Source organism: Flintibacter sp. HCN-6482 (genome assembly GCF_037892565.1).
Lineage (GTDB): Bacteria > Bacillota > Clostridia > Oscillospirales > Oscillospiraceae > Lawsonibacter > Lawsonibacter aceti.
This window is the reverse complement of sequence record NZ_JBBKBK010000004.1, coordinates 1-112927: the sequence shown is the minus strand read 5'-3', so window position 1 is coordinate 112927 and position 112927 is coordinate 1. Positions and strand designations below refer to the sequence as shown.

111 protein-coding genes, 2 tRNA genes and 1 riboswitch (1 of these 114 cut by a window edge) are annotated in these 112927 nt (G+C 58.4%); of the genes, 50 read left to right on the top strand and 63 right to left on the bottom strand.

The window, feature by feature from the left end:
- Positions 1–688, bottom strand: partial view of a class I adenylate-forming enzyme family protein gene (locus WKS99_RS12125; RefSeq protein WP_186851821.1) — the start only. The gene continues 947 nt to the left of window position 1, outside the view; 688 of the gene's 1635 nt are visible here — the first part of the coding sequence; its start codon is at positions 686–688; its stop codon lies beyond the left edge, outside the window.
- A 664-nt stretch (positions 689–1352) separates the two neighbouring features.
- Here WKS99_RS12125 and WKS99_RS12120 point away from each other — a divergent pair.
- The 6 genes from WKS99_RS12120 (at position 1353) to WKS99_RS12095 (ending at position 6310) form a co-directional block, all read left to right on the top strand.
- Positions 1353–1667, top strand: coding sequence for a YerC/YecD family TrpR-related protein (locus WKS99_RS12120; RefSeq protein ID WP_147573180.1), 315 nt, complete (start codon positions 1353–1355; stop codon positions 1665–1667).
- A 24-nt stretch (positions 1668–1691) separates the two neighbouring features.
- Positions 1692–3434, top strand: a complete 1743-nt coding sequence (iorA, locus tag WKS99_RS12115; RefSeq protein ID WP_186851822.1) for an indolepyruvate ferredoxin oxidoreductase subunit alpha — start codon at positions 1692–1694, stop codon at positions 3432–3434.
- Positions 3435–3437: 3 nt separating this feature from the next.
- Positions 3438–4010 carry an indolepyruvate oxidoreductase subunit beta gene (locus WKS99_RS12110; RefSeq protein WP_147573184.1) on the top strand — a complete coding sequence of 191 codons (573 nt, stop codon included), beginning with the start codon at positions 3438–3440 and terminating at the stop codon, positions 4008–4010.
- On the top strand, positions 4010–4375 hold the full coding sequence (gene crcB, locus WKS99_RS12105; RefSeq protein ID WP_340406226.1) for a fluoride efflux transporter CrcB: 366 nt from the start codon (positions 4010–4012) through the stop codon (positions 4373–4375). Before WKS99_RS12110 ends, crcB begins: the two co-directional genes overlap by 1 nt.
- Before the next feature lie 178 nt (positions 4376–4553).
- On the top strand, positions 4554–5855 hold the full coding sequence (locus tag WKS99_RS12100; RefSeq protein ID WP_340406224.1) for a phenylacetate--CoA ligase family protein: 1302 nt from the start codon (positions 4554–4556) through the stop codon (positions 5853–5855).
- A gap of 20 nt (positions 5856–5875) precedes the next feature.
- Positions 5876–6310 (top strand): ACT domain-containing protein, encoded by a 435-nt coding sequence (locus tag WKS99_RS12095; RefSeq protein ID WP_147573189.1) that lies wholly within the window; start codon positions 5876–5878, stop codon positions 6308–6310.
- Between the two features lie 119 nt (positions 6311–6429).
- On the opposite strand, the gene WKS99_RS12090 is transcribed toward WKS99_RS12095, so the two are convergent.
- A complete protein-coding gene (locus WKS99_RS12090) occupies positions 6430–6852 on the bottom strand; it encodes a GNAT family N-acetyltransferase (RefSeq protein WP_147573191.1) in 423 nt (140 codons plus the stop codon).
- Between the two features lie 26 nt (positions 6853–6878).
- Between WKS99_RS12090 and WKS99_RS12085 the strand changes: the two genes are divergently transcribed.
- A complete protein-coding gene (locus WKS99_RS12085) occupies positions 6879–7013 on the top strand; it encodes a hypothetical protein (protein WP_262670188.1) in 135 nt (44 codons plus the stop codon).
- Between the two features lie 50 nt (positions 7014–7063).
- Here WKS99_RS12085 and WKS99_RS12080 read toward each other — a convergent pair whose 3' ends face one another.
- Complete coding sequence (locus tag WKS99_RS12080; protein ID WP_340406219.1) at positions 7064–7789, bottom strand: TraX family protein; 726 nt, start codon at positions 7787–7789, stop codon at positions 7064–7066.
- A gap of 207 nt (positions 7790–7996) precedes the next feature.
- On the opposite strand from WKS99_RS12080, the gene WKS99_RS12075 reads away from it, so the two are divergent.
- Positions 7997–8350, top strand: a complete 354-nt coding sequence (locus tag WKS99_RS12075; protein WP_340406217.1) for a BlaI/MecI/CopY family transcriptional regulator — start codon at positions 7997–7999, stop codon at positions 8348–8350.
- 4 nt (positions 8351–8354) lie between these two features.
- The gene (locus WKS99_RS12070; protein WP_340406326.1) at positions 8355–9701 is read left to right on the top strand and encodes a M56 family metallopeptidase; all 1347 of its coding nucleotides are present in this window, start codon (positions 8355–8357) and stop codon (positions 9699–9701) included.
- Positions 9702–9739: 38 nt separating this feature from the next.
- Here the strand turns inward: WKS99_RS12070 and WKS99_RS12065 are convergent, their stop codons facing one another.
- From WKS99_RS12065 to WKS99_RS12050, 4 genes are all read right to left on the bottom strand, one after another.
- Positions 9740–10201 carry an SseB family protein gene (locus WKS99_RS12065; protein WP_340406215.1) on the bottom strand — a complete coding sequence of 154 codons (462 nt, stop codon included), beginning with the start codon at positions 10199–10201 and terminating at the stop codon, positions 9740–9742.
- A gap of 34 nt (positions 10202–10235) precedes the next feature.
- A complete protein-coding gene (locus tag WKS99_RS12060; RefSeq protein ID WP_340406213.1) occupies positions 10236–11081 on the bottom strand; it encodes an amidohydrolase family protein in 846 nt (281 codons plus the stop codon).
- Between the two features lie 120 nt (positions 11082–11201).
- Positions 11202–12746 carry a sodium:solute symporter family protein gene (locus WKS99_RS12055; protein ID WP_147573201.1) on the bottom strand — a complete coding sequence of 515 codons (1545 nt, stop codon included), beginning with the start codon at positions 12744–12746 and terminating at the stop codon, positions 11202–11204.
- Positions 12747–12997: 251 nt separating this feature from the next.
- Complete coding sequence (locus WKS99_RS12050; protein ID WP_340406210.1) at positions 12998–14113, bottom strand: SLC13 family permease; 1116 nt, start codon at positions 14111–14113, stop codon at positions 12998–13000.
- Positions 14114–14135: 22 nt separating this feature from the next.
- Here WKS99_RS12050 and WKS99_RS12045 point away from each other — a divergent pair, with 22 nt between their 5' ends.
- Complete coding sequence (locus WKS99_RS12045; RefSeq protein WP_340406208.1) at positions 14136–14279, top strand: hypothetical protein; 144 nt, start codon at positions 14136–14138, stop codon at positions 14277–14279.
- On the opposite strand, the gene WKS99_RS12040 is transcribed toward WKS99_RS12045, so the two are convergent.
- The 4 genes from WKS99_RS12040 to WKS99_RS12025 form a co-directional block, all read right to left on the bottom strand.
- Positions 14276–15628 (bottom strand): MATE family efflux transporter, encoded by a 1353-nt coding sequence (locus tag WKS99_RS12040; protein ID WP_340406206.1) that lies wholly within the window; start codon positions 15626–15628, stop codon positions 14276–14278. The two genes, WKS99_RS12045 and WKS99_RS12040, sit on opposite strands and share 4 nt — an antisense overlap.
- A 1-nt stretch (position 15629) precedes the next feature.
- Positions 15630–16064 carry a MarR family winged helix-turn-helix transcriptional regulator gene (locus tag WKS99_RS12035; protein WP_147573206.1) on the bottom strand — a complete coding sequence of 145 codons (435 nt, stop codon included), beginning with the start codon at positions 16062–16064 and terminating at the stop codon, positions 15630–15632.
- A gap of 171 nt (positions 16065–16235) precedes the next feature.
- Positions 16236–17666: a pyruvate kinase gene (gene pyk / locus WKS99_RS12030; protein WP_186851829.1), complete on the bottom strand. Its 1431-nt coding sequence runs from the start codon at positions 17664–17666 to the stop codon at positions 16236–16238.
- A 213-nt stretch (positions 17667–17879) separates the two neighbouring features.
- On the bottom strand, positions 17880–19061 hold the full coding sequence (locus tag WKS99_RS12025; RefSeq protein WP_240288425.1) for a pyridoxal phosphate-dependent aminotransferase: 1182 nt from the start codon (positions 19059–19061) through the stop codon (positions 17880–17882).
- A gap of 15 nt (positions 19062–19076) precedes the next feature.
- Here WKS99_RS12025 and WKS99_RS12020 point away from each other — a divergent pair, with 15 nt between their 5' ends.
- From WKS99_RS12020 to WKS99_RS12005, 4 genes are read left to right on the top strand one after another with little or no spacing between them, the layout of a single operon-like run.
- Positions 19077–19253 (top strand): hypothetical protein, encoded by a 177-nt coding sequence (locus tag WKS99_RS12020; protein ID WP_186851830.1) that lies wholly within the window; start codon positions 19077–19079, stop codon positions 19251–19253.
- A 37-nt stretch (positions 19254–19290) separates the two neighbouring features.
- A complete protein-coding gene (locus WKS99_RS12015; protein WP_186851831.1) occupies positions 19291–20052 on the top strand; it encodes a phosphoenolpyruvate-utilizing N-terminal domain-containing protein in 762 nt (253 codons plus the stop codon).
- 25 nt (positions 20053–20077) lie between these two features.
- Positions 20078–20725, top strand: coding sequence for a DUF1847 domain-containing protein (locus WKS99_RS12010; protein ID WP_186851832.1), 648 nt, complete (start codon positions 20078–20080; stop codon positions 20723–20725).
- Positions 20726–20772: 47 nt separating this feature from the next.
- Positions 20773–21633, top strand: coding sequence for a conjugal transfer protein TraX (locus tag WKS99_RS12005; RefSeq protein ID WP_262670222.1), 861 nt, complete (start codon positions 20773–20775; stop codon positions 21631–21633).
- Positions 21634–21770: 137 nt separating this feature from the next.
- On the opposite strand, the gene buk is transcribed toward WKS99_RS12005, so the two are convergent.
- Together buk and WKS99_RS11995 are read right to left on the bottom strand one after the other, a co-directional pair.
- Positions 21771–22859, bottom strand: a complete 1089-nt coding sequence (buk, locus tag WKS99_RS12000; protein ID WP_262670177.1) for a butyrate kinase — start codon at positions 22857–22859, stop codon at positions 21771–21773.
- Positions 22860–22871: 12 nt separating this feature from the next.
- A complete protein-coding gene (locus WKS99_RS11995; RefSeq protein WP_186851835.1) occupies positions 22872–23771 on the bottom strand; it encodes a bifunctional enoyl-CoA hydratase/phosphate acetyltransferase in 900 nt (299 codons plus the stop codon).
- A gap of 128 nt (positions 23772–23899) precedes the next feature.
- On the opposite strand from WKS99_RS11995, the gene WKS99_RS11990 reads away from it, so the two are divergent.
- Positions 23900–23974 (top strand) — tRNA-Thr (locus WKS99_RS11990).
- Between the two features lie 299 nt (positions 23975–24273).
- On the opposite strand, the gene metG is transcribed toward WKS99_RS11990, so the two are convergent.
- The 4 genes from metG to mnmA form a co-directional block, all read right to left on the bottom strand.
- On the bottom strand, positions 24274–26244 hold the full coding sequence (gene metG, locus WKS99_RS11985) for a methionine--tRNA ligase (RefSeq protein ID WP_147573223.1): 1971 nt from the start codon (positions 26242–26244) through the stop codon (positions 24274–24276).
- A gap of 26 nt (positions 26245–26270) precedes the next feature.
- A complete protein-coding gene (locus tag WKS99_RS11980) occupies positions 26271–27140 on the bottom strand; it encodes a hypothetical protein (protein WP_340406198.1) in 870 nt (289 codons plus the stop codon).
- A gap of 112 nt (positions 27141–27252) precedes the next feature.
- Entirely contained in the window at positions 27253–27555 is a 303-nt protein-coding gene (locus tag WKS99_RS11975) for a hypothetical protein (protein WP_147573227.1), read from the bottom strand.
- 33 nt (positions 27556–27588) lie between these two features.
- Positions 27589–28665, bottom strand: coding sequence for a tRNA 2-thiouridine(34) synthase MnmA (gene mnmA, locus WKS99_RS11970; RefSeq protein ID WP_340406195.1), 1077 nt, complete (start codon positions 28663–28665; stop codon positions 27589–27591).
- A 306-nt stretch (positions 28666–28971) separates the two neighbouring features.
- On the opposite strand from mnmA, the gene nrdD reads away from it, so the two are divergent.
- Positions 28972–31098, top strand: a complete 2127-nt coding sequence (gene nrdD, locus WKS99_RS11965; protein ID WP_147573229.1) for an anaerobic ribonucleoside-triphosphate reductase — start codon at positions 28972–28974, stop codon at positions 31096–31098.
- Between the two features lie 102 nt (positions 31099–31200).
- Positions 31201–31719, top strand: coding sequence for an anaerobic ribonucleoside-triphosphate reductase activating protein (nrdG, locus tag WKS99_RS11960; protein WP_340406191.1), 519 nt, complete (start codon positions 31201–31203; stop codon positions 31717–31719).
- 47 nt (positions 31720–31766) lie between these two features.
- Here the strand turns inward: nrdG and WKS99_RS11955 are convergent, their stop codons facing one another.
- The 8 genes from WKS99_RS11955 to WKS99_RS11920 all read right to left on the bottom strand — a co-directional run bounded on the left by WKS99_RS11955 (position 31767) and on the right by WKS99_RS11920 (position 38239).
- A complete protein-coding gene (locus WKS99_RS11955; protein WP_340406189.1) occupies positions 31767–32348 on the bottom strand; it encodes an ATP-binding cassette domain-containing protein in 582 nt (193 codons plus the stop codon).
- Complete coding sequence (locus WKS99_RS11950) at positions 32345–33124, bottom strand: ABC transporter permease (RefSeq protein ID WP_262670171.1); 780 nt, start codon at positions 33122–33124, stop codon at positions 32345–32347. Before WKS99_RS11950 ends, WKS99_RS11955 begins: the two co-directional genes overlap by 4 nt.
- Positions 33111–34187 carry an ABC transporter substrate-binding protein gene (locus WKS99_RS11945; RefSeq protein ID WP_340406186.1) on the bottom strand — a complete coding sequence of 359 codons (1077 nt, stop codon included), beginning with the start codon at positions 34185–34187 and terminating at the stop codon, positions 33111–33113. The genes WKS99_RS11950 and WKS99_RS11945 overlap by 14 nt, the downstream gene beginning before the upstream one ends.
- 39 nt (positions 34188–34226) lie before the next feature.
- Entirely contained in the window at positions 34227–34883 is a 657-nt protein-coding gene (locus WKS99_RS11940; RefSeq protein ID WP_340406184.1) for a Crp/Fnr family transcriptional regulator, read from the bottom strand.
- 218 nt (positions 34884–35101) lie between these two features.
- Positions 35102–35656 carry a Fe-S-containing hydro-lyase gene (locus WKS99_RS11935; RefSeq protein ID WP_147573238.1) on the bottom strand — a complete coding sequence of 185 codons (555 nt, stop codon included), beginning with the start codon at positions 35654–35656 and terminating at the stop codon, positions 35102–35104.
- Between the two features lie 39 nt (positions 35657–35695).
- Positions 35696–36523, bottom strand: a complete 828-nt coding sequence (locus WKS99_RS11930) for an alpha/beta fold hydrolase (protein ID WP_240288411.1) — start codon at positions 36521–36523, stop codon at positions 35696–35698.
- Positions 36524–36546: 23 nt separating this feature from the next.
- Complete coding sequence (locus WKS99_RS11925; protein ID WP_240288409.1) at positions 36547–37386, bottom strand: fumarate hydratase; 840 nt, start codon at positions 37384–37386, stop codon at positions 36547–36549.
- Between the two features lie 127 nt (positions 37387–37513).
- The gene (locus WKS99_RS11920) at positions 37514–38239 is read right to left on the bottom strand and encodes a DUF554 domain-containing protein (RefSeq protein ID WP_186851848.1); all 726 of its coding nucleotides are present in this window, start codon (positions 38237–38239) and stop codon (positions 37514–37516) included.
- Between the two features lie 158 nt (positions 38240–38397).
- Between WKS99_RS11920 and WKS99_RS11915 the strand changes: the two genes are divergently transcribed.
- Positions 38398–39363, top strand: a complete 966-nt coding sequence (locus WKS99_RS11915) for a D-2-hydroxyacid dehydrogenase (RefSeq protein WP_340406180.1) — start codon at positions 38398–38400, stop codon at positions 39361–39363.
- 56 nt (positions 39364–39419) lie between these two features.
- Here the strand turns inward: WKS99_RS11915 and WKS99_RS11910 are convergent, their stop codons facing one another.
- A complete protein-coding gene (locus WKS99_RS11910) occupies positions 39420–40505 on the bottom strand; it encodes a DUF2974 domain-containing protein (protein WP_340406178.1) in 1086 nt (361 codons plus the stop codon).
- Between the two features lie 109 nt (positions 40506–40614).
- On the opposite strand from WKS99_RS11910, the gene WKS99_RS11905 reads away from it, so the two are divergent.
- The 4 genes from WKS99_RS11905 (at position 40615) to WKS99_RS11890 (ending at position 42570) form a co-directional block, all read left to right on the top strand.
- Entirely contained in the window at positions 40615–40863 is a 249-nt protein-coding gene (locus tag WKS99_RS11905; protein ID WP_147573246.1) for a sporulation transcriptional regulator SpoIIID, read from the top strand.
- Positions 40864–40968: 105 nt separating this feature from the next.
- The gene (gene thyA / locus WKS99_RS11900) at positions 40969–41799 is read left to right on the top strand and encodes a thymidylate synthase (RefSeq protein WP_340406175.1); all 831 of its coding nucleotides are present in this window, start codon (positions 40969–40971) and stop codon (positions 41797–41799) included.
- A 13-nt stretch (positions 41800–41812) separates the two neighbouring features.
- A complete protein-coding gene (locus WKS99_RS11895; protein WP_340406173.1) occupies positions 41813–42295 on the top strand; it encodes a dihydrofolate reductase in 483 nt (160 codons plus the stop codon).
- 5 nt (positions 42296–42300) lie between these two features.
- Positions 42301–42570 carry a hypothetical protein gene (locus tag WKS99_RS11890; RefSeq protein ID WP_340406171.1) on the top strand — a complete coding sequence of 90 codons (270 nt, stop codon included), beginning with the start codon at positions 42301–42303 and terminating at the stop codon, positions 42568–42570.
- Between the two features lie 37 nt (positions 42571–42607).
- Here the strand turns inward: WKS99_RS11890 and WKS99_RS11885 are convergent, their stop codons facing one another.
- A complete protein-coding gene (locus WKS99_RS11885; protein WP_340406169.1) occupies positions 42608–43750 on the bottom strand; it encodes a 5-bromo-4-chloroindolyl phosphate hydrolysis family protein in 1143 nt (380 codons plus the stop codon).
- A gap of 308 nt (positions 43751–44058) precedes the next feature.
- On the opposite strand from WKS99_RS11885, the gene WKS99_RS11880 reads away from it, so the two are divergent.
- Complete coding sequence (locus WKS99_RS11880) at positions 44059–46011, top strand: VanW family protein (RefSeq protein ID WP_340406167.1); 1953 nt, start codon at positions 44059–44061, stop codon at positions 46009–46011.
- A gap of 21 nt (positions 46012–46032) precedes the next feature.
- Positions 46033–46710 (top strand): DUF2461 domain-containing protein, encoded by a 678-nt coding sequence (locus WKS99_RS11875; RefSeq protein ID WP_147573257.1) that lies wholly within the window; start codon positions 46033–46035, stop codon positions 46708–46710.
- A gap of 683 nt (positions 46711–47393) precedes the next feature.
- Here WKS99_RS11875 and WKS99_RS11870 read toward each other — a convergent pair.
- The 5 genes from WKS99_RS11870 to WKS99_RS11850 form a co-directional block, all read right to left on the bottom strand.
- Complete coding sequence (locus WKS99_RS11870; RefSeq protein WP_340406164.1) at positions 47394–48170, bottom strand: enoyl-CoA hydratase-related protein; 777 nt, start codon at positions 48168–48170, stop codon at positions 47394–47396.
- Positions 48171–48270: 100 nt separating this feature from the next.
- On the bottom strand, positions 48271–49014 hold the full coding sequence (locus WKS99_RS11865; protein ID WP_340406162.1) for a hypothetical protein: 744 nt from the start codon (positions 49012–49014) through the stop codon (positions 48271–48273).
- 5 nt (positions 49015–49019) lie between these two features.
- The gene (locus tag WKS99_RS11860; RefSeq protein WP_262670158.1) at positions 49020–49712 is read right to left on the bottom strand and encodes a hypothetical protein; all 693 of its coding nucleotides are present in this window, start codon (positions 49710–49712) and stop codon (positions 49020–49022) included.
- A gap of 12 nt (positions 49713–49724) precedes the next feature.
- Positions 49725–50612 carry an ABC transporter ATP-binding protein gene (locus tag WKS99_RS11855; protein WP_147573265.1) on the bottom strand — a complete coding sequence of 296 codons (888 nt, stop codon included), beginning with the start codon at positions 50610–50612 and terminating at the stop codon, positions 49725–49727.
- On the bottom strand, positions 50606–50989 hold the full coding sequence (locus tag WKS99_RS11850; protein ID WP_147573267.1) for a GntR family transcriptional regulator: 384 nt from the start codon (positions 50987–50989) through the stop codon (positions 50606–50608). Before WKS99_RS11850 ends, WKS99_RS11855 begins: the two co-directional genes overlap by 7 nt.
- Positions 50990–51352: 363 nt before the next feature.
- Between WKS99_RS11850 and WKS99_RS11845 the strand changes: the two genes are divergently transcribed.
- Positions 51353–52435 carry a hypothetical protein gene (locus WKS99_RS11845; protein ID WP_240288397.1) on the top strand — a complete coding sequence of 361 codons (1083 nt, stop codon included), beginning with the start codon at positions 51353–51355 and terminating at the stop codon, positions 52433–52435.
- 62 nt (positions 52436–52497) lie between these two features.
- Here the strand turns inward: WKS99_RS11845 and WKS99_RS11840 are convergent, their stop codons facing one another.
- The 8 genes from WKS99_RS11840 to WKS99_RS11805 form a co-directional block, all read right to left on the bottom strand.
- Positions 52498–53730, bottom strand: a complete 1233-nt coding sequence (locus WKS99_RS11840) for a glycerate kinase type-2 family protein (protein ID WP_340406156.1) — start codon at positions 53728–53730, stop codon at positions 52498–52500.
- Positions 53731–53753: 23 nt separating this feature from the next.
- Entirely contained in the window at positions 53754–54683 is a 930-nt protein-coding gene (locus tag WKS99_RS11835) for a glycoside hydrolase family 25 protein (RefSeq protein ID WP_186851857.1), read from the bottom strand.
- 98 nt (positions 54684–54781) lie between these two features.
- Entirely contained in the window at positions 54782–57172 is a 2391-nt protein-coding gene (locus WKS99_RS11830) for a homocysteine S-methyltransferase family protein (protein WP_340406154.1), read from the bottom strand.
- Positions 57159–57836 carry a methionine synthase gene (locus WKS99_RS11825; RefSeq protein ID WP_147573287.1) on the bottom strand — a complete coding sequence of 226 codons (678 nt, stop codon included), beginning with the start codon at positions 57834–57836 and terminating at the stop codon, positions 57159–57161. The genes WKS99_RS11830 and WKS99_RS11825 overlap by 14 nt, the downstream gene beginning before the upstream one ends.
- Before the next feature lie 62 nt (positions 57837–57898).
- On the bottom strand, positions 57899–58963 hold the full coding sequence (locus WKS99_RS11820; protein WP_186851859.1) for a M24 family metallopeptidase: 1065 nt from the start codon (positions 58961–58963) through the stop codon (positions 57899–57901).
- An 11-nt stretch (positions 58964–58974) separates the two neighbouring features.
- Positions 58975–59394, bottom strand: a complete 420-nt coding sequence (locus WKS99_RS11815) for a nuclear transport factor 2 family protein (protein ID WP_147573314.1) — start codon at positions 59392–59394, stop codon at positions 58975–58977.
- A gap of 43 nt (positions 59395–59437) precedes the next feature.
- Positions 59438–60301, bottom strand: coding sequence for a TIM barrel protein (locus WKS99_RS11810; RefSeq protein WP_186851860.1), 864 nt, complete (start codon positions 60299–60301; stop codon positions 59438–59440).
- Positions 60298–60804, bottom strand: a complete 507-nt coding sequence (locus WKS99_RS11805) for a YqeG family HAD IIIA-type phosphatase (protein ID WP_240288391.1) — start codon at positions 60802–60804, stop codon at positions 60298–60300. Before WKS99_RS11805 ends, WKS99_RS11810 begins: the two co-directional genes overlap by 4 nt.
- A gap of 137 nt (positions 60805–60941) precedes the next feature.
- On the opposite strand from WKS99_RS11805, the gene WKS99_RS11800 reads away from it, so the two are divergent.
- On the top strand, positions 60942–61739 hold the full coding sequence (locus WKS99_RS11800; RefSeq protein ID WP_340406149.1) for a hypothetical protein: 798 nt from the start codon (positions 60942–60944) through the stop codon (positions 61737–61739).
- A 206-nt stretch (positions 61740–61945) separates the two neighbouring features.
- Here WKS99_RS11800 and nifU read toward each other — a convergent pair whose 3' ends face one another.
- Together nifU and nifS are read right to left on the bottom strand one after the other, a co-directional pair.
- Positions 61946–62359 (bottom strand): Fe-S cluster assembly scaffold protein NifU, encoded by a 414-nt coding sequence (gene nifU / locus WKS99_RS11795; RefSeq protein ID WP_186851861.1) that lies wholly within the window; start codon positions 62357–62359, stop codon positions 61946–61948.
- A gap of 14 nt (positions 62360–62373) precedes the next feature.
- Positions 62374–63546 (bottom strand): cysteine desulfurase NifS, encoded by a 1173-nt coding sequence (gene nifS / locus WKS99_RS11790; protein WP_186851862.1) that lies wholly within the window; start codon positions 63544–63546, stop codon positions 62374–62376.
- Between the two features lie 166 nt (positions 63547–63712).
- Here nifS and WKS99_RS11785 point away from each other — a divergent pair, with 166 nt between their 5' ends.
- Positions 63713–64141, top strand: a complete 429-nt coding sequence (locus tag WKS99_RS11785; RefSeq protein WP_147573301.1) for an RrF2 family transcriptional regulator — start codon at positions 63713–63715, stop codon at positions 64139–64141.
- A gap of 74 nt (positions 64142–64215) precedes the next feature.
- Here WKS99_RS11785 and cysK read toward each other — a convergent pair whose 3' ends face one another.
- The 3 genes from cysK to WKS99_RS11770 all read right to left on the bottom strand — a co-directional run bounded on the left by cysK (position 64216) and on the right by WKS99_RS11770 (position 71242).
- Entirely contained in the window at positions 64216–65148 is a 933-nt protein-coding gene (gene cysK, locus WKS99_RS11780; protein WP_147573303.1) for a cysteine synthase A, read from the bottom strand.
- 14 nt (positions 65149–65162) lie between these two features.
- A complete protein-coding gene (locus WKS99_RS11775; protein ID WP_340406145.1) occupies positions 65163–66446 on the bottom strand; it encodes an O-acetylhomoserine aminocarboxypropyltransferase/cysteine synthase family protein in 1284 nt (427 codons plus the stop codon).
- A gap of 485 nt (positions 66447–66931) precedes the next feature.
- On the bottom strand, positions 66932–71242 hold the full coding sequence (locus WKS99_RS11770) for an S-layer homology domain-containing protein (protein ID WP_340406143.1): 4311 nt from the start codon (positions 71240–71242) through the stop codon (positions 66932–66934).
- Positions 71243–71560: 318 nt separating this feature from the next.
- Here WKS99_RS11770 and WKS99_RS11765 point away from each other — a divergent pair, with 318 nt between their 5' ends.
- From WKS99_RS11765 to WKS99_RS11755, 3 genes are all read left to right on the top strand, one after another.
- Positions 71561–71917, top strand: coding sequence for a TSUP family transporter (locus WKS99_RS11765; RefSeq protein WP_240288382.1), 357 nt, complete (start codon positions 71561–71563; stop codon positions 71915–71917).
- Positions 71914–72279, top strand: a complete 366-nt coding sequence (locus tag WKS99_RS11760; RefSeq protein WP_147571675.1) for a sulfite exporter TauE/SafE family protein — start codon at positions 71914–71916, stop codon at positions 72277–72279. Before WKS99_RS11765 ends, WKS99_RS11760 begins: the two co-directional genes overlap by 4 nt.
- Before the next feature lie 81 nt (positions 72280–72360).
- On the top strand, positions 72361–73674 hold the full coding sequence (locus WKS99_RS11755) for an alpha-amylase family glycosyl hydrolase (protein WP_340406139.1): 1314 nt from the start codon (positions 72361–72363) through the stop codon (positions 73672–73674).
- 54 nt (positions 73675–73728) lie between these two features.
- Here WKS99_RS11755 and mtnA read toward each other — a convergent pair whose 3' ends face one another.
- Genes mtnA through WKS99_RS11725 form a run of 6 tightly spaced genes read right to left on the bottom strand, consistent with a single transcriptional unit; the run spans position 73729 to position 78297 of the window.
- Positions 73729–74811: an S-methyl-5-thioribose-1-phosphate isomerase gene (gene mtnA, locus WKS99_RS11750; protein ID WP_340406137.1), complete on the bottom strand. Its 1083-nt coding sequence runs from the start codon at positions 74809–74811 to the stop codon at positions 73729–73731.
- On the bottom strand, positions 74808–75488 hold the full coding sequence (locus tag WKS99_RS11745; RefSeq protein WP_186851866.1) for a class II aldolase/adducin family protein: 681 nt from the start codon (positions 75486–75488) through the stop codon (positions 74808–74810). Before WKS99_RS11745 ends, mtnA begins: the two co-directional genes overlap by 4 nt.
- A 20-nt stretch (positions 75489–75508) precedes the next feature.
- Positions 75509–76342 carry an EFR1 family ferrodoxin gene (locus WKS99_RS11740; protein ID WP_340406134.1) on the bottom strand — a complete coding sequence of 278 codons (834 nt, stop codon included), beginning with the start codon at positions 76340–76342 and terminating at the stop codon, positions 75509–75511.
- A gap of 37 nt (positions 76343–76379) precedes the next feature.
- A complete protein-coding gene (locus WKS99_RS11735; protein WP_340406132.1) occupies positions 76380–76667 on the bottom strand; it encodes a putative quinol monooxygenase in 288 nt (95 codons plus the stop codon).
- A 30-nt stretch (positions 76668–76697) separates the two neighbouring features.
- Positions 76698–77120 (bottom strand): Holliday junction resolvase RuvX, encoded by a 423-nt coding sequence (ruvX, locus tag WKS99_RS11730; RefSeq protein WP_340406130.1) that lies wholly within the window; start codon positions 77118–77120, stop codon positions 76698–76700.
- Between the two features lie 55 nt (positions 77121–77175).
- Positions 77176–78297, bottom strand: coding sequence for a tyrosine-type recombinase/integrase (locus WKS99_RS11725; RefSeq protein ID WP_147571668.1), 1122 nt, complete (start codon positions 78295–78297; stop codon positions 77176–77178).
- 282 nt (positions 78298–78579) lie between these two features.
- Between WKS99_RS11725 and WKS99_RS11720 the strand changes: the two genes are divergently transcribed.
- Positions 78580–80160, top strand: a complete 1581-nt coding sequence (locus tag WKS99_RS11720; RefSeq protein WP_340406127.1) for an NAD(P)/FAD-dependent oxidoreductase — start codon at positions 78580–78582, stop codon at positions 80158–80160.
- A 207-nt stretch (positions 80161–80367) separates the two neighbouring features.
- The gene (locus tag WKS99_RS11715; protein ID WP_186851871.1) at positions 80368–80934 is read left to right on the top strand and encodes a hypothetical protein; all 567 of its coding nucleotides are present in this window, start codon (positions 80368–80370) and stop codon (positions 80932–80934) included.
- Positions 80935–80993: 59 nt separating this feature from the next.
- Here the strand turns inward: WKS99_RS11715 and WKS99_RS11710 are convergent, their stop codons facing one another.
- Entirely contained in the window at positions 80994–81890 is an 897-nt protein-coding gene (locus tag WKS99_RS11710; protein ID WP_240288368.1) for a rhomboid family intramembrane serine protease, read from the bottom strand.
- A gap of 168 nt (positions 81891–82058) precedes the next feature.
- Here WKS99_RS11710 and WKS99_RS11705 point away from each other — a divergent pair, with 168 nt between their 5' ends.
- The 6 genes from WKS99_RS11705 to deoC all read left to right on the top strand — a co-directional run bounded on the left by WKS99_RS11705 (position 82059) and on the right by deoC (position 87431).
- Positions 82059–83303, top strand: a complete 1245-nt coding sequence (locus WKS99_RS11705) for an adenosylhomocysteinase (RefSeq protein ID WP_147571665.1) — start codon at positions 82059–82061, stop codon at positions 83301–83303.
- 31 nt (positions 83304–83334) lie between these two features.
- Entirely contained in the window at positions 83335–83496 is a 162-nt protein-coding gene (locus WKS99_RS11700; RefSeq protein ID WP_186851872.1) for a hypothetical protein, read from the top strand.
- 47 nt (positions 83497–83543) lie between these two features.
- The gene (locus WKS99_RS11695; protein WP_340406121.1) at positions 83544–84047 is read left to right on the top strand and encodes a GreA/GreB family elongation factor; all 504 of its coding nucleotides are present in this window, start codon (positions 83544–83546) and stop codon (positions 84045–84047) included.
- Between the two features lie 213 nt (positions 84048–84260).
- Complete coding sequence (locus WKS99_RS11690; RefSeq protein WP_147571663.1) at positions 84261–85166, top strand: 3-hydroxyacyl-CoA dehydrogenase family protein; 906 nt, start codon at positions 84261–84263, stop codon at positions 85164–85166.
- A gap of 90 nt (positions 85167–85256) precedes the next feature.
- Positions 85257–85355: riboswitch (SAM riboswitch) on the top strand.
- A gap of 97 nt (positions 85356–85452) precedes the next feature.
- Complete coding sequence (gene metK, locus WKS99_RS11685) at positions 85453–86640, top strand: methionine adenosyltransferase (protein WP_340406118.1); 1188 nt, start codon at positions 85453–85455, stop codon at positions 86638–86640.
- Between the two features lie 137 nt (positions 86641–86777).
- Positions 86778–87431: a deoxyribose-phosphate aldolase gene (deoC, locus tag WKS99_RS11680; protein WP_147571661.1), complete on the top strand. Its 654-nt coding sequence runs from the start codon at positions 86778–86780 to the stop codon at positions 87429–87431.
- A 51-nt stretch (positions 87432–87482) separates the two neighbouring features.
- Here the strand turns inward: deoC and spoVAC are convergent, their stop codons facing one another.
- Positions 87483–87926, bottom strand: a complete 444-nt coding sequence (spoVAC, locus tag WKS99_RS11675) for a stage V sporulation protein AC (protein ID WP_147571660.1) — start codon at positions 87924–87926, stop codon at positions 87483–87485.
- Positions 87927–88043: 117 nt separating this feature from the next.
- Between spoVAC and WKS99_RS11670 the strand changes: the two genes are divergently transcribed.
- The 7 genes from WKS99_RS11670 to WKS99_RS11640 all read left to right on the top strand — a co-directional run bounded on the left by WKS99_RS11670 (position 88044) and on the right by WKS99_RS11640 (position 93699).
- Positions 88044–88559 carry a DUF6512 family protein gene (locus tag WKS99_RS11670; RefSeq protein ID WP_240288360.1) on the top strand — a complete coding sequence of 172 codons (516 nt, stop codon included), beginning with the start codon at positions 88044–88046 and terminating at the stop codon, positions 88557–88559.
- Between the two features lie 75 nt (positions 88560–88634).
- Positions 88635–89183, top strand: a complete 549-nt coding sequence (locus tag WKS99_RS11665; RefSeq protein WP_340406115.1) for a 4'-phosphopantetheinyl transferase family protein — start codon at positions 88635–88637, stop codon at positions 89181–89183.
- Between the two features lie 67 nt (positions 89184–89250).
- A tRNA-Arg gene (locus WKS99_RS11660) sits at positions 89251–89327 on the top strand.
- A 535-nt stretch (positions 89328–89862) separates the two neighbouring features.
- Complete coding sequence (locus WKS99_RS11655) at positions 89863–90762, top strand: DegV family protein (RefSeq protein WP_340406113.1); 900 nt, start codon at positions 89863–89865, stop codon at positions 90760–90762.
- A 244-nt stretch (positions 90763–91006) separates the two neighbouring features.
- Positions 91007–92233, top strand: coding sequence for a threonine/serine exporter family protein (locus WKS99_RS11650; RefSeq protein WP_240288354.1), 1227 nt, complete (start codon positions 91007–91009; stop codon positions 92231–92233).
- 21 nt (positions 92234–92254) lie between these two features.
- Positions 92255–93202: a GDSL-type esterase/lipase family protein gene (locus WKS99_RS11645; protein WP_340406109.1), complete on the top strand. Its 948-nt coding sequence runs from the start codon at positions 92255–92257 to the stop codon at positions 93200–93202.
- Complete coding sequence (locus WKS99_RS11640; RefSeq protein ID WP_147571655.1) at positions 93199–93699, top strand: DUF4358 domain-containing protein; 501 nt, start codon at positions 93199–93201, stop codon at positions 93697–93699. The genes WKS99_RS11645 and WKS99_RS11640 overlap by 4 nt, the downstream gene beginning before the upstream one ends.
- Before the next feature lie 34 nt (positions 93700–93733).
- On the opposite strand, the gene WKS99_RS11635 is transcribed toward WKS99_RS11640, so the two are convergent.
- The 6 genes from WKS99_RS11635 to WKS99_RS11610 all read right to left on the bottom strand — a co-directional run bounded on the left by WKS99_RS11635 (position 93734) and on the right by WKS99_RS11610 (position 99223).
- A complete protein-coding gene (locus WKS99_RS11635; protein WP_340406107.1) occupies positions 93734–94642 on the bottom strand; it encodes a DUF2156 domain-containing protein in 909 nt (302 codons plus the stop codon).
- Positions 94643–94672: 30 nt separating this feature from the next.
- Entirely contained in the window at positions 94673–95767 is a 1095-nt protein-coding gene (locus WKS99_RS11630) for a metallophosphoesterase (RefSeq protein WP_147571653.1), read from the bottom strand.
- 31 nt (positions 95768–95798) lie between these two features.
- On the bottom strand, positions 95799–96743 hold the full coding sequence (prmA, locus tag WKS99_RS11625; RefSeq protein ID WP_147571652.1) for a 50S ribosomal protein L11 methyltransferase: 945 nt from the start codon (positions 96741–96743) through the stop codon (positions 95799–95801).
- Between the two features lie 51 nt (positions 96744–96794).
- Positions 96795–97667 carry a DegV family protein gene (locus WKS99_RS11620; RefSeq protein WP_340406102.1) on the bottom strand — a complete coding sequence of 291 codons (873 nt, stop codon included), beginning with the start codon at positions 97665–97667 and terminating at the stop codon, positions 96795–96797.
- A 57-nt stretch (positions 97668–97724) separates the two neighbouring features.
- Positions 97725–98261, bottom strand: a complete 537-nt coding sequence (locus tag WKS99_RS11615; protein ID WP_340406100.1) for a DUF1836 domain-containing protein — start codon at positions 98259–98261, stop codon at positions 97725–97727.
- 74 nt (positions 98262–98335) lie between these two features.
- A complete protein-coding gene (locus tag WKS99_RS11610; RefSeq protein ID WP_340406098.1) occupies positions 98336–99223 on the bottom strand; it encodes a putative ABC transporter permease in 888 nt (295 codons plus the stop codon).
- A gap of 182 nt (positions 99224–99405) precedes the next feature.
- Here WKS99_RS11610 and WKS99_RS11605 point away from each other — a divergent pair, with 182 nt between their 5' ends.
- Positions 99406–102030 carry a translation factor GTPase family protein gene (locus tag WKS99_RS11605; protein ID WP_340406096.1) on the top strand — a complete coding sequence of 875 codons (2625 nt, stop codon included), beginning with the start codon at positions 99406–99408 and terminating at the stop codon, positions 102028–102030.
- A gap of 36 nt (positions 102031–102066) precedes the next feature.
- Complete coding sequence (locus WKS99_RS11600; RefSeq protein ID WP_340406094.1) at positions 102067–103122, top strand: NADH:flavin oxidoreductase; 1056 nt, start codon at positions 102067–102069, stop codon at positions 103120–103122.
- Positions 103123–103286: 164 nt separating this feature from the next.
- Here the strand turns inward: WKS99_RS11600 and WKS99_RS11595 are convergent, their stop codons facing one another.
- A complete protein-coding gene (locus WKS99_RS11595) occupies positions 103287–104348 on the bottom strand; it encodes a stalk domain-containing protein (RefSeq protein ID WP_186851885.1) in 1062 nt (353 codons plus the stop codon).
- Positions 104349–104629: 281 nt separating this feature from the next.
- Between WKS99_RS11595 and WKS99_RS11590 the strand changes: the two genes are divergently transcribed.
- Complete coding sequence (locus WKS99_RS11590) at positions 104630–105823, top strand: coenzyme F420-0:L-glutamate ligase (protein ID WP_147571646.1); 1194 nt, start codon at positions 104630–104632, stop codon at positions 105821–105823.
- Positions 105824–106215: 392 nt separating this feature from the next.
- Positions 106216–106395, top strand: coding sequence for a hypothetical protein (locus tag WKS99_RS11585; protein WP_147571645.1), 180 nt, complete (start codon positions 106216–106218; stop codon positions 106393–106395).
- Between the two features lie 180 nt (positions 106396–106575).
- On the opposite strand, the gene WKS99_RS11580 is transcribed toward WKS99_RS11585, so the two are convergent.
- The 3 genes from WKS99_RS11580 to ppdK form a co-directional block, all read right to left on the bottom strand.
- Positions 106576–107946 (bottom strand): aldehyde dehydrogenase, encoded by a 1371-nt coding sequence (locus tag WKS99_RS11580; RefSeq protein WP_340406090.1) that lies wholly within the window; start codon positions 107944–107946, stop codon positions 106576–106578.
- A complete protein-coding gene (locus WKS99_RS11575) occupies positions 107880–109157 on the bottom strand; it encodes an iron-containing alcohol dehydrogenase (protein WP_445297957.1) in 1278 nt (425 codons plus the stop codon). The genes WKS99_RS11580 and WKS99_RS11575 overlap by 67 nt, the downstream gene beginning before the upstream one ends.
- A gap of 247 nt (positions 109158–109404) precedes the next feature.
- The gene (ppdK, locus tag WKS99_RS11570; protein ID WP_147571642.1) at positions 109405–112038 is read right to left on the bottom strand and encodes a pyruvate, phosphate dikinase; all 2634 of its coding nucleotides are present in this window, start codon (positions 112036–112038) and stop codon (positions 109405–109407) included.
- 573 nt (positions 112039–112611) lie between these two features.
- On the opposite strand from ppdK, the gene WKS99_RS11565 reads away from it, so the two are divergent.
- Entirely contained in the window at positions 112612–112914 is a 303-nt protein-coding gene (locus WKS99_RS11565) for a DUF1294 domain-containing protein (protein WP_340406088.1), read from the top strand.
- Positions 112915–112927: the final 13 nt, after the last annotated feature.

Genomic DNA, 112927 nt, shown 5'->3' with positions numbered 1-112927 from the left:
ACAGGAAAACATCCTCATGGGTGGTGGCGTGGTGGATGGCCTCCATCCGGGCGGACTGGATCAGGGCCTGGTGCTTGAGTAGGATAGCCTTGGGAAAGCCGGTGGTCCCGGAGGAGTAATAGATGGCGGCTTCGTCCTCGTCATCGATCAGCACCTTGGGAGCGACGCTGGAACAGTTGGCGGTGGCTCGGTGGTAGTCCTCGGCAAAGGAGGGGCAGGTGTCGCCCACGAAGAAAAGGAGCATCTGCCGGGATATCTTGGGCACAATGGCCTCCACTCGGCCGATGAACTCCGGCCCGAAGAACAGCACATCCACGTCAGCCAGCTTCAGGCAGTAGTCGATCTCGTCGGAGGTATAGCGGAAATTGAGAGGGACGGCCACCGCTCCGGCCTTTAAAACTCCGAAGTAAATGGGGAGCCACTCCAGGCAGTTCATCAGCAGGATAGCGACCTTCTGTCCTCTGCGGATGCCACGACCCAGGAGCATATTGGCAACCCGGTTGGCTTTCTCGTCAAAGACGGACCAAGTGATCTCCCGGCGGTAGGGGACGGAGGAGGTGGGCTGGATCAACTCGTACTCCTTCCAGGTGACCCGCTGTTCCTCCTGGATCTCGGGGTTGATCTCTACCAGGGCGATTTCCTCACCGTATAGTTTGCTGTTGCGCTCCAACAGATCCGTGATAGGCATGGCGCTCATATCCTTTCCAAGGCCGGATTCGGCCAGGTGCTTTATTGATTTCAACCTTTAAACCGTTAAAGTATCATAACCCATTTGCGGACTGTTGTCAAGAGGGAAACGCCAACGGGGATGGAGGCGAGGCTGTAATTGATAAAAGCGGCATTAGGTGGGCAGTCCTGTCCAGCCCCTGTACCCGGAAGTAAACGGGGAAAGTCGTTCAAAGAACAAAAATGGACTTGACAAATGATGCCAGAGGTGTATAATGCGAACCAATAAAGTGTGGACGGAAACAAAGTAGGGCGCGGGTCCGGCTGTACAGAGAGTTCCCGGTAGGTGTGAGGGGCACAGCTTCGCGTTTGAAATTTCATTTCCTGAGCTGTCCGAGGAAAGGCTTTGGGCTGAGTAGAGCGGATCGGGTCCTCCCGTTACAGAGGCTGGGTGTTGTTGGACACCCGATAAGACTGTCCCTATGGGGACGGTGAACAGAGGTGGTACCACGGGAGACGTTTCCCCGTCCTCTAGCGGCTTAGGCTGCTAGGGGGTTTTTTGTTTTTTAGTAGAATTTGGCCCCGTAAAAAGAGAAAGGCTCATTTACTTTTTTGCTTTTGTGTGCTACACTTTACACAAGTAAATTCTCCTGGAGGAGAAGAAACTTGGAAAAGGAGCGAAGACAATGGCGAAAGGGGAAAAGAAAGGCCGAAGCCTGGCCCTGTACGAAACTATTTTGAAGCTGAAGGATCTAGACGAGTGCTGCCGGTTTTTTGACGACCTGTGCACCCCGACCGAGCTGCGCAGCCTGGAGCAGCGGTTCGATGTGGCGGTCTACTTGCAGCAGGGGTTGGTCTATTTGGACATTCTGGAGAAAACCGGGGCCTCCAGTGCCACCATTAGCCGGGTCCGCCGGTCCATGCTGGACAACGGCGCCGGCGGTATTATGCGGGAGGTTATTCAGCGGGAAACTCTTCACAACAGGGGAAGCGACGAATAAATATTAGGAAAGCAGGGAAGAAACATGAAACAACTGATGCTGGGTAATGCCGCCGTTGCCCGTGGGCTTTATGAGGCCGGGTGCTGCGTGATCTCCAGCTACCCCGGTACCCCCAGTACTGAAATTACCGAGGAGGCCGCCAAGTTCGACGATATCTACTGTGAGTGGGCCCCCAACGAGAAAGTGGCTATGGAGGTGGCCTTCGGCGCCAGCCTGGCTGGGAAGCGGGCCTTCTGTGGCATGAAACATGTGGGGTTGAATGTGGCCGCTGACCCTCTATTTACTATGAGCTATACCGGCGTGAACGGCGGTATGGTTATCGGCGTGGCTGACGACGCGGGGATGCATTCCTCTCAAAATGAGCAGGATTCCCGCCGCCACGCCATTGCCGCCAAGGTGCCTATGCTGGAGCCCTCCGACTCCGCCGAAGCCCTGGCCTTCACCAGGCTGGCCTTTGCGCTGTCCGAGGAGTTCGACACCCCGGTGCTGCTGAAAATGTGTACCCGGGTGGCCCACTCCCAGTCTCTGGTGGAGTTGTCCGACCGGGAGGAGAGGCAGACCGTCCCCTATGAGAAGAACATCGCCAAATATGTGATGATGCCGGGCAACGCCATCCGCCGCCACCCCGCAGTGGAGGAGCGCACCGGCCGGCTGCGGGAGTGGGCGGAGACTGCTCCCATCAATCGGGTGGAGATGGGCGGTACCGGCCTGGGCATCATTACCTCCTCCACCAGCTACCAGTATGTCAAGGAGGTCTTTGGGGACAGCGTGTCCGTGCTGAAGCTGGGTATGGCCAACCCCCTGCCCGTCAGGCTGATCCGGGACTTCGCCGCCAAGGTGGACAAGCTGGTGGTGGTAGAGGAGCTGGACCCCATCATTGAGGAGCACTGCCGCACCCTGGGCCTGGAGGTGTCCGGCAAGGATGTACTGCCTATGGAGGGGGAGTTCTCCCAGAACCTGGTGGCCGCCCGGCTGGGCGGGACCGTACATAGCGGGAAGGCTCTGGACGACGCCATTCCGCCCCGGCCTCCGGTCATGTGCGCCGGCTGCCCCCACCGCGGGCTGTTCTACACCTTGAACAAAAACAAGTGCACCGTCCTTGGGGATATCGGCTGCTATACTCTGGGAGCGGTGGCCCCCCTGTCCGCCATGGATATGACTTTGTGTATGGGGGCCTCCATCTCCGCCATCCACGGCTTCAACAAGGCCCTGGGCACGGAGAGTGAGGGCAGGACGGTGGCCGTCATCGGCGATTCCACCTTTATGCACTCTGGAATGACCGGATTAGCTAACATCGCCTATAACCAGTCCAATTCTACCGTCATTATCCTGGATAACTCCATCACCGGCATGACTGGCCACCAGCAGAATCCCACTACCGGCTACAACATCAAGGGCGACCCCGCCGGCAAGATCGACCTGGAGGCCCTGTGCCGGGCCATGGGCTTCAACCGGGTGCGGGTGGTGGATCCCTATGACCTGAAGGCCACCGACCAAGCAGTGAAGGAGGAGCTGGCCGCGGACGAGCCCTCCGTCATCATCAGCCGCCGGCCCTGCGCCCTGCTGAAATACGTTAAGCACAAGGCGCCGCTGAAGGTAAACACAGACAAGTGCATTGGCTGCAAGAGCTGTATGAAGATCGGCTGCCCCGCCATCTCCATGAAGGAGGGCAAGGCCCATGTGGACAACACGCTGTGCGTGGGCTGCGGCGTTTGTGAGCAGCTCTGCCCCGTGGGGGCCTTCGAGAGCACCGGCAAGGAGGGTTAAGGCATGGAAACCAAGAATATTATGATTGTGGGCGTAGGGGGACAGGGCTCCCTGTTAGCCAGCAAGCTGCTGGGCCACCTGCTGATGGAGCAGGGCTATGACGTGAAGGTGTCCGAGGTCCACGGCATGTCCCAGCGGGGCGGAAGCGTGGTCACCTATGTGCGCTACGGGGAAAAGGTGTGCTCCCCCGTCATTGACAAGGGAGAAGCGGACTATATCGTGTCCTTCGAGCTGCTGGAGGCCGCCCGCTGGCTGGCCTACCTGAAGCCAGATGGACAGATTGTCACCTCTACCCAGCAGATCGATCCTATGCCCGTCATCACCGGCGCGGCCCAGTACCCCGAAAATTTGGTGGAGAAGATGAAGGCCGCCGGCGCCAAGGTGGACGCCCTTGACTGCTTGGCCTTGGCCGAGGAAGCTGGCTCCTCCAAGGCGGTGAACATCGTCCTGATGGGCCGCCTGTCCCACTACTTCGAACTGCCCGAGGAGGCGTGGCACAAGTCCCTGGAGGCCATGGTGCCCCCAAAGTTCCTGGAACTGAATAAGAGAGCGTTTGAGCTGGGGAAGAACGCCTGATGGGGTTGGGCGGTTTAATGGTGGCCGCGGGCGGCGCCTTGGGTGCCGCTGGCCGCTATGGGATAAGCCTGCTGCCATGGCGGGGGGAGCTCCCCCTGCTTACCCTGTGTACTAATTTCCTAGGGGCCCTGGCCATCGGCTTTGTCGTCGGACTGGCCGGGCAGCGCCGCCTTTCCCCCGGCTGGACTCTGTTCTGGAAGACCGGGGTGTGCGGCGGCTTTACCACCTTCTCCACTTTTTCTCTGGAGAGCTTCACCCTGCTGGAGCGGGGAAAGTGGCTTCTGTGCGGGGGATATATGTTTCTAAGCGTGGCGCTGTGCCTGCTGGGAGTGGCCCTGGGGCAGAGGTTGAGCGGGGATGCCTGAATCGGCCCTGTATGTCAGGAACAAAAGGGCGGCGATTGCCGCCGCCCTTCTATTTTTCCATATTTTTTGATATGCCGCCCAATTTGTCCTGGAAGATTTATCAGGATTGGGCCTTTCTGAACGCAAGAATCAAAAGAAGCTGGAAAGCACGAGAGAAAACTGGAAAGGACTGATACCCTTGGAGAGATATTACCAGCCAGAGATCGAAACCGCGTCCCAGGAGCAGATCCGCGCTTGGCAGGACGAGCGCCTGGTCAAGCAGGTGAAACACGTCTGGGACAACGTGCCTTACTACCGCAAGAAGATGGAGGAGAAGGGGCTGACTCCTGACGACATCAAGGGCGTGGATGACCTGCATAAGCTGCCCTTTGTCACCAAGGCCGACCTGCGGGAGGCATATCCCTACGGACTAGTGGCCAAACCCCTGAAGGACTGCGTGCGTATCCAGTCCACCTCTGGCACCACTGGCAAGCGGGTGGTGGCTTTCTACACCCAGCACGATATCGACCTGTGGGAGGACTGCTGTGCACGGGCCATCATGGCCGCCGGCGGCACCAACGAGGACGTGTGCCAGGTGTCCTACGGCTACGGCCTGTTTACTGGCGGACCTGGACTCAACGGCGGCAGCCACAAGGTTGGCTGTCTGACCATCCCCACCTCCTCCGGCAATACGGAGCGGCAGATCATGTTTATCCGGGACTTAAACGCCACCATTCTGTGCTGCACCCCCTCCTACGCGGCTTACCTGGGCGAGTCTATGAAAGAGATGGGCCTGACCCCCGACCAGATTCCCCTGAAGGCGGGCATCTTTGGGGCCGAGGCGTGGAGCGAGGAGATGCGCCAAGACATCCAGAATACACTGGGTATTAAAGCATATGATATATACGGTTTGACGGAGCTGTCCGGCCCCGGCGTGGCCTTCGAGTGCTCCGCCCAGTCTGGGATGCATATCAATGAGGATCACTTTATCGCGGAGATCATCGACCCGGACACCGGCGAGGTGCTGCCCGAGGGCAGCCAGGGCGAGCTAGTATTTACCTCCATTACCAAGGAGGCGTTCCCCCTGCTGCGCTACCGTACCCGGGACATCTGCGTGCTCAGTCATGAGCCTTGCCCCTGCGGCCGCACTCATGTGAAGATGACGAAGCCCCGCGGCCGCACCGACGATATGCTTATCATCCGGGGTGTCAATGTGTTCCCCTCCCAGATCGAGACCGTGCTCCTCAACCATGGCTACCCCGCAAACTACCAGATCATCGTGGACCGAGTGAAGTCCACCGATACTCTGGACGTTCAGGTGGAGATGACCCCCGAGATGTTCACCGACAATCTGGGCGAGATCAGCCGCCGCCAGAAGGAACTGGTGGATGGGCTGCGGTCCATGCTGGGACTGGCCGCCAAGGTCACCCTGGTGGCCCCCAAATCTATCGTCCGTAGCGAGGGCAAGGCGGTGCGCGTCATCGACAAGCGCAAGATCTGAAACTAAAGGAGGAAAGCGGTATGAATATCAAGCAGATCTCCGTCTTTGTGGAAAACAAGCCGGGCGCCCTGTATGCCATGACCGGGGTGCTGGCTCAGAACCAGATCGATATGAGGGCCCTGAATGTGGCCGAGAGCAGCGACTTCGGTGTGGCCCGCGTGATCGTGGATGATGTCTATAAGGCCGCCACGGTACTGAAGGAGGCGGGCTATGTCCACAATATCACCCCTGTGCTGGGGGTAGCCATCCCTGATGTGCCTGGCGGACTGAACAAAGTGCTCCAGGTACTCACCGATGCCAAAGTTAATGTGGAGTATATGTACGCTTTCCTGGGCGGTAAGGATACCACCAACGCCTATATGGTATTCCGGGTGGCCGACAACGAGGCGGCTGCCGCCGCCCTTGCGTCCCGAAGCATCAAGACGGTGGACCAGGAGGAGATGAACAACCTGTAAGGACGGGGTGTCCAAACCTTTCACAACGGCAGAGGCCGCCCATTGGGCGGCCTCTGCCGTTGTGAAAGGAAGGATTTGTCTTCGGGCGGGTCCATAATGATAGAAGATCCATGCTGGCCTTATCGAGTCCACACCATCCGATATTCCATCTCTCCGGTATGCTCATCCAGCCCTTCCCGCTGTATCACGAACCGTTCCCTCTGATAAAAGGCGACCGCTCTGGAATTTTTCTGGTATACGTTTAGCTCCAGTCGGTCTTTGCGGGCCTTTACAAAGTCCAGCAGCCGTTTCCCAACCCCTTGGGATTGTGCCTCCTGGCGGATAAATATTCCCTCTATGTAACTGCCGTTGAGGCCCACGAAGCCCTGTATGGCTCCCTCTCTCTCACAAAGATAGACCTCGGCTTGGGCAAGGGCCTCCGTTACTTCGGACAACTGGCCTTCCCAATATTGGGAAGGAATAAAAGCGTGGGCTGAGAGATTGGTATTGAGCCAGATAGCGGACACAGCGCTGATATCCTCCGTCTGTAAAGCTCTGATCATAATTCGCTCCTAAGAGATGATTTGGGGTGTCTGATACCATTATATCACAAGCGGGGAAGGGCAGCAACGGAACGAGGGGATATAAAATGCTCTCTGTGATTGTGCTGCTGATTGGCATACTGCTGATGGGAGCGGGCCTGTATGACCGGACTGTGTTTTAGAGAAAAAAGCTCCGCTTTGAGTGATTTCAAAGCGGAGCTTTTTTGTAAATTTATACATTTAGTATCACTCTCGCCAGGCCAATGGCTGCCAAATGGGCAGGATAGAAGGCATAGAAAAACCACTTTGGCACCTTGATGCCTGTGTGGGTGGGGAGAAAGATGGGAAAGGCAGACAGGACAGCGAAGATGGTCCAGTTGATGGCGTGTCCGGCGATCTTCACACTGAGGGGGTCCTCCATTTGTCCGCCCCACAGGGCAGGCAGCCAGAAGAGCACATAGACGGCCGCCCCCAGGACGGGTCTGTTTCGGCACAGATAGAAAATGAGCATCAGCACGATGCCGTTGGCCGAGTAATCAAAATTGACAAAGCTGGCCAGCAGGAATAGGGCGAGGAACAGCCACCAACGTCTGGTATGGACTCCCCACAGGGCTAGCAGGCTCACCAGCAGCGTGAAAAAGATGTTCATATTCATCCACTCCGCTTGCCAGTCCCAGGGGTGAAAGGCAAAGATGTAGAAGGGCTGGGAGATCAGGGCGAAGGCCCCCAGCCGCAGGAGGTATTTCCTGATGTCGCGGGTGTACAGCAGACCCACTGTCAGACAGTAGGCGAAGATGGGGAAGGCCAGCCGCCCCACCCATCGAAAGACGGGGTACTCCGGAAAAAAGGCGGTGCCCACATGGTCAATGACCATGGAAAGAATGGCGATCAGTTTAAGAAAGTCAGTGTCCAGATTCGTTTTCAACTTGGGCATGGCGGAGAGCGGTTTGGTTTCCATACGGGTCCTCCTTGTATATGCTTTCGTCCAATGCTGCGACAGTATAACACTGTCGCTGGCAAAACGCAAGACGTTTTGCCCTGACAGGACTGGGGACCGTCCGAGAAAGCTCTGCCCCTTTGGAAAAACTTACCTTGACACAGGAGGTTTATTATAGTAAACTTAATTGAGAGAGGTTTATTGTGATAAACTTAAGAAGGTGAGTCTGTGGAAAAGCTGTTTGAGGGGGAATACCGCGTGATGGAGGTGCTGTGGGACAGCGGGCCGGTAAGCTCCACCCAACTGGTTTCCCTGTGCGGAGAGCGGCTGGACTGGAACAAGAGCACTACCTACACCGTTCTGCGGCGGCTAAAGAATAAGGGCTTAGTGCGCCACCAGAACACAGTGGTTACCCCTCTGGTTACCCGGGAGGAGGTCATCCGGGCCCAAGGGGAGGAGTTGGTGAGGCGGGCAGGGGGACTGCCCCTGTTTATGACCGCCTTCCTCAGCGGCCGAAAGCTTACCGCCCAGGAGGCGGAGGAGCTGAAGGAGCTGATCGACGAGAAAATGGGGAGCGAGTGAGTTGGTGAAGTTTGTCTCATTCAGTGGAATCTTGCTGTTCAATATGGGCCTGATGGCCGGGTTGATCATCGGGGCCCTGCTGCTGCTCCGCCCTCTGCTGACCCAGCTGCTGACCCCTGGCCAGCGGATGGCCCTTTGGATGGTAGCTTGGTTGCCAATCTACATGCCCCAGACGTATGAGGGGTCCAATATGCTCTCTTTCCTGCCTGTCACCTTTCGGTCCCTGGTGGTGCCTAGGGTGGGTATTTCTAACATCCCTACATTTTTCCCAGAGGCAGTCTGGGAGAGCCGGGACTATCACCTGGCCCTGCCCGGCGGAGCTCTGGTTCGGGTTGGGCTCAACCAGTGGGCCGTGGCCATTTTGTCTGTGGTGGTGATCGGAGGTATCCTGGTGTGCGTGTGGGTGTCCTTCCGCCGGCAGAGAGAGCTGGTGGCCCAGGGGAGGACGGGACGTCTGCTGGAAGGGCGGGACCCCCTGCTTCAAAATGTCCCAGGGTTGGACGACTATGATGTGGTGGTCCGCCTGTGCCGGGGCCTGCCTGCCAGCTTTGTAGTACGAGGGAAGGAGATCGGCGGCCTTCCGGGGGACTACTCCATCTTCCTTCAGGAGGGAATGCCCCCGGAGCAGATCCGACTGGTGCTCCGTCATGAGGCGCAGCATATCAAGTCCCACCATGTCTGGTGCAAGGGCTATGCCAATATCGGGCTGGCGCTCTACTGGTGGAATCCCTTGGTGTGGCTGGGCTATCGAGCCTTCTGCCGGGATCTGGAGCTGGCTTGTGACCGGGCGGTTCTCCGCCGTCTGGCGCCGGAGGAGCGGCGGGAGTACGCCAAGACTTTGGTGGAGCTGGGCAGTGGCCGCCAGTTGTGGGAGGCCCCTCTGGCCTTCGGGGAGTGCGACGCCCAGCTTCGGGTGAGAGAAGCGGTAGAGTACCGGCCCGGCGGCTGGAAGGACACCGCCCGAACGCTGGCGGCCGGTGTGTTCACTCTGGCGCTGATCCTGTTTTTTCTGGGCGGCCCCAGTGAGCTGGATCGATTTGAAGATGCCCTCCTAGCGAAGGAGCAATCCGGAGAGGAGCGCTCCGACTATGTCCATCGGCTGGCGGAACAGGCCGGGGTCTGGGAGGTGGAGGATGCGTCCGTCCTCCAGGCCTGGTATTGGACGGAGCGCCGGGAGTGGGTGCTGGTGAGGATAGGCTCCCCCATAGGGCACCACATGGCCGTCCAGATGGAGAACGGCAGATGGTGGACTATAGAGCTGTATGGGGGTGGCTGTGACAATTTCTACGGGAGAAATGGACGACCTCTGGATCAGTCTCCCGTCCTGTCCGGCTGTGCCCGAGTTATATAGAAGAAGGCCCCAGCCATCGTAAGATGACCGGGGCCATTTCATGCCTGATCAGAGGCGGACCGCTCCCGCTTTCTTTGGACCAGGTGGTTCATCATGGCCCGGTCGAAGGACAGGCAGGAGCCAAAGGGGTCCACCACAAAGCCCGCCGCCCGGTTGTCCCGCAGGACCATGGCGGCATAGTCGTCAAAGGTGAGGACCAGGGTTTGCTGGTTTTTGGGGCCGCACAGCTTGCGCAGCTCCTCCCAGCAGGTGAAGGCGGGGAAAAAGGGCTGCCCCTCCTGATTGGGCAGCAGTTGGAACTGGATGGCGGTGCCCTCCCCCAGTGGGGCGCTCTCCTGCTGCTCCGGGGCGGGAGAGATGGTCACCGGGGCCAAAAAACGGGCCTTGGAGATGACGATGTCCAGCACTGCCTCCCGGCTCGCCCGGCTGCCCTGGGCGGCCATATCAGCGACCGCCTGGGCCAGTTCCGGGTTGGTGATAGGTTGTGTGAGATCACTCATGGAAAAGACCTCCTAATCAAAAATATCCGGCGCCTTAGGACAGCCCTAGCAGCCTCTGGGCGTTACCGCCCAGAATGGCCTCCAGGTCCGGCTGACTTAGGGGCAGGGCCCGGAGCTGGGCGATGCCCTCTTCCTGCCTACGCCAGGGGCTGTCGGTGCCGAAGAGTATCCGGTGTGCGCCAAAGGTGTCCACCATGCGCAGAAACTGGGCCTTGGACATTAGATCCAGCTCCTCCGGAGCGAAGTGGCCGTCCCCCCTGTGGGCAATCCGGCCCAGGGCGTAGGCGGTGTCCAGATAGACATGGGTATGGGGCAGCAGCTCCTCCACTTGGTCCCAATTTCTCCACCCACCCATGTGAGCCAGAATGAGCTGGAGGGGGCCTGCCTGCTCCACCGCCCGGAGGACCATCTCTGGGGAGCAGTTTACTTGTCCGGGAAAGCCGATATCCAGTCCGGCGTGGGTCAGCACAATGAGGCCCAGCTCTCCGCACCGGTCCAGGATGCGCAGGTAGCGGGGGTCGTCGAAGTCCACCCCCTGGTAGACGGGGTGGACCTTAATGCCCTTCATACCCAGGGCGGCCACCCGTCCCAGTTCCTCCTTCCAGCCGTCGAAGTCTGGGTGCATACAGCCGAAGGAGAGAATGCCATTCCCCTGGCTGTTCAGGCGAGCGGAGGCGTCATTGATGTGGACCACTTGGCGGGGGCTGGTGGCCACGGGGAGGACCAGGGAGAAATCTACTCCAGCGGCGACCATGGAGGCCCGCAGGCCCGCTTCTGTCCCATCGGTAAAGGGGCGGGTGTGGGAAATATCCTGTAATTTTTGAATGGTGGAGGCGGCGATGCGCTCCGGAAAGGTGTGGGTATGGATATCGACGACCATAAAAAACTTCCTTTCGGAAATGAGGATAGAACATACCGTCAGGGCCCACAAAGTGGGCCCTGACAGAGTCGTGTGCTTATTTAGGATACCACAGCGCCCACCTTTTTGCAAAGAGGGAATTTATTTGTCCCCCAGGGCCTGGCTTTGCCGGACCAGCACCTTCTCGTCATAGCAGGAGAAGGCGTCCTCTACCAGCGCACGGTCCGGCTTGGCGGTGCAAAGGGAGACCAGGGGAACGATCACAAGACCAGCGACCATGCAGAAGGCCCCGGCGTTGATGGGGGACTGAAGGAGGGCGGGAAGGACGGACTTTAGAGGGCTGATGACAGCCAGCATAAAGACGGTGGAAAACAGGAAGCTGGTCCAGCAGGCGGCCTTGGTGGCCCGCTTCCAGTACAGCCCAAAGAGGAAGGGGGCCAGAAAGGCGCCGGCCAGGGCGCCCCAGCTGACGCCCATGAGCTGGGCGATGAAGGTGACGTTGGACCTGTATTGAATGATGGCCAGCACCACGGAGATGGCGATAAACACCACGATGAGGCAGCGCATGACAAAGACCTGGCGCTTCTGGTCCATGTCCTTCCAGACGTGGTCCTTCAGCAGATCCAGAGTCAGCGTAGAGCTGGAGGTGAGCACCAGGGAGGACAGGGTAGACATGGAGGCGGACAGCACCAGGACCACCACCACCGCCAGCAGAACGTCTGGCAGGCCGGACAGCATAGTGGGGATGACGGAGTCATAGCCGTTGGCGGCGATATCAATCTGGCCGCTGAACAGCCGTCCGAAGCCCCCCAGGAAGTAGCAGCCCCCGGCCACGATGACGGCAAAGAGGGTGGAGATGACCGTGCCGGTGTCGATGGCCTTCTCGCTCTTGATGGCGTAGAATTTCTGGACCATCTGGGGCAGTCCCCAGGTGCCGAGGGAGGTGAGGACCACCACGCCCAGCAGGTTCAGGGGGTCGGGGCCGAAGAAGGAGGCGAAGACGCCGGGGGCGGCGGACACCTCCGGGTCGCTCACCTGGGCCAGCCCCTCCAGGGCAGCCAGAAAGCCCCCCTGGCTGTTCAGGACGGCGGCGATCACCGCCACGATGCCGAAGATCATGATGATGCCCTGGATAAAGTCGTTGATGGCGGTAGCCATATAGCCCCCGGCGATGACATACACTCCAGTGAGCACTGCCATGACTACCACACACACGGAGTAGTCGATGTCAAAGGCCATGCCGAACAGCCTGGACAGGCCGTTGTACAGACTGGCGGTGTAGGGGATAAGGAAGATGAAGATAATGACTGAGGCGGCGACCTTCAGGGACCTGGAGCCAAACCGCTTGCCAAAAAATTCGGGCATGGTGGCGGAGTCCAGGTGCTGGGTCATGATGCGAGTCCGGCGGCCCAGCACGACCCAGGCCAACAGAGAGCCCAGGATAGCGTTGCCGATGCCCGCCCAGGTGGCGGCAATACCGTACTTCCACCCAAACTGCCCGGCGTATCCCACAAAGACTACGGCGGAGAAGTAGGAGGTGCCGTAGGCGAAGGCGGTGAGCCATGGTCCGACAGACCGCCCACCCAGCACAAAGCCGCTGACATCGGTGGCGTGTTTCCGGCAATACAGACCGATGCCCACCATGACGGCGAAGAACACCAGCAGCATACCCAGCTTGATACCCATTTTGAACCAGTCCTCTCATCAAACACATTTGGTTTATTAGTTTGATGCGTTAAAGTTTAACGCACAAAAGCGATAAAGTCAAGAGAGAATTTGATTGTTTGGGAAAAAAGTTTTTCCAAGCTGGGATGCTCCCGATCAGAAGGGGCTGGGAAACAGGGCGATGAAGGGGGCTGCGGGGACTGGGTGGGAAAGCGGCAGATTTGCAAGTGGATGATTGAAGGGACGCTCCCGACACTGGGAACGTCCCTTTGTCACACGGCCAGGAGGAGATAGCCACCCAGCAGTATTGTCAGAAAAACCAAATTGGCCGCAGTGAACCACAACAGGTATTTTCCCTTTTTGTGGGGAGAGCGGCGGACCACCTGCTTATAGGAGATCAAACTGGCCATAGAGGCGATCAGCGTACCCAGTCCCCCCAGATTAGTGCCAACCAGTAGTGCGGTCCCGTTGTCTGTAAAACCAGACAGCAGCAGGGCGGCGGGCACATTACTGAGCGCCTGGCTAGCCAGGACGGCGCATACCGCCTCATGGTGAGCGAGGACGGCCCGGAAAAAGTCATGGCAGGCGGGCAGGCGGCTTAGGTTGCCCACAAAGAGAAAGAAGCCTACAAAGGTGGCCAGCAGGGACCAGTCCACCCGGACCAGCACACGGCGGTCTACCAGGGCAGTGAGCACGGCCACCAGTACGCATAACAGCGCCACAGGCAGGGCTTTCGCCACCGCGGCCAGACAGAGGACAAAGAGGATGAGGTAAAAGCCCAGACGCCTGCCTTCGGAAATCGCGGGAGGTGTCAGCTTGGGTAGGGACAAGGGGGTGGAGCGGCGGCACAGAAGGAACAGTAGAATCAGCAGACCGGAGGCGGCGGTGAGGGGGAGCATGGACCGGAAAAACTCCCCAAGGCTCATCTGATAGTGGGAGTAGAGGTACAGGTTTTGGGGATTGCCGATGGGGGTAGCCATACTGCCTAGATTGGCGGCGATGGTCTGCATGGCCACCACAGGGATCAGGCGCTCCTCCTCTCCGGCTAGCTCTAGTACCTCCATTGCGAAGGGAACAAAGGTGATAAGGGCCACATCGTTGGTCACCGCCATGCTGAAAAAGAAGGGCAGGAAGATGAGCGCACCCTCCAACTGTCTGGTCGTGGCCGTCCGCTCCAGCAGATGCTCACCCAGACGGCGGAACAGACCCAGCCCCTGGAGCCCTGCCATCACCGCCATCAAAGAAAAGAGCAGCCCCAGGGTGCCGCCGTCGATATAATCCAGATAGGCCCGGTCCGGGGGGACCAGAAAGGCTGTGGCAGCCGCCAGCAGCCAGGCGATGGACAGCACCGTTTCCCGCCGTAAAAATACTATGAGCTTTTGCAACACACATCTCTCCATTCGGGAGGATATGTTAGCACAGACAGAGGGAAAAATCAAAGAAAATATTTTTGTGGGGGAGAGGCTGGAGGATATCGAATTACCATATGTCAGCACTTTGGAGGGTAGAGAAATAGGAAAGCCCCCAAGCCAAAATGGCTTGGAGGCTTGTTAAGCCGTCCGGGACAGAAGCTTTTCCTGCCGGAGGACACGGAGAAGAAAGAGAAGGGAGAGAATGGCGGTGAGTACTCCGGTAGAGGTGGAGATGAGCCACACCCCATCCAGCCCCAGGGCGCCGGGCAGTACAAGCAGGGACAGGAGGGGGAAGACAAGAGTCCGGCTGAACGCCAGGACCAGGGAAAGCCCCGGTCGATTCAGGGCGGTAAAGAAGGAGCTGAGGCAGGTGCTCACCCACCCAAGGAGATAGGACAAGGAGAAGAGCTCCATGGCCCGCAGGGTCATGTCCAGCAGAGCTGAGTCCTCCTCCTTGAGGAACAGGGGGATGACCTGTTCGCCTCCGAGCTGCATCCAGACCAGCACAGCCAGGGAGATAGCCGCCGCCGCCGTCAGGACTCGCTTCTCCAGGGCGAACATACGGGTACGGCTGCCGGCACCATAGTTATAGCTGATGGCGGGCTGCATGGAGTCGGCCATGCCGAAAAGGAGGGCGCCGACGATGCTGTCCACATACATCACGATGGAAAAGGCGCTTACCGCCGGGGTGCCGGCCAGATGGAGCAGTACACTGTTGAGGATGACCATGAGCACCGAGCCGGCGATGCTGGAGAAGAATTCTGAGCTGCCATTTGCCAGCAGGGCAGCCAGCTGATGGAGAGGTACCCGGCCCCGGACAAAGCGTAGGGGCAGTTTTTTTCGTAGGAAGGGGAGCAGGCCAAGGACTGTGCCCAGGGCCATCCCAATGCAGGAAGCCAGGGCCGCCCCGGCCACTCCCCAACGGAAGACAATAAGGAATAGAGCGTCCAGTACAATGTTCACAAGGGAGGTGAACACATTGATTCCCATGCTGTACCGGACCCGGCCGCAGATGCGCAGATAGTTGTCCAATGCGAAAAAGAGCATGATAAAGGGGGCCAGCAGAGCATAGACCCGCAGGTAATCCACTGCCATAGCGGTGACCTGACGCTCCGCGCCCATGAGTGCCACTGCGGGCCCGGCCAAGAAGAAACCCGCCGCTCCGATTAGAAGAGAGAGCAGAAGGATGAGCTTGGAGCAGAAGCTGAAAATACGGCTGGCCTCCTCGGACTTCTGCTCCCCCAGGCGAATCGCGATCTGGACCGAAGAGCCCACGGCTACCAGATCGATCAGGGCAAAGCTGATTAAAAGCAGGGGCATGACTAGGTTAACGGCGGCCAGGGCGTCGGCCCCAACATAGCGGCCCACAAAGATGCCGTCCACTACTGTATAGAGCGAGGTGACCGCCATGCTGATCATACTGGGCAGAGCACATCGGAAAAAGAGCCGGGTAGGGGAAAGGGTGATAAAAATACGTTCTTGCTGTGTCATATTAAAGATCCTTTTGATACTCCTTGCTGAATATGTCTAAAATCGCGCAGAACAGGTCAATTTCATCCTGGGAGTAGGCGGCCTCCACCTGACGGGCCGCACGCTCCAGCGGACGGTCATAGGCTTTTAGCGCCAAGGCGGCCGGCCCGGTAACTGACAAGTAGCTGACACGCCGATCCTCCTCGCTCCGGGTTTTGGTTACCAGGCCCAGCTTGACCAGTTCCCCGACTTTGATGGTGGCTGCCGCGCGAGAGATGTGCAGGGTGTCTGCCAAGGTGGTGACAGTGCACACGCCCAGGGCCTGCTGATAGGAGATGACATCCAAATACATGATGCTGTTATAGGACAACTCACCTCCTCCAGTCTTGTTTACTTGGCGCAGGTCACTGACGGTAGAGTCATAATAAAATCTGCACAGACTGTCACGCAGGTCCATAAAACAGGCGCCTCCTAAATAGTTAACCAGATTTAATTAAATTTGCTTAATCAATATAACAGAAGATTATAATGTTGTCAAGTAGGAGAAAGAAGGATGCTAAGAAGTAAAAAATCCGTCCAAGCACAGCTTGGACGGATCAGATGTACGAAAGGGAAAGGAAAGATATGCTCAGAGATCCTCCCCGCTGATGACTTGGGCTTTAATCAGGTTGGTGGAGCCGCTCTTGCCCAGGGGGACCCCAGCGGTAATCACGACCGTGTCCCCAGCCTGGACCAGCCGTTCCTTCAGAGCCACCTCGGCGGACAGAGAGAAGATGCGGTCGGTGGAGTTGACCTCTCCGGTGAGGAAGGGGATGACACCCCAGCAGATGTTCAGCTGGCGGCGCACCTTCTCATGCATGGTCAGGGCGGCCACGGGGCAGGAGGGGCGGAACCGACAGATCATCCGGGCGGTACGGCCGGAGTTGGTGGCCGCCAGGATGGCCTTGGCGTCCAAGTCCTTGGCGGTCAAACAGCAGGTGTGAGTGATGGCGTCGTTAATGTTGCTGGCCGGGACCACCCTCTGCTTTTGGAAGTGGCGCCAGTAGTCAATGGAGGCCTCCGCCTCCTCCACAATGCCTGTCATAGCTGTGAGGGCCTCCACCGGATATTTGCCCCCAGCAGTCTCGCCGGACAGCATGACGCAGCTTGTGCCGTCAAATACGGCGTTGGCCACGTCGGACACCTCTGCCCGGGTGGGCCGGGGGTTGCGCATCATGGAATCCAGCATCTGGGTGGCGGTGATGACAGGCTTGCCTGCCTGAAGGCCCTTGCGGATGATTTTCTTCTGAAGGATGGGTACCTTGGCGGCGGGGATCTCTACGCCCAGATCGCCCCGGGCCACCATAATGCCGTCGGCGGCGGCCAGGATCTCGTCGATGTTGTCTACGCCCTCCTGGTTCTCGATCTTGGCGATGATCTTCACACTTTCCCCGCCACAGTCCTGAAGGACCTGGCGGACCGCCTCAACATCGCTGGCCTGACGGACAAAGGAGGCAGCGATAAAGTCAAAGTCATTCTCCACCCCGAATCGGATGTCTGCCACATCCTTCTCGGTCAGGGCGGGCAGATGGATATGGACGCCGGGGATATTGATGGACTTATTGGCGGATAAAGTACCACCGTTCTCCACTGTGCAGACGATGTCCTCACCCCGGATCTCATCCACCCGGATGGCCACTAGGCCGTCGTCAATGAGGATCTCCTGGCCGGGGGCCACCTCCTGGTGGAGCTTGGGATAGCTGACAGAAACATGCGTCTGGTCCCCCACCTCCTCCCGTGTGGTCAGAGTGAAGGTATCCCCCGCCTCCAGGGAAATGGACTTGGTGTCGAAGTTGCGGATGCGGATCTCCGGCCCTTTGGTGTCCAAAATTGTGGCCACCGGGCGGCCCATAGCGTCACGGACAGCCTTGAGCAGACTAAGCCGCTCCAGGTGCTCCGGGTGGCTGCCGTGGGAGAAGTTGAACCGGGCCGCGTCCATTCCGGAGCGGATCAGGGTGCGAATCATATCCTCGCTGTCCACCGCGGGGCCCAGGGTGCAGATGATCTTTGTTTTTCTCATATTGATTTCCTCCTGTGGGAATCAAACTGTTCAGACTTCGTACATCCCTATCATACAGGAAAAGAGGGGCTTTGAACAGGGGGCAATTCCATGAAATTATGTCCTCTCCATGACCAAAAATCCGACAAATGGGAGGGGGGCTATCCGAATGGTGAACGGACACAGAAGGTATGAAAAGACCCCCTCCCGCTTAGGCGGAAGGGGGCAGTCATTCTATCGGTAGGAGTCAGCCAGAGCCTTGAATTTCGGCAGGGCCCGCTGGATCATCTCGGTCTGGACACAGTAGGCGATGCGCACATGGCCGGGGGCGCCGAAGCCGGAGCCGGGGACCAGCAGCAGGTCGAACTTCTTGGCCCGCTCGCTGAAAGCCAGATCATCGGGCTCCAGGGACCGGGGGAAGAGGTAGAAAGCGCCGCCGGGCTGGGCTACATGGTACCCCATCTCCCGCAGGGAGGAGGTGAGCAGCCGGCAGTTCTCCTCGTACACCTTCAAATCAGAGGTCATATCGCAGCACAGAGAGGTCACCTGCTGGAACAGGCTGGGAGCGTTCACATAGCCCAGGGAGCGGCCCGCCCCTGCCACGGCGGCGTAGACCTCGGCAGAGTCGGTGATGTCACCGGGGACCAGCACATAGCCCAGCCGTTCGCCGGGGAGGGACAGGGACTTGGAGAAGGAGTAGCACACGATAGTGTCCCGGTAGATGTGAGGGACCCAGGGGACCTCGAAGCCCTGGAATACAATTTCACGATAGGGCTCGTCAGAGATGAGGTAGATGGGGTGTCCGTACTCCTGACTCTTGGCGGTGAGGACGGCGGCCAGCCGCTCCAGGGTGTCCTTAGAGTAGACTACGCCGGAGGGATTGTTGGGGGTGTTGACCACCACGCCCTTGGTGTGGGGGCCGACAGCCTTTTCAAAGGCCTCAAAGTCAATCTGGAAGTGGTCGATCTCCGGGGGAATGAGTACCATTTTGGCCCCCGCGCCTTCAATGAATACCTTATATTCGGGGAAATAGGGGGCAAATACGATGAACTCGTCCTCGGGGCAGGTCAGTCCGCCGAAGACACAGCAGAGAGAGGCGGCCGCCCCTACGGTGATATAGAGCTGGTCGGCGGTGTAGCTGGCCCTAAAACGGCGGTTCAGGGAGTCGGCGAATCGCTGGCGGGCCTGTGCGTCGCCCTGGGCGCTGGTGTAGCAGTGGATCAGTTCGGGCTGTTCCCGCAGAATGCGGATGGCGGTCTCGTTGACCGCGTCGGGGGCGGGAACGCTGGGATTGCCCAGCGAGAAATCAAAGACGTTTTCAGGGCCGACAACAGCGGCCCGCTGCTTGCCGTACTCAAACAGCTCACGGATCACAGACCGGGCGGTGCCCAGTCCAAGCATACGTTCAGAAACCACGGGGATGACCTCCTTATGAAAAATCGGGAAAAAAGAACAGGAACGGACCTGCTTGTCCATTATACCACGGCAATTTATCAGCGTAAAGCGGCAATTTTGAGTCAGAGGGAAGAAAAAGGGGGGAAGTTCGATGACAAGAGGGGCAAAATCAGCCACGCCTCGCCTTTACAAACGGAGAATGGGGGGCTATAATCAAAGAAATACCAGTGGAGAACGGGGAGGTGAGGGTATGCTGGAGTTGGCTGGAAGATCCATCGCGGAGCAGATCGCTATTGGACAGTTGCACTTTTACCGGCGTGAGCCCCCTGTGTTAGCCCCCCGCTCTCAACGTGGCCCCCAAGAGGAGCTGGAGCGATTCCAACAAGGACAGAGGCAGGCCGTACTGCAGTTGGCTGCCCTCTACGACCGTGCCTTTGCCGAGGTGGGGGAGGAAACAGCCTCTATTTTTGCCATCCACGCTATGCTGCTGGAGGATGAGGACCTTGTCCGAACCATCACGGACATGATACAAAGGGAGGGGGCCACGGCAGAATATGCTGTCAAGGCGGCGGGGGATGCTCTGGCCGCCGCCTTTGGAGCGATGGACAGCCCCTATATGCGGGCCAGATCGGTGGATATGCGGGACATCTCCCGCAGAATGCTCCGGGCGCTGCTGGGTCGCCGGCCAAAGGCACCCTTGACCCGGCCGGGAACCATCCTGGTCTGTGAGGAGTTTTTCCCCAGCGAGGTGATGGAGTTGGACCGCCGCTGGCTGGTGGGACTGGCGGCTATGCGGGGCAATGTGGACAGCCATACCGCTCACCTGCTGCGGGCCTATCACATCCCAGGCATGATTGAGCTGGACTTGTCCCCGGACCTGGAGTGGGAGGGACAGATCGGCCTGATGGACGGATTTGACAACAAGCTGTATTTGGACCCGGACCGGGAATTGATGGAGAAACTCCGCCTGAGGTATCAGGAGCGGGGCTGCCCCGTGGGCTGCGGGACATAGAAAGAAAAGAAAGGGGAGCGTACACATGGAGCGGGAGAGGAAGCGGAGGTTGAGCTGTACGGACTGCGGCCTGTACAACTGTCGAAACCGGGGGGAACAGTACCCGGAATTCTGTTTGACCACCGGATGTGTGGAGGCGGGGGAAACCGCTGAGTTGGACCAGATTTATGGCGGCGACACCATAGACGGGAAAATGGCTCGGGCTGCCGCCCAAATCGAGGGGCGGTATTACTGTACCAAGACCCGTGTAGAAGAAACCGTCCTGTTTATCAAGGAGATCGGGGCCAAAAAGGTGGGGATCGCCACTTGTTTTGGACTGATTAACGAAGCTAAGATCTTTGCCAAAATCTTGCAGAAAAACGGAATTGAGTATGTCAGTGTGGTGTGTAAGGTAGGGGGAGAGGACAAGGCGAATATGGGGCTAGCCCCTGAGGACACCATCTGCAAGGGGGCCCATCCGGAGACCATGTGCAACCCCATCCTCCAGGCACGGGTGCTCAACCGGGAAAAAACGGATCTGAATATCGCTATCGGCTTGTGTGTAGGCCATGACGCCCTGTTCAGCAAGTATTCTGACGCGCCGGTGACTACCCTCATCGCTAAGGACAGGGTGCTGGGCCATAACCCGGTGGCCGCTCTGTACAGCGGGTACTATAAAAAACTTTATGAGTGAATCGATCCAGGGATGCCGTGGGATGATTTGAGGAACCAGACTTGAAGGTGCTATTTGAAAGAATAAACGGTGGCGCGGACTGCCTGGATAGACGTTTGGAGCAAGTACAGTTCCTGACAGGAAATTCCTTGAAAATGATCGCTGTTATGGCGATGGTTATTGACCACACCTGCAAAATCGTCCTTCAGTGGCTCTTATCAAATTACTGGGGCGTAATGGTGGATACCGGGAAACTATCCTGGGAGCAGTTTGAGAAAATTGATTATTTCATTCGATTTGATCTGCAGAGCATAGGTACAATTGCGTTTCCGCTGTTTTGCTTTTTGCTGGCAGAGGGTTTCCAACATACTAGAAACAAGAAGCGATATATCGGGTTAATGCTTGTATTTGCGCTAATCTCCGAAATACCTTTTGATATAGGATTTTTTAGCAGATATTCGCTTATGGAGGGTACATTTCCGTTTTATTTAAAATATCAAAATGTATTTTTCACTTTGTTTTTAGGCTTATTGACATTAGCGTGTCTCGAAAGATGCTCGTGCAAATCACAGGTGCGCACTGATAAAATTAAGTCAGTGGTTTTGCAAGTTGTCAGTGTGGCGCTTTTTTCTGTAATTGCTGAACTGATACGCTGTGATTACGGGATACAGGGGATCCTGTTCATATCCGCGTTCTACGTCTGCCGCAGCCATCGGGTCTATCAAGTGCTGCTGTTCCTTCTGGCATATATGGGGGCGACTGGAAATCAGCCGACTATGTGCATCCTTTTTACCTGTCTGCTCATTTTACTCTATAACGGCAGGCGGGGGAAACTGAAATTGAAGCGCTTTTTTTACGTATTCTATCCGCTGCACATTACGATTTTGTACCTATTCCGATTGCTCTTGGAAAAGTCGATGATAACCTGATCGCGCGATTTTGATTTGCCGGGGCACTGGCCCCCTGAAAAAACCTGTGCTGCGCATAACAAAGTCCTCCGTATGAATTCGATCATGCGGGGGACTCAGTTTGTTAAGCGATAATTCTGTAAGAGCGCAGACTATTGTTATTGAATCGGCATAGGGCAGACGGGGCAGAAAGTATGCACCTGTTCCTGGCCGTTGAGGATACGCAGAGCGCCCAGGGCCAGGGCCTCCATCTCGTTTTCTCCGGGGATGACCACCACCCGACACAGGTTGTGGAGATAGTCGATGACCATGCTGGTGAGCTTTTTGGAGTTGGCCAGCCCCCCGGTGAGGATGACCGCGTCGATCAGCTCATGGAAGCAGCCCAGCATGATTCCAACGCCCTTGGCGATCTGGAGGGCTTGGGCCTGGTAGACCAGGGCCGCCCACTCATCCCCGTCCTCGATACGGCGCTCCACCTCCCGGCAGTCATGGGTGCCCAGCAGGGCGGACATCCCACCCTCCCCCCGAAGCTTTTTCAGCATCTGGGCCTTGGTGTACTTGCCCGAGTAGCACAGATCCACCACATACAGCATATTCAAACTGCCCGCCCGGTCCGGGGAAAAGGGGCCGGCGTCGTCGGACACAGAGTCGATGATGCGCCCGTGGCTGTGTGCGGAAATGGAAATTCCACCCCCCAAATGGGCCACGACCAAATTCATATCCTCGTATTTCCGGCCCATGGCCTGGGCGTATTTGTGGCTGGTGGCTCTGGCGTTGAGGACGTGGCAGAAGCTGGTGCGGGTGACCTCCTTAAAGCCAGTGACACGGGCCTCCGGGGGCAGCTCATCACTGGTGACCGCGTCGTAGATATAGGCGGGGATGCGCAGCGGTTCAGCAAATTCCCGGGCCATCAATCCACCCAGGTTGGAGGCGTGGTCAAACACTGTGTGGTGGAGCAGGCAGTCGGTCAAGTTGTCATCCACCACATAGCCGCCGGCCACGATATTAGGAATGATGCCGCCCCGCCCTACCACAGCGGAAAGCTGCGTCAGGTCAAAGCCCTCCTGGGCCAGCCAGCTTCGGACCAGGGCCACCCGGTAGTCTAACTGGTCGTTGAGGGCAGGATAGGGGGACAGGTCCTGGTTGGTGTGCCCGATGCTTTTGAGCATCAACGGGTGCTCATCCTCGTAGACAGCGGCCTTGGTGCTGGTGGAGCCTGGGTTGAGGACTAAGATCTTGTGGGACATGTCAGCTTCCTCCTAATCCATGGCGGCGCAGAGCAGGATAGAGTAATATTTCTCCTCCGGCGTGGCCCCACGGGAATTGATGGTGATAGGGACCGCCGCTCCCAGCACGACTCCGGCCATCTGGCCGCCGGCCAAGCCATATAGGGCTTTGCCCAGTACGTTGCCCACGGCGATAGCGGGGACCAGCAGAATGTCCGCGTCCCCGGCCACCGGGCTGTGGTAGCCCTTCACCAGAGCCGCCTCGCGGTCGGTGGCCAGGTCCAGAGAGATGGGCCCTTCCACGATACAGGGACCGAATTCCCCCCGCTCTCCCGCTTCTTTTAGTGACAGGGCGTCCCCGGTTTCAGGCATAGCGGGATTCACCGTTTCCACAGCGCACAAGGCGGCGGCCTTGGGCCGTTCATAGCCCAGGAAGCGGCAGAAGTCCACCGCGTTTTTCAGGATATGGCCTTTCTGCTCCAGATTGGGGGCTACTACCATACCGCCGTCGGTGATGAATAGCAGCTTGTGGTAGCGGGGCACATCCAAAATAGCCACATGGGACATGACCTGGCTGGCCCGAATGCCTGTTTCCCGGTGGACCACCGCCTTGAGCAGAGTGCCGGTCTGAAGCATCCCCTTGATGAGGATATCCCCCTTTCCCTCCCGGATAAGAGCGACAGAGCGGGCAGCGCACTCCAGATCATCCTGGGCGTCTACGATCTGTTCTGGAGAGAGCTCCTCCCCCAGACTGCGGGCAATGGATCGGATCTCGTTCCGTCGGCCTACCAAGATGGGGCGGATCAGCCCGTCTCGGCGGGCGGAAAAGACTGCCTGTAAGGTGTGTTCGTCATGGGCCGCGGCTACCACCGCCTCCCTGGGGGAGAGATGTTGCAGCCGGCTCTTCAGAGCTGAAAAACTCGAGATGACCATGGGCGTCCTCTTTTCTGTCAGTTTGTCGCACCTATTCTAACATTCCAGAGAAAAAAAGTATAGGGCAAATTTGCTGTCCTTCCCCTTGACGGATGGGACCGGAATCGGTATAATATCATTTGTTATCCGCTAGTGTGGCTCAGGGGTAGAGCAGCTCACTCGTAATGAGCAGGCCGTGGGTTCGATTCCCACCACTAGCTCCACGTCGGAGCAAAGTCCGCTTTGCTCCGACGTCTTTTTATGCCTGGGGCAAAAAAGACGTCATCCGCCCGCTTCCCTGCTCCTCCTTTTCAACTGCGGCCCGCTCCGCTGGGCACACAGTTGGTGGGCCGCACTGTGGGCGGCATTTTTCGCCATGAAGAAATATCGATTTTGACCGTCCCTGCCAGCTCGTCGCAAGCGATATGTCGCTTGCGACGAGCTTTTTCATTGTAAAGAAAGGCACGACTTACGTCGTGCCTTTCTGAAAAAATAGGAAGTTTTCGATCATCAGCCCATGCACTCAGCACATCTTGGCGCCAGCGGGGATCTTGTCGTCCAGCATAAGCAGATTCAGGACCTCAGCGCCCTTCTCAGTGTGGACGGCGGAGATGAGCATACCGTTGGACTCCAGGCCCATCATTTTCCGGGGCGGCAGGTTGACGATAGCCATGAGGGTCTTGCCTACCAGGTCCTCCGGCTTGTACCATTTGGCGATGCCGGACAGGATCTGACGGTCGGTACCGGTGCCGTCGTCCAGGGTGAATTTCAGCAGCTTCTCGCTCTTCTTCACATTCTCACAGGCCTTGACCTTGACTGCTCGGAAGTCAGACTTACAGAAGGTGTCAAAGTCCACCTTGGCCTCCAGCTGGGGCTCTATTTCCAGGTCCGGGAGGGCGGACTTCCGGGCGGCTTCAGCCGCCGCCTCCAACTGGGCCAGGGCCTTCTCTGTGTCTACACGGGGGAACAGGTTTTCCCCCCGCTGGACGGTGACATCCCTCCGCAGGGAGCCGTAGACGGCGGCGCTGTCCCAGGTGCGGCACTCCTGGCAGGCGCCGATTTGGTCCAGTACCTTTCCGGCGGAGCCGGGGATAAAGGGGGTCAGCAGGATACCGGATACCCGCAGTACCTCCAGCAGGTTATACATGACCCGTGCCAGACGGGGACCGTTGGCCTCCATGTCCTTGGCCAGCACCCAGGGGGCGTTCTCGTCGATATACTTGTTGGCCCGGCCGATGACCTTAAAGATTTCCGCCAGGGCGTTCTGGAAGGCGTAGTGCTCCATCTGCTCCTCATACTTGGCGCGCAGGGAGGAGATGAGCTCCACCATCTCCCTGTCCATCTCCCCGTCTTCCGACTGATCTTCGGGCAGGGTGCCACCGAAATACTTGCCTACCATGGACACGGTTCGGGAGAGGAGGTTGCCCAGGTCGTTGGCCAGGTCCACATTGATAGTCTGAATCAGCGCTTCGTTGGAGAAGTTGCCGTCAGAGCCGAAGGGGAAGGTGCGCAGCAGGAAGAACCGCAGGGCGTCCACCCCGAACATCTCAGCCAGGATATAGGGGTCCACCACGTTACCCTTGCTCTTGGACATCTTGCCGCCGTCCAGCAGCAGCCAGCCGTGGCCAAAGACTTTCTTGGGCAGAGGCATCTCCATACTCATAAGCATGGCAGGCCAAATGATGGAGTGGAAGCGGACGATTTCCTTACCAACAAAGTGAACGTCGGCGGGCCAGAACTTTTCATAGTCGTGGTACTTGTCGTTGAACAGGCCCAGAGCGGTGGTGTAGTTGAACAGGGCGTCCACCCACACATAGACCACGTGACCGGGGTCGAAGTCCACGGGCACGCCCCAGGTAAAGGAGGTCCGGGATACGCACAGGTCCTCCAGACCGGGCTTTATAAAGTTGTTCACCATCTCGTTGACCCGGCTGCGGGGCTCCAGAAAATCGGTGTCCTCCAGCAGATGCTGGATGCGGTCGGCGTACTTGGAGAGTTTGAAAAAGTAGGCTTCCTCCTCCGCGTCCTGGACGTCTCGCCCGCAGTCGGGGCACTTGCCATCTACCAGTTGGGATTCGGTCCAGAAGGACTCGCAAGGCTTACAGTACTTGCCTATATACTTACCCTTGTAGATGTCGCCCTTTTCATACATCTTTTTAAAGATCTTTTGAATGGCGGATACGTGATAATCGTCGGTGGTGCGGATGAAACGGTCGTTGCTGATGTTCATCAGCTTCCACAGATCCTTGACTCCCTTGGGACCCTCCACGATGCCGTCTACGAACTCCTTGGGAGTAACGCCGGCCTCCTTGGCCTTGTCCTCGATTTTCTGGCCGTGTTCATCTGTACCTGTGAGGAACAGGACCTCATAGCCGGTCAGCCGCTTATAGCGGGCCATGGCGTCGGTGGCTACGGTGCAGTAGGTGTGGCCGATGTGCAGCTTATCGCTGGGATAGTAGATGGGTGTGGTGATATAAAAACGCTTTTTATCCATAGTAAAGCAGCCTCCAATTTATCATGTTATTCCTCGTTCGGAATGGAGCTCTCCTCGCGTTCAGCCCCAGAGGGCATTCGCTCTCCGGCGGGGAAGGAATTGTTGGACAGTAGCGCATATCCATAGCCCAGCAGAGAGAGGAGAAAGGCAGCGGTTAGAGCTAGCTGGAACCAGCTGGGGCCGTCAGCCAGAGAGATTATCCCCAATGAGATGCCCAGCGAAGCGCAGAAGGTAAGCAGCTGAGGGTGGGAGCGGCCAAAGAAGAAACCAGCGGCGAAGTAGTGGCACAGCATCATCAGAATGGTAGCTGCCAGGGAGAAGCCGTACCGCATGGCGACGGGGTCAGTGCCGTGGAGCAGGTGGGTGGCAAACAGCCAGCACAGCCCGGTATAGCCTGGAAGGACAGAGAGCAGGGAGGTCAGCCGGTCCAGCTGGCCCCGATAGGCGGCCCGTCCGACCAGCAGCAGGGCGGCTCCGGAGCCAAAGGTGAGCAGGACCGTCAACAGTAGGACGGGCAGCAGGGCGGCGGGATAGGCGGACAGGTAGGCGTCCCGGCTGATGCGGAAGAGTTGGAACTGGTCCATCCACTCCAGCAGGCCCAGCAGGCCGGCCCCTAAAAAACAGAAGCCGGAGGCGGCCATCAGTCCCATAAAACCGGGAGAGGGACAGAAAAAGGCGTCCAGGAATCCCTCCGGCCTCCTTTTTCCATGGCAGAGGGCAAGAAAGGCCAGGACCAGGAGAGCCGTCAGGGCGAGCAGGGCAAAGGTGGCCGGCGCCCCGTGGAGATAGAGTTGAGTCTGGGCGTCATAGGCGGACAGCCACTGCCAGCGGCGCAGTCCAAAGCCCGCCAGGCCGCCCCCCAGGGCCAGACCCGGCAGGATGATTTCTTTTCGCATTGTATTGTGTGCCTCCTTAAACGGAGAAAGAAGTCGTGCCCACTATCATATACCAGTTTCCTCCAAAAAGCAACAGATATACCAGAGGGCTGCGGGCCTGGAAAAAGAGGGCCTATTTGCCGCCATTCCAGCGGTCCTGGCCTTTCCCGCCGAACTGGAACCACAGGGCCAGAATCAGCAAGATGACACCGATGATTGTGCAGGCGCCGCTGAACAGGGGGGAGATGAGCCCGTTCCGCTCGAGCAGCACGGTAATGGACAGAAAAACCAGGTTGCCAAAGAGCAGGGTGCGGGCAGTGGGGTCCATCCGCTTCCTGGCGCGGTCCTTCTCGTCGGCCAGCTTGGCCTGATTGGCCTGACGTTTGGCATTGATGGTGGACTGGGAGTGGCGCTTTTTATACTTCTTGTGGCTCATGGGTCAGGGAGCTCCTTTCGTATCTGTGAGGAATCAGGGGGTAATGGTGGCCCCACCTACCACCGTGTCACCGTCATACAGGACCACGGCTTGGCCGGGAGTGATGGCCCGTTGAGGCTGGTCAAAAGCGAGGTGGATGGTGTCCGGCCCGGTCTGCTCCACAGTGCAGGGCTGCTCCGCCATGCGGTAGCGGACCTTGGCCCGCAGGCGGACAGGAGCAGAAAGGTGGTCACAGGCGATGAGGTTCAGATCCGCCGCCGTGAGGGTGGAGCCATACAGGCTGTCATTGCAGGAGAGTACCACGGAGTTATCCTGGGGCCGGACCTCCTTGACATAGAGGCGCCCACGGGTGGAGGATACCCCCAGCCCCCGCCGCTGGCCCAGGGTGTAGTCGATGATGCCGGTGTGGGCCCCCAGGACCGCTCCACCCTCATCTAAAAAGGGGCCGGAGGGATAGCTCTTTCCAGTATACTGGCGGATAAAGGAGCCGTAGTCCCCGTCAGGGATGAAGCAGATGTCCTGGCTGTCCCCCTTCTTGGCGTTGATGAGGTCAGCTTGGGCGGCAATGGAGCGGACCTCCTCCTTGGACAGAGCGCCCAGGGGAAACAGGGAGCGGGAGAGCTGCTCCTGGTTTAGACCAGCCAGTACATAGCTCTGGTCCTTCTCTGGATGGGCCGCCTTCTTCAGCAGCCAGCGGCCGCTCCCCCGGTCCAGCTCCAGCCGGGCGTAATGGCCGGTGGCCACCTGATCCCGGCCTGACTCCAAGGCCTGCTGGAGTAAAAAGCCGAATTTGACATACCGGTTGCAGACCACGCAGGGATTAGGGGTAAGCCCCCGCTCATAGGCGGAGGTAAAGGTGTCCAGAACATGGGAGCGGAAAGGGGCGCGGGCATCAAGCACATAGAAGGGAATACCCAGCTTCCCAGCCACGGACCGGGCGTCCTCCACGCCATCTGGAGGTCTGCCATCCTCCCGGCTCCCGTTGACCAGCGCGCCATCAAACATCTTCAGCATAACGCCCACTAGGTCGTGTCCCTCCTGCTGAAGCAGCCAGGCGGCGGTGGAGCTGTCCACACCACCGCTCATGGCCACAGCGATTCGATTTTGCATATGGGGACACCTCCTGCCGGGACAAATAAGGGTCAATCCGGCGATTTGCCGAAATTCGTTACAAAGTATATCACACTTTGGCCCTTGTATCAACCAAAAAGGCCAGAAAGAGGAAAGAAAGTTCCCGTTTTCTCTGGTTTCTTCAAAAAATATATGTTGTATCCGTTGGTAAAAAATAAGAGGTGACATACAAGATGTAGTGGACAAAACAAAAAGGACATGGTATACTTCTCCCCTGACAGTGTCTGGCGGCCATGCCGCCGGTTAGATAGTATACCATAAAGATACGGGAGAGGGAGACCAGCTATGAAAGTGATCAAGCGCGATGGGACCATCGTGGATTATGACCGAAGCAAGATCGTTACCGCCATCGAAAAGGCCAACGCCGAGGTGCCGCCGGAGGAACAGCTTGACCGGGCGCGCATCGACGCCATCATCGACCACATCGAGGGACTCAAGCGCCAGCGGATGCTGGTGGAGGACATCCAGGACCTGGTGGAGCAGGGGCTGGTGGCGGAAAACAAGTTCCACCTGGCCAAGACCTACATCATTTACCGCTATAACCGAGCCCTGGTACGCAAGGCTAATACCACCGACGAGTCTATCCTCTCTCTGCTGCGCAACGAGAACCAGGAGCTGGCAGAGGAGAACTCCAACAAGAACACCATGATCGCAGCCACCCAGCGGGACTATATCGCCGGGGAGGTGAGCCGGGATCTGACCCGGCGCATCCTGCTGCCCGAGCATATCTCCAAGGCCCACGACGAGGGGACCATCCACTTCCACGATGCAGACTACTTTGTCCAGCCCATTTTTAACTGCTGCCTCATCAACATTGGGGATATGCTGGACAACGGCACTGTGATGAACGGCAAGCTCATCGAGAGCCCCAAGAGCTTCCAGGTGGCCTGTACCGTCACCACCCAGATCATCGCCTGCGTGGCCTCCAACCAGTACGGAGGGCAGAGCGTGGATATGAGCCATCTGGGCAAGTATCTCCGCCGCAGCCGGGAGAAATTCAAAAAGCACATCGCCTATGAATGTGCCGGACAGGTGGACGAGGCTACCCTGGAGCGGCTGGTGGCCGACCGTCTGCGGGATGAGCTGAAATCCGGTGTCCAGACTATCCAGTATCAAATCAATACCCTGATGACGACCAACGGACAGTCCCCCTTTGTCACTCTGTTCCTCAACCTCCAGGAAGATGACCCCTATCTGGAAGAGAACGCTATGATCGTGGAGGAGGTGCTGCGCCAGCGGCTGGAGGGTATCAAGAACGAGAAGGGGGTTTACATCACCCCCGCCTTCCCCAAGCTGGTGTATGTGCTGGACGAGCACAACTGCCTCAAAGGGGGCAAATATGACTACATCACGGAACTGGCCGTCAAGTGCTCCGCCAAGCGGATGTACCCCGACTATATCTCCGCCAAGAAGATGCGGGAGAACTATGAGGGCAACGTGTTCTCGCCCATGGGCTGCCGCTCCTTCCTGGCCCCCTGGAAGGATGAGAATGGGAATTATAAGTTCGAGGGCCGCTTCAACCAGGGAGTGGTCTCCCTCAACCTGCCCCAGATCGGCATTCTGGCCAGGGGGGATGAGGAGAAGTTCTGGACGCTGCTGGAGGAGCGGCTGGACCTGTGCTTCGAGGCCATTATGTGCCGGCACAACGCGCTGAAAAACGTGAAGTCCGACTCCTCACCCATCCATTGGCAGTACGGGGCAATCGCCCGCCTGCCCAAGGGGGCTCCCATTGAGCCACTGCTGTACGGCGGGTACTCCTCCATCTCTCTGGGTTATATCGGGCTGTACGAGGTGACCAAGCTGATGAAGGGCTGCTCCCACACCCAGCCGGGCGGCACAGAGTTCGCCCTCAGGCTGATGAACCGGCTGCGCCGGGCCTGTGACGACTGGAAGAAGGAGACGAATATCGGCTTTGCCCTCTATGGCACACCTGCCGAATCTCTGTGCTACCGCTTCGCACGCATTGATAAGGAGCGGTTTGGCACGATACCTGACGTAACTGACAAGGGGTATTATACAAATAGTTATCATGTGGACGTGCGGGAACACATCGACGCCTTTGAAAAGTTCACCTTTGAGAGCCAGTTCCAGAAGATCTCCACCGGCGGGTGCATCTCCTATGTGGAGATCCCCAATATGCGCCACAATCTGGAGGCCATGAAGGAGGTTGTCCGCTTCATCTATGACAATATCCAATACGCCGAGTTCAATACCAAGAGCGACTACTGCCAGGTGTGCGGCTTCGACGGGGAGATCGTCATCAACGACGACAACCAGTGGGAGTGCCCCTGCTGCCACAACAAGGATCGGTCCAAGATGAACGTCACCCGCCGTACCTGCGGCTATCTGGGAGAGAACTACTGGAACGTGGGCAAAACAAAGGAGATCAAGTCCAGAGTGTTGCACCTTTAAGTGAATTAGAAATTGAGGAGGTCGGCTGTGATGGGTCCGTTGCCCCCGTGTTCCCATTTCTAACTCCTTATTCCTCATTCCGGAAAGTTTGGAGGTTTTGCCATGAACTATGCCGATATCCGGCCCATCGACGTGGCCAACGGGCCGGGGGTACGGACTTCCATCTTCGTGTCTGGCTGTACGCACCACTGCAAAGAGTGTTTTAACCCGGAGACCTGGGACTTCGCGTACGGTCAGCCCTTTGGCGGGGAGCAGATACAGAAGATACTGGATTGCCTGTCCAAACCCTACATTCGTGGTTTGTCCCTGCTGGGGGGCGAGCCCTTCGAGCCTCAGAACCAGCGGGCGGTGCTGGAACTGGTCCGGGCGATCCGAGCCCGGTTTCCAGAAAAGGACATCTGGTGCTACTCCGGCTATCTGTTTGAAAGCCTTCGGGACAGCCAGGTGGGAGAATACAGCCAGGAGCTGTTAAAGGAACTGGATGTACTGGTGGACGGGCCCTTTGTCCTGGAAAAGAAGGATTTGTCCCTCCGGTTCCGGGGATCGTCCAACCAGCGGTTGATTGACGTGCCCGCTTCACTGAGAGCGGGGGCGGCAGTGCTGTGGGACGGTGCGGAATAAAATAGAGAACGGGAGCCCCGGCGGTACAGCCGGGGCTCCCGTTTCATTTAGAGGACGCACAGGGGAGGGCCATCCAGAGGGATAACCCGGTCCGCCATGGACAGGATATCCTCCTCGTGACTGGACAGCAGGATAGGCAGGCCCAATGTCCTCATCCTGTCCATGATACGACCGGCCCGCTCCCGGTCCACCCCGGCAAAGGGCTCATCCAGCAGATAGAGCCGGGCGGGGAGGGACAGGCACCGGGCCAGAGCCAGCCGTCTGCCCATGCCGCCGGACAGAGCGGGGGGATAGACGGATGCTTCGCCGCCCAGCTCCACCAACTCCAGCAGTCGGGACACGTCCTTCCAGCGATCCTTGGGCAGTACGTCAGTGAGGTGCTGTCCCACCGACCGCCAGGGGAGAAGGCGGTTTTCTTGAAACAGGATAGCGATCTCCCTGGGACTGATGCCGGAGACCGTGCCGCTCTGGGGCCGCTCCAGACCGGCCAACACCCGCAGCAGGGTGGTCTTGCCGCAGCCGGAGGGACCCCGCAGGGCGGTGATGCCGGCGTCGGGGAGGGAGAGGGAAAAGCGGTCCAGCACCTTTTTCTCTCCAAAGGAGACGCTGAGTGATCGACAGGAGATCACAGCTGAGTCCCCCCCTTCTGCTCCAGCATCAGCCGGAGTCCACGCTCCAGCGCCAGGCTGAGGGCCACCACCACAGCGGTCCAGGCAAAGAGATCCGGGATTTCCAGAGAGAGCTTAGAACTGTAAATCTGAGTGCCCATGGCCAAAGAGGGGGTACATAGCACCTCGGCGGCCACACCGGATTTCCAGGCTAGACCCACAGAGGTGATGAGGGCGGAGAGAAAGTATGGCCGGAGAGAGGGGAGATAGATCAGCCGTATGGCCTTGCTCCGCGAGAAGCGGTAGGCGCGGGCCAGTTCCAGAAGCTGGGCGTCAGTGGCCTCGATGCCGTGGACCAGGTTCTCCCACGTAACCGGCAGAACCATAAGGGCGGAGATGATGGCAGGTACCTGGTCCCGCTGCGTCCATAGCAGGACCAGCAGGATAAAGGAGACCACTGGGGTAGCCCGGATGATTCGGATGGGCGGGCACAGGAGCCGGGCAGACCAGGAGCTGGCGCAGGTAAGACCGGCCAGCAGTCCGCCCAACACCACTCCGGCGAACAGGCCCGCTGCCACCCGGAGAAAGGTGGCCCCCACGGAGGCCCAGAAGGAAACCTGTCCTACCAGAGCGGCCAGGGCGGCCAACACGGTGAGGGGGTAGGGAAGGAGCAGTTCGTTCCCCCGGCCCTCCACATGAAGCTCCACCAACCAGGCGGCAAGCTGCCAAGCCCCCAGCCAGAAGGCCGGGGGCAGCAAGGCGCGGATGAAATTGGGCCGCCCTTTACTCCCCGCCATAGTAGAAGGCGTCGTAGGGCATCCCACCGCCGATGGAAGCGGGGTCGGTACGGAATAGGACGGCGTAGTAGCCCTCCAGAGCGGCGCGCATCTCTTGGCCCGTTAAGAAGGTCAGATTGCACTGGGGAATGGCTGCCTGGGCCACCTGTTCATTGGGGGCGATGCCGTATTTCGCCACTAGGGCGGCTCCGTCAGCAGCGTTGCCCTCCTCCGTCATGAAGGTGATGGAGTCGCCGTACAGGTCTAGCAGAGCGTCGATCAGCATGGGATTTTCCTGGATGAATTCGGTTCGGGCTACCACGCAGCCCATGGGCAGGACCCCTTGATCCAGTTTCTCCCACTCGTCAGACAGGGACAGGGCCTGACGAACGCCGGTGTCCTGTACCATCAGAGCGGTGGCGGCGGGGACAGGGAGCATACAGATGGCCTGTTCCGAGGAGACCATTTTAGCCGAAACCTCCTGGGCGGTCATCCACTGGATGTCTAAGGTAGAGGGGTCCACCCCGTTTGCCGTGAGGAGATGGTCCAATACATACTCCGGGTTTGCTCCCTGGCCAGTGGCGTAAATTGTCTTGCCCCGCAGGTCAGCCATAGAGTGGACGCTGTCCCCTTTCTCCAGAATATAGAGCACCCCCAGAGTGTTGACCGCCAACACCTGAATGGCCCCATCGCTTTTGGTGTACAGATTGGCAGCCACGTTGGTAGCGATGGCGGCCACATCGGCGGAGCCATTGACCAGGGCATCGGTGACCTGATTGTTGTCCGCCACAACAGTAGTGTTCAAAGTAAATGGGGCGTCTGTGGGGGCGCTGCCGGCAGCGTAGCTGTCCACCAAATAAGCGGCCCCGACGCCGGTAGGACCGCTGAGGACCATAAAGTTGATCTCCGGAATATCAGACGGGCCGGGAATCTCCTGGGACGAGTCGCCTGACGAGGAACCGCCGGAGGAGATGTCCCCGGAGGCAGAGCTGGAGGAGTCGTTCTCACTGGCGCTTGGTTTACAGCCGGCTAGGCTGGCCAGCACCAGGGCGGCGCACAGCAAGAGAGAGAGTTTTCGTTTCATGTGGATCATCCTTTCTGATAGAGCGGTGGGGACAGAAGCTCACAGGAACCCTTCCAGACCGGCCGGGTCGGAGATGGAGATGGTCTTTCCATGGCGGGAGATGAGGCCGCTCTCCTCCAGGGACTGGAAAGCCCGATAGAGGGAGGCACGGCTCAAGCCCAGCCGCCGGGCCAGGTCGGTGGCGGCACAGGTGAGCTGCCCCTCCCGGACATTGGCCAGCAGGTACCGAGCCAGTTTTCCCTCGGCTCCGGACTGGACCAGGGATTGCAGCCTGCCGGACAGAAAGCGGATTCGGCCGGTGAGGTAGCGCAGGTAGTTTTCCCGGAGCGGCCCGTCCTGAGCCAGTAAGCGGTCCATGCTGTTCTGAGGCAGCATCAGGCAGCGGCTGCTCCGCCGAGCGGTAATGGTGGTAACAAATTCCGGAGCCTCGGTGTACAGGGCGGCGGCTCCAAACAGATCCCCAGGCTCCAGATAGCTGACGGTCAAAGTCCCCTTGGTGACCTGAAGCCTGCCGGCTAGCAGAATGCCCAGGCAGCGGCAAAAATGGCTTGGACTATACACCGTGGCCCCGGTGGGAAAGAACTCCAGCCGGCCCTCCTGTGTGATTTGGTCCAACAGGGCGGGGGAGCAGTGCCGAAGGAGCGGGCAGCCCTCCAGAATCTCCCAATCTTCTTGGTTCAGCGGCAGAACAGGCACCTCCAAACTGTCTTATTTGATACAGAATGATTGTATGACAGGGGAGAGGAAAAGTCAACCCCGGCTCTGGGTTCCAGAACCGGGGCCAGGGAGTCGATCCTTCCCTGGAGCGTACAGCTCCGGACGGAAGATCCCACCCACCCTCCGACTCAGCTTCTGGAGGTGGGCAGGCTGCTCTGTGATAGCGGCAGGGCCGCCTTCCGCTGCGCTGTCATCCTTTATCGGCTGGCCAGATAGGCCGCCGGGCCGCTCTCATACAGATCCCCGCCGTGGGCGTCCAGGATAACGGTAAGGGGGAAGTCCTCCACCTCCAGGCGGCGCACGGCCTCACAGCCCAGATCCTCCCAGCAGAGGACCTCCAGCGCCTTCACGCTGGATGCCATCAAGGCCCCCGCGCCCCCCAGGGCGGCCAGGTAGACGGCCCCATTCCGGACCACGGCGTCCTTGACTGTTTGGCTGCGTTTGCCCTTGCCGATCATGACGGCTTGGCCCAGGTCCAGCAGGCGGGGGGAGTAGGCGTCCATCCGGCCGCTGGTGGTAGGGCCGGCGGAGCCGATGACCTGTCCGGGGCGCTCTGGGGTGGGGCCCACATAGTACAGGGCGGAGCCCTCCACAGGGAAGGGCAGGGGCTCCCCCCGGTCAAGCAGCTCCATCATGCGCTGATGGGCGGCGTCCCGGGCGGTGTAGACCGGCCCGGACAGCAGAACGGTGTCTCCCGCCCGGAGGGGGGCTAAGTCATCCTTTGACACCGGGGTGGTCAGACGATACTGCATGAAAACAGCCTCCTTAACTGATTGGATGGGTATACAGGGTTACAGGTGGTCCGACAGAAAGCGGTGGATCGTATCCGCGAGCTCTTGTGGGCGGAAGCGGTACAGATCGTGGGGAAGGTCTAACAGATGGAGAGAGGAGACGGAAAAAGCGGAGAGATACGTTCTTGCGCACATCCGCCATTCCTCCTGGGGAAGAGGGGTGCCCTTGCCGTTGGAAACCAGGAACAGCGCGGGGACAGAGGCGGGCGGCCCCTCCTGCTGTACCTGCCGGATGGAGCGGGGCAGGTCCCTTGCCTCATTGACCCATACGACACTGACGAAGTTCCGGCGGGCGGCAGGGGCCAGTTCCCTCCGTTCCGAGGCGGGGAAGCGCTTCAGCAGGGCGCGGGAGGTAAGGCGGAAGAGCAGCCTGCGCTTCCAGCTGGAGCGATGGAGGTCCTCCAGCCGGCGATGGACAGCATCCAGCTCCATGTGCTGATAGACCTGCGGTACAGCGGGGTCCAGCCCAACCAGAGCGGAGACCTCCTCCGGATATTTGCGGGCCCAGTGAAGGGCCTCCAGAAAGCCCATGCTGTGGGCGGCCAGCACCACTGGAAGAGGGCGCTCCAGGGCGGCCAGCACGCCGCGGTATTCCTCTACCACAGTGTCTACATCTCTGGGGGCATCTGTCAGGCCGCTGTGTCCATAGCCGAATTTGGAGGGGATGAGGACCGAGTACCATGGGCTCAGAGCGTCCGCCAGAGGGGCATACTCCAGTCCGGGGAACAGAATGTTGGAACCGGACAGAATGAGAAGGGTGACCGGCCGGACGCCCGTGCAGGATACCTGGAGGCTCCGGCCGTCTATGGCAATCATTTTTTCCTCCATGGCGGGCACCTCCCGATGAGCGCTCACAGTTCAGTCGAGGCCCGGCGGGTGACGTGACAGCTGACATTCACCGCCACGGGCAGCCCCGCCACATGGGTGGGGGCGGTCTCTACGGCCAGCCCCAGGCAGGTGGTCTGGCCGCCGAAGCCCTGGGGCCCAATGCCCAGGCCGTTGATTTCTTCCAGCAGCTCCGCCTCCAGGGCGGCGTAGAAGGGGTCCGGATTGGGCTGGTCAATGGGACGGAGGAGAGCGTGCTTGGCCATGGCGGCCACTTTGTCAAAGGAGCCGCCGATGCCCACACCCAACACCACAGGGGGACAGGGGTTGGAGCCGGCCTGCTTTACGGTGTCCACCACAAAGCGCCGGACGCCCTCCACGCCGTCGGCGGGCTTGAGCATGGCTAGCCGGCTCATGTTCTCCGAGCCGAAGCCCTTGGGAGCCACGGTGATGGTGCATCTGTTCCCCGGCACCAGCCGCAGGGTGATGGCGGCGGGGGTGTTGTCCCCGGTGTTTACCCGCCGCAGGGGGTCGGCCACAATGGATTTGCGGAGATAGCCCTCCCCGTAGCCCCGCTGGACTCCTGTGTGGATGGCCTGCTCAAAGTCCCCCTGAATATGGACCTCTTGGCCCAGCTCCACAAACACACAGGCCATTCCTGTGTCCTGACAGATGGGGAGCTCCTTCTCCCCGGCCAGCTCCAGATTGTCCCACAGCAGGCCCAATGTCTCCTGAGCCAGGGGCCAAGGTTCCTCACGGCGGCTCCGGGCCAAGGCGGCCACGATGTCGGGGGGGAGCTGGGTGTTGGCCCGGACACACAACCGGGCCACTGCGTCGGTGACGGCGGCGGAAGAAATGGTCCTCATATTGGTTACCTCCCGGAATGGATAATCGTTTGATTGGGATGATTGTAACATAGCCCAGTGTGAAATTCAATTTTCTGCTGTTAGTTCCAGGAAAACAGCCGGACCGGGCAAAAGCCGGTCCGGCTGTTCATACCAGGGCGGTGTATAGCGCCCCCACCACCAGCGCGGGGAGCAGATTGGCGACCTTAAACTTGTTGCCGAAGGCAAGATTGACGCCTACACAGAAGATGAGGATAGAGCCCAGAAAGGACAGATTGTTCACCACAGCGGGGCTGAACACCGGAGCCAGAAGTCCGGCGCACAGAGTGACTGTGCCCTGGAGCACACCTACGGGCAAAGCTGAAAAGACAGCCCCCTTGCCGTAGGTGGAGGAGAAGATCATGACGATGATCAGGTCGAGGACGGATTTGGTGAACAGGGTGGAGGGGTCTCCGGTCATGCCGTCCTGGATGGAGCCTACGATGGCCATAGCCCCGACACAGACCGTGAGAGAAGCGGTGACGAAGCCCTGGATGAACTGGCTATCCTCCCCACGGGAGGCCTTCTCCTTCAGCCAGCCCCCCAGCCGCTCCATCCGGCCATCCAGATCCAGCCACTCACCCAGCAGAGAGCCGGCGGCGAGGGCCAGTATCATGCCCAGAGTGCCCCTGGTGTCCAGCCCAGTGAGTACCCCGTCCCGGACCGACAGCATCCCGTTCAGGGTGCCAGCTCCACCGATGAAAATGATGCACAGGCCCATGGCCTGGATCACAGCCTGCTGATAGCGGGCCTTGAGTCCTCCCTTCAGGACCAGGCCGGCACACCCTCCCGCCAGAATGGCCAGAACATTGACCACAGTACCGATCCCCGCCAAAGACGATCCCTCCCAGCCGGGGCCGATGTGGCCCCGCGCGACTGGATTTATTATAGTGCTTCAACGGAAAATGTCAAAGGAAAAGAATTTGCATTGAATTTGGGGATGTGATACAATAAAAAAATAAACGGCCTTGGGCCATAAGGAGGAAAATTTTCATGAAGATTGTGATCCTGGACGGCTATACGGAAAACCCCGGCGATCTGAGCTGGGACGAGCTGGGAAAGCTGGGCGAGCTCACTGTTTATGACCGTACCAGCCTCACCGACGAGGACGAGGCTATCGCCCGCATCGGCGACGCCGAGGTGGTCTTTACCAATAAGACTCCCATTACCAAAAAGGTTATCGACGCCTGCCCCAACATGAAGATGATCAGTATGCTGGCCACCGGCTACAATGTGGTGGACTATGTTTATGCCAAGGAAAAGGGCATTCCCGTCACCAACGTGCCCACCTACGGTACCGCCTCTGTCAGCCAGTTCTCCATCGCCCTGCTGCTGGAGATCTGCCACCACATCGGCCACCATGACGCCTCCGTCCATGCCGGCAACTGGGCCAACTGTGTAGACTGGTGCTACTGGGACTATCCCCTGATCGAACTGGAGGGCAAGACCATCGGTATCATCGGCTTTGGCCGCATCGGCCAGGCTGAGGGCCGGATCGCCAAGGCCCTTGGTATGAACGTGGTGGCTTATGACCTGTATCCCAACGACTCCGGCCGGGCCGTCGCCGAGTATGTGGACCTGGATACCCTGTATGCCAGGGCCGATGTCATTTCCCTGCACTGCAACCTGACGTCCGAGAACACCGGCATGATCAACAAGGACTCCATCGCCAAGATGAAGGACGGCGTCATTCTGATCAACAATGCCCGTGGCCAGCTCATCCACGAGCAGGATGTGGCCGACGCCCTGAACTCCGGCAAGATGGGAGCCGCCGGCCTGGACGTGGTGTACACCGAGCCCATCCGTGCCGACAACCCTCTCCTGAAGGCCAAGAACTGCATCATCACCCCCCACATCTCCTGGGCCCCCAAGGAGAGCCGCCAGCGCATCATGGATACCGCGGTGGAGAACGTCAAGGCCTATCTGGCCGGCGCCCCCATCAACGTGGTCAACCGCTGAAAAACTGGAAAACAGCAGCAGAGCCGCCCATGGAAACATGGGCGGCTCTTTTGCGTTCAGGGCACGTTTTCCCTCCATACTGAAGCGGCCGACCGGGCCAGCTGAATCAACCCCTCGGCCAGCGTCCGGCGGGTCCCGTCCCGGTCGTCCGCCAGAGAGCGCAGGGCGGCCTGGAGGCTCCTGGGCTGAAGCAGGTCGGCGGTGGTGCTGGCCTCTCCGGCGGACAGCAGCTGAAAGAGGGAGTCCACGAACTGACTCCGCTCCTGGGGGGACAGACCGGCCAGCCAGCCCTTAATAGCCTGGTCGGCCATCCGGCTGCCGGGAGTGATCTCTTCCGCCTGGACGAAGGAGCCCCCCTCCACCTCCCAGGAGTAAGGGTCGTGCTGGAGCAGGCCGATTTGGCGGCTCCGCACCACGGTATGGGGCTCGTCGTGTTCCAACAGCAGTCCCACCACTGAGGACTGGGGAATGAAGGTGTGCAGCCGGGTCAGCAGCTCCTGGTAGCCCGGACTGTCCAGCACCAGCCGGGTGAAGCCGGGGCCGTCGTTGTTGTAGATGGCCAGGATCCGGTCCCGCACTTTGATCCGGGCCAGGGTGCCGGCAAAGACAGCCAGATTGCCTCCCTTGGAGTGGCCGCCCAGCCGGAGGGAGCCAGGAAAGAGAGAGGCAAACCGCTCCACATAGTCCAGGGCCGCCTGTTGGGCGGGGACAGCGTCCAGGAAGCTCATGCTGAAGTCCTCCTTCCAGCCCACTAGGGTGGCGTCGGTGCCCCGGAAGGAAAGAAAGGCGGAGCCATCCTCCAACAGAACGGCGATGGCGGCGAACTGCATCTCCTCCTCCGGAACAAAGCGGTCCTGAGCGAAGGCCAATCCCAGGGGAGAAAAGCGGCGGCATCGGGCCAGAGCGGCCAGTAGCTTTCGGTCCGAAGGGCATCGGACACGGCCTCGCCGCCCCTCTGGCAGGGCCAGATAGGTTTCCGCCGCCTTTCCAAGAGAGATAGGACCGCGCAGGTCTGGAGGGACCAGGTTGTCGAAGTGGACATAGGACAGGATGGACAGAATCAGGCCGTCCACCGGGTTGAAGGGGGCCTGGCTCATGGGGATATCTCCCCGCCAGGCCAGGTAGTCGAACAGATCGGACAAAGGTTTCAGGCTCCTTTCCGGGGAAAACGGCGTCCTCCAGCCCCCTTTCCCGCATATCCCCGCCCACCACCGCATAGGATGGACCAACAAGAGGCGGGGAGTGTTGTTTTTGAAAGGAAACATGGAGGAGCGGGCCCAGCGCCTAGCTCTTTACATCATAGAGAACCGGGCTACGGTCCGTACCGCCGCACAGAAGTTTGGAATCAGCAAGAGCACCGTACATAAGGACCTGGCCGAGCGGCTGCCTGTATTCAACAGGACACTCTACCTCCAGGTCAAGGGAGTCCTGGAGGAGAACAAGGCCGAGCGGCACATTCGGGGGGGGATAGCCACCCGGAAGAAATACAAAGGGGCCTGAGGACGGACAGTGGATCGGGGACGCCAGCGGGCGGCCCCGATTGCTTTTTGCTTCCTCCTATGATATCATATGCCTGAATGTGAATCTTGAAGGGGGACAAGGCCCATGAGCTACGCAGACCAGATATTCATCCAGAATTGCAGGGAGATCCTATCCCATGGGGTGTGGGATACGGACCGGGAGGTGCGCCCCCGATGGCAGGACGGCACGCCCGCCCACACCGTCAAGCTGTTCGGCGTGGTCAACCGTTACGACTTACGGAAGGAATTTCCCATTCTGACGGTCCGGAAGCAGTTCCTGAAGTCAGCGGTGGATGAGTTGCTGTGGATCTGGCAGAAGAAATCCAACAACATCCATGAGCTGAACAGCCATGTGTGGGACGCATGGGCAGACGAAAACGGCTCAATCGGCAAGGCATACGGCTATCAGCTGGGGGTGAAGCACCACTACCCCCAGGGGGATATGGACCAGGTGGACAAGGTGCTGTGGGACCTAAAGCACGATCCAGCCTCCCGCCGCATCATGACCAACCTGTATAACCACCACGACCTTTCCGAGATGGCCCTCTACCCCTGCGCTTACTCTATGACCTTCAATGTGTCGGGCCGCACCCTCAATGGGATCTTGAATCAGCGCAGCCAGGATATGCTCACCGCCAACGGCTGGAACGTGATGCAGTATGCCGTTCTCCTGCACATGCTGGCCCAGGTATCCGGGCTGGAGGCGGGGGAACTGATCCACGTCATCGCGGACGCCCACATCTATGACCGTCATGTGCCCGTAGTGGAGGAGCTGCTGGAGCGGGAGCCCTATGAGGCCCCCCGGTTTATCCTGGAGCCCTCCGTCACAGACTTTTACAGCTTTACCCCCTCCAGTGTGAGGCTGGAGGGATATCAGGCCCATGCCCTGGATCAAAAGATCCCGGTAGCCGTATAGAGGGGGATCTGCTATGGAACTGATCGTGGCGGTGGACCAGAACTGGGCCATTGGGCGGGGAGGGGATCAGCTGATCTACATCTCCCAGGACCTCAAGCGGTTCAAAACGTTGACCACTGGGCACCCGGTAATCTTGGGCCGAAAGACCCTGGACACCTTTCCCGGCGGCCGCCCCCTAAAGGGACGCAGGAACCTGATTCTGTCCCGCAGCCCCGGCTTCGCCCCGGAGGGGGCGGAGGTGTATCTCGACATGGACGCCCTGCTGGCCGCGGCGCCGGAGGATAGCTTTGTAATCGGCGGCGCTTCGGTGTACCGGGCCCTCCTGGACCAATGTTCCACCGCCTATGTGACGAAAATAGAAGCTGCCTTCCCGGCGGCTGACTGCTGGTTCCCCGACCTGGATAGCCGTCCGGAGTGGAGGATATCAGAGGAGAGCGAATCCCAGGAGGAAGATGGAGTCAAGTTCCGGTATGTGACTTATCGAAAGGAGGAATGACGACCATGAAAAAACTGATTGCGGCCGGGCTGGCCTGTGCTCTGACACTGACTGTGGGGGGCACTGTGTTTGCCCACCATCAAGGCCGGACGGAAATATCCGCCCCCTGGATCCACTGTGATGGGGACGGCGACGGCCTATACGGTCGCTGTGCTGGCCGGCGGGATATGAACTTCACAGATGAGGATGGGGATGGTGTCTGTGACAACTGGATAGGCTGTCAGACGCCCGGCCGGGGCGAACACCACGTCAGCGGCCGTCATCACCATGGGTAAGTAAAAAGATTCCGGTACCAGCGGTACCGGAATCTTTTTACAGTCCTAGTGTCATACCCTCCTGGCCGGACAGTCCGTCTTTGGCCAGCATCCGCTCCAGCACCTCTACATCGGCGGTGATGTCCATGGCGTCCCCCTGGAAGAGGAGATCCAGCTGCTTTTCAAAGCCATCCACCACCTTATCCATCATACCCTCTATGCGTTCCATGGCGGCAGCGATGTTCTCTCCGGATACCTCCTGGTCCTCCAACTGTCCATAGGCCCGGAGGATTTTCAGGGTGGTGGGCAGGTAATAGCTCAAAAAGCTATGGAGTTGGGGAGAACTCTCCGGATGGGATTTCTGATAGTCCAGGATTTTGGCGGTGATGACCCCGATCCGGTCGATCTGGGCAGACAGCTTCTCGTTGTCCACGGCCTCGTTGACTGCCCGTATCTCTGTCAGAATGGCGTTCTCCTCCTGGTGGAGAGGCTGGGAGGGAGCCTCCTCCTTGGGCTGGGAATCGGACAGCCCATCAGCACTGAGGACCAGCCGGTCCCCACCATAATCCAAAAAGCCTTGGGGCAGGATCCCCTCCCCCAGCATATCGGCCAGATCGTCCCGGACCCGGCGGGGAGGCAGCCCGGAAGCGGAAGCCAGGGTGGATATGGCGATGGACTGCCGGGTCCCAATGACAGCCAAGTAATTGCGGTAGCGTCGAGCCTCCTTGTTTTTTCGTACGCCGGCCCATAGGCAGCCGAGGCCGCCGCAGGCGAAACACAGGGGAACGAGGATGCCTGACAGATACCAGCTAATATCAGGAAGCATCCACAGATTTTCTACCCCGTTGATTAGAGTGATCATTCCAAAGCAGATGGACAGAGCGCCGCCTACCTGTGTCAATCCCTTGCCGTCCTTGACCAGTTTAGACAGCGGGTCCTGCTGGGCCTTGGATTTTTTTCTTCCCTTTCCCTTGGATGTGGACGGCTCCTCTTGGAACGTGGTCGTTCTAGCCCCCACAGGGGCGGCCTGGTCTCGCTGGGTGTAATAGGGGTGCCGGCCGCGCTTTCCCCTGCCCATCAGCTTGAGTACGATCATCAGAATTGCCACGGGAGCGGCGACTCCAGTGAACAGCAGTACGGCGGCAATCGCCCAATAGGCCATATCCCCCGATCTCTCATTTCCCTTGTTGGTGTTTGCCACAGTCAGTCCCCCCAGCGGATGCTTATATCTTTATCATAGCAGGTCTTTCCCAAAATGGAATTTAAATTTTCTTAAAAATCAATGAATGGGTCCAGCGCTACTATCATACAGTAGCGGCGCATAAAAGTAAATGGCAGACGCTTTTTTTCCTAACAAGGGAAAAAGGTGCAGAAAAAGGCATCAGGTTGTAACTGTTCTGTAATTGTATCAGGCAAGTTTGGGTGATATAATAAACGCAGTTGGCTTTTTGCCCAGATAGAAAATAGAGGGAGGCCCTGTCACAATAAGGGCTTCCTTGGAGGGATAGCATGGAAGGCGAGCGCGTGATGAAGGCGCCGGAGAATGGAAAAAAGAAAACGTGGCTTATCGTGACAGGCGTAGTTCTGGGTGCGTTGCTGGCGGCATATCTGGGGCTGTGCGCCTGGGTGGGAACGATGGACCGGATCTTTCCCAACACGACCATCGCCGGCCTGGATGTGTCCGGCATGACCGTAGAGCAGGCTCGGAAGGCGCTGGATCAGGCCATGGCGGAGCATGGAGATGAGATTGCCGGGACTATCACCTACGGGGAGTGGCGGGGCACCATCACCGCCTCCCAGATGAACTATGACTGGTCCGCCTCGGCGCAGGCGGCCTATACAGACGGCAGAGATCACTTTCTGACCCAGGGAGGGCAGTACGCCGCCAGACTTTTGGGCAAACAGTGGTCGGTGGAAACCAGAAGTATGGAAACAACAGAACTGGAGCGCCTGCTGGACCAGATGGAACAGGATCTGGACGGTGATGTGACCAGAGCCGCCTGGCGTCTGGAGGGGGACCGTTTGGTGATGACCAAGGGCCGCACCGGGGTGAGCTTGGACCGGGAGTCTGCCCGGGAGGGAGCTTTTTCCGCGCTGGAGGAGGCGATGGAGCAGAAGCTGGGTGGCGGCCAAGAGGGGAACGCGGAGGTGGAGCGGCAGCTTTACCCCGAGGAGATACCTCCCCAAGAACCCGACTTTGATGAGATTTATACTCAGTTCCATACCGAGCCGGTCAGTGCCCAGATGGACCCGGATACCTTTCAGATCACCGACCATGTGGTGGGGGTGGACTTTGACGTGGATGCCCTGAAGGCCGCCTATGAGGGAGCCGCGGAGGGGGAGACCTTCTCTATCCCCGTTACCTTGACCCAACCCAAGGAGACTAAGGCGAGCCTGGAAGAAAAGCTGTTTCAGGACCTGCTGGGGGAGGGAACCACCAGGGTGACTGGCTCGGCCAACCGCAAGTTCAACGTCAAGCTGTCCGCCGAAGCCTGCAATAACGTGATCCTCCTACCTGGACAGGAGTTCTCCTACAACAATACCACCGGCAGCCGCACGCCGGAAAAGGGCTATAAAAACGCCCCCACCTACCAGGCCGGAAAGTCGGTGGACGACATCGGCGGAGGCATCTGCCAGACCTCCTCCACCATTTACTATGCCGTTCTTCATACCCCGCTGGAGGTCGTGGAGCGGCACGACCATCAGTTCAATACTGGTTATGTGGATCTGGGCATGGACGCCACGGTATATTTTGGTTCTCTGGACTTCCGGTTCAAAAACAATACCGAGTACCCCGTCAAGATCGTGACCAGCAGCTATGACTCCAACGGGAGCCGGTATTTGAATGTGAAGATCTATGGTACCAACCCCGATGGCATCTACGCCATCCCCAAGAGCAGCGTCTTTGACAAAGTGGCGCCCACCACCAAGTATGAGCCAGACCCCAGTGTTCCCCAGGGTACCCTGGTGCTGGATAAGGAGCAGTACGCTTACACCGGCTGGAGCGCCCACACTTATCGGTATATTTACGACAAGGACGGCAATCTGTTGGAGAAGCAGGATATGGGGAGCAGCAAATACAGTATGCGCCCCAACCTGTATCACTATAACCCGGCCGACGGCGACCCCAGCACCTGGCCAGACGGCAAGCCGCCGCAGCCCGGCACTGACCCTGGGACAGAGGTTCCTGTGGACCCCAGTACGGAGACCGGAGGGACAGCAGGCCCCGGCACAGAGGGCGGAGCCGTCCCCGGTACCGGAGAAGGGGAGGCTGGGACGGACCAGCCCGCACAGGACCAGCCGGCATCTGAGCAGACGGACGCCGGCGAGAGCGACCAAACCCAGACGGAGGGAGTGAGTGGTGGAGAGCGGCCCTCCGACCAGTCCGGCCAGGAGCAGGAAGAACCCTCCAGCCAGGGTGAGGAGGCATCCTCTGGCCAGAATACGGAGGCGGCGACCTGACAGACAGAGAGGAAGAGGACGATGTTCCAAGGATTTTCCCAGGGTGCCATCGATTTTCTGTGGGGCATCCGTTTCAACAACGAGCGAGGTTGGTTTTTAGCCCACAAGGAGGAATTCCTGACTCTGGTGGACGCCCCCATGCGGGAGCTGGCCGCTCAGGTGAGTCAGGCCATGACGGAAGAATTCCCCAAGCTTGGACTGGAGCTGAAGGTGAGCCGTATCTACCGGGATGCCCGGCGGCTCTTTGGCCGCGGGCCCTATAAGGACCACCTTTGGTTTTCCCTCCGCCGCCGGAACGAGAACGAGGGGGCGGAGCCCAGCTTCTACTTTGAGATCGCCCCGGAGTATTACAGCTATGGCATGGGAGCCTGGGATTTGCCTCCGGTAACCATGGCCAAGCTCCGGGCCCGCATCGACCGGGACCCAAAACCTCTGGAGAAGCTGGCCCGAAGGCTGGAGAGGCAGGGGGAATTTGCGCTGGAGGGCCGGCAGTATAAGCGGCCCAAGGGGGACCCGGGAAAGCTTCTGTTTCCTTGGTATAACAGTCGTCAGCTGGTCATCTCCAGCGACCACAACTGTGAGGGCCCCCTGTTCGGCCCTGAACTGGCGGACCAGGTGCTGGAGGGGTTTCGATTTCTGGTGCCCTATTACCAGTATCTCCAGACATTGGCCGGGGACGCGCCTCCGCCTGAGATCTGAATACAGAGAAAAAGCGCTCCGGCCTCGGCTTGGGGCGCTTTTTGCAGGACGGTGGTTTGAGACTTGTGCTGTAGAGCTGACGGCACAGAAAATTTTGAAAATTTCTCACAAATACTATTGACAATAGAGTGGAGATGTGGTACATTATAACCAGAAAGGATGAGTCCAATGTATTAAGAAAGTCCCCGCACCTGATGCTGTGATGCAAGGCCGAGAAGCATAAAAATCAGAAAGAGGAGAACAAGAAGAACATTTGAGGAAAGTCCCATATGCCAATGACATCGGACAGAAAGAATCTTCTCGGAGCGGAAACACCAGCACAGGGACATACCACAGAGCAAGGTCAGGTATATGTTCCGCCGCAAGATGCCTCACATATGAGGAAGAGCCGCAGAAGCGGCCACAATGATTTGGGAGAGATACAAGGACCGGGACCGGCGAGATGTGGTATGGCGATTCTGTAGAAAGAGAGGTAAACAATTGATGTTAGATAACAAGAACCACCAGAAATGACCCTTGGCTGCAACGGATTACGAAACGGGCAGTCAAGGGTCATTTCTTTTTCAAAGAGCACCGTGGACAGGCGGGGAGCTGGAGGTGTGGAGCCAAAGGGCTCTTTTTTTATGCCCATTTTGAAAAAGAGAAAGCCCGCCGTTTTCAGGCGGGCTTTCTTTCTGGAGAGATCAGCGGTTTTTGAAGGAGGTGAGCTTCTCCTTATTGACGAAGGCGCGCATGGCGTCCTTCTGGTCCTCGGTGGCAAAGCAGAGGCCGAAAGCCTCGCTCTCATAGGCGGCACCGGTGTAAATATCGGTCTGGAGCCCCCGGCGGATGGCGGACTTGGACTGGCGGACGGCTACCTGGGCGTTGGATGCAATGGCGTTGGCCAGCTCCAGCGCCTTGTCCATCAGCTCATCGGGGGGATAGACATGGCTCACCAGGCCCAACTCCTTGGCCTCGGCGGCGCCGATGGTCCTGGCGGTGAGGATCAGCTCCATAGCCTTGGAGATGCCCACGATCCGGGCCAGACGCTGAGTTCCCCCAAAGCCAGGGGTGATCCCAAGACCTACCTCCGGCTGGCCAAACTTGGCCTTTTCACTGGCGAGGCGGATGTCGCAGGCCATGGACAGCTCACACCCGCCTCCAAGAGCAAAGCCGTTGACGGCCGCAATGGTGGGCTTGGTCAGAGTTTCCAGCTTTAGAAAGACCCCATTGCCGTAAGCGCCGAATTTCTTGGCCTCCACGGAAGTGAGGGTGGACATCTGGCCGATGTCCGCGCCGGCTACGAAGGAGCGGCCGGCTCCGGTGACGATGGCCACCAGAATATCCTCACGCTCCTCTACCTGGTCCAGGACGGCGTCCAGATCCCGAAGTACCTGCTCATTCAGCGCATTGAGGGCATCGGGCCGGTTCATGGTGATGATGCCCACGGGGCCCTTCTGCTCAAGGGTGACAAAAGACATAGCTTGTTTCCTCCTTGTTTTTGTTCCGTGTTAAGGATCATTTTGCCTGTTTGCTTGTATTATAGCCTATCCTGAACAGAACAGCAAGGGGAAAGTGGCGTCATGACCGGACTGCCGCGTGAAGCAGGGACCAGAAGGACCAGATCACACCTACTACAGTCAGCGCCACCCAGAAAACTACCATGATCTGGCTCATATCGCCGATGAAATAGGCGTTTCTACCCACCAGCTGGGGGCCAAAACAGGCCGCCATCCAGATACCCCAGATGATCCAGCCACCCTTGGCGCCGTAGCGCTGCATGATTGCGCCGATAATGAGGCCGCAGGATAGAGCAAAGACCAGAATGGCGGGCCACCACCACCAGTTCGGGGTGAAGTCCTCGATAAATAGAGTGCTCTCCCAGGCGGGGTCCACAGGAGCGCCTAGACTGGGCTCGGGCATAGGAGAGATGCCCTCCAGGGACAGCCCCGGCAGGCCGGTCAGTTTCAGCCACAGTACCGGGGACACCATATGCTCCAGTGCGGTGAGCAGAGCGGCCATGCCCATGGAGCAGACACCCATGAATAGGCTCCTCCCCAGCTCCATCCCCAGGGCTCGGCGGCGGGTCTGGCCAAAGCGGATGGCCTGTTCAAAGCTCACCCCCATAGCCGCTACCGTTACAACCAGAGCCATAATACCCGCCACGATGGGAAGTACGGTCCCGGAGATCATGATGCCGCTGTTCTCAGCGGAGAGGAGCAGGACCGCGGCTATCACGCCCTGGATCAACACAAATAGTCCGGTTACCACGCCCAGACACAGAAACAGGTCGTCCAGGTTGAGCCGTATCACTTTTTTCAGCATCCCGATCACCTCACTGCAAAACGGAAAATCTGCCGCCATATAACGACTTCACCAATGGCCAGCGTCGCTAACATTCCGATGGTCAGAATGGCGGGCAGGCTGCCCCACATACCACTCCAGGCGCTGCCCATCAGAAAGGACCAGGCGTCCAGATCGGCCATGAGGGCCAGGAGGAGGGAGCCTATGAGCAGGGCGATGACGGACACGGAGAGGATGACGGCGCCCCAGACCTTGGACTTGGCGGACACCAGCCCGCCCAGACAGCCCAGCACCAATATGGTCAAACATACTAGAGGGAACACCCACAGCGTCCCTCCGTAAAAGGCCCGAATCAAAGTCCAACGGCCCTCCTCAATCCAGCCACCCAACTGGGGCAGAGCAGCCAGCAGGACTTGCGCGGCCCAGCAGAACCCAGTGTACACGACCAGCACTCCCTGCACGGCCCAGAAGAAGTCCCGCCGCCGGGCCCCAAAGGACAGCCCCAGATTCAGGTTGCTGGTGCACAGGGAAAAGGCGAAAAGGAATAGGACGAACAGGGTGACCAGGGGAAAGGCGCCATAGTAGGTAGCGAACAGATTGCTCGCCCCACCGGGCACCCCGGTGGCGTAGCAGCCCACTACTACAAGGACGGCGAAGCCCAGCAGGCAGGCCAGATTGATCCAGGCGAACTGGAAGAGAAAGCGAAAGGATTTCAACATTGGTGTCCCTCCTCACTGGGTGTCCCCATGTCCGCACAGGGCCACAAACACGTTCTGAAGGTTCATGGGGGACACATCTACATCGGCCTTGAGGGCGTCCTGGAGCTTAACTCCGCTCCCCCGGACGGCTGCGGTCTTGTGCCGGCCCATCTGATGGGTGGACAGCACCTCCAACCCGGCGCATACCTGATCTACCACATCCTCATGGCCGGAGATGTAGCGGAACTGGCCCACCAGCTCCTCGGTGGGGCAGTTTTCCAGGATACGGCCCTCATCCAGGATGATGACCCGCTCAAAGACGGAGGCGGCCTCCTCGATGATGTGAGTGGACACCAGGAAGGTCCGTCCGGTCTGGGCGAAATCGTCCAGCAGAAGCTGGTAAAACCGCTCCCGCATCACCACATCCAGTCCCGCCGCCGGCTCATCCAGGATGGTGATGGGAGACCGGCTGGCCAGGGCGATGAGGATGGTCACCATGGACATCTGCCCCTTGGAGAGCTGACAGATCTTCTTTTTCTCGTCCAGCTTAAATTCCTCTAATAGCCGCTGGGCGTATTCCCTATCCCAACCGGGGTAGTAGATGGCCGCAGAGCGGAGATAGTGGCGGATTTTCAGATTGTTCTGCCCGGAGAACAGGGTGGGCTGCAGCTCGCGGGAGAAGCAGATGTTGTCCAGTGCCGCCTGGTTTTCCCAGACGGGCTGTCCGTCGTAGGTCACCTCGCCCCGGTCCTTGGTGTTCTGGGCGGTGAGGATGCCCAGCAGAGTGGTCTTGCCCGCCCCGTTCCGGCCGATCAGGCCATAGATCTTGCCTGGTTCTATTGTCAGGTCCAGATTATGGAGTACCTCTTTGTCCTTATAGGATTTATACAGACCCTGAGCCTTTAAAATTCCGGTCAGCATGATTGCTCTCCCTCCTTGATCGCACGGTCCACCATAGATAGCAGCTCCTCTCCGGTCAGAGAGATGGCGGTTCCCTCTTTGACCAGCGGTTTCACAAATCCGTCGTAAAAGGCGGCCTTCCTTTTTTGTTTCACAGTATCACCTGCTCCTGGGGATACGAACATACCGATCCCTCTTTTTTTGTATAAGATCCCATCGGCCACCAGCATATTGATGCCCTTGGCCGCCGTGGCTGGGTTGATGTTATAGCCCCGTGCCAGCTCATTGGTGGAGGGCACCTGCTCCTCCTCCTGGTAGATCCCCCGTAAGATGTCGTCCTCTAGCATCCGGGCAATCTGTAGATAGATCAGGGACTGATCGTTCAGGATTCCATGCACATGATCACCTCCATAATTGTTTCCTCCGCGCGGCGGAGAGCATCCAGGAGCCGTTACAGCAAAATGCTATAGACCGCAACGATGAAATAGCGCAACAGGCGATACCGCCCCTCTACTTTTTGTGCTCTTTTATCCAGACGTTGATTTTTCCATGAGATAGTGCCCCTCTTCTGGACCTTAGGCTCCCATACGCTTTCTGTTCGTTGGTTAATTACTTGTGTAATTAACCATATCACCGATGAGGAGAAAAGTCAAGACCTTTTTGTACATAAAAAAGAGACAGGGGAGGGGGGCAGCTTCCTCACCCTTTGGGCCGCCGCGGCATAGTCTGGGGTACAGATTCGTTGATACGGAGGGTCGGTCATGACTTCTTTGCCTAAAATCCAATATTTTTTGGGGGCCAATTCCCCCACTGGTTTTTACTCTCTTTACCCTGAACTCATCCAGCCTGAACGGGCCCGGACTATCTATATCCTAAAGGGCGGTCCGGGCTGTGGAAAATCCACCCTGATGCGCCGGGTAGGGGCCCGGATGGAGGAGGAAGGTCTGGATACCGAGTACATCCTATGCTCCGGAGATCCGGATTCGCTGGACGCGCTGCTGCTCCCCCAGCTAGGGGTAGCCCTGGTGGACGGGACCGCTCCCCATGTGGTGGAGCCCAAGTATCCCGGCGTAGTGGACCGGTATGTAAACATGGGGGACTGCTATGACAAGGAGGGGTTGGCGGTCCGACGCCAGGAGATCATGTCCTGTATGACGGGCTATAAGGGCTGCTACCAGCGGGCCTATCGATGCCTGGGGGCGTCGGCGGAGATCTTCGAGGATGTGCGGTCCACTCTACTTACTGACGTTCTGGGGGAGAAGCTGGCCAAACGAGCCCATGGTATCCTGTCCCGGGAGTTCAAAAAGCGTAAAGGCGTCCAGAGCGGACAGGTAAAGCAGAGATTCCTGGGCGCGGTGACACACAAGGGAGCGATGACGCTGTTTGATACAGCGACCGCCCAGTGTGACCGGATCTATGAGCTGGTGGACAGCTACGGCTTGGCCCATGAGCTGCTGGTCCATATCCTGGCCGGAGGGGCCGCCGGGGGCTATGACATAGTGGCCTGCCCCGATCCCATGGCCCCTGACCGGCTGGCCCACCTGCTGGTGCCGGAGCTGGGGCTTGCCTTCCTGACCTCTACCTCCGTCCTGCCCTTCCCAGGGAGCCCATACCGCCGGATCCGGCTGGACGCGGCCGCGGATCGGGAGATCCTCCGGCACAGCCGGCCCAGACTTCGCTTCGCCAAAAAGGTGTCCGCCGCTCTGGCGGAGGAGGCGGTGGAGTCTCTGGCCCAGGCCAAGGCCATGCACGACGACCTGGAGGCCCTCTACAACCCCTTTGTGGATTTCCAACTGGTAGACCAGATGGCACAGTCTGTAGGGGACGAGATCCTGAAAATATAAAGAGAGTCCCCGGTATCCTGTCTGGATACCGGGGACTTCTGTATATCAAGGTGTTTGCGCCGTTACCGGCGGATCAGGGCTATGGCCACGTCGTTGACATTAGTGCCTGTAGCCCCGGTGACGATCAGCCCGTCACAGGCGGCCAGGGCGTTGTAAGCGTCGTTATCCTGAAGGACCTGGAAGATGGACACACCCTTCTCCTCCAACTGGCCACGGGTCTCCCCAGTGACAAAGCCGCCGGCGGCGTCCGTGGGGCCGTCCGTCCCGTCAGAGCCCACGGAGAAGACAGCGGTGTCCCTCAGGCCGGCGATCCCCTCGGCCGCGGCAAGGGCAATCTCCTGGTTCCGGCCGCCCTTGCCGGCCCCAGTGAGCTTCACTACCGTTTCCCCACCGGCCAGGAAGGCCAGAGACCGCGCGCTGTTCTGGTGATACCGGGCGATAGAGGCCAGGAAGGAGCCCGCCTCCCTGGCTTGGCAGGTCAGGCTGTCGGTAAGGACTACGGGCTCATATCCCAGCTGGCGACACACGTCGGCAGCGGCCCGGCACAGCTCCCGGACACTGCCGGTAATCTGAGTCTCCACGTTGTCCAGGGCCTTGGGCGTCTCCTGAGCCAGGACGGCGGCGGCCTCCGCGGAGAGCCTGATGCCGTATTGGGACACAATGGCCTCCGCCTGGGCGCTGGTGGAGCTGTCGGGGTAGGCGGGACCAGATGCGATCATGTCCAGCGGGTCGCCGATGATGTCGGACAGCACCACCGCGAAGACCTGGGCCGGGGCACAGTGGAGGGCAAAACGGCCCCCCTTGACAGTGGAGAGATGCTTGCGGATGGTATTCATTTCTGTGATATCCGCTCCACAGGCCAGGAGCTGCCTGGTGATGTCCTGCAGCTCCTCCGTGGAGATGATGGGTTTTTCAAACAGGGCAGAGCCGCCGCCGGACAGCAGGAACAGAACACGGTCCTCCGGCTTGAGATCCTGGGTCAGCTCCAGGGCCCGGCTGGTGGCGGCAAAGGTGTCGTCGTCAGGGACCGGATGGCCCGCTTCCCAGACCTCCAGGTTTCCGATGGGACCCTCGCTGTGGCCGTGCTTGGTGATGACGATGCCCCCATCCGGTTTGCGGTCCAGACTTTCCCAGGCCGCGTGGGCCATGGACCAGGCCGCCTTACCTACCGCTACAAGGATCAGCTTTCCCGCTCCGAACTCTTTTCCGGCCAGAGCCCGAGCCACTGCCGCATCCGGCCGGACCTGGGCGATGGCCTCCCGGACAATGGTGTTACAGTCATTTCTCAGCCGCATTGTCGCCGCCTCCCAAAATAAATTTATTCTTCCGGTTCCTCCGGCAGGGCAGTCGGGCGCAGGTCCAGGTTCCAGTCCACCTCTCCCTGGATGCCAGCTACCGTGCCGGTGTGGGTGTACTGCCAAAAATCAAAGTGATAATAAAAGCCTGGGATCTGGTCGTATTCCGCCAGCCAGAAGGGCCACTGGTCCAACTGGGTCAGGTCGTAGGTGAGATAGCCCTGGTCCTGGTTGAAGTAGACCATGGGCTGATACCCACCCTCCTGGATGGTCCGGCAGAAGGAGACGGCGCACTGGGTCAGAGTCTGACCGTCCAGCCCGTCGGTGCGGGCACCATTGCCGGGAGTGATGGGCTCCCAGTCAAAGACCACGGGGTAGGTGATGTCGCAGTCAGCCAGGGCGTCCAGCACGAACTGGGCCTCCTCCATCCCCTCCTGGGGGGTGATGGCCTGGGAGAAGAAGTAGACGCCCACCTCCAGTCCAGCCTCCAGGGCCCCCTGAATGTTGGCCTTGTAGAAGGAATCCAGGAAGAGCCCTCCCTCGGTGTAGCCGCGGTAACCTAGGCGAATGAGGGCGAAGTCCACGCCGTCCGCCGCCACGGCCTGCCAATCGATCTCCCCCTGGTAAAAGGACACATCAATACCCGCCTTGGCCAAAAGGCCATCCCGCTCATAGGACACCCGGCCCAGTGGATCGGTGGAGAAGCCTTTGGTCCCGTAGCGGTTCACAGCCAGACCATCTATCGCGGTCAATATCTGGTCCCGGTAGGAAAAGGTGACAGGAGGCGGGGGCTGCTTGCCGCCCAGGAACAGGGTGAGCAGCATGGCACCGCCTCCCAGAGCAAGGGCGGTCAGGCCGCAGACCAGTGCCAGGCGTTTTCCCCATCCGGAGGAGCGGGGCGCCGCCCTCCGTCCTGGGGGACGAGGCGCCTCTGGTATTTTGTTCTGGTCCATGATCTCACCTCATTGTCTGGCCCTGTGTGGGGAAGCAGGTCGCATTTTGCACTATTATAGCAGACCACGGACCAAAGCACAATGAGAAAGAGAAGGGGTCAGCCGATTACCCGCTTGGCCACGTCCACGCTTTCTTTGGCGTCCCTGGCGTAGAAGTCGGCGCCGATCTGCACGGCATACTCCGGGGTCAGGACGGCACCGCCGACCACGATCTTACAGGACAATTCCTGGCTATGGAGAAGGGCAATGGTGTCCTCCATGCTTTTCAGCGTGGTGGTCATCAGGGCCGAGAGCCCCACCAGAGGGGCCTGATGCTTTCGTACCGCCTGCGCCACGTCGCCGGGGTCTACATCCTTGCCCAGATCGATGACCGTGTAGCCGTAATTTTCCAATAGGACCTTGACGATGTTTTTCCCGATATCATGGATGTCTCCCTTGACGGTGGCCAGCACGATGGGGCCTTTGCCTGACGTCTGGTCAGATGGGCCGGACATCTCCTGCCGGATGACCTCAAAAGCGGCCTGGGCAGCCCCGGCGGACTGGATGAGCTGGGGCAGGAAGACCTTGCCCGCCTCAAAATTAGCTCCCACCCGGTCCAGAGCGGGGATGAGGATGTGGTCCACGATATCCATGGAGGAGGTGGTCTCCAACAGGCGGCGGGTGGCCTCACCAGCCTCACCCTTTAGTCCGGCCTCCACGATCTGGGCCAGAGAACGGCCCTCCGTCGGTACAGGAGTCTGGCCTCCAGCCCCGCCGGAGGTAATGGAGGTCTTGATTTCGGCGTTTCCGTAGGCGGCAATAAACGCACGGGCCTCCCGATCCACATTCATCAGCAGGTGGTAGCCCCGGACAGCGGCCATCATAGCATCCGTGTTGGGGTTGAGGATGGGCAGGTCCAGGCCGCAGGTCATGGCCATGGTGAGAAACGTCTGGTTGACCAGGGGTCGGGCGGGCAGACCGAAGGAGATGTTGGATACGCCCAGCACCGTCTTCAGCCCAAGCTCGTCCTTGACACGGCGGAGGGCGTCCAGCGTCTGGGAGGCACCCTCCTGTTCCGCCGAGGCGGTGAGGGTCAGGCAGTCGATATATACGTCCTCCCGGCGGATGCCGTAGGACAGGGCCGCCTCCAGGATGCGGCGGGCGATGTCCACCCGCTGCTGGGCGGTCTTGGGGATGCCGTCCTTGTCAAGCGTCAGTCCCACCACGGCGGCCCCGTACTTCTTGACCAGGGGGAGAATGGCCTCCATGGTTTCCCGGTCCCCATTCACCGAATTAACGATGGCCTTGCCGCAGTAGACCCGGAGGGCCCGCTCCAGCACCTTGGGGTCAGTGGAGTCCAGTTGAAGGGGGGCGTCGCATACCCCCTGGATGGCCTTCACCGCCCGGACCATCATCTCCTCCTCGTCCACCTCAGGCAGACCTACGTTTACATCTAAAATATCAGCCCCCGCCTCCACCTGGGTCAGAGCCTGGTTCAGGATATAGTCCACATCCCCCCGGCGCAGGGCTTCCTTCATCAGCTTCTTTCCCGTGGGGTTGATACGCTCGCCGATGACACGGACCCGGTCGATGGGTACGGCTAGTGTGGGGCCGCACACGGCGGCGGGCACCTGGCGGGAGGGCTCCCGGATGGCCTGCCCCATCAGGGCCCGCTTCAGCAGGGCGATGTACTCCGGGGTGGTACCGCAGCAGCCCCCGAACAGCTTGACCCCCATGGGGGCCAGGTCGGCCATAGCGGCGGCGAACTCCTCCGCGGTGATATCATAGCCGGCTCCGCCAGGGTCGGGGAGGCCGGCGTTGGGTTTGATGGCGATGGGCAGAGTGGACCACCGGGTCAGCTCCTCCACCAGAGGGGGCATCTCGCGAGGACCGAGAGAGCAGTTGACTCCGATAGCGTCTGCCCCCATCCCCTCCAGTACCAGAGCGGCGCAGGCGGGGGAGTGGCCCAAAAAGGTCCTGCCCCGGTCCTCGTAGGTCATGGTGACCATCACCGGCAGGGAGCAGCACTCCTTGACAGCCAGCAGGGCGGCCCGGCACTCCTGGAGGTCGGTCATGGTTTCGATCAGGACCAGGTCCGCCCCGGCCGGAACCCCGGCGAGGACCACCTCCTTGAAGATGTTTACCGCCTCCTCAAACCGCAGGGAGCCCGTGGGCTCCAGAAGCTGGCCGATGGGGCCGATATCTAGGGCCACCAGGGCATTCCCCGCGGCGCCCTCACGGGCGGCGTCAATGGAGGGGGGGACCACCTCGGTCACAGTTTTTCCGGTGCGCCGCAGCTTTTCCCGGTTGGCGCCAAAGGTATTGGCGCACAGGATCTGACTGCCGGCCTGGGCGTACTGGCGGTGAATATCCACCACCCAGTCCCGATGCTCAAGAGCGGCCAGCTCCGGATGCTCCCCAAGGCCCAGCCCCCTGGCCTGGAGCATGGTGCCCATGCCGCCATCCAGGATCACAGGGCCGGGGCCCTTCAACAGCTCATAAAAGTCCACAGTGTCCACCTGCCTTTCGGTATTGGCAGCCGCCCTGGGCGGGACAGCCCAGGCAGCTTCGTTTGTTTCTAGCGATCTCTCGGTCGGATACCCCCAGGATGGCAGTCACCGATTTCCGGGGGATGAGGATGTGGCTGGCGCTGGCCGTCAGCCCCACCCTGCGGGGAGCGTCCAGCAGGGAGAGAAGCTCCCCTTGGACGGTCAGGGGCAAATCCCCATAGCCAGGGCTGTACCGGAAGGGGAAGGAGCAGCCGGGAAACATAGCCTGGAGCTCCAACTCGATCTGGTCGCACCCCTGTTCCACCGCCGTGTCCGCGGCGCAGTCCAGGGCCAGCCCCTGGAGCATATCTCCGCTCTGGGTCTTCCGGATAAGCACGTCCACCGCTGCCCCCAGAGTCATACAGAACACTACCGCCCTTACACAGCCCTCCAGATGGGCCTTCAGGTCCCGGCCGGGGAGGAGCAGGCCGCAGGACAGACGCACGCCGTTCTCCTCCTGGAGTATATCGTAACAGCGCCAGGCCCAGCGGAGCCGGGCCGTCTGGCATATGTGCCGGCCACAGAGCTGGGCCTGGTTTCGCAGGTCCGCTCCGGCCTGGTCCGGGGGACAGCCCATGTAACGTAAGATCTCGTCTGTATCTAGCTGCTTCAATTCAATGGACATGGGCCGGGGGCCTCCTCTCTGTATGGGGCCTGGCATATTGGGTGGTATGCATCTTGTCCCCTTTACAATACGATCAGGTCCTTGGGGGAGCGGGTGATGTCCTCACATCCGCCGTCCTTCAGGACCAGCACGTCCTCAATGCGGACGCCGAATCTACCGGGAATGTACACGCCGGGCTCGGCAGAGATGACCGCCCCCGCTGGGAGAACGCGGTCCTCACTGGGGCTGGCATTAGGGGACTCATGGATATCCACTCCAAGGGAGTGGCCGAAGCTGTGGGTAAAATAATCCCCATAGCCCGCCTCCCTCAGTACCCGCCGGGCCGCGCCGTCCACCTCCCGACCAGATACCCCAGCCCGGGCGGCCTGGATGCCCGCCCGCTGGGCGGCCAAAACGGCGGCATACACCTTCTCCATCTCCGGGCTGGGCTGTCCCAGGGCCACCGTGCGGGTCATGTCAGAGCAGTAGCCCTCCACCTTGCAGCCGAAGTCCATGGTAATGAACATCCCCACATCCACCACCTGATCTCCGGGCACGGCGTGGGGGCGGGAGCCGTTGGGCCCGGCGGCCACGATGGGGTCAAAGGACACCTGCTCCCCGCCCCGACGCAGCAGTTCGTATACCAGTCGGGCAGCGATCTCTCGCTCGGTCAGTCCGGGCCGGATAAAATTCAGAATGGCCTTGAACGCCTCGTCGGTGATTTCCTGGGCCCGGCGCATATGGGCCAGCTCCCCCTCGTCCTTGCTGGCTCGCAAATCATCCAGGAGTCCCTGGGCGGGGGTGAGGATGCAGGGCAGCTCCTGGCTGTATCGGCGGTGGGCGTCTACGGTCATTTCACCGCTCTCAAAGCCTACGTTGCGCAGCCCATGGACCTGGATAAATTCCTTGGCCTGAGACAGGTGGCCGCTGCCGGCGGTGACTAGAGATACCTCCGCTCCCACGATCTGCTCCCGAGCGGCCTCGATATACCGACCGTCGGTGGTGTAGCGGGCCCCGTCCCGGGTGACCAGGAGCAGACCCTCACCATGGAAGCCCAGAGCGTACCGCTCCCCGGAGGGGCTGGTGATCAGCATGGCGTCCAGGCCGTATTCAGGGAGTTTTTTTGCGATATTAGCAATATGGTTCATATAGTTTCTCCTCAAAACCAGATGTTGGGCGCTTCCCGGAATTTTGGAGCTGGGCCATCGGCATAGGGGTCATACCGGTGAAGATTGCATCCAAACTCCTGAAGGCGGCAGATTCTATCGTCCCCATCCCAGTCTATCAGAGAGAGGCCATCAAATATTTCTGCCGTTCCGTCGTGCATTTTATTTTCGAAGTACCACTCTACCACCGTCCGGTCCTCTCTGTGAAAAAAGCCCCGGATGTCCCAGGCCAGTACCTTTCCGCGGGTATTCCACTCCTCAAACCAGTGCTTGATCTGCTGGGCGCCGCGATATTCCGGCCCCCAGCTCTCGATATACAGGGCATCTGGAGCAAAAAGCTGCAGAATACCGGTGTCCCGGCCCTCCAGCCACATAGAAAACCAGCGGCGGACAGCCTGCTCCCGTCCTGCCATATCCATACCGTTTCTCCTTTCGGCGCAGCTCCATGAGAGCCTCTCATGGGTTTGCGGCATACTGCTCGTAGATTCGTTTCATAGTCAGAGCATCCTCCGCCTGAGTCCCCGCGCTCTCGCAGATAAAGGTGGGGCTCCAGCCCCGGCGGGCCACCTCGGCAGCCAGCGGCGCCCAGCCGGGGCCGTATCCGTCGTTGTCGGAAAAGGTTCGGTGGCACTTCTCGCCTCCACCGGGAGTGAACTGGATATGGGAGAAATGGCTGTGGAACCGGGCAGCCCGCTCTGTCCCCAGTACCTCCTCTACCCGGTCCAGCATCCGGGAAAATGCCTCCTGCCCGTCGTCTGCCCCCAGGGAGCGGGCGTACAGATGCCCCCAGTCGATGCAGGGGATCAGCCGCTCATCCAGGGTACACAGCTCCAGCACCTCGTCCAGATCTCCCAACTGGTTGATCTTGCCCATGGTTTCTGGGCATAGGGCGATGTGGCCAAAGCCCTGGTCGTCACAGGCGGCGATGACATCCCGCAGGGAGCGGCGCGCGATGTCCAGGGCTTCCCTCCGGCTGCGCTTCATCAGCGCCCCGGAGTGGATGACCACCCGGCCGGCCCCCATTTGGCTGGCCACCAGACAGGCGGCAGAGATATAGCCGATGGTCTTTTCTAGGGCCGACCGGTCGGGATTGGCCAGGTTGATGAAGTAGGGCGCATGGAGGGACAGGGAGATGCCAGCCTGACGGGCCCGCTCCCCCACCCTGCGGGCGGTTTCTTCTCCCACATGGACCCCTTTGCCGCACTGGTATTCATAGCAGTCCAGCCCCAGGCCGGCGATCCATTCCGGGGCCTCCACCGAGGAGCGGTGTGCCTTGGAAAAGCTGTCGGAATTGCCCGCCGGGCCAAATTTGGCGCTCATAGGAAGGGCCTCCTTCTGCCCAGCATCCGGAAAGGGGTTTCAGCGGCGTAGCGGAGGTATCGGCCCGGATTGCCCGCCAGCCGAATAGGCTCCACCAGCAGGGGGATGACCCCGGCGTTGTTGGCCCCAAGGGTATCGGTAAAGATCTGGTCCCCCACCATCACCGTTTCCTCCGGCCGGCAGCCCATCCGCTCCATAGCCCGGAGATAGCCCCCTTTTTTCGGTTTGCCTGAGTGCCCCTGATAGGGGATGCCCAGCTGTTCGGCAAACTTCTGCGCCCGGCCGGGCTTCCGGCTGTTGGACAGCAGGAACAGTTGGATCCCCTGCTCCGCCAGCTCTGCGGCCCAGGCGGCCACCTCGGGGGAAGGCTCTGTCACATGGTAGGGGACAAGGGTGTTGTCCAGGTCTGCCAGTACCAGCCGGACCCCTTTGGCGGCCAGCTCGCTGGGGCTGATGTGGGTGACCGAGGGATATACCCCCCGGGGAATGGGTGAAAAGGGCACGGGTAGGTCCTCCTTATGTCTCGTTCTATGCTTTGGCCCGCTGGCATAGAGTGGAGGGAGCGGGCCTCCATTTGGTCTGACCACAATCATCGGTTAAGTATATCACGATACAATATTCTGGGCAAGGGGGAGCCGTCATGACGAGGGACACCATTATCATTACCACGCCGCCTCAGACTCTGCGGTCAGTACAGGGGTGGGATGTGACCCCAGGTCACCTGGCCTATCGGGTGGGGAGGGGGCCGCATTTGTTCCGGGCGGGCGGCGGCACAGTCCAGCCCAGGGGCGGGATCATGGTGGTGGACAATCAGGGCTTCGACGGTCTGGGCGACCCCGGCCCGCTGTGCCAGGAGGTGGTCCGGGAGTGTTCCGCCCGTGGCTTCACGGGGGCGGTACTGGACTTTGATGCCAAGCTGCCCCCGCTGGAGCGGATGGCCGCCACACTGGAGGAGGGATTTGCCCGCCGGGGCTGGACCCTCTATGTGCCGGAAAGTTACGGAGCCAGGCTTCAACGGGCCAGAGTCATGATATCCTCCGCCCTATCTGGAGGCTCTCTGGCCCTTCGGCTGGAGGAGGCGTCCGGCTGCTTTGGGGCGGACCGGGTGGCTCTGGCGCTCCAGAGGGTGGCGGAGGACTTTGCCCTGCCTTCATCCACAGGCAACGGGCAGCCCCTGACCAGGGAAGAACTGGCCCAGAAAAGGCGGCAGATGAACCCCTCGGTGTTCTTTTCCGGAGAGCTTTGCGCTCGGTATTTTACCTATATGAACCGGGAGGGTGGAGCCCACTTTGTCCTCTTTGATGATGGCGACACCCTGCGTCGAAAAATGGAGGTAGCCCGCAGAGCGGGGATACACACCTTCCTGGCCGCCTGGCCGGAGGTGGCGGACTGTGTGGAGCAGCTGGGGCTCCAACGGGCGCAATCCAGAGCCAGATAGGTCCAGCCTTCCCAGGGGTATATGACAGAAAACAGACGTTTCAAGAGAGAAAAATTTGTATGCGGCCGCAAGCGATTAGGCCGTTGAAAAGATTTCGATAAAAAGAGCCGATAACCGCAATGAGATCTGCGTGTTATCGGCTGTGTGGTTTTCCAGCCTAGGTCCTTATCAGACTAAAAGGCTCTAAAGGAGACCGACAAAGGGATTCAGCGCCCATCGGCTTCTACTGAACACTCTGGTGGTACGGGCTCGCCCCGCTTTGTATAGTAGTCAGCTAAAGCCGCTTTTACTGCTTCTTCTGCAAGGACGGAACAGTGCATCTTATGAGGGGGAAGACCGTCCAATGCCTCCGCAACAGCGGCGTTGGTCATAGTCAATGCCTCTTCGATGGTCTTGCCCTTTATTATCTCAGTTGCCATAGAAGAGGTAGCGATGGCAGAACCGCAGCCAAAGGTCTTGAACCTGACATCTGTGATAACGCCATGGTCAATTTTGAGATACATTTTCATGATGTCGCCGCACACTGGATTGCCTACGGTACCAACTCCGTCCGCATCCTCAATGATCCCCACATTCCGAGGATGATTAAAATGGTCCATAACTTTATCAGAATAAATCATGGTATTCTTCTCCTTTACCAAGTCGCCTTTTGGGCCGTGGTATCCCAAACGGGGGACATGGCCCGCAGATGATCAACAACTTCCTTGAGTGCCAGAATGATGGTATCCACGTCATCTTCCGTTACATCACTTCCCAGACTGATCCGTACAGAGCCATGGGCGATCTCGTGGGGGAGGCCAATGGCCAGAAGCACATGGGAGGGCTCCAAAGAAGCGGAGGAACAGGCGGAGCCACTGGAAACGCAGATGCCTCTCGCATCAAGCTTCAGTAAAATGGATTCTCCCTCAATGGCCTCAAAAGTAAATGAGGCGATGGATGGCAGGCGGTTTACCGGGTCGCCGGTGAGGCGGGTTCGGGGAAACTTTAAGACCTCTTGGATCAGTTTGTCCCGCAGCGTGGAGATACGGGGAATTTCTTCCTCTAAAACGGCACACCGCTCTTTTAAGGCGGCGGCAAGCCCCACCGCGCCAGCCACGTTCTCTGTCCCAGAACGGCGGTTTCGCTCCTGACCACCGCCGTGGATCAGCGGTAGAATAGGAGTTCTGGATTTGATATACAGGACACCCACCCCCCTCGGACCATGAAATTTATGCCCAGATAGACTGAGTAAGTCTACCCCCAGATCGTTTACGTCCACCGGGATATGGCCTGCCGCCTGCACGGCATCTGTGTGAAATAGCGTACCATTCTCGTGGGCAATGGCAGCAAGTTCCTTAACTGGTTCAATCGTCCCAATTTCATTGTTGGCCATCATAATGGAAACAAGAATCGTGTCAGGCCGCAAAGCGTCTTTCAGGACTTCCGGTTGTACAGTACCAAATTCGTCTACCGAAAGCTCCTCCACATCAAACCCCTGCTTTCTCATCCATTGGGCTGTGTGAAGAATAGCGTGGTGTTCCACGGCGGAGATCAGGATATGCTTCCCCTTTTTGTTAAGAGCTTCTGCCACTCCGCGTAGCGCCCAGTTGTCGCTCTCAGTGCCTCCGGAAGTAAAGAATATTTCCTCTGGTTGAGCGTTCAGACACAGCGCCACGTCAGCTCTGGCCCTGTCCAAAGCCGCCTTCGAGTGAGTAGCGAGATTATATAAAGAGGATGGATTTCCATAGTCCTCCGTGAAATAAGGCGTCATCGCCGCAAGCGCCACAGGAGAAAGTTTTGTTGTTGCGGCGTTATCCGCGTAGATCATGGGGTATCTAGCTCCTTTCTTAATCATAGTAGGAATGTAGGTTTTATAAATCTATTATATCACTATGTTTGTTGTGTTTCAAGTAGTAGCCATGACTTTTTGATGAAGCCATTGATATATGATTAACCCTGTTGTATAATAGGATTATCGAAAGGGGGATATGATAATGATTGTTTCGACAAAAGGCCGCTATGCGCTTCGGGTGATGATTGATTTGGCCGAACATCCTTCGGACGGCTATATTCCCCTGCGGGAAATTGCCCAGCGGCAGGAGATATCGGAAAAGTATCTGGAAATCATCCTGAAATTGTTGGTACGTGGGAATCTGCTGACGGGGCTTCGAGGCAAAGGCGGAGGGTACCGTCTGAATCGTGGTCCAGAGCAGTATACGGTGGGAGAAATTTTGCGCTGTACAGAGGACAGCCTAGTTCCCGTGGCCTGTCTGGGCTCCGGCAGCAATGAATGCCGTCGTGCGGCGGAGTGTCGTACCCTGCCGATGTGGAAGAAATTGAACCAGATGGTCAATGACTATTTCGATAGTATTACCATTGCTGATTTGATAAGAGCTGATGGACAGGTAGCCTGCCCGATCTGACCATGCATACTATGTGCGCTTGAAAAAGCCGCCGCATATGCGGCGGCTTTTTCAATGCGATGATATGATTTTGGTTATTCTGAAAAGAGGGGGGTGGAGAGATACCGGTCTCCGGTGTCAGGGAACAGCACCACGATTGTTTTGCCCCTGGCCTCCGACCTCTTGGCGATTTCCAAGGCGGCCCACAGGGCAGCTCCGGAAGAGATTCCAACCAAGACGCCTTCTTTTCTGCCTGTCAGCCGGCCCAAAGCAAAGGCATCCTCATTCCTCACCGGGATGATTTCGTCATAGATGGAAGTATCCAGCGTATCAGGAACAAAGCCAGCGCCGATGCCCTGAATCTTATGGGATCCGGCGCACCCCCCACTGAGTACCGGAGAGTCTTTCGGCTCCACGGCAATGACTTTGAGATCGGGATTTTTCTCCTTTAGAAATTTTCCCACGCCGGAAACAGTGCCGCCGGTGCCCACTCCGGCAACAAAGTAGTCCACGACACCTTCGGTATCTATCCAAATCTCCGGCCCAGTGGTGGCATAGTGGGCGGCGGGATTGGCGGGGTTCACAAATTGTCCCGGCACAAAGCTGTCAGAGATGCCTGCGGCTAGCTCATTTGCCCTGGCGATGGCGCCCTTCATGCCTTTGGCTCCCTCTGTCAGTACCAACTCCGCGCCGTAGGCCTTCATAATCTGCCGCCGCTCTACACTCATAGTTTCCGGCATGACAATAATGATGCGATAGCCGCGGGCGGCAGCAACGCTGGCAAGGCCGATTCCGGTATTACCGGAGGTAGGCTCGATTATGACGCTGCCGGGTTTTAGCAGGCCTTTTGCCTCCGCATCGTCGATCATGGCCTTGGCGATGCGGTCTTTTACGCTTCCAGCTGGGTTAAGATACTCCAGTTTGGCAATGATCTTCGCTTCCAGACCCAGCTCCTTTTCAATGTGTGTCAGTTCCAAGAGCGGAGTATGCCCGATTAGCTGGTCAGCCGCGGCGTAAATCCTGTTCATCTTCTCTCCTCCCCCTATTTTACCTGTGCGAAGCCTTTTTCAAGGTCCGCGATGATGTCGTCAATATGTTCTGTGCCAATAGAAAGCCGAATGGTGTTAGGTTTGATTCCTACATCTAACAGTTCCTCCTCAGTAAGCTGGGAGTGAGTTGTGGTAGCCGGGTGGATAACCAGAGATTTCACATCGGCCACATTCGCCAATAGGGAAAACAGATCCAATCCATCAATAAACTGCCACGCCTGCTCTTTGCCTCCTCTGATCTCAAAGGTGAAAATGGATGCGCCTCCATTAGGAAAGTATTTCAGATATAGAGCGTGGTCAGGGTGGTCGGGCAGGGAGGGGTGGTTGACCTTCTCCACCAGCGGATGGCTTACCAGGTACTCAACCACCTTCTGAGTATTCTCTGCGTGGCGATCCAGCCGCAGGGACAGCGTTTCAGTCCCTTGGAGCAGCAAGAAAGCGGCAAAGGGAGAGATAGCGGCCCCGGTATCCCGCAAGAGGATTGCGCGGATATAGGTGACGAAGGCAGCCTTTCCGGCGGCCTTGGTGAATTTAACGCCATGATAGCTGGGATTTGGCTCGGACAGCCATGGATACCGGCCCGACGTTGCCCAATCGAAGGTGCCGCCGTCCACAATGACGCCGCCCAAAGCAGCGCCGTGTCCGCCAATGAACTTGGTAGCGGAGTGGACGACGATATCCGCGCCATGTTCGATTGGCCGGATCAGATAGGGTGTCCCGAAGGTGTTGTCAATCACCAGGGGCAGACCATGGGAATGGGCAATTTGTGCGATGGCGTCGATATCTGGAATGTCACTGTTGGGGTTGCCCAGTGTTTCGATGTAGATGGCCTTGGTATTGGGTTGAATAGCCCCAGCTACCTCACTCAAATCATGAATGTTAACGAAGGTAGTCTCCACCCCATATAAGGGTAGCGTATGAGCCAACAGATTGGATGTGCCGCCGTAGATGGTTTTTTGCGCTACAATATGTTCACCTTTTTTAGCAAGAGCCTGGATAGTATAGGTGATGGCCGCCGCACCAGAGGCCAGAGCCAATCCAGCCGCGCCGCCCTCTAGTGCGGCGATACGGTCCTCAAACACTCCTTGGGTAGGGTTGGTCAAACGACCGTAGATGTTTCCCGCGTCAGCCAGCCCAAACCGGGCGGCGGCATGGGCAGAATCGTGGAACACATACGATGTGGTGGCGTAAATAGGGACAGCGCGGGCATCGGTAGCAGGGTCTGGCTTTTCTTGCCCAATATGAATTTGCAGCGTTTCAAATTTGTAGTTGTTCATAACAGATACCTCTTTCATTATTCCCTGATATGGAAAATTGGGGTTAGCACACAACTCCCGGACAGGTATCTGGACCTATTGATATCGTATTTACCAAAGACACAAACAAGAAAATGTTATGCGCCTAGCCAGATCACACGTCCGGAAGCACAACATTCGTCCACATCGGAAATTGCTACGCAAGAGTGATTGAAATATACTTTGCATAAAGCAAACTCCTTTCCATAAATGATAGGCAGATAATAACATAATTTACCTACTATGTCAATAGGTATTATGTTTTATTCAAAAGAGAGTGGCCGCTAGTATGCCCCGGTCCGAGGAAAGTAAAACGAAAATTGAAGAATCCTGGACCAAAAATCAGGAGGAGCCGGTGTGGTAGAATCCACACCGGCTCCTTCAAAGCAGATCTAAATTGTCGTGAGGGTTCTCCATGGGAAGACTTCCTTATGGGAATTTCCTCATTTCGCTGTGCCCCCAAAATCTTACTTTGCAATATCCTTGCAGAAGTTCATGAAGATCTGTGCTACCTCGGCGCGGGTGGCCCCGGCGGTAGGCGCCAGGGTGTTGTTCCCCTTGCCGGACAGCAGACCGGCGTTCACCGCCCAGTCCATGGCCTTCACGGCATAGCTGGAGATGGAGGAGGCGTCCAGATAGCCCTCTGTCCCCTTGCCGCTCTGGCTGGTCTTGTACCCCTCGTTCTGGGCGTAGCGGTACAGGATGGCCGCCAGCTGCTCCCGTGTAATGGGATCGTTGGGGCCGAAGGTGTCCCCGTAGCCGGACACGATGCCCTCACCGGCCGCCCAGGAAATGGCGTCGGCGTACCAGGCGCCCTCCGCCACGTCAGCGAAGTCAGCGCTGCCGGCCGCGGGCTTGCCCTCCAGGCTGTACAGCATCTGGGCCACCATAGCACGGGTCAGGGTGCTGCCGGGGGCGAACTCCCGGTCGGACACACCGGACATCAGGCCGTTGTCCAGGGCGTAATCCACCGCCTCATGGTACCAGGCGTCCTCGTCCACATCCCGGAAGCCGGCGGCGGGACAGGTATCCTGGTGGTCGATCTCCACGAAGGAGGCCTCAATGGTCACCTTGGACCGGGGCATCTTGAAGGTATACCTGCCGTCGCCCTTGTCGGTCAGTTCAATCTCGTCCCCGTTCTTGTCGGTGACGGTCAGCTCGTCCAGCTCATAGCCCTCGTCGGGCTTGACGGTGATGGTCACCGTCCGGCCGCTGGAGGCGCTCTTGGGGGACACGGTCACACTGCCGTTGTCAATGTTCTTGTCCACGCTGATGGAGTAGCTGCTGGAGCCGCCGCCTCCACCGCCGCCGCCATTGTAGCTCCAGTCGGCAGTAAAGGTAGTATCGGCCGTAATTTCTACTGTTTCACCGGCAGCGTGGAGCTTAGTCCCGTCATGCCAGCCCTGGAAGGTATAATTGTTCTTGCTGGGAGCGGCAGGCAAAGTATAGTCAGAATTTGCTGTCACTGTGGCTGCGGCAACCACCTGTCCATCCACCACTACCCGAACGGAATGGGAGCCGTTGGGGGCGGTAGTCTTGATCTCGTCGGCAGTGATGGTGCCTTGATTGTTCAATGTACCCTCTGCCACCAGGACCGTATTTACGCTGTCGCCGGAATTGTTCTTGTTGCCGGTCAGCACCATAGAGGAGGTTTTGTCCACAGACAGGGAGCCTGCCTTCTTGACCTCTACCGCGTTCTCGTACTGACTGCCATTGGGTGCCCACTGGGAGGTCAAAGGCAGCTTGGCGCCGCTGTTGGTCACAGAAACCTCCGCGCCGTTGGTCAGCGTTATATTCTTGGACAGTATGCCAACAGAACCGACATTCTGAACATCGACGGTGGAACCATCAACGTTGACATCTTCTGCACTTAGGCCGTGGTCGCCACAGTTCTTTACAGTGACGGAAGAACCTTCCTTGATGTCCCATCTGCCGCCGTTGGAGGCGTTGCCGTCGATATTCTGGATGGTCAGCTTGGAATTGATCATCTCGACACTGGCCAGATTTTCGGCGGACACCTGGAACACCATGCCGCGCTGCAGCCCGGTCAGTTCCACCTCGGCATTGTTCAGGATCAGCTTGCCGCCGTTGCCATTGGCGCTGTTATTCAGAATGAAGCCGGTGCCGTCGTACTCGCCGCCGTTGGCCTCAGTATTGCTGGTGCCCTGGACTGTCAACTTCACGCCGTTCAAGGTCAGAGCGGCGTTCTCGGTGATCGTAAAGGCGCCGGTAGTAGGCCCGCCAGCCGTAGTTGCGCCGATGGACAAAGCACCTTCGGCGGTGGCAGTCTTCTGAATGGTGATATCCTTGCTGATGGTGAACTTAGCATCAGTAAGGGTTGCATCCTTTACCAGGTCTATGGTGCCGCCGGCAGAAGCCAGCTCCTCCAGAGCCTTAGACAGCTTGCCCGCCTTGAGCTCGCTTCCGGAAACCCAGACGGCCTCATCCTCGGGACCAATTACCACGGGCCCAAAGTCAGACAAGTGGTCGGTGGTCCAGGACAGGGTGCCGGCCTCATAGGTGGTGGTCATAGACTCCAACTGGCCATTTTCACCCACATAGTAAACCACGACACTCTGACCATCGGTCAGTTCCTGATTATAGGGCACAGAAACGGTGATCTCGCCCTTGCGGGTGTCGTCCTCAGCGGAGAACACGGGGTCGCCGCTGGCGTTAACGGCGGACACGGTCCAGCCGCCACCAATCTTCTCCTCCACGGTCAGGGCCACGCTGCCGCCATCGGCATTGTCGGTGATGGTGTTCCAGGCGTCCTTGTCCAGGGTGACGGTGCCCACGTCGGTGGCAATGGCTACCTCGGATACGGCGCTGTCCTTTACAGATTCCAGAGAGATGGACTGAATGGTGACGGTGGTCTTGTCCACATTCTCGGCAGGCTTACCCTCTACACCAGTGGTCACGCTGATTTCCAACTTGCCGCCGCTGGTTTCAACACCCTCGCCGTTTTCACCAGAGGTATTGAATTTACCGACAACTTCGGCGCTGACGGTATCGTCGGAAACAATGGTGTCGGCCTCCATGCCTAACTTTGCCTCAACGACCCATTTACCTTCGACTTCGTTGGCAGTATAGCCAGGAACAATGTATTTCTCGTCGGGCTTTTCAGAGAAGGTGCCGCCGGTAATATTCAGATGCACTCTATCATTGTCAGCTACATCAATGGTGCCATTGAAGGTACCGCCGGAAATATTAATCGCAGCCGTGGCGTCCGGATATGACCCCAGGTCTAGATCCGCTTTCAGCATGGGCTTATCTCCTGTAACGGTAAACGTTCCGCCGTATACATTGATCGTCCCGCCACTGCTAAAAATATAAAGACCATAATTTTCCGAGGTGAATTCGCCACTATAAATATTTACGATACCAGTTCCGTTGCTGGCAGAAGCAATCATACTATTATGATCATAGTATCCTGTCTGTGAGATATTGCTGTTATAAATATTTACTGTGCCGCCGGCGGCTGTTACACCGCCGCCTGTGGTGGAGTTTAGCTGAGAATCCCTTAACTCAATAGTGCCTCCAGCAAAAGCTTTTATACTAGCCCCAAATGCAGTACTATTATTGAGGATCATGTCTTTTGCAACGATTGTAGACCCATCAGCCGCACCGAGTGTACAATAGGTACCATCTCCAGCGGTAATGGTACCGTTCATCAGAGTTAGTAAGCCGTCACCCTTCGCTTTGCTCCGAATTGCAATATTCTTATTATCTCCAGTAAATGTATTCTTAGCAAAATCTACTGTTACAGATTTAACTTCAGTGAGGTCTGTATTAGCAGTACAAGTTATACTGTCCAGCAGGTTCACAGTGTCGCCGTCTTGGGCGGCAGCGATGGCGTCGGCCAGCGTTTCATACTGATAACCGCCGACCTCGGCCGCAAAGGCCACCGAGTTATCACCATCAGGGCCATGCGTATATGTGGGAGAAGTGAGACCATAACCATTTACGTATTGCGTACCGTCCGGTTTGGTCTCTATCTCAGCCTCCCAATTTACGCTGTCGTCTATGGTGATGTCACAGCCGGACATGCTGATGCCGTTGGTCTTGGCTTTATTGCTCCCGTCGTAACCAATTAGGACACCGCTGAAGCAGGCCTCTGGATCGGTGCCGTCGGCCTCCAGAACCACATGGCTGTTCGTCACGGAGCATTTATTTGCTACAAAGGAACCGCTTTGGGTAAAGCCGTGAAGCAGACCAACCTTGGTGTAGCCCCTCACAGTGCTGTCCACGACATTGACATTATTGTAAGTCAAAGTTCCGGTGTTGTTGGCCACGACCACAGCCAAAATGCTGGAGCCAGTGGAGTTTTCTGCGGTAGTCAGCGGGTTTGCATCGATCTCAGCACCGGAAAAAGTCAAGTCGTTGATGGTCAGCGTTCCCTTATTATTGGCAATCCAGCCAGTGTAATAGTCGCAGGAGCCGCCATCACCCGGAATTCCGGAGCCATTCGGTCCCATATAAGCTTTGTGCACCTTGAGATCGGAGATGGCATTCCCATTACCATTGATGACCAGAACGCGCCCTGATTCAATCTGGATGCCCTCCCAGTCTGTGTCACCCATCTCAATATCCTGGGCGATATTGATAGTGGACACGGAAGAATTGTTCAACGCGGCTTCCAATTCTTCACGGGTGGATACGGTGGCTTCGTCTGCCGCATCAGCTTGGCTGCTCTGGTCCTCGACGGCAAACACAGCCGAAGGAACGAGGGACAGAAGCATACACAAAGTCATGAATCCTGCCAAAAGTTTTTTCTTCACAAAATTTCCTCCTCTACATAAAAAATAAGGAATAAACATATACTAATTTGACTGTCATCCTCCTTCACTTGTTTTAAAAAGTGTACCTACAAAAAGTTTTGAGAGCACACCTATACAACATTAGAATATAGCATTAACAGGGAAGAAAAGCAACCATTTGACAATAATTTTCATCTTATTTCTGAATTTGTAAAGGTACACCTTTTCAAATTTATGCCTACCCGCTCCGGAAGGAGTAGTTCCCTCTTTTTATTCAAGCTGACTTTTTACATAAACCGCCCCGCTTTTGGCACACTAGGTCCAAAAGGGGGCGGTTTTTTGCGCGGTCAAACATGGAGATATCTGATTGCCGGCGGACTGGCCGGAGTCGCCAACGGCTTCTTTGGTGGCGGAGGGGGATCGGTGTTCGTTCCGCTGCTCACCGGGTACTGCCGTCTGGACCAGCGGAGGGCTTTTGCCACCTCGGTGGCGGTCATCCTGCCCCTGTGCGCCCTGTCCGTGTGCGTCTACTTTCTGCGGGGCGGGCTGGACTTCTGGGCCGCGCTGCCATACCTGGTGGGAGGGACTGTCGGCGGCTGGGCGGGGGGAAAGTGGTTCAAAGGAGTACAGATGGTCTGGCTGAAGCGGGCCTTCGGCCTTCTGCTTATCTATGGGGGAGTGAGGAGCTTTTTATGAGCGAATGGGTTTTGCCCCTGGCAGTGGGGGCTGCCACAGGAGTGCTGTCCGGCTTCGGCGTGGGGGGAGGCACCCTCCTGCTGGTCTATATGACCGCCTTCGCCGGCGTGGACCAGCATCTGGCACAGGGCATCAACCTGCTCTATTTCCTGCCCGCTGGGCTGATGGCCCTGCCCGCCCATGTCAAAAACGGTTACATCGAGAAACCAGTGCTCCTCCCGGCCATCGGGGCAGGGCTGGTCTGCGCCGCCCTGGCGGCGTGGGCGGCCACCGCTATGGAGGTAGGGCTGCTGCGCAAATTCTTCGGAGCGTTTCTCATCGTGGTGGGGCTGATGGAGCTGTTTGGGCGTACAAAGGAGTAAAAATGCTTGCTCCCAGGCGTCGGATAGGATATGATAGGACCATATCCGCCCCTAAGGGCGGGATGGAAGGAGGGCCTGTCAATGTGGTTTGACGAAGCGGTCATCTATCAAATATATCCTCTGGGCCTGTGCGGCGCGCCGAAGGAAAACGACGGGGTGAGGACCCCCCGCATCCTGCGGCTGCTGGACTGGGTGGACCACATCAAGCGGCTGGGAGCGGACACGGTGCTGCTCAACCCGGTCTTTGACAGCGACCGCCACGGCTATGACACCCGGGACTATTTTACGGTGGACCCTCGGCTGGGGAGCGATGAAGATTTGGCCCAGGTGTGCCGGACGTTCCATCAGGCCGGCATCCGGGTGATGCTGGACGGGGTGTTCAACCATGTGGGACGGGGCTTCTGGGCGTTTCAGGAGGTACAGAAGAAAAAATGGGACAGTCCATACCGGGACTGGTTCCACCTGAGCTTTGACGGGGATACCGAGTATCATGACGGCTTCTGGTACGAGGGCTGGGAGGGCCACAACGAGCTGGTCAAGCTGAATCTGTGGAATCCGGCGGTGATAGAACACCAATTTAACGCCATCCGGTCCTGGGTGGAGCGGTTCGGCATCGACGGGCTGCGGCTGGACGTGGCCTACTGCTTACCCCCGGAGTACCTGAAGCGGTTGAGAGCCTTTGCCCAAGGGCTGAAACCGGACTTTGTGCTGATGGGAGAGACGCTGCACGGGGACTATAACCGATGGATGGGGCCGGAGCTGTGCCACTCAGTGACAAACTACGAGTGCTACAAGGGACTGTGGTCCAGCTTCAACTCCAGGAATATGTTTGAGATCGGCCACTCCCTTGCCCGGCAGTTCGGGCCGGAGCAGTGGACCTTATATAAGGGGGCCCACCTGCTGTCCTTCCTGGATAACCACGATGTGGACCGCATCGCCTCCCGACTGACCGACCGAAATCATCTGGCCCCGGCCTATGGGCTGATGTTTGGGATGCCTGGGGTGCCGGCGGTATACTACGGCAGCGAGTGGGGGCTGGAGGGCCGGAAGGGACCGGACAGCGACGACGCGCTCCGTCCGGCATTGGAGAGGCCGGAGTGGAACCAGCTGACGGAGCATATCGCCAAACTGGCGGCGGCCAAGAGAAACAGCCCGGCTCTGTGTTATGGGAATTACCGGAATGTAGTGCTGACCAACCGCCAGATCATCTTCGAGCGGAAATGTGAACAGGAGCGGGTGCTGGTGGCGGTCAACGGGGACAGCCAGCCCTATACCGCCCATTTTGACGCCGGCTGTGGTCTGGCCTGGGATCTGATCTCCGGGGAAAAGCACGACTTCGGCGGAGGAAGCGAGCTGCCGCCGTACAGCGTCCGGTTCTGGAAGATGGAGCGGTGAGGGCCGCCCAGAAAAATAGAGAACGAAGCGGCCGCCAGATTGGCGGCCGCTTCGTTATGGGCTGTATGATGGTTCGCCTTGAGAGGGAGAAAACAGGGCTGGCAGGGAGAGGGAGTAGGGAGGGCGGCAGATGCCCCTCTCGGTGATAATGGCGGAAATCAGCGTATGGGGAGTGATGTCGAAGGCGGGGTTATAGCACTTTACCCCGGAGGGGGCCATGGGTTCCCGGTACCACAGAGAGCGGATCTCCTCCCCGTCCCGCTCCTCGATAGGGATGTGATCCCCGTCAGGGCAGCTCAGGTCGATGGTGGAAGTAGGCCCCAATACATAGAAGGGGACCCCATAGTGGCGGGCCAGGATGGCCACCCCGCTGGTGCCGATCTTATTGGCCGTGTCCCCGTTGGCAGCTACCCGGTCGCAGCCCACGAAACAGGCCTGGACCCAGCCGTTTTTCATGACGATGGAGGCCATATTATCGCAGATGAGGGTCACGTCTACCCCAGCCTGCTGAAGCTCCCAGGCGGTGAGCCGAGCTCCCTGGAGCAGAGGCCGGGTCTCGTCCGCGAATACCCGTAGAGAAATGCCGCGCTCCTGGGCCAGCAGGATAGGACCAAGGGCGGTGCCATAGCGGGAGGTAGCCAGAGGGCCGGCGTTGCAGTGGGTGAGTACCCCGTCTCCTGACTGTAAAAGGGACAAACCGTACTCCGAGATTTTGTGGCACATATCCTGGTCCTCCTGATGGATGGCCCGGCACTCCCTGCCCAGCGCCTCCGACATGTGCTCGCCAGCCGAGCCCCGGGCTGCGCGCAGCATCCGATCCACGGCCCAGGACAGGTTGACAGCGGTGGGCCTTGCCCCGGCCAGAGCGGCCCCCAGCCCCTCCAGTTCAGCCAGCAGGGCCGGGCCCTTCCACCCCCGCGCCTCCAGCTGACGGGACAGGGCATACAGGCAGTACCCGGCAAAGATTCCAATGGCAGGGGCGCCCCGGACCCGCAGGGAGCGGATGGCCTCTATCATCTCGGACAGGGAACGGACCTGCCGTTCCTCCAGGCGGTTGGGCAGCTGGGTCTGATCCAGCAGGATAACGCTGTCTTCTCCTGGGCCCAGCCGGATATGGTCTGGATAAGGCTGCGTCATGTTCTTCCACCTCCCTGTTCCTCGTGGGGAGTTCTGGACCCGGACAGCGTCCGGTAGTGCCCCTCCAGCCCTCGGATAGCCCCTACCTGCTCTGGTGACAGTTCCACCCCGCCTCCAAGTTGGTGAACGAGGGCAAAGATCTTGGCGGTCTGCTCCACCTGCTCCATCCGGTCAAAGGCATGCCAGAGGTCTCTGCCCCAGGCGATGGCCCCATGGTTGGCCAGCAGGGCCCCATTGCAGCCGGCCACATAGGGGCGCAGGCTGTCGGGGACCTGACTGGTGGAGGGGAGGGCAAAGGGGGCCACAGGCACCTCCCCCAGCCCACTAATGGTTTCGGTCAGATAGTGCTGGGCCAGGGGGCGGCGGCAGATGGAAAAGGCGGTGGCCGCCGGCGGGTGAGCATGGACCACCGCGCCTACATCGGGGCGCTCCCGGTAGACAAGCAGATGCATAGCAGATTCAGAGGAGGGGTGGAGGTGTCCTGCCAACACCCGGCCCTCCAGGTCGCATACTACCAGCATATCAGGGGTCAGCCGGCCCTTGCTTACACCGGAAGGGGTGATGAGTACCTGGTCTTCCCCAATCCGAACGGAAACATTGCCGTCGTTGCTAACCACATAGCCCCGCTGATAGAGCAGCAGGCACACCTGACACAGAGTTTCCCGGTCCTGTTCCATTCCCCAATCTCCCATGTTCTTCAGATAAAGATCTTGCTCTCCGCCCGGCGGGCAGCGTACAGGTCCTCCAGCTCATGCTGGTGGTATAGGTAGCCCTCATGGTCGAAGTACTTGGCCCCCATGGGGCACTTTTTCACACAGGCGCAGCATTTAATGCACTTGCCCACCACCTGGCTCACATCATTGGGATCGATGGCCCCCATGGGGCACAGCCGGGCGCACAGGCCGCACCGAACGCACTTGTCCAGGTCGGTGACGGGCTTGGCCTTCAGGAAGTCCTTGATGGGCTCGCCGTTCCGGTCTCGGGGGGTGTAGTAGGGGCGGATGGGGTCGCAGCCCTCCACCTGGACTGGCTCCTCGGGCAGGGCCGTCAGCCCCTTGACTTTCTCGGCGGTCTGCCGGGCCAGCTGGTCCACCAGAGCCATGTCCTCCCCGTCGGGGCGGCCGGCGCCCAGGATCTTGGAGAAGGAATGCTCGCCCACGATGGCGGCCCCAGCGATGGGCAGGAAGCCGTTGGCCGTCATCACCTGCTTGAGCTCCATCAACCCGTCGTCGAAGTTTCGATTTCCGTAGAGGACCACGGGGACGGACAGGGTGCCCTCGCCGTGGATGCTGTTCTGGACGAAGGGCAGCATCATGTTGGGGACTCGTCCGGCATAGACCGGAGTACCCAATACCACCAGTTCATCCGGACCGAACTGCAGCGCGTTTTCCCGGCCCTTGGGCTGGGTGTAGTCATGGGACTTGTACTGGGCTCCCAGTTGCCCGGCCAGGGACTTGGCAAGGTGGGTAGCTACCTTTTCTGTAGTGCCAGTGCCGCTGAAATAGACGGCCCAAACAGTTTTGATTTCCATATGTATTTCCTCCTTCACCATTTTCAACCTGAACCGCTTACGGCAGGTCGTAAGTTTCCAGAATCGTATCGGCCGCGCAGCGATCCTTGACCTCCTGGATCAGCGCCATATGAGGCTGGCCCATGTGGACCTTCTGGGCCTCCCGAGTGGTCCACTTCTCCAGCAGGAGCAGTTTGTCCGGGTCATCCACCGAGGTGAAATAGTCGTATTGCAGACAGCCCTCCTCCCCGCGCACCGCCGCCTGAGCGCCGCTGGCGGTCACTCCAGCCAGAAACTCCTCCCGCTTGCCGGGCTTCATGGTGTAGATCACATTGATACCGTACATATTTCTTTCCCCCTTATATCTGTTGAACTCCTATTGCTGAGTCATTCGTTTGAAATTCAGATAGCCCTCCAGAATCAGGGAGGCCGCCACGGCGTCCACTGTCTTTTTCCGCTTTTTGGAGTTCTGGCCTGCCGCAAAAAGGATGCGGTGGGCGTCCACGGTGGTCCTCCGCTCGTCCCACAGGACGGGCTTCAGACCGGTGACCTCCTCCACCTGGCCGGCAAAGTCCCGGTATAGCTGGGCCCTAGGGCCCTCGGTGCCGTCCATATTCCGGGGAAAGCCCATGACCAGCTCCTCCACCCGGTAGGCATCCACCAGCTTCTTCAGCTCCTCCAGCACCACCCCGCCCTTCCGGCTGTGGATAGTAGTGGTGGTCCCGGCCAAAAGTCCGGTGGGGTCAGAGATGGCCACGCCGGTGTGGGCGTCGCCGTAGTCAATGGCCATAATACGCATAGACACTCCCTCCTCTCTCTCAAATGATACCGCAAATTCAGAGGGAATACAACGGTTATTTCAGCGCGTCCGACACCCGCATCAAAGTCTCCTCGTGGGTGCGGTCGATGAGGTGGGTGTAGATGCGGCCAGTGGTGGCGGGGGTGGAGTGGCCCAGGGCTTTGCCGATATCGAAGAGGGACACGCCCTGGAAGGAGGCAATGGTGGCAAAGGAGTGGCGCAGGCCGTGGAGGGTGACCCGGGGCAGGTCATTTTTTCGCACGAAGCGGGTAAAGGCCAGGGACAGAGCGTTGGGCGAGTAGGGCAGCTCCTTGTGGTCCAGCACCACATGGCCAGGCTCCTCACGCCCGCGGAAGAGCGCGTTCTGGCGCGCCCGCTCCTGGTTCAGCAGCCGGAAGATATCTTCGGGGAGATAGAGTGTGCGGACCGAGGCGCGGTTTTTGGTCTCCTTTTGGATGATGGTGGCGCCGAAGGCGGTGCGGGCCTCCCGAATATAGATGACCCGGAGCTGAAAGTTTACATTTTCCCACTTCAGACCGCACAGCTCCTCCCGCCGCAGACCCAGGCTGCCCGCCAGCTTGACAGGCAGTTCCAGCCGGTGGCCGGGGAGGAGGGCGTAGAGCCGTTTCAGCTCCTCCGGGGTGTAGAAGTCCGCCTCATAAAGCTTGGACCTGGGGGGCTCCACCCGGTCCATGGGAGAGACCAGCAGCATATCCTGCCGTACCGCCGTCCGCAGGGAGGAGGAAAGAAGGTCGTGGTGCCGACGCATGGTGTTGGAGGAGAGGCTGTTATCCCGCTGTACCTGGGTATAGTATTGCTGGATGTCCTTAGGCGTCAGCTTCAGAAGGGGCATATCCCCCAGGGCTGGGCCAAGGTGATTGTCAATGATCTTTTGATAGGAATACACCGTGGTTTCCGCCCGATTGGGCCGCACGATGGTGTCCATCCAGTATTCCAGCCACTCGGACAGGGTGAGCTGATGCCGGGGGGTCTGGCGCTCCTGATCCCGATGGGCCAGGAAATCCCGCAGTCCCGCCCGGGCGGCGGTCAGGGTGGGAAAGGTACGGTACTGCTTGATCCGCCTGCCCTCCTCATCACGGCCCAGGTCCATACTGACGTAGTACAGATCCCGGGCGTCGTCGTATGAGATATTGCGCTCCACAGTTTTTCTTGCCATGATTTTCATTGCCTCCATTTTCTTTGTATTCTGCTGACGGTCGGCCCCCCGGTACAAATGCGGCGATTTTTCCTCGGCACGGGGGCATAAAAAGAGAATAAATGGGAAAAACTGCTTTTTTCAACATATTTCGGCAAATTCTAGGAAAAAGACGAGGATTCGCTTTTCTGGGCAGAGCGGCGGGATGCGAGCTCCAGGCGGAGGAAAAGGAGAAAAAGAGCGATCCAAAACTTCCGCTTTGCCGCCGGCTGTGATACAATACTCTGAAAAGAGGTGATTGAGATGATAAGGATCGGAGGGCTGGCCCTGCCAGTAGACGGGGACCTGGATCAGCTCAGAAAGCGCGCGGCCCGGACGCTGGGTGTGCGCCCTGGGGCACTAGGGGAGCTGGACATCGTCCGCCAGTCCATTGACGCGCGGAGGAAAGATGATGTCCACTATGTCTATACCGTGGAGCTGTCCATGGCCAACGAGGCTTCCATGGTCCGTTCCGCCCCCGGTCGAAACATCTCTCTGACGGAGCGGAGACCCTACGCCTTCCCCGGTGTGGGACGGAAGGCGGCCCTGCCTCCGGTAGTGGTGGGCATGGGCCCGGCAGGACTCTTTGCCGCCTTGTTTCTGGCCCGCAACGGTATTCCCTCTGTCATTTTGGAGCGGGGGCGGGATGTGGACCGGAGGACCCTGGACGTGGGGGCTTTCTGGGACACTGGGATTTTGGACGAGGAGTCTAACGTACAGTTTGGCGAAGGGGGAGCCGGTACTTTCTCCGACGGGAAGCTGACCACTGGGACCCACGATCCCCGCATCTCCGCTGTGCTGGACGTGCTGGTGGAGGCGGGGGCCCCCGCCGATGTCAAGTATTCCCATAAACCCCACATCGGAACCGATATTTTGCGCCAGGTGGTGAAAAATATCCGCCGGGAGCTTATTTCCCTGGGCTGTGATGTCCGGTTTGGCCATCGGTTGACTGGACTGACCGTCAGCGGCGGAGTCCTGGCTGGCATACGGGTGGAGGGCCCGACAGGGCCCTATCGCCTGCCTGCTGACGCCCTGGTCCTGGCCCCTGGCCACTCCGCACGGGATACCTTTGCCATGCTAAAGGAGGCGGGGGTGCCCATGGAGAAAAAGAATTTTGCTATTGGGGTGCGCATCGAACACGACCAGCAGGCGGTGAGCCGCCAGCAGTACGGCCCAGCCTTTTCCAAGCTGCCGCCCTCGGATTACAAACTTGCCTGCCACCTGCCCAGCGGCCGGTCGGCTTTCACCTTCTGTGTCTGCCCCGGTGGGCAGGTGGTGGCGGCCGCCTCCCGGCAGGGGGGCGTGGTCACTAATGGTATGAGCCTGCGGGCCCGGGATGGGGCCAATATCAACGGTGGACTGTTAGTGGGAGTAGGGCCGGAGGACTTTCCAGAGGCGGATGTGCTGGCTGGAGTCTGGTTCCAAGAGCGATGGGAGAAGGCGGCGTTCCAACTGGGGGGTGGAGGCTTCCGGGCCCCTGCCCAGCGAGTGGAGGATTTTCTGCACAAGCGGCCCTCACAGGGCCCTGGCGCCATTCTTCCCACATATCAACCCGGAGTGACTTGGACTGATTTAGAGGGCTGTTTACCCGACTTTGTGTCGGATACCCTGCGGGATGCCTTGCCCCTGATGGACCGAAAGCTGCGGGGTTTCTCTGTACCAGATGGGGTGCTGACCGGGGTGGAGACACGCTCCTCCTCTCCTGTCCGCATTTTACGGGATGAGGGCTGTCAGTCCCCTCTCCATGGCCTGTACCCCTGTGGCGAGGGGGCGGGCTATGCGGGGGGCATTGTCAGTGCGGCGGTGGACGGTATTCGCGTGGCCGAAGCGGTGGCGCGGGGATGAGCCGCCCCCTCGCCGGGGCCCTATCGGGGATGGGGCGGCCGATAGGCCGTAAATGTGGAGCGAAGCGGAGAATTTCCGCAGGGCGAATATTTATTTCGCCCAAGGACAGAAAAGAAAAGGCCCCCCACAGGACTTCTTCTGTGTGGAGGGGCCGATCCAGATACCAGACAGGAGCTGGATTCTGATATTTTCAAAAGGAGAGCTTATATGGACCAGTTGGATGAATTTTTGACCCTTTTATCTGGAAGTTTTGATAACGCCCAGCAGTTCGAGGAAATGCGGCGTAAGGGGGACCTCCAATTTCCTTTTGCCCAGCATATCAATACCGTATGCAACAGCAAGATCAGGAACCTTCCGGAAAACTTTGAGGGCGTTTTCTTAGTGGAGGAGAGTTACTACACGGTAGAAGGAAAGACCCATGCCTCCCCTCACCTGTTCCTATTCACAGAGGAGGGCGATAGGGTCAAGCTGACTTCTTATGAACTGCCAGAGGGCTGCGAAAAGGAGCACTTCACCTATCAGGAGATGGATGAGATAGAGTACAGCAGCTTGAAGTGTTCAGACAAATTTAGTCCGGCCCTCTATGAGAAAAAGGGTGACATTTGGGAGGGCGGCAGTGTCAGTATGTTCACTCCTGTGCTTAAATTTACTTTGTTTGAACGCTTTTCTCCGGAGTGTTTAGCGGTATCTGAGACGATGGAAGTTAACGGAAAGCGGACATTTGGCTATGACGTGCCTATCTTGTACCGCAGGATAGAGCAGCGAACTGAATAAAATTAAGAGGGGCACCCCGTAGGGCGCCCCTCTTGATTTTTGGACAAAAATGGCTGCCATCACTGCACATGAGTGTGGTCATTGATGTGCTTCATGCAGTAGCAGTAGTAGCCATTGCACTTGGAGCAGTAGCGGAACTCCATATTGGGATCGTCCGCGTCGGTCAGACCGCAGACGGCACATTTGTGGAGATATCCCTTCCGCTCTTTTACATCCTTTTGGGCCTTCTTGAAGTTGATGGTCTGGGGGGAGGTCCTGTAGCGGATTCGCTCGCTGCCCCGGCCCAGAACAGACATCAGGTCCTCCCAGAAGAAAATGAGGTAGTTCAGGATGGCAATAACGGGAAGAAGGGCCCGCAGGGGTGTGTGGCCAGTCAGGTAGCCAAAGATGTCGTAGGTAAAGAATATGGCGTCCAGCCAGGCCAGCCACTTGACCTTCAGCGGAATGATGCCATAGAGCAGCACCTGCATATCCGGGTACAGAGTGGCAAAGGAAAAGAACATGGAGAGATTCACATAATACATCGTGGCGGTTTCAAAATAATAGCCGCTCAGGTTGGAAGTTATGGGCATCAGCAGATAGGTGACGATGCCTACTACAATGTTCAGCAGCACGCCCAGGCCATAAAAGACTGTGAATCGGGTGGAGCCCCATTGACGCTCCAGCGAGGAGCCGATCCAGTAGTAAAAATAGGTGGTAACGGCAAAGAAGAAGGGGCCCCAGAACCCTCCGCCCACGCTCAGGGGGGAAAAAATAAAGGTAACGAGGCGCCACACCTGGCCCTGAAGGATGAGCTCGGGGTAAAACCGGATGAACATGGAGACCCATCCGTTGGTCAGCATATCTGCGATATAGACAAACACATTGCCCAAAGCGATGTACTTGATTAGATCGGGAATGCCCAGATTGGGATGGTTGTAGCAGAATCGGCTCAAGCCGCGGGATATGGCTCTCATGAAGAAGCCCTCCTCCTGTTGGATGTCAGATAAAAGACATTGTAACCGTTTTTAGAAGAAATGTCTACGTCCAAAGTGTAAACAAATAGCGGAAAAGAAAAATCTCCTTTTGCCGGGAATAAAAGTGTGATAGAATAGGCCGGAGAACAAGGATATGGAGGAAATGCCATGAGCATCGTGAAAGATATGTCCCTGGCCCCATCTGGCCATCAGAAGATCCGCTGGGTGCGGGATTTCATGCCTGCCCTGTCCGGCATCGAGGAGCGGTTCCGCCGGGAAAAGCCCTTTGCCGGGCTGACCATCGCTGTTTCTGTCCATCTGGAGGCCAAGACCGCCAACCTGGGCCTGGTCCTTCGGGAGGGGGGGGCCGACGTCCATCTCACCGGCTGTAACCCCCTGTCCACCCAGGACGATGTAGCCGCCGCCATGGCGGACCTGGGCGTGGACACCTATGGAGTCTATGGGGTGGACATGGCAGGGTATGAGAATCTGTTGGTGGAAACCCTGAAGTGCCGCCCCCACCTGATCGTGGACGACGGTGGCGACCTCATCAGTCTGCTGGGGGACAGGTGCAACCAGTATGGGGAGCGGCTGATCGGCGGTTGTGAGGAGACCACCACTGGCATCCACCGACTGTACGCCCGCCAGCGGGCCGGCATTCTGCCCTGCCCCATGATGGCGGTGAACGATGCCAAGGCCAAGCACTACTACGACAACAAATACGGCACCGGCCAGTCCACCATGGACGCCATCATGCACACCACCAACCTGATGGTGGCGGGCAAAACGGTAGTGGTGGCGGGCTACGGCTGGTGCGGCAAAGGCATCGCTATGCGGGCCAAGGGCATGGGGGCCAACGTCATCGTTTGTGAAGTGGACCCCTTCAAGGCGCTGGAGGCCACCATGGAAAACTTCCGGGTGATGCCAATGGATCAGGCAGCCCGGCTGGGTGACCTGTTTATTACCGCCACCGGCTGCAAGGACATCATCGTGAAGCGCCATTTCCAGGTCATGAAGGACAACGCCCTGTTGTGTAACTCCGGTCACTTTGACTGTGAGGTGGATGTGGCGGCCCTGGGGGAGATGGCGGCGGAGCGGTTTGACCGCCGGGCCAACATCCGGGGCTACCGCCTGCCCGACGGCCGCACGCTGAATGTGCTGGCCGAGGGGCGGCTGGTCAACCTGGCCGCCGGGAACGGCCATCCGGCGGAGATCATGGATATGTCCTTTGCCGTCCAAGCCCTGTCCCTGGAGTGGCTGGCGAAGCACAGGGGAGAGCTGGAAAAGAAGGTGTACAATGTCCCGGATGAGATCGACGACCAGATCGGCCGGGTAAAGCTGGCTGCCATGGGGCTGGCCATCGACGAGCTGACCCAGGAGCAGAGGGATTATCTGGCGGGCTGGGAGGCCTGAAACGGCAGGACATGGAACAGGGGTGGTATAGGTGAAGCAGATGTTAATGGGGATCTTTCTTCTGCTCCTTGGCGTATGGTGTTATCTGTTTGGAGTGGTGGATCAGGCGGCCCTGTTCGCGGTGCTGGGCGTTCTATTGCCCATCCCCGCTGTGCTCCTGACGCTGTATGGCTTTTTCAATAAAAATAAATAGGGGCTGTCACAGAGTACCCGAATCGGGAAGAAAAGAAGGGACCTGTCATGCATAATGAATTGACCAAAATGGATATCCAAAAAATGCGGGAGGAACTGGACTACCGCCGTGTCACGCTCCGGCCACAGCTTCTGGAGGAAGTAAAGGTGGCCCGCTCCTTCGGCGATTTGAGCGAGAACTTCGAGTATAAGGCGGCCAAGCGGGAGAAAAACAAAAATGAGAGCCGCATCCGATATCTGGAAAATATGATCAAGACGGCGCGTGTTATCGAGGACCGTTCCGCTCCAGACGCGGTGGGGCTGTACGACAAGGTGACCATCTATCTGGAGGAGGACGGGGAGGAAGAGAGCTGGCAGGTGGTGACTACGGTCCGCCAGGACGTGCTCAACGGGCTTATCAGTAAGGAATCTCCCATGGGGGCGGCTCTGCTGGGCAAAAAAGTGGGGGAGCGGTTTTACGTCCAGGTCAATCAGGACTACGGATACTACGCCGTGGTCAGGGCCATACAGAAGGGGACGGACGACGGTTCGGCACAGTTGAACCGCTATTAAAAAAGAGCGAAAAAATCGGAAAAACGATTGGGATGGCTGTCAGCCATCCCAATCAATATTTTTAGGACAATATTTGCATATTTTATGGCCATTTATGCTAAGACTTGCGACAGTTGCTATGCTAAGATAGGGCCCGCAAGAACCTGGACCTCCCGTAATTGGAAGGGCGGGAGTAGTCCGGAACTGAAATACGGATGAAAAAGGAGTTTTTATATGGCAATCCAGAATATTTTTGTGGTGGGAGCTGGCCTGATGGGCAGCGGCATCGCCCAGACTGCTATGACCAGCGGTTATCATGTCATCCTCAATGACCAGCGGCAGGAGACGCTGGAGCGGGCCCAGATGGGCATTGAGAGCCGGCTGAAGCACATGGTGGAAAAGGGAACCATGAGTGAGGAGGAGTTTCAGGACTGCATGGGTCGGCTGAAGATCGATACCCGTCTGTCCGCCGCGCGGGAGGCCGACCTGGTGGTGGAGGCCATCTTTGAGAACCTGGAGGCCAAGCAGGCGGTCTTTCGCCAGCTGGAGGAGATATGCCCAGACCACACCATCTTTGCCTCTAACACCTCCTCCATCTCTCTGACCGCCCTGGCCGCCGCCACCAAGCGTCCCTCCCGGGTGGTGGGGATGCACTTCTTCTCCCCAGTGCCCAAGATGAAGCTGTGCGAGGTCATCTTCGGCCTGCTCACCGCCCAGGATGTGCTGGAGGACATCAAGGAGGTGGGCGAGAAAATGGGCAAGACCCTGATTCTGGCCGATGACAAGCCCGGCTTTATCGTCAACCGGGCCCTGCTGCCCATGCTCAACGAGGCCTGTGTCATCGTGGGCTCTTTTATCGGCTCGGTGGAGGACGTGGACAACGGCATGAAGCTGGGCTGTAACCACCCAATGGGTCCCCTGGAGCTGGCGGACATGATTGGATTGGACATCCTGCTCAACGTGATGAACGTGATGGACAAGGAGATCGGCGCCAAGTATCACCCCTCCCTGCTGCTTCGTAAGATGGTCACCGCCGGCTATCTGGGCCGCAAGAGCGGGGCCGGCTTCTACCTGTATGAGAACGGCAAAAAGCTGGGGGTCAACCCAGTGCTGACCCGCCGCCACTCCTTGGAGGGCTGATAGGTCAAGGGACCAGACCTGCGGAGAAATTTGCGGAAACCAGTTGACAACGGGAGAAAAGTTGATATAATCAATCAGTAAAACTAAATAGCCTTATCAAGAGTGGTTGAGGGACCGGCCCTATGAAACCACGGCAACCTGCCTCTGGCAAGGTGCCAAATCCGGCGGTAGAGTATCGCAAGATGAGGATGCAAGCCAAACTGCAACGCTCCGCCTGCCGCGGGGCGTTTTTTCATCCTCCCAGGCCCTTGTACTCCAAGGGGAACGAAAGAAAGGAAAGAATATTATGGCAAAGCGACTGTTTACCTCTGAATCTGTAACCGAAGGACACCCCGATAAGATCTGTGATCAAATCTCCGACGCGGTGCTGGACGCTATGCTGGAGCAGGACCCTATGTCACGGGTGGCCTGTGAAACCACCGTGACCACGGGGCTGGTCCATGTGATGGGCGAAATTACCACTAACTGCTATGTGGAAATCCCCAAGATCGCTCGTCAAGTAATCAAGGACATCGGCTATGACCGGGCCAAATTTGGCTTCGACTGTGACACCTGTGCCGTCATTACCTCCATTGACGAGCAGTCTCCGGACATTGCTATGGGGGTAAACAAGGGGCTGGAGGCCAAGGAGGGCACCATGGACGACGGGCTGGATAATGGCGCCGGCGACCAAGGGATGATGTTTGGCTACGCCTGTGATGAAACGCCTGAGCTGATGCCGCTGCCCATTTCCCTGGCCCAGAAGCTGGCCATGCAGCTGACAAAGGTTCGCAAGGAGGGGAAGGCGAGCTATCTGCGTCCAGATGGCAAGAGCCAGGTCACCGTGGAGTACGACGATGACAACCGGCCCGTCCGGGTGGACGCGGTGGTGGTGTCCACCCAGCACGGCCCTGAGGTCGAGCTGGAGCAGATCCGGCGGGATATGATCGAGCTGGTCATCAAACCCATTATCCCCGACCAGCTTATGGATGAGAACACCAAGATCTATGTCAATCCCACCGGCCGCTTTGTGGTAGGAGGACCTCAGGGGGACTCCGGGCTCACCGGCAGGAAAATCATTGTAGATACTTACGGCGGCTCCGCCCCCCACGGCGGCGGTGCCTTCTCCGGCAAGGACCCCACCAAGGTGGACCGCTCCGCCGCCTATGCCGCCCGGTGGGTGGCCAAAAACGTGGTGGCTGCCGGACTGGCGCGCCGCTGCCAGATACAGCTGGCCTACGCCATTGGGGTAGCCCGTCCTGTTTCCGTCCGGGTGGACACCTTTGGCACCGGCACTCTCTCTGACGCCCGGCTGGAGGAGGCGGTAGGGCGGGTTTTCGACCTGCGCCCCGCCGCCATCATTCAGGACCTGGACCTGCGTAGGCCCATCTACCGGCAGATAGCCGCCTATGGTCACTTTGGCCGGAGCGACTTGGATCTGCCCTGGGAGAAGCTGGACCGGGTAGAGGAGCTGAAGGCCGCCCTCGGTGTGTGAGCCGCTGACACTGGAAACGGGGAATCCTCGGATAAGGTCGAATTAAGGCTGGACAAAATCGGGTATACTGGTATAGAATGGGACGGCGAGATATTTGTCCGGACCAAGTCCGATTTTTGTAAGGGAGAACATAACCGATGGAGCATCAGGAAATTTTGAACCGGGTGGACCATACCATCCTAACCACAACTGCCACTTGGGAACAGGTGAAGGCTGTCTGTGACGAGGGGCTGGCCTATTCCACCGCCTCTGTCTGTATCCCGCCCCGCTATGTAAAGAAGGCGGCGGACTATGTGGGGAACCGGCTGAAGATCTGCACCGTCATTGGCTTCCCAAACGGCTATTCCACCCCGGAGGTAAAGGTCTTTGAGACAGAGGACGCTATCCGCAACGGCGCTGACGAGATCGATATGGTCATTAATCTGGGGCAGGCCAAATCAGGAGATTGGGAGGGCGTGCTGTCTGAAATCAAGGCGGTAAAGGCCTCCTGCAAGGGCCGCATCCTGAAGGTTATCGTGGAAGCCTGCCAGTTGACCCAGGAGGAGAAGGTAGCCGCCTGCCGGGTGGTGTCCATGTCCGGAGCCGACTTTATTAAGACGTCCACAGGATTTTCCACTGGTGGAGCCACTGTGGAGGATGTGAAGCTGTTTAAGGAACATATCAGCCCTGACATCGGCGTCAAGGCGGCGGGCGGGATCCGCACCTTTGAGCAGGCTCAGGCCATGATCGAGGCCGGTGCCGACCGCATCGGAGCCAGTGCCCTTGTGGCCCTGGCCCGCCAGGAGGGCTGAAGAGTAAAAAAGCTGTCTGTCCCATATGGGACAGACAGCTTTTTTACCGCCTCATACCAGCTGGAACAAAAGTAAGATAAGGCCGTAAATGACACTGGCAGAGATACCAAAGACCAGCACGGGCCCGGCCACTACAAAGAGCTTGGCCGCTGTGCCGGTGATGAGTCCCTCGCTTTTGAATTCCAGGGCTGGGGAAACCATGGCGTTGGCAAAGCCGGTAATCGGGACCAGGGTACCGGCTCCGGCCCGTTTGGCCAGTTTGTCAAAGCAGCCCAGGCCAGTGAGCAGGGCGGCCGCAAAGATCAGGGTGACAGACACCGCCGTCCCCGCCTGGTCTTTGTCAAGCCCCCAGCTCTGATAGAGGTTGGAGAGCCCCTGCCCAATGGTACAAATGGCGCCCCCCACCAGAAAAGCCCATACCAGATTTTTTCCCATAGGAGATGGCTTGGAGCGATCGTTTACCAGCTTGCCATAGTCCTGATTGGTCATGTCCATAAAAACACCCCGTGGAAAATAGATTTTCCCTAGTTTTACTCCAGAAAGAAAAAATATACCATCTAGAAGAATAAATCCTTCTTCTTCCGCATAAGGTGAAGCGGAGAGGTGATCCAGATGTTCTATGGCAAGCGCGCGTTGATCCTGACCTGCCTGCTGGCCATGCTGGCCGGGACTGGGCTGCATTTTCTGTATGAGTGGCTGCCTAACCCAGTGACGGCTCTGCTGTCTCCAATCAATGAGAGCCTGTGGGAGCATATCAAACTGATATACTGGCCCTATCTGGCTGCCGCCCTTTGGCTGAACCGTGGCAGGCCGGGTGGTATCAGACCGTGGCTGTTGGCGTTGCCGATCATGAGCGGACTCATGCTGCTGCTAGGCTATCTCTACCACATAGTCCTGGGGGGAGAAGCTATGGCGGTGGATATTGCAATTTTTGTGGCTGTGATGGTTTTCGGCTTCTGGTTTTCCACCCGATTTTCCGGACCTTTCCATGGCGCAAAGTGGATGGTGCCCATTCTGCTCGTGGTGGGAATGGGCATCCTGATCGCCCTGTTTACACTGTGGCCCCCGGACCATATCCTATTCATAGATTTGTCCAAGACTGGGGCCTGGTACCAGATCCCCTGTTGATGCTGGGGTCCCCGTGAGCCCCCTTGCCTGCTTGAGAAGGACATGGTACAATGGCACAGAGGAGGCGGGTGGTCAGTGGAACTGTTTGGCATGGAGATCCAGAAGCGGCAGGATGCCTATCAGCTGTTGGCCCTGGCTCTCCGGGAGAGCCGGGGGCTGACGCGGATGCCGGAACTGGACCGGAGACCTGGCGGAAAGCCCTATTTTCCTCATGAGGAGGGGCTGGAATTCAATCTGAGCCACAGCGGGCATCTGGCCCTCTGCGCTTTGGATAACGCCCCGGTCGGAGCAGACATCCAGATGGTCAGAGAGTGGCGGCCCGGACTGCCCGCCCGGGTCTGTGGTCCGGAAGAGTTGGCCTGGCTGGAAGGGCAGTCGGACTGGTGGAGGTCCTTTTCCCTGCTATGGTCACTGAAAGAGAGCCGGGTCAAAGAGAGCGGGCAGGGATTGAGGGGGACCATCCGGTCCATCCGGGTCCCGATGATGGGAGAAGGGGAAACCCGGCAGATGGATGGCCTCTGGTTCCGGACTTACGGGGGAGCGGGCTGGGTAGCCGCAGTGTGTGGGGAGGCCCAGCCGCCGGTGAAGATATGCTGGTGGCGTCGTCTGGAAAATGAAAAATAAAACAGGGGAAAATCCTCTTTACAAACGGGGAGGATTCTGATATAATAACGGAGCGCTGTTAAGAGATGCGTCCGTAGTTCAATTGGATAGAGCGTCAGATTCCGGTTCTGAATGTTGGGGGTTCGAGTCCCTTCGGGCGTGCCACGTCGGAGCAAGCGTTGTATCGCTTGCTCCGACTTATTTTATAAGTCAGAGCGCGCTTACGCCGCTGCTCCTTCTTTCCAAATCGAACCCACTGCGTTGGGCTTCGATTTGGGGCGCCCTGTGGGCGGCGCTTTTCACCATTATAAAAATATCGGTTTTAACCGTTATTTGTAAGTTAAAAGCTGCATTTCAGTCTTGAAATCAAGGCTGAAATGCAGCTTTTTCTATGATGAAACCTCCATGATATACTACTGGTTAGTGATATCATGGGGTTTTGCTATGTCTGAGTATATGATCGAGATTTCACAGGAGAAAGAAAAAGATACTATTTGGAGCAAGCAATTAAGGATCGCCGCTTATTGCCGGGTCAGTACCGCTTATAATGAGCAACAGCGGTTCATCATAAAAAATAAAAACTAGTTGAGATTTTTTGTAAGCGGGTGTATGATTACCCTAATACCTATCTGCTAGTAGGCCCCTTGTCACCGCCTGGCGGGGTGTGGACATGGGGAAAAGGAGGAAATAGAGGGACTGTATGAACTTTCATATTGTCAGTGACAGCTCCTGTGATTTAGGACGGGAGAGGCTCCAGCAGCTTGGTGTGGATATGGTGTCCTATTATGTGGCGCTGGGGGATGAGGTCTATTACCGGGAGGAGCGGGATATCTCCACCCACGACTTTTACCAGAAGATGGCGGACAATCCCGGAGTATTTCCTAAAACCTCTATGCCTACTTTGGAGGACTATCTGGAGGCATTTCGTCCACAGGCCCAGGCAGGGATGCCGGTACTGTGTATTTGCCTGAACGAGTCGTTCAGCGGATCGGCCCAGTGCGCTAGAAATGCCAGGACAGTACTGCTGGAGGAATACCCTCAGGCCCGAATCTATGTAATGGACTCCCAGTCAGCCACTGTGCTGCAGGGGCTGCTTGTAGAGGAAGCGGTGGTCCTTCGGGACCGGGGCAGCACGTTGGGGGAAGCCATAGATGCTCTGGAGAAGATACGGTCTACTGGCCGCATCTTTTTTACCACCAATGACCTGGAGTACCTCCGCCACGGCGGCCGCATTGGTAAGGCGGCCGCGGCTACTGGTACACTGTTGAAGGTTAAGCCCCTCATTGGCTATCAGGACCGGGAACTGGTGTCCGACGGAATTGCCCAAGGAAGAAAAAAATCCCTTCAGCGGGTGCGGGATCTGTTTTTCCGCTATGTGGACCGCAAGGAATTGGATTTGGCCGATTACAGAGTGGCCACTGGCTACGGACTGGATCGGGAGGAATATGACCTATTCACCCAGCAGATCCGCGAGGGTCTTGCGACACGGGGATTTGATATGCCTGATTTCCGCCCTTATCAGATTGGTGTGACCATCGGCGTCCATACCGGGCCAACCCCTATTGGAGTGGGGCTGATGCGCAGAGTGGTGAGGCCCTGAACCGGCGAGCCACGATTTCGATCCGGCAAATCTTATGGAGCCGCCCATGCTAGACACATGGGCGGCTTTTTCATAGCGCCCATTATTTAGAAAAGGGAGGAAGAGGGCCATTGGAGCAGCCGGAATCTGAACGCCCCGGCGAATAGGCGATACAGCATGTCCAGGTGGGCAAAAATGTAATTGGATTGTTACTTGTAATTTTGTAAAAACATGATATCCTGTTCTAGTGGAGAGGGGACATTCGATGGATTACGACAAGCTGCTCAATTTAGGCACCGAGCTGGGCTGCCGATTGATGGAGAGCGGGGCGGAGATATACCGTGTCGAGGAGTCCGTCCGCCGCCTGCTGACTGCCTACGGCGTAGAGCCACAGGTATTTGCCATCCCCAACTGCCTAATCGTCAGTGTCAACACTCCAGAGGGGCATCCATTGACTCGTATGTGCCGCATCCCTGCCCACGGAACGGATATTGAACTGCTGGAGCGGTGTAACCAGCTCTGCCGCTACCTGTGTAATCAGCCTGTCCCGGTCCTTGAGGCACAGGAGTTGGTAGCCGATCTGCCAAGGGGGCTCCGCGGCTTTTCCCCTAAAATTTTAGTATTGGCCTATGGGGCTACAGCGGCCTTCTTTGCTCTGTTTTTTGGCGGAGGGCTGTTGGAATGGCTGGCCGCAGCCTTGTGCGGTCTGGCCGCCGGTGTCTGTCTGCTCTACGGACAGCGTTTCATTGGCTCTAATACCTTTTTCCGTACGACCATCTGTGCCGCGCTCATTTCCGGACTGGCGCTTCTTTTGGTCACACTGGGGCTGGGAAAGGATCTGGAGGCCATCTCCATCGGCGCGCTGATGGTGCTGGTGCCTGGTATGGCCCTGACGAATGCTATGCGGGAAATTATGGCCGGTGATGTATTCTCCGGGCTGAACCGGACAGCAGAGGTCATTCTGGTGGCCACCGCCATCGCCTTGGGTACTGCTCTGCCCCTGCTGCTGGGTCAGGGCGCTCCAGGAGGTGGGGGTGGGCAAACAGAGGGGATCGATCTGCTGCCCTGCCTGTGGGCTATGCTGGCCTGTGTAGGCTTTGGGCTGGTGTTCAATATCCAGGGCTGGGGGGTGCTGATCTGCGGCTTTGGGGCCGGGCTGGGTTGGCTGGCCTATCTGGCGGCCATGGAGCTGTCTGCCAACGATATCCTTTCCGCGTTTCTGGCGGCTGTGGTGATTGGAGGATACTCTGAATGGATGGCTCGCCTGCGCCGCTGCCCAGTAACGGGGTACCTCCAGGTGGCCTTACTGCCTCTAGTGCCGGGAGCGGGTATCTACCACGCCATGCAGTATTGTGTGAGTGGTTATACCCAGCTGTTTCTAACTACGCTGCTGCACACGTTTGGAATGGCCGCCGCCCTGTCGGTGGGGGCTATGCTTACATCTTCTGTTCTACGGGCGATCCTGCCCAGATTTGCCCCCCTGGGGCGATAGGTTGATTTTTGGAGGTACGATATGTATAGAGGTCGTAGAAAATACCGGACCTATTGGACCATATTCCTGATTTTAGCGGCGGCTGTCGTTCTGGCCCTCGCGGTAGGGATGGGGCTGTCAGCCCCAAAGGATACCGGCGGAGACGCTTCCGGGGGGCGGAACGATACTTCGACCCAGCCGGGGACGGGGAGTGGGAGCGGCGCTGCATCAGAGGTGGACGATTCCTCCGCTATACCCCCTGACAGCTCCAACCCGTCAGGCGATCTGACAGAGGAGCCAGACCAACCGGAGGAGAAGGATGAGCCGGAACCGGGCTATGACTTTTCCCAGCCCGCTCCCCAGTCTGATCCGGTGGATAACAGCTACTTTGATGACGCGGCCTTCGTGGGAGATTCCCGTACCGATGGGTTTATGATATACAGCGGTATAGGGACGGGCAAGAATCTGACCTCCAATGGCCTTTCTATCTTCAAGCTGGGGGAGAAGAAGGCTTTGACTATCAATGGGGAGAAGTATACTTTGCTGGAGGCGCTGGCACTGGAACAGTACGGCAAGGTCTACCTTTCTCTTGGCGTCAACGAGCTGGGATATTTTAACGATCAGGGCTTTTACGACAGCTATTGCAGCGCCATCGACGAGATCCGGACGCGGCAGCCCAATGCTGTGATCTATATTCAGGGGCTGATTCCGCTGAATGAGGGTGTCATCGCTCAGACTGGGGGCCGGGACTATTTGACCAACGAACACCTCCGAGTGTATAACGATTTGATGAAGAAGGCGGCGGAGGAGAAGCAGGTGGTATTTCTGGATCTGTACTCTGAGTTCGTCGATGAAAACGGGGAGCTGCCCGCGGATGCCAGCAAGGACGGCATTCATCTAAGTAAGGCTTACTGTCAGAAGTGGTTGGCCTATTTGCAGACCCACACTGTGGACTATGACACCCTATATCCGAAGGAGGAAGCGCGATGAAAAAATTTTTGACCGCCGCCCTAGCCCTGGTCTTGCTACTGACCCTGGCTGCCTGCGGCGGCAGGGAGGGCAAGGAGGACCCCTCTGGCAGCCCCGCCCTCTACGGCGTTAGCGAGGTCCAGAGTGTGGTGGATGCCGGCGCCTTCTCCGAGTCCCTGGAGGAGGTAGACGCCGACACCGCCTTCGCTCTGTATAAGCTGGCCGACTACGGCCTGGAGCGGGAGAATATGTACGATGCCTCCGTGATCCGCTCCGCCGGCGCTACCTGCGAGGAGATGGCGGTGCTTTGTTTTGACAGCGAGGAGCAGGCTTCCAAGGCGGTGGAGGCCCTGGAAGATTATGTGGCCGGTCAGATCACCGCTAACGAGGACTACCGCCCCGCCGAGATCCCCAAGCTGGAGAACGCGCTGGTGAAGCAGCTTCAACACACCGTCCTGTTGCTGGTGGCCAACGACTATGAGGCCGCCGCCATCGACGCTTACCATTCCAAATCGTGAAAAAACACCGGGTCCAATCTGGACCCGGTGTTTTTTACTTTTGGCAGAAGGCGCAGGGCTCCTCCACCGTGACGGTGTACTTCTCCAACAGGGCGATGGGGTGATAGGACAGCTTGCTGGTACGAAGGCCCAGATCACCGGCATCATCCTCGCGGTTGATGAAGGCGATGCCTTCCGTAGCGAAATGCTGGGCGAACTGGGCGACCAGCATCTGGTAGCAGCCCTCGTAATCCCGGTCCGCCTTCTCGATGTGGGTAAACAGGGTGTCGCCAATGATCTCTCCCAGGGAGAACCCGGCGATTTGCCTATCCACCAGCAGCATACCGCCCAGCAGGTCATAGGTCTGGTAATTGTCCAGCACTTCATGAGTCTTCGCGATATCCTCATGGAAGGAGGCCGCGGATTTGTCTACCCGGCTGGCATAGCGGTCCAGAAAGCCCTTGACCGATGGAATATCCTCTGGAGCGATGGGGCGGAACAGCCAGCTGCCATAGGTCTTGAGAAATTTGTTTACATGGTTGCGCTGGCCACTGAGCTTTTTCCCCCGAAAATATTTCAGATCCTCCGCACGGTACAGATAGTCAAAATTGTCCCGCTCTGTGGCGGCGGTGCTGGCAGGGAAAAAGTCCTGAAGGCGCTCCAGCTCATCCTTGGAAACCGGATAAAACTGGATAGGCATTTCCCGCCGGCAGCAGTAGTCGGCAATCTGACGGTAGTGTTCCGTCCGGCCGCCGCCCAGGGGCAGGGTAAAGGTGGGGCCCAGTCCAGGGTAGTCCACTTTGAAATAGAGGGAGCCGTCATAGATAGCCCACTCGGTCTTGTACATATCCCGCCAGATAAAGACGGTGCCAGGGGTGGTGTCGCAGATACGGCTTCCGCTGTATCCGAAAAATGGGCGCAGTCTGGGGAAGTCCTCCAGCTGCAGGGGGTGGAAATCCAACATAGATCCAAATCCTTGTCTATTTATTTCTTTTTACAGTATATCCGATAACCGGCCATAATACCAGCCAGTACGTCCTTCTTTTTTGCACAAATATCCCTGTGAGGTGGAAGCTACAACGGTCAGCCGGTCGCCAGGGGATACAGGAAGCGCGTAGTCGGTGGAGTCCTCGCACCACAGGCCATTGGGTCCACGGCGGAGGTAACGGTTCAGGATGGGCAACACCCGGCCTGTTTCCAGGTGGCGGCATAGGGAGGTGTCCTCTCCCTTCTCCAGCAGTTCCAGGCCGCTTCGGCCCCAGCGGACGTTGACTGAGTCGGAGGAGGGGGACTGCCCATCCAGAGCAACGGCGACGGGCAGTCCATCAAAGGCGTCCCAGCTGAATTCCTCCGAGTCCTCAGAGGGGAGGATCAGGGCATTGAGCTGGCCGTCCAGCTTCAGCACACAGCCGCCGTCGATAGAGGCGATTTTCCGATCCCGGAGCAGGATGGGGGCGGCGGAGGGAATGTTGGGGTCGTATAGCGTCACTGGCCAGTGGCCCACAATGACCCACTTGGGAAAAGACCGGCCCTGTCCCAGAAAATCGTCGTTTTTCATGCACCGCCAGCGGTCCAACTCCTCCATCCTTTCCAGGGAGGGAATACCCCCGTGGACAAAGACTAGATGCTCGGTTTCCAGAATGGTGGGCAGCGAAGCCAGCCAGGTCCGCTCCCGTGGAAAAGCCCGCCGCAGGTCCTCACGCAGCCGGGGAAGATCCTCCAGCTGTTCAAAGCCGCCCTCCCGAGCCATCTGCCGGAGAGTGGATTCGGGGTGCTGGGGCAGATAGACGGAAAAAAAGTGCTCATCCAGCTCGTCTGTTTCAAAGAAGCGGTGGACCAGACCGTCGCAGTTGCCGCACAGGGGATAGACGGTGTGGGTACGGGGCAGCTCCATAAGATGGCGCAGCAGAGCCAGACTGTCCTGCCCTTTTTCCAGCATATCCCCCACCAACACCAGGATATCCTCAGGGGACAGCCTGATTTGGTCCATTAGAGCCTGAAAAAAGGGCAGGTTGCCGTGAATATCGCTGACAGCGATGACCCTTCTATTGGAGGGAAATTGGGGACGAATGACAATGGCGCGGTCCATAGGAGGGGCTCCTTTCTGCGGAGGTTGGGGTTTAGCCCAGTTTAGACTCCAGAGCCACCCAGCCGTTTTTCTCCCGGCGGCGAGTGACGGTCAGTCCATTTTTTACAAGGGCCTCTTCCACCTCGTGGGCACGGGTGTCGATGATGCCGGAGCACAGGAACACCCCGTCCTCTTCCAACAGGCGGGGGACTTGGGCGGATAGGGGGATAATGACGTCGGCTACGATATTGGCCAGCACCAGATGGTACCGCTGCCGGGCTAACTCGCCGGCCAGGGAGCGGTCAGAGAGGACATCCCCGGCCCGGACGGTATACCGGTCCTTCCCGATGCCGTTGAGGGCGGCATTTTCATAGGCCACGTCCACCGCCTTGGGATCAATGTCCACGGCGACTGCGGTGCTGGCCCCCAGGCACAGAGCGGCGATGGAGAGGATGCCGCTGCCGCAGCCCAGGTCCAGCACTGGCCGTCCGGGGGCGGTGTGCTCCTCCACTCCCTCCAGGCATAACTGGGTGGAGGCGTGGGACCCGGTTCCAAAGGTGAGGCCGGGGTTGAGATACAGCGGGCTGCGGCCTTGGGGGATAGGCTCCTCCCGTTCCCACTGGGGAACCACATACAGCCGCTGGCCAATCGCAAGAGGCCTGTAGTATTTCTGCCAGCTATATGCCCAGTCGTCGTCCGTAAGGGGGGTGACAGTATACTCTTGATCTAGTCCACGGGTATAGCGGGCCAGTTGCTCCCGGCCGTCGGTGTCATCCGTGACATAGAATTTGATCCGGGTGACTCCCTTCATCCGGTCCAGCAGCTCCTGGTCCACATAGTCCCAGTATTGCCGGTTCTGCTCCAGAAACTGGAGAAAATCTCCTTCATCCTCGATGACCAGTCCATCCATACCAGCGGCAGTCAGCTTGGCGGACACTTGGTCCAGTTGGTCGGGGGTGGTATTGACGGTGATCTCCAGCCATTTGATATCGGCCATGTTGATCCTCCTGAATGTTCATTTTTCACCGCTCTGCGGCGTAGGGTGTGGTCAGCGCTCAGAACCTACATAAAACAGAGCCACCACGCCCGGACCAGTGTGGGCGCCGATTACAGGGCCCACATAGTTGATATAGATGGTCTGGACCCCAAAGCGGTCCCGCACCATCTGAGCCACCATTTCGGCGTCCTCCAAACAGTCGCCGTGGCTAATGAACACGGTCTGGTCGGCGGGGTCAACAGCGGTCAGCTCCATCTTATCCACCAGGGCCTTCAATGCGGCGGCACGGCCACGGGTCTTGCCGATGTTGATGAGATGACCCTCGTCGTCCACATGGATAATGGGCTTGATCTGAAGCATGGAGCCCACGACGGCGGTGGTGGCGGAGATACGGCCGCCCCGCTTCAGAAAGTGGAGGTCGTTCACCGTCACCTGGTGGCAGATAGATAGCTTATGGCTCACCACCCAGTCCCGGACCTCCTCGATGGAGCGGCCCTTCCGCTGTTCCTGAACGGCCAGCCACACCAACATGCCCTGGCCCAGGGAAGCACACAGGGTATCCACAGTATACACCTTGCGCTCAGGGTATTTTTCCCGCAATTCATCCACCGCGATGGCCGAGGAACTGAAGGTGGTGGACAGACCGGAGGAGAAGGCCAGGATCAGGATATCCTGTCCCGCCTGGAGTAAGGGCTCAATGAGCTCCGTATACTGGGCTACGTTGACCGCGGAAGTGGTGGCGGTATGGCCGTTCCGCAGCAGCTCGTAAAACTGGTGGGGGTCCATCTCCCGGTTGTCGGGGTAGTTATGGTAGATATTTTCGTCCATCTCAAAGCTGAGCGGCAGGACCTGAACGCCCAGATCTCGAACCATATCGGCGCTGAGATCGGCAGAGGAGTCAGTAAGGATAACAAAGTCTGACATAATAAACACGCTCCTTGGGAAGAGGATAAGAAATGGGGAGAAGATGTCTTCAACAGGTCATTTCTTGGGCTTTTTGTGTTCCGCCGGTCCGAAGGACTGGAGGATATCCAGGATCCGGGCACAGGCCAGCTGGTTGGCATAGCTCCGCAGGGCCAGGTCTAGAGCGATGCGGGGCAGATTCTCTCGCTGGGCATCGGCGTCAAAGCTCTGGGCAGTATCGGTCAAAGCTCGGTCCAGAGCGGAACAGAAGTAGTTGTACAGCGCCTCTGGGTCCTGCCCTTTGGCCTTACGGCCAGCGCTGATAAGAACGCCGGTATCCCGGACAGAGAGTACCTTTTTCAGGGCGCACACCGCGGTGAGGTAGCCCAGGTGGACCGGGCCGTACCGCTTGCCGTCCGCACGGGGGACCAACCCGTCCTTGATATAGTTGTTGACCATGGCGGAGGTCAGGGACTCCCCCTCGTCAAAGCGGATCAGCTGCCGGGGCATATAGGCGATGATCTGGTCCATATACAGGGCCAGATCCGGCAACTCCTCCCAGGGGGTGGGACGCTCCCGCTCCATACGGTCCTTGAGATCCAGCAGTTCCTCCACAGAAATGGCCTCCTTTTTGATTATGATTATCATTATGCTATCATAAAGCGGAAAAAATTACAACGGAATATTTGCTACTGGCCCATGCGTCTGCGCAGCCGCTCCAGCGATTCCTTGTACCGGGTGGAACGGAGCCCAGGGAAGGCCTTGAACAGCCGGTGCTGGCCAAAGCTGTCCCGGTCCAGCAGCTCCTGAATACTCTCCTTCCAATCCTGGAGCTGGCGGCGGTATTGCTCCCGGCGCTCCTCCAAATGATCCTGAAGGTCTTCCCTAAGATCGCCCAGGTCCTCCCGCAAGCCCTCCTGGCGCTGGGCAAGGCGGTCGGTGAGCTCCTCCAGCTCCTCCTTCCAGTCGGATCCTTTCTCAGCGGCATCCAGCACTCGCTCGGCCAGGTCCTCTCCAAAATCGTTGGAGGCGTCCTTGATTTTGGCAGCCAGCTGGTCCAACTGAGAGAGGCGGCGGTTGAGCTTGGCGATGGTACGGACCGTGGCGGCCAGGTCCACCGCCATGACAGCGGCCAGAAGGGCCAGCAGCGTCCAGCCAAGTCCCCTTGGTACCAGCCGGATGACCAGTAGGACTGAGGGGTGGAGGAGCTTGACTACGAACAAGCAGGCCAGACCCCAGGCAATAGAAAACCGGAGACAAATATAGCCGTTGAGGTTGAAGGGCTGGTCAGAGTAATCCCACCAGCGCTGGTGAAATATTTTTTCCAGCACAAAGCCAGTGGCCCATTCCAGAGCGGAGGTCAAGACAACGGAACCCAGGAACAGCAGCAGGAGGTTGCTCTTCAGAGGCTCCAGAAAGGCCAGCACGATGACCACTCCAAAGCCGTAGACAGGGCACCAGGGGCCGTTGAGAAATCCGCGGTTGACAAAGCGGCCCGTGACCAGGGCGGCATAGCTGACCTCGGTACACCAGCCCAGAAAGGCGTAGACGAAAAAGATAAATAAAAATTGATACACAGGGGACCTCCTGCCAATGCTATCTATGGTAAGAACGACATAGTATACCGCATTTCTATGTAAAAGTCCAGAGAAAGTAGCCGGAAAGTGGAAAAAATGGGAAGGGAACTACCTTGACAGTGGACCGGGGACATTGTATGCTGGATAAAAATGAGAAGTGCGGAAGGCGGGACAGCCATAAAATGAGAAGGATCGTAATGGGGGTTTTGGCCCATGTGGACAGCGGCAAGACCACACTCTCCGAGGGGCTGCTGTATCTGAGCGGTGCCCTGCGGAAGCTGGGGCGAGTGGATCATCGGGACGCCTTTCTGGATACAGATACTCAGGAGCGGGAGAGAGGCATCACCATCTTTTCCAAGCAGGCGGAGTTCTCCTATGGGGGAACAGCCTTCACCCTGCTGGACACCCCAGGGCATGTTGATTTCTCCGCGGAGATGGAGCGATCTCTCCAGGTGCTGGACTGCGCCGTTTTGGTGGTCAGCGGCACTGATGGCATCCAGGGCCATACCCGCACGCTGTGGAAGCTGTTGGACAAGCACAAAATACCCACGTTTCTATTTATAAATAAGATGGACTTGGCGGGCAGCGACCGAGACGCCCTGCTGGCCCAGCTCCAGGCCAGACTGGACAGCGGCTGCCTGGATTTCTCTCAGGGGATCGGCTCAATTCAAGAGGATCTAGCCGCCTGCGACGAGGCGTTATTGGAACACTATCTGGAGGGAATGGAAGTCACAGAGGAGGATGCGGCCGATCTGGTGACCCGTCGGCTCATCTTTCCCTGCTTCTTTGGCTCCGCACTCAAGCTGGAGGGGGTGGGGGAGCTGCTGGACGGCCTGGCTGCTTACGCCTCTGCTCCCCAGTATGGTCCGGAGTTTGGAGCGCGGGTGTTCAAGATTGCCAGGGACGGCAGCGACCGGCTGACCTATGTGAAGGTCACCGGCGGCACGCTCCGGGTCCGGACCGCTTTGGGAGGAGAGGGCTGGCAGGAGAAGGTCAACCAGATCCGGATCTACTCCGGACCCAAATATCAGACTGTGGACGAGGCGCCAGCTGGCACGGTGTGCGCCCTGACCGGCCTGACCCATACCCGGCCTGGGGATGGGCTTGGAGGGGAAGCCGGGCGGTGGGAGCCGGAGCTGGAGCCACCTCTCACCTACCAGGTGATCCTGCCCCATGGGTGTGATGTCCACGCCATGCTACGGAACCTGCGGCAGTTAGAGGAGGAGGACCCCCAGCTCCGGGTGGTGTGGAACGAGGCTCTGGGAGAGATACATCTCCGACTTATGGGCGAGATACAGCTGGAGGTGATGACCCGTCTGATCCGGGAGCGGTTCGGGGTGGAGGTGTCCTTCGGAGCTGGATCCATCGTTTACCGGGAGACGATCTCTGGCCCAGTGGAGGGGGTAGGCCACTTCGAGCCCCTGCGCCACTATGCCGAGGTACACCTGCTGCTGGAGCCGGGAGAGCGGGGAAGCGGGCTGCGCTTTGCCTCCTCCTGCTCGGCGGACCAACTGGACCTGAACTGGCAGCGGTTGATTCTCACTCATCTCGAAGAGAAGGAACACCTGGGAGTGCTCACCGGCTCCCCCATAACGGACATGAAGATCACACTGGTGGCCGGCCGGGCCCATCTGAAACACACCGAGGGGGGCGACTTCCGCCAGGCCACCTACCGAGCGGTGCGCCAGGGGCTGATGCAGGCGGAGAGTATTCTGCTGGAGCCCCATTACGAATTCCAACTGGAGCTGCCCCCGGACTGTGTGGGCCGGGCCATGACCGACCTCCAGGCCATGGGGGGCATTGTGGACGCCCCAGAACAGGAGGGAGAGCTGGTCCTCCTCTCCGGTCACGGGCCGGTGGCTGGCCTGCGGAACTACTGGCGGGAGGTGGCCTCCTACACCCGAGGCCGTGGCCGCTTAAACTGTGCGCTTCGGGGCTATGAACCCTGTGCTGACCAGGAGAGCATCGTTGCCCAATTTAGCTACGACCCGGAGCGGGATGTGGAAAATACCCCCGACTCTGTGTTCTGTTCCCATGGGGCAGGCGTCAACGTGAAATGGAGCGAGGTACGGGACCATATGCACGTGGACAGCGGCCTGCGCCTAGGGCTGGAGCGCCCACGGCAGGCTGAGGCCCCTCCCGCCGGCAGACAGCGGACCTACTCTAGCGGAAGTCTGGAGCAGGACAAGGAACTCCAGGCCATTTTCGAGCGGACCTATGGCAAGGTGGAGCTGCGGGCCTTCCAACCCCAGAAAAAGCCGGCGCGGACCAGCCTCAGCGACGAGAAGTACGCCATCCGTGCCCAAAAGACTGGGCCGGAGTACCTGCTTGTGGACGGATACAACATCATTTTCGCCTGGGAGGAGCTGAAGCGGATAGCGCAGCAGGACGTGGCTGCCGCCCGTTCTACGCTGGCTGATATCCTGTCCAACTACCAGGGCTTTCGAAACTGTGTGGTCATTTTGGTCTTTGATGCCTATAAAGTGAAGGGGAACCCAGGCTCGGTGGAAAAGGTCAACGGTATCTATGTGGTGTACACCAAGGAGGCGGAAACTGCCGACGCCTATATTGAAAAAACGACCTATGACCTGGGGAGAGACCATCGGGTGCGGGTGGCCACCTCCGACGGGCTGGAGCAGATGATCATTCTGGGCCACGGGGCTCTGCGCCTGTCCGCCAGAGCCTTCAAGGCGGAGGTGGAGGAGAGCCAGGGGCAGATTGCCAAGCTGGTGGCCCAGCACAACCAGGGAAACCGGGAGTGGAACAAGCTGGGGCGTACTGCCCGTATTACTGGGAAAGACCTGTAAGCCCACAGGAATATTTGGATGGATGGTGAGGAGTGTATGCAGTACAAACTGTTTGAAACGGCCCGGCTTGGGCCTCTCTACTTAAAAAATAGGACGGTCCGTTCAGCGACCAATGAGCACCTCTCGACCCTGGATGGGCAGATCACGCCAGCCTGGGTCCAGGTGCAGAGGGAGCTAGCCGAGCGAGAAGTAGGTCTTATTATTACTGGCCATATGACGGTAGACCGCTCTCAGCGCGCCGACGAGGGACAGGTGGTGTTGGACCGGCGGATTGACCACAGCCTGTTGCGCCAGGCCGCGGAGGAGGTACACCGGGCTGGCGGCCGGATTGTGGCCCAGATCAGTCACAGCGGACTGAAGGGAATGGAGAGAGTCAACGGATGCCGTCCAAAGGGACCGGATGATTTTACGGAGGAAGAGCTGGACCAACTGGTAGAGCAGTTCATTGACGGAGCACGGATATGTCAGGCGGCCGGACTGGACGGGGTGCAGGTCCACCATGCCCACGGCTATCTCCTGTCCAATTTTCTGAACCCCCAGGAGAATCACCGGACAGACAGCTATGGCGGCTGCCTGGAGAATCGCTTCCGCCTGCCGGCAAGAATTCTGGCTGGCGTGCGCGCGGCCTGTGGGCCGGAGTTCGCGCTGCTGGTCAAGGTGGACTCCAATGGATGCGGAGATCTGCGTGCTCTTCTGCGGCTCTGCCAGGGGGCCGGCGTAGACGGAATAGAGATCAGCGGACTTGATTTTGCCACCCGGGCAGGGGAGAAAAAGCCATTCTTTCTCCATGAGATCATGGAGGCCAGAGAGGACGTTGAGGTGCCGCTGATTCCAGTAGGAGGAGTTTTCTCCCGTAAGACAGCGGAACAGGTGCTGGAAGCCGGGTTCCCCTTTGTGTCATTTAGCCGAAGCCTGATCTGCCAGCCTGATTTTATCTCCCGTATGAAGGAAAATCCAGAGGCGGAGAGCCGCTGCTTTGCCTGTAATGGGTGTTATAAAATTTATCGCCAGCGCCCTGTACGCTGCGTACAGCACACACAGCCGCTCAAACAACTGGAAATAGTATTCGGGCCGTACCACCAAAAGGACTAGGCAAATAAAATCTTATGTTAATAAACCTGGCATCACCCCGTGTGTGTACCTGTGTTTGGAGTCTCACTTGTCAGCCCCCAGCGGGCCGGACATTGGAAAAGGGAGCCACTTCACCAGGAAGCGGCTCCCTTTTTGTATGGTATATTTCTTGATTCAGGCTCAAATCACTCAATGATAAGATTGGTGCCCTCCAGGGTGACAGTCCTGCCCAGCATCTTGAAGATCTCGGCGGGCGCCCAGGTGGTGCCAGGGGCGACCACATAGGGGGCCTTGCCATAGTCCAGGGGGCCGGTGGCGCCTACGGCCCCTTCGATCTTAGTAACGCCGGTGATGATCTGCCGGTCCAGGTACAGGCTGACCCGGAACTGGTCGCTCTCCACGGTGACCAAGGCGCCCTCGTCTGTATTGGGGGTGTAAGTCACGTCCAGGCCCAGAGCCTGGGCGACGGCGGCCACGGGAACCATAGCCACGCCGCTCTCATAGCGGCCTACCATGTTGGGTACTTTGCCGTCCAGCTCCATAGTCAGCTGGGCGCCCTCCTCAGGCTTGGGCAGATCCTCGGCCTTAGCGGGCAGGAGCATGATATGGCTGGCGCCACTCTGACCGGGGTAGGAGGTGAGTACGATATCGTACCAGGCCATGATGCGGTCACCGGCCTGGATATCAGCCAGGGCGGGGGCGTCCCCCTCGTAGGCGGACAGGCCGGCATCTACGGATACGGAGAGAATGAGTCCTCCATTGTCCACAGAGAACTTCACAGAGCCATCCTCCTGGGACACCACATTATTTACGACGTGGTAGTGGGGCGCACCCATATCTTGGGGCACGTTAACGACCACGGCGAAGGCGGCGGACTGGGGAGGGAGAGAGCGGGTGGAGACGTGGCTGTGGTACACATACAGTCTGTCGCCCACCTTCACCGTGGAGGGATCAGCGGCGGTTTTATTTCCAGCGTCTACCCATACGGTGTCTGGGGAGAGATTCATCACATACTGTCCATGGGCCTCAGACTCCATAGTCAAGCGGGAAATGGTTCCGTCCTCCTCCGTGGAGATGGCGGACACGGTTCCGTAGTAAAGCGCGCTGTCTGTCATGGCGATGTCCTCCACAGGGGCGGAGATTGGAATGATATCAGACTGGCCTGCCGGCTGTGCGGCCAGTGCGTGGGCGCCCATCAACCAGACGACGGCACCGCTCAGTACGACGGCGGTTAGCTTCTTGTTCATTATAATCGCTCCTTTTCCTTTTTGTGGGGCGTTCCTGTCCCTTTGCTTTTAATAGACGTATTAGGGAGAGAAAAGTTCCCGCACAGTCCAAAAAATTTTTTGGCCGTCCATTTGCACAGAGGGGCGGCGCCTTTGTCCGTGAAACTTTGGATGCCAAAGAAGCCCAGGGAGAGCTATTTTTTATTTACTTTTTGAACATTTCTTGCTATACTAAAAAATTGGGGGCAGATGTTCCCCATCTGATGAAATGATACACATGAAACGATAAGGAGTGTTCCAACATGAGTCGTATGGTCGGTACCGTTTCCCGCGGCCTGCGGGCCCCTATCATCCGCAGCGGTGATGACCTGGTGGAGATCGTCACCAATTCCGTGCTGGAGGCGGCCGCTGACGACGGCTTCGCCATCCGGGACCGTGACGTGGTTGCCATGACTGAGGCTATCGTGGCCCGCTCCCAGGGCAACTATGCCTCGGTGGACAATATTGCCGGCGATGTGAAGGCCAAGCTGGGCGGCCAGACTGTGGGCGTTGTCTTCCCCATTCTCAGCCGCAACCGCTTTGCCATCTGCCTAAGGGGCATCGCCAAGGGGGCCAAGAAGATCGTCCTGATGCTCAGTTATCCCTCGGACGAGGTGGGCAACCACTTGGTCAGCCTGGATGCCTTGGATGAGCGGGGCGTGGACCCCTATAAGGACGTCCTGTCCCTGGAGAAATACCGGGAACTGTTCGGCTATGAGAAGCACCCCTTCACCGGCGTGGACTATGTGGAATACTATCAGCAGCTGATTCGGGAGAGCGGCGCTGAGGTGGAGGTAATCTTTGCCAACGATCCGCGAGCTATCTTGGGATACACCAAGAATGTGCTGTGCTGTGACATCCACACTCGTCAGCGCACCAAGCGTCTGCTAAAGCAGGGCGGGGCGGAGAAGGTCTTTGGCCTGGACGAGATTATGACCGCCCCGGTTGACGGCAGCGGCTATAACGCCAAGTACGGCCTGCTGGGCTCCAACAAGGCTACGGAGGACCAGGTCAAGCTATTCCCCCGGGAGTGCCAGGATCTGGTGGAGGCCATTCAGAAGAAGCTGCTGGAAAAGACCGGGAAGCATGTGGAGGTCATGGTGTACGGAGACGGCGCCTTCAAGGATCCGGTGGGCAAGATCTGGGAGCTGGCCGACCCGGTAGTATCTCCAGCCTATACCGCCGGTCTGGAGGGGACCCCCAACGAGCTGAAGCTGAAGTATCTGGCGGATAACGACTTTGCTGACCTGTCCGGCGATGCCCTGAAGGAGGCCATTAAGGAACGCATTCACAAGAAGGACGGCGACCTGGTGGGCCAGATGGTGTCTGAGGGCACCACCCCCCGCCGCCTGACGGATCTGATCGGCTCCCTGTGCGACCTGACCTCCGGCTCCGGCGACAAGGGAACTCCTATCGTCTATATTCAGGGCTATTTTGACAACTATACCACGGAGTAAAATTGAGCAGTAAAAAAGCCCCGCCAGTCATGACTGGCGGGGCTTTTTTACTGCTGGATAAGTTCTTGGCGCAAAGTCAAATAATCATCTTCCAATGCGGTGAATCTGGATGACAGTTTGTCGCAGTGTTTGGAAAAGTCGATGGCCTGAGGAGAGCTTAGTCCATAGTCATCCGCCATTTTTCCAGTCCCTTTTGGGCAAGCCTGAGTTCGGAGCCGACACTCGAGAGCTTTTTGCCCAGGCGGACAAGTTGTTGCAACTTTTCGACGATACTCAACCCCTTTCACATTTTTTCAACATTATAAAGTGATAGCATTTAGCTGTCAATAGACTGTATATATTTTTGTGTTATTACACTATGATATATTCGAAAATAGAAAGGGGCGGGCAATATGGCCACTATCAAACGAGTGTTTACGTTGCGTATGTCGGACGATGTATTTGATAGGATCGGGGTCCTGGCTACGGCTGAACACCGCTCTATGACGAATTATATTGAATATGTACTGCTGAAGCACCTTGACGAATACGAAAAAGAAAATGGCCCAATCGAGCGCGGAAAGAACATGTAACCCCTTCGAATGATTCGACCATAATAAAAAACACCCATCTGAGTAAAATTAGATGGGTGTTTTTGTTATCAGATTTCATCCGCAATGGCCTTTGTCCTGCTGGCGGCTTCGGACCCGCAGGAGCAAGACCACAAATGCGGGCCGCCCTGGGCCATAGGAGGCCTCAGAAAGAGGACGGTTTCAGCGCAGAAAGAGGCGAAGCAGCTTCTCCTGAAGGGCGGTATATGGTGCATAGCGCACCGGCAGATCCATCCAGGTGGACTTCTTCACCACGCTTTTCCGGTGGGAGAAGGTATCAAAGCTCAGTTTGCCGTGGTAGCTGCCCATGCCGCTGTCACCCACACCTCCAAAGCCCATCCGGCTGGTAGCCAGATGGATAATGGTGTCGTTGACGCAGCCCCCGCCAAAGGGGACTTGGCGGAGAAACCGCTCCTGGGCGGCCCGATCCTCGGAAAACAGATATAGGGCCAGGGGATGGGGGCGGCTGTTGATGAACTCCACCGCCCGGTCCAGGGTGTCATAGGTGAGGACAGGGAGCAGGGGGCCGAAAATTTCCTCCTGCATTACCGGGTCCTCCGGGGACACACCGTCCAAGATAGTGGGCTGTATTTTCAAGGTGTCCGGGTCCCCCTGGCCGCCATAGACCACCTTGGCCGGGTCAATGAGGCCCATCACCCGGTCATAGTGCTTGCGGTTTATCATCCGCACATAGCCCTGATTGTCCAGGGGATCCTGCCCATACATGGCGGTCATCCACTTTTTGACATGGGATAGAAATTGGTCCTTCACCCGGCCATCGATGAGCAGATAGTCAGGGGCCACACAGGTCTGGCCGCAGTTGAGCAGCTTGCCGAATACCAGCCGCTTGGCGGCCAGGTCGAGCTTAGCGGTGGCGTCCACCACACAGGGGCTTTTGCCCCCCAACTCCAGGGTGACGGGGGTGAGGTGGCGGGCCGCCTTGGACATGACCTCCCGCCCCACGGCCACCCCGCCGGTAAAAAAGATATAGTCAAATTTTTGGTCCAGCAGGGCCTGGTTTTCCGCCCGGCCTCCCTCTACCACACAGACGAATTCCGGGGGAAAGCACTCCGCCAGGATGGCGCGGATGAGGTTGGAGGTGGCGGGGGAGTAGGCTGAGGGCTTCACCACACAGCAGTTGCCCGCGGCGATGGCCCCGATGAGGGGCTCCAGGGTCAGCATAAAGGGGTAGTTCCAGGGGGACATGATAAGGACCACTCCATAGGGCTCGGCCACCGTGAAGCTTTTGGCGTGGAACTGGGCTAAGGGGGTGGCTGCCTTTCGGTCCCGCATCCAGCGGGCCAAGTGCTTCCTTACATAGTTCAGCTCGGCCAGGGTCATCCCCACCTCACACATATAGCTCTCGGTGGCAGACTTGTTCAGGTCGGCCGCCAGGGCGCTATTGATGTCCGCCTCATGGGCCAGAATGGCCTGACGCAGCTTGTCCAAAGCCCGCCGGCGGACAGCTAGGCTAAACGTCTGGCCAGTTTGGAAATGGGCCCGTTGGTCCTGGACGAGGGTTTGGATATCCATGGGGACGCCTCCTTTGCCATCAGCTTTTGATACATGACCTCCAACTCCTGACGATCCATGAGCCGGGGTACGGGATAGAGGGGATTGCACTCCTGGTCCGCATGGCGGGCCATAGCGGGGATATCTTCGGCCCGGAGCTCGGCAATCGTCTCCGGGATGCCCATGGTCCGATTGGCCTCTTTGATCCAGGCGATGAAGGCCAGGGCGCTCTGCTGGGCAGAGTCCGCCTCCTGGGCCAGCCCAGCCGCTTTGGCCAGCTTACCCAGTTTTTCCCAGCAGGCGGGGCCGTATTCCTCCAGAAAATAGGGCAGGATGACGGCGTTAGCCAGCCCGTGGGGGACGCCGTACTGGCCTCCCAGGGAGTGGGCCAGCCCGTGGACATAGCCCACATAGGATCGGGTAAAGGACACACCAGCGCAGTAGGCGGCCCGGAGCATGGCCCGGCGGGCCTCCAGATCCGTGCCATCGGCAAAGGCCCGGGGCAGATTGTGGACGATGAGGCGGGCGGCCTCCTCGGACATAGCTTGGGTCAGCTTGGTAGTGGTCTGGCCGATGTAGGACTCAATGGCATGGGTCAGGGCGTCCATTCCTGTGGTAGCGGTAATAAAGGGGGGCAGGCCCAGGGTGATCTTCGGGTCCAGCACCGCGTAGTCGGGGATGAGGGCAAAGTCGTTGATGGGGTACTTGTGCTTTTTCTCCGGGTCAGTAATGACAGCGGCCAGGGTGGCCTCGCTTCCCGTACCGGCGGTGGTGGGAACAGCAATCGTCAAAGGGGTGGGCACAAGCACCCGCAGCAGGCCCTTCATTCTCCGCACCGGCTTATGGGGCCGAGCGATCCGGGCCCCCACGCCCTTGGCGCAGTCCATGACCGAGCCACCGCCCACGGCGATGATGGCCTGGGCTCCGCTGTCCAGATAGAGCTGCCGGCCCTCCTCCACATTTTGGATAGTGGGGTTGGGCACAGTGCCGTCATAGACAGCGCAGATGATGCCTTCCTCGGCCAAGGACTTCTCCAGAGGGGCCGTAAGGCCCAGGGAGCGGACGGAACGGTCGGTGACCAGCAGGACGGAGCCCACCCCACTCCTCTTGAGCAGCGGAGGGATGGAGTCCAGTCCGTCCAACTGTTTGGGCTCCCGGTAGGGGAGAAAGGGGAGCGCCAGCCGGAAGGCCAGCTGAAAAGTGCGGCAGGGAAGCTTTTTCAGAGGATGCATAGTGATATCAAATCCTACTTCTTCAAAATTGAACGGACTGATGATACCACTGTTCCAGGGGAGCGTCAATCAATTTAATTAAAAAAATTGAAATAATTTTTGATGAACAGGCTACCGGGGAAGGAAAAGGACAGGGGAGAACCTGGCCGGGAATAAGGCGGAACCAAAGAAACAGGCACACCGTCCAGTGGACGGTGTGCCTGTTATTCTTATTGAAGAGGACCGGATTCAGAAACCAGGGGAGGGATCAGGCGCGGGGATTCTTAATCGCGGCCTGGGCAGCGGCCAGACGGGCGATAGGCACCCGGAAGGGGGAGCAGGACACATAGTCCAGCCCGGTGTTGTGGCAGAACTCCACAGAGGAGGGGTCGCCGCCGTGCTCGCCGCAGATGCCCAGCTTCAGGTCGGGGCGGGTCTGACGGCCCAGCTTGCAGGCCATCTCCACCAAGCGGCCTACGCCGTTCTGGTCCAGGCGGGCGAAGGGGTCGCTCTCATAGATCTTGCTGGAGTAGTAGGACTCCAGGAACTTGCCGGCATCGTCACGGGAGAAGCCGAAGGTCATCTGGGTCAGGTCGTTGGTGCCGAAGGAGAAGAACTGGGCCTCTTTGGCGATTTCGTCGGCAGTGAGGGCGGCACGGGGAATCTCGATCATAGTGCCCACCAGGTACTTCATGTCGGAGCCGGCGTCAGCGATCAGCTGGTCGGCCACCTTGACCACCACGTTCTTGACGAAGGCCAGCTCCTTGACCTCGCCTACCAGGGGGATCATGATCTCGGGGACCATCTTCCAGTCGGGGTGCTTGGCCTGGACATTGAGGGCGGCCTTGATGACAGCCCGGGTCTGCATGGCGGCAATCTCAGGATAGGTGACCGCCAGACGGCAGCCGCGGTGGCCCATCATGGGGTTGAACTCGTGCAGGCTGGCGATGATGGCCTTGATGTCGGCCACGCTCTTGCCCATATCCTGGGCCAACTGGGCGATATCGGCCTCCTCGGTAGGAACAAACTCGTGCAGCGGGGGATCCAGGAAACGGATGGTCATGGGACGGCCCTCCAGAGCCTCGTACATGGCCTCAAAGTCGCCCTGCTGCATGGGCTCAAGCTTGGCCAGAGCCTTCTCACGTTGCTCCACGGTATCGGAGCAGATCATCTCCCGAATGGCGGGGATACGGTCGGCTTCAAAGAACATATGCTCGGTGCGGCACAGGCCGATGCCCTCGGCGCCGAACTTGACGGCCTGGGCGGTATCACGGGGGTTGTCGGCGTTGGTGCGGACCTTCAGCTGGCGGAACTTATCAGCCCAAGCCATGATACGGCCAAACTCGCCGGAAATAGAAGCGTCCACAGTGGGGATGGCCTCACCGTAGATGTTGCCGGTGGAGCCGTCCAGGCTGATCCAGTCGCCCTCACGGTAGGTGCGGCCGTCCAGCTCAAACTGCTTGTTGGCCTCGTCCATCTTGATGGCGCCGCAGCCAGACACGCAGCAGGTGCCCATGCCGCGGGCTACCACGGCGGCGTGAGAAGTCATACCACCACGGACAGTGAGGATGCCCTGGGAGGCGACCATGCCCTCGATATCCTCGGGGCTGGTCTCCAGACGGACCAGACACACCTTCTCACCCCGCTCGGCCCAAGCCTTGGCGTCGTCAGCGGTAAAGACGATCTTGCCGCAGGCGGCGCCGGGGGAGGCGGGCAGGGCGGTGGCCACGGGGGCGGCCTTCTTCAGAGCGGCGGGGTCGAACTGGGGATGGAGCAGGGTGTCCAGGTTGCGGGGGTCGATCATGGCAACGGCCTCCTGCTCGCTGATCATGCCCTCATCCACCAGATCGCATGCGATCTTGAGGGCGGCAGCGGCAGTGCGCTTGCCGTTGCGGGTCTGAAGCATATAGAGCTTGCCGTTCTCTACGGTGAACTCCATGTCCTGCATATCGCGGTAGTGGTTCTCCAGCCGCTGACACACGTCCTGGAACTGGGCGAAGGCCTCTGGGAACTTGTCGGCCATCTCCTGGATGGGCATGGGGGTGCGAACGCCGGCCACCACGTCCTCGCCCTGGGCGTTGGTCAGGAACTCGCCCATCAGCTTCTTCTCGCCAGTGGCGGGGTTACGGGTAAAGGCAACGCCGGTACCGCAGTCGTCGCCCATGTTGCCAAAGGCCATGGACTGGACGTTGACAGCGGTGCCCCAGCTGCCGGGGATATCGTTCATGCGGCGGTACACGATGGCACGGGGATTGTTCCAGGAGCGGAAGACGGCCTTGATGGCGCCCATCAGCTGCTCCTTGGGGTCGCTGGGGAAGTCGGAGCCGATCTTGGACTTATACTCTGCCTTGAACTGGCTGGCCAGCTCCTTCAGATCGTCGGCGGTGAGCTCCACGTCCTGGGTGACGCCCCGCTGTTCCTTCATCTTGTCGATGAGCTCCTCGAAATATTTCTTGCCCACTTCCATGACAACGTCGGAATACATCTGGATGAAGCGGCGATAGCAGTCCCAAGCCCAGCGGGGATTATTGGACTTCTTGGCGATGACATCCACCACGTCCTCGTTCAGACCAAGGTTCAGAATGGTGTCCATCATACCAGGCATGGAGGCTCGTGCGCCGGAACGGACAGAAACCAGCAGGGGGTTGTCCAGATCGCCGAACTTCTTACCGGTGATCTCCTCCATCTTGACGATATACTCCATGATCTGAGCCTGGATCTCGTCGTTGATCTTTTCGCCGTCCTCATAGTACTGGGTGCAGGCCTCGGTGGTGATGGTGAAGCCCTGGGGCACAGGCATACCAAGGCTGGTCATCTCGGCCAGGTTGGCGCCCTTGCCGCCCAACAGCTCCTTCATCTTGCCGTTGCCTTCGGAGAAGAGGTACACGAATTTCGTTGCCATTTGTAAACTTCATTCCTTTCTTCTTACGCGACGACGATCTGCTGCCGCCCGGACCTAGCCCGAACAGAACTGGCGCAACGCCGCCACCATTTCCTCCCAGATATCTTTTCCATGGGAGCGTACAATAATTTTGCTGACGAATCATTATACCATTTGCAGGAAATATTGCAACAGCTTTTTTGCTGAAAAAACATTAAAATGAGAAAAAAGAGCTAAAAGGACAAAAAAATATTTAGTTTTCTGTAAAACGGAATAAAAAGGATGGACATGATGACGAAGTAAACAAATAGAGAGAAATAAAATGGGAAAACATGGGTAAAGGGGAGGGGAATTAAAGCAAAGAAAATTAACATAAGAAGAATGGATGAAAAAGGATGATTAAGGTCTAGCTAAAAAGTAAAACAAGAGAAAAAATCTTGACCAAAGGGAAAATAATTTCCCGTAGGACAGCTCTGGCAGGGAGGAGGTCCAAAAGAGCTGGGGAGCCGCGGGAGAGCGGGTTGCAAAGGGAGAGAAAAAGAGGTACACTGTACCCCGATATAAGCCGACATGGCGAAAGAGAGGGGGAGAGCGATGGCCCCGGAGCTTGTACAGCTTGTGATCCTGTACCTGATGGCAGTCAACCTGGCTGCCTTCTTTCTGATGGGGGTGGACAAGAGAAGGGCGGTAGGGAAAAAATGGCGTATCTCGGAAAAGACTCTGTTTTTGCCCGCCGTGCTGGGCGGCGCCCTGGGCGGGCTGCTGGGGATGCGCTTTTTCCACCATAAGACGAGGCACTGGTATTTCCGCTGGGGATTCCCTCTGCTGCTGGTGGTCCAGCTTTTGCTGGTGGTCCAGCTTTTGCTGGTGGTCCTGGCCTTGCGGCAGGCGGCCTAATAAAGAGCGGCGG

Excerpts from the sequence above, each read along its gene's own strand:
- WKS99_RS12120 (WP_147573180.1), top strand. The coding sequence starts at position 1,353 with ATGGCGAAAGGGGAAAAGAAAGGCCGAAGCCTGGCCCTGTACGAAACT.
- iorA (WP_186851822.1), top strand. The coding sequence starts at position 1,692 with ATGAAACAACTGATGCTGGGTAATGCCGCCGTTGCCCGTGGGCTTTAT.
- WKS99_RS12110 (WP_147573184.1), top strand. The coding sequence starts at position 3,438 with ATGGAAACCAAGAATATTATGATTGTGGGCGTAGGGGGACAGGGCTCC.
- crcB (WP_340406226.1), top strand. The coding sequence starts at position 4,010 with ATGGGGTTGGGCGGTTTAATGGTGGCCGCGGGCGGCGCCTTGGGTGCC.
- WKS99_RS12095 (WP_147573189.1), top strand. The coding sequence starts at position 5,876 with ATGAATATCAAGCAGATCTCCGTCTTTGTGGAAAACAAGCCGGGCGCC.
- WKS99_RS12090 (WP_147573191.1), bottom strand. The coding sequence starts at position 6,852 with ATGATCAGAGCTTTACAGACGGAGGATATCAGCGCTGTGTCCGCTATC.
- WKS99_RS12080 (WP_340406219.1), bottom strand. The coding sequence starts at position 7,789 with ATGGAAACCAAACCGCTCTCCGCCATGCCCAAGTTGAAAACGAATCTG.
- WKS99_RS12065 (WP_340406215.1), bottom strand. The coding sequence starts at position 10,201 with ATGAGTGATCTCACACAACCTATCACCAACCCGGAACTGGCCCAGGCG.
- WKS99_RS12060 (WP_340406213.1), bottom strand. The coding sequence starts at position 11,081 with ATGGTCGTCGATATCCATACCCACACCTTTCCGGAGCGCATCGCCGCC.
- WKS99_RS12055 (WP_147573201.1), bottom strand. The coding sequence starts at position 12,746 with ATGGGTATCAAGCTGGGTATGCTGCTGGTGTTCTTCGCCGTCATGGTG.
- WKS99_RS12045 (WP_340406208.1), top strand. The coding sequence starts at position 14,136 with ATGTTAGCACAGACAGAGGGAAAAATCAAAGAAAATATTTTTGTGGGG.
- WKS99_RS12040 (WP_340406206.1), bottom strand. The coding sequence starts at position 15,628 with ATGACACAGCAAGAACGTATTTTTATCACCCTTTCCCCTACCCGGCTC.
- WKS99_RS12035 (WP_147573206.1), bottom strand. The coding sequence starts at position 16,064 with ATGGACCTGCGTGACAGTCTGTGCAGATTTTATTATGACTCTACCGTC.
- pyk (WP_186851829.1), bottom strand. The coding sequence starts at position 17,666 with ATGAGAAAAACAAAGATCATCTGCACCCTGGGCCCCGCGGTGGACAGC.
- WKS99_RS12020 (WP_186851830.1), top strand. The coding sequence starts at position 19,077 with ATGAAAAATCGGGAAAAAAGAACAGGAACGGACCTGCTTGTCCATTAT.
- WKS99_RS12015 (WP_186851831.1), top strand. The coding sequence starts at position 19,291 with ATGCTGGAGTTGGCTGGAAGATCCATCGCGGAGCAGATCGCTATTGGA.
- WKS99_RS12010 (WP_186851832.1), top strand. The coding sequence starts at position 20,078 with ATGGAGCGGGAGAGGAAGCGGAGGTTGAGCTGTACGGACTGCGGCCTG.
- buk (WP_262670177.1), bottom strand. The coding sequence starts at position 22,859 with ATGTCCCACAAGATCTTAGTCCTCAACCCAGGCTCCACCAGCACCAAG.
- WKS99_RS11995 (WP_186851835.1), bottom strand. The coding sequence starts at position 23,771 with ATGGTCATCTCGAGTTTTTCAGCTCTGAAGAGCCGGCTGCAACATCTC.
- metG (WP_147573223.1), bottom strand. The coding sequence starts at position 26,244 with ATGGATAAAAAGCGTTTTTATATCACCACACCCATCTACTATCCCAGC.
- WKS99_RS11980 (WP_340406198.1), bottom strand. The coding sequence starts at position 27,140 with ATGCGAAAAGAAATCATCCTGCCGGGTCTGGCCCTGGGGGGCGGCCTG.
- WKS99_RS11975 (WP_147573227.1), bottom strand. The coding sequence starts at position 27,555 with ATGAGCCACAAGAAGTATAAAAAGCGCCACTCCCAGTCCACCATCAAT.
- mnmA (WP_340406195.1), bottom strand. The coding sequence starts at position 28,665 with ATGCAAAATCGAATCGCTGTGGCCATGAGCGGTGGTGTGGACAGCTCC.
- nrdD (WP_147573229.1), top strand. The coding sequence starts at position 28,972 with ATGAAAGTGATCAAGCGCGATGGGACCATCGTGGATTATGACCGAAGC.
- nrdG (WP_340406191.1), top strand. The coding sequence starts at position 31,201 with ATGAACTATGCCGATATCCGGCCCATCGACGTGGCCAACGGGCCGGGG.
- WKS99_RS11950 (WP_262670171.1), bottom strand. The coding sequence starts at position 33,124 with ATGGCGGGGAGTAAAGGGCGGCCCAATTTCATCCGCGCCTTGCTGCCC.
- WKS99_RS11945 (WP_340406186.1), bottom strand. The coding sequence starts at position 34,187 with ATGAAACGAAAACTCTCTCTCTTGCTGTGCGCCGCCCTGGTGCTGGCC.
- WKS99_RS11935 (WP_147573238.1), bottom strand. The coding sequence starts at position 35,656 with ATGCAGTATCGTCTGACCACCCCGGTGTCAAAGGATGACTTAGCCCCC.
- WKS99_RS11930 (WP_240288411.1), bottom strand. The coding sequence starts at position 36,523 with ATGGAGGAAAAAATGATTGCCATAGACGGCCGGAGCCTCCAGGTATCC.
- WKS99_RS11925 (WP_240288409.1), bottom strand. The coding sequence starts at position 37,386 with ATGAGGACCATTTCTTCCGCCGCCGTCACCGACGCAGTGGCCCGGTTG.
- WKS99_RS11915 (WP_340406180.1), top strand. The coding sequence starts at position 38,398 with ATGAAGATTGTGATCCTGGACGGCTATACGGAAAACCCCGGCGATCTG.
- thyA (WP_340406175.1), top strand. The coding sequence starts at position 40,969 with ATGAGCTACGCAGACCAGATATTCATCCAGAATTGCAGGGAGATCCTA.
- WKS99_RS11895 (WP_340406173.1), top strand. The coding sequence starts at position 41,813 with ATGGAACTGATCGTGGCGGTGGACCAGAACTGGGCCATTGGGCGGGGA.
- WKS99_RS11890 (WP_340406171.1), top strand. The coding sequence starts at position 42,301 with ATGAAAAAACTGATTGCGGCCGGGCTGGCCTGTGCTCTGACACTGACT.
- WKS99_RS11880 (WP_340406167.1), top strand. The coding sequence starts at position 44,059 with ATGGAAGGCGAGCGCGTGATGAAGGCGCCGGAGAATGGAAAAAAGAAA.
- WKS99_RS11875 (WP_147573257.1), top strand. The coding sequence starts at position 46,033 with ATGTTCCAAGGATTTTCCCAGGGTGCCATCGATTTTCTGTGGGGCATC.
- WKS99_RS11870 (WP_340406164.1), bottom strand. The coding sequence starts at position 48,170 with ATGTCTTTTGTCACCCTTGAGCAGAAGGGCCCCGTGGGCATCATCACC.
- WKS99_RS11865 (WP_340406162.1), bottom strand. The coding sequence starts at position 49,014 with ATGCTGAAAAAAGTGATACGGCTCAACCTGGACGACCTGTTTCTGTGT.
- WKS99_RS11860 (WP_262670158.1), bottom strand. The coding sequence starts at position 49,712 with ATGTTGAAATCCTTTCGCTTTCTCTTCCAGTTCGCCTGGATCAATCTG.
- WKS99_RS11855 (WP_147573265.1), bottom strand. The coding sequence starts at position 50,612 with ATGCTGACCGGAATTTTAAAGGCTCAGGGTCTGTATAAATCCTATAAG.
- WKS99_RS11845 (WP_240288397.1), top strand. The coding sequence starts at position 51,353 with ATGACTTCTTTGCCTAAAATCCAATATTTTTTGGGGGCCAATTCCCCC.
- WKS99_RS11840 (WP_340406156.1), bottom strand. The coding sequence starts at position 53,730 with ATGCGGCTGAGAAATGACTGTAACACCATTGTCCGGGAGGCCATCGCC.
- WKS99_RS11835 (WP_186851857.1), bottom strand. The coding sequence starts at position 54,683 with ATGGACCAGAACAAAATACCAGAGGCGCCTCGTCCCCCAGGACGGAGG.
- WKS99_RS11825 (WP_147573287.1), bottom strand. The coding sequence starts at position 57,836 with ATGTCCATTGAATTGAAGCAGCTAGATACAGACGAGATCTTACGTTAC.
- WKS99_RS11820 (WP_186851859.1), bottom strand. The coding sequence starts at position 58,963 with ATGAACCATATTGCTAATATCGCAAAAAAACTCCCTGAATACGGCCTG.
- WKS99_RS11815 (WP_147573314.1), bottom strand. The coding sequence starts at position 59,394 with ATGGCAGGACGGGAGCAGGCTGTCCGCCGCTGGTTTTCTATGTGGCTG.
- WKS99_RS11810 (WP_186851860.1), bottom strand. The coding sequence starts at position 60,301 with ATGAGCGCCAAATTTGGCCCGGCGGGCAATTCCGACAGCTTTTCCAAG.
- WKS99_RS11800 (WP_340406149.1), top strand. The coding sequence starts at position 60,942 with ATGACGAGGGACACCATTATCATTACCACGCCGCCTCAGACTCTGCGG.
- nifU (WP_186851861.1), bottom strand. The coding sequence starts at position 62,359 with ATGATTTATTCTGATAAAGTTATGGACCATTTTAATCATCCTCGGAAT.
- nifS (WP_186851862.1), bottom strand. The coding sequence starts at position 63,546 with ATGATCTACGCGGATAACGCCGCAACAACAAAACTTTCTCCTGTGGCG.
- WKS99_RS11785 (WP_147573301.1), top strand. The coding sequence starts at position 63,713 with ATGATTGTTTCGACAAAAGGCCGCTATGCGCTTCGGGTGATGATTGAT.
- cysK (WP_147573303.1), bottom strand. The coding sequence starts at position 65,148 with ATGAACAGGATTTACGCCGCGGCTGACCAGCTAATCGGGCATACTCCG.
- WKS99_RS11775 (WP_340406145.1), bottom strand. The coding sequence starts at position 66,446 with ATGAACAACTACAAATTTGAAACGCTGCAAATTCATATTGGGCAAGAA.
- WKS99_RS11760 (WP_147571675.1), top strand. The coding sequence starts at position 71,914 with ATGAGCGAATGGGTTTTGCCCCTGGCAGTGGGGGCTGCCACAGGAGTG.
- WKS99_RS11755 (WP_340406139.1), top strand. The coding sequence starts at position 72,361 with ATGTGGTTTGACGAAGCGGTCATCTATCAAATATATCCTCTGGGCCTG.
- mtnA (WP_340406137.1), bottom strand. The coding sequence starts at position 74,811 with ATGACGCAGCCTTATCCAGACCATATCCGGCTGGGCCCAGGAGAAGAC.
- WKS99_RS11745 (WP_186851866.1), bottom strand. The coding sequence starts at position 75,488 with ATGGAACAGGACCGGGAAACTCTGTGTCAGGTGTGCCTGCTGCTCTAT.
- WKS99_RS11740 (WP_340406134.1), bottom strand. The coding sequence starts at position 76,342 with ATGGAAATCAAAACTGTTTGGGCCGTCTATTTCAGCGGCACTGGCACT.
- WKS99_RS11735 (WP_340406132.1), bottom strand. The coding sequence starts at position 76,667 with ATGTACGGTATCAATGTGATCTACACCATGAAGCCCGGCAAGCGGGAG.
- ruvX (WP_340406130.1), bottom strand. The coding sequence starts at position 77,120 with ATGCGTATTATGGCCATTGACTACGGCGACGCCCACACCGGCGTGGCC.
- WKS99_RS11725 (WP_147571668.1), bottom strand. The coding sequence starts at position 78,297 with ATGGCAAGAAAAACTGTGGAGCGCAATATCTCATACGACGACGCCCGG.
- WKS99_RS11720 (WP_340406127.1), top strand. The coding sequence starts at position 78,580 with ATGATAAGGATCGGAGGGCTGGCCCTGCCAGTAGACGGGGACCTGGAT.
- WKS99_RS11715 (WP_186851871.1), top strand. The coding sequence starts at position 80,368 with ATGGACCAGTTGGATGAATTTTTGACCCTTTTATCTGGAAGTTTTGAT.
- WKS99_RS11710 (WP_240288368.1), bottom strand. The coding sequence starts at position 81,890 with ATGAGAGCCATATCCCGCGGCTTGAGCCGATTCTGCTACAACCATCCC.
- WKS99_RS11705 (WP_147571665.1), top strand. The coding sequence starts at position 82,059 with ATGAGCATCGTGAAAGATATGTCCCTGGCCCCATCTGGCCATCAGAAG.
- WKS99_RS11695 (WP_340406121.1), top strand. The coding sequence starts at position 83,544 with ATGCATAATGAATTGACCAAAATGGATATCCAAAAAATGCGGGAGGAA.
- WKS99_RS11690 (WP_147571663.1), top strand. The coding sequence starts at position 84,261 with ATGGCAATCCAGAATATTTTTGTGGTGGGAGCTGGCCTGATGGGCAGC.
- metK (WP_340406118.1), top strand. The coding sequence starts at position 85,453 with ATGGCAAAGCGACTGTTTACCTCTGAATCTGTAACCGAAGGACACCCC.
- deoC (WP_147571661.1), top strand. The coding sequence starts at position 86,778 with ATGGAGCATCAGGAAATTTTGAACCGGGTGGACCATACCATCCTAACC.
- spoVAC (WP_147571660.1), bottom strand. The coding sequence starts at position 87,926 with ATGGACATGACCAATCAGGACTATGGCAAGCTGGTAAACGATCGCTCC.
- WKS99_RS11670 (WP_240288360.1), top strand. The coding sequence starts at position 88,044 with ATGTTCTATGGCAAGCGCGCGTTGATCCTGACCTGCCTGCTGGCCATG.
- WKS99_RS11655 (WP_340406113.1), top strand. The coding sequence starts at position 89,863 with ATGAACTTTCATATTGTCAGTGACAGCTCCTGTGATTTAGGACGGGAG.
- WKS99_RS11650 (WP_240288354.1), top strand. The coding sequence starts at position 91,007 with ATGGATTACGACAAGCTGCTCAATTTAGGCACCGAGCTGGGCTGCCGA.
- WKS99_RS11645 (WP_340406109.1), top strand. The coding sequence starts at position 92,255 with ATGTATAGAGGTCGTAGAAAATACCGGACCTATTGGACCATATTCCTG.
- WKS99_RS11640 (WP_147571655.1), top strand. The coding sequence starts at position 93,199 with ATGAAAAAATTTTTGACCGCCGCCCTAGCCCTGGTCTTGCTACTGACC.
- WKS99_RS11635 (WP_340406107.1), bottom strand. The coding sequence starts at position 94,642 with ATGTTGGATTTCCACCCCCTGCAGCTGGAGGACTTCCCCAGACTGCGC.
- WKS99_RS11630 (WP_147571653.1), bottom strand. The coding sequence starts at position 95,767 with ATGGACCGCGCCATTGTCATTCGTCCCCAATTTCCCTCCAATAGAAGG.
- prmA (WP_147571652.1), bottom strand. The coding sequence starts at position 96,743 with ATGGCCGATATCAAATGGCTGGAGATCACCGTCAATACCACCCCCGAC.
- WKS99_RS11620 (WP_340406102.1), bottom strand. The coding sequence starts at position 97,667 with ATGTCAGACTTTGTTATCCTTACTGACTCCTCTGCCGATCTCAGCGCC.
- WKS99_RS11605 (WP_340406096.1), top strand. The coding sequence starts at position 99,406 with ATGAGAAGGATCGTAATGGGGGTTTTGGCCCATGTGGACAGCGGCAAG.
- WKS99_RS11600 (WP_340406094.1), top strand. The coding sequence starts at position 102,067 with ATGCAGTACAAACTGTTTGAAACGGCCCGGCTTGGGCCTCTCTACTTA.
- WKS99_RS11595 (WP_186851885.1), bottom strand. The coding sequence starts at position 104,348 with ATGAACAAGAAGCTAACCGCCGTCGTACTGAGCGGTGCCGTCGTCTGG.
- WKS99_RS11590 (WP_147571646.1), top strand. The coding sequence starts at position 104,630 with ATGAGTCGTATGGTCGGTACCGTTTCCCGCGGCCTGCGGGCCCCTATC.
- WKS99_RS11585 (WP_147571645.1), top strand. The coding sequence starts at position 106,216 with ATGGCCACTATCAAACGAGTGTTTACGTTGCGTATGTCGGACGATGTA.
- WKS99_RS11580 (WP_340406090.1), bottom strand. The coding sequence starts at position 107,946 with ATGGATATCCAAACCCTCGTCCAGGACCAACGGGCCCATTTCCAAACT.
- WKS99_RS11575 (WP_445297957.1), bottom strand. The coding sequence starts at position 109,157 with ATGCATCCTCTGAAAAAGCTTCCCTGCCGCACTTTTCAGCTGGCCTTC.
- ppdK (WP_147571642.1), bottom strand. The coding sequence starts at position 112,038 with ATGGCAACGAAATTCGTGTACCTCTTCTCCGAAGGCAACGGCAAGATG.
- WKS99_RS11565 (WP_340406088.1), top strand. The coding sequence starts at position 112,612 with ATGGCCCCGGAGCTTGTACAGCTTGTGATCCTGTACCTGATGGCAGTC.